This is a genomic window from Akkermansia sp. JRP_AM1 (assembly GCF_049262625.1).
GTDB lineage: Bacteria > Verrucomicrobiota > Verrucomicrobiia > Verrucomicrobiales > Akkermansiaceae > Akkermansia > Akkermansia massiliensis.
The window spans coordinates 2,748,725-2,864,067 of sequence record NZ_CP118234.1 but is presented as its reverse complement, the minus strand read 5'-3'; the positions used below and the strand labels follow the sequence as shown (position 1 = coordinate 2,864,067).

Genomic DNA, 115,343 nt, shown 5'->3' with positions numbered 1-115,343 from the left:
CTTTTCATTATTAGGACAAAATTACTCATATTACTCTAGACCGAACATGAAAAATCTGGTTTTATTGCGTTGGTGCACAACACGGCATGAGGCCGCTTCCTTCCCGACACCGACAACCCACATCAACCAATGAGCACAATCCGAGTTCTTACATTAGGATGGGAATTCCCACCCCTGGTTAACGGGGGGCTGGGCATTGCCTGCCTGGGCCTTTCCAAGGCGCTGGCAAAAAAAGTGGATTTAAGAGTGATTGTCCCCAAGGCCGATCCTTCCGTTCTTTTTGACGGGTTCCAGCTCACTGGTCTCAACAACGTCTCCTATCGGGAAGTGGAGCAAGTGGACCGGAAGTATTCCTATGACAGCTTCGCCCTGGTGGAGCACGCCCCCATTGAACTGGACCCCTACACCACCGTGGAGGGGGAATCCGGCGTGGTGCAGTTCACCAAGGAAGGCCGCATCACCTTCTCCAAGACGCATGAAGCGGACCTCCAGCTATTCAAAAACAAGGAGGACCTCTATGCCGGGGACCTGGCCCTGAAAGTCATCCAGTTCTCCAAAATCGCGGTAAAAGTCGCCATGCAGCAGGACTTTGACATCATCCACGCCCATGACTGGATGACTTACCTGGCCGGCGTGGAGGTGAAAAAAGCCACGGGCAAGCCCCTGGTGGTGCACCTGCACGCCTCCCAGTTTGACCGCGCCGGAGCGGACGCCCGCGGATGGATTTACGATATTGAAAAATTCGGCATGGAACAGGCGGACGCCGTCATTCCGGTCAGCAAATACACGGGCACCATCGCCAGCGGGCACTACGCCATAGACCCCCATAAAATCTTCCCCATCCACAACGGGGCGGACCCCGTCAAGGTTTTCAAGGGAAAGAAAAATTTCCGGAAAAGCTCGTGCTCTTCCTGGGACGCCTGACGGCCCAGAAAGGTCCGGGCTTCTTCCTGCAAATTGCCGCCAAGGTTCTGGAGCAGACGGACGACGTGCGCTTCGTCATGGCCGGTACCGGGGAAAAACTCCGCCAGTTGATTGAATCCGGAGCCTTCAAGGGCGTGGGCGACAAATTCCACTTCACCGGCTTCCTGAACAAGGACAAGGTGAATGACCTCCTCTCCATCACGGACATCTACTGCATGCCCTCCGTATCGGAGCCCTTCGGCCTGTCGGCTCTGGAAGCCGCCCAATTCAACATTCCCGCCGTGATCTCCAAGCAGTCCGGCGTGGCGGAAGTCATGAAGGGAGCCCTGAAAGCGGACTTCTGGGACGTCAACAAGATGGCGGAACACATCGTCCATCTCTGCACGGATGAGGAACTGTACCGGAAAGTGGTGGAACAAAGCACGGAGGACATCAAGGCCTCCACCTGGGACGCCGCCGCAGACAAGGTCATCCGGGTTTACGAACATGTGCTGAACCGCTAAGAACCGCCTTTTCACCCCACACGATAACTCCCAGCCCTTTCCCCGTACATGAGCAACATTTCCCTCACTTTCGTGGCACACCAGCCCAACCGGCTGATTCATTACGACTTCTTCAAAATTGGAGAACACGCCTTCTATGAAGATGACAATCTGAATGCCCGCGTGCTCAGCACGGTGGCGGAACGCTGCTACTTCCCGGCCACTCGGCTGATGAAGCAGCTCATCGAACTCACAGGGGGCAAATTCCGCTTCGGGCTGGCCCTCAGCGGCGTCATTCTGGAACAGGCCCTGTACCACAGGCCGGACCTGATTGCCGCCTTCAAGGAGCTGGCTGAAACCGGCTGCGTGGACTTTCTGGTGATGCCGTACTACAACTCCCTCGCCTCCGTCTACTCACCGCAGGAATTTGCGGAGCAGATTGAAGAGCACCGGGAACTCCTTAAAAACTCTTCCGCCAGGAATCAGACGTGCTGATGAACACCGGCATGCTGTACTCCAACGCCATTGCGGCGCAGGCGGAAACGCTCGGCTTCAAGGGCATCATGGCGGACGGCAATCCGGCGATGCTCAAGGGATTCACCAGCAATGAAGTATTCCTGGCCCCGTGGGTCTATAACACCACCACCATATTCCGCAACCGGGAACTCTCCAATGACCTGGCGATCATGAGAACCGATCCGGAATGGCCGGAATACCCGCTTTCCCCCACCACCTTCGCGGACTGGCTGACGCACCAGCAGGGCAGCGTCACCACCCTGTCCATGGACTATGAGACGCTTGGCGAACGCCAGTCTGACGCTACGGGCGTCTTTGAATTCTGGCGCACCATGATCCTTGCCTGCGTGGATGCCGGCAACCGGTTCATGACCCCGTCTGAAGTGGTGCGTGAAATCAAGCCCGTCTCCGTCTGCGAATGCACCCAGGAAATGACCTGCTCCACCTTCGGAACCATGTCCCATTGGAACGGCAACGTCATGCAGGACGAAGCCATCCGCAAAATCTACCGCCTGGAAAAACCGGTCAAGGCCGCCAATGACAAGGACCTCACCCACGTCTGGCGCAAGCTCCAGAGTGCGGACCACTTCCATTACATGCAGAAGGAAAACTCCTTCACCCCGTATGCCTCTGCCTTTGACGCGTACATCTACTACATGAACGCCCTGGCGGACCTGCAAATCCGCGTCAAAAGGGAATCACAGAACGCTCCGGTCCCTGCGGCAGCCTCCTGAAGCTCCCCTTGGAGCGCAGCGAACATTTGCAGCATTCGACCTGAAACTGGAAGCGTCAGCGAACGCTCCTCCCCACCGTACGTTCTCCATCCGCACAAATGATTCAGTTTGCTGCAAAGGCTTGCGGCGCGGGAAAGCTTTAGACTAAATCCTTGGAATCCATATCCGGATAGCGGACGGCGGTCCGGTTTAAAGAATGATCCCACCAGAGCGGCTATCACGACACGCAGGAACGTAATAAACAAGTGTTCCCGTTCGGTCCTTCTCTTCATTTTTGTTGACCTCGCCGGGAATCCATATTAGAAATATTTAACATTAAAGTTAAATATAAAATGAATAATCCCTCTTCCCTGCAACCTACGCTCAGAGCCCTGGCTGACCCCACACGCCGTGAAATTCTGGAAATACTGAAAAACGGCGCCATGCCGGCCGGAGAAATCGCGGAACATTTCAGTATTACCGGAGCCGCTATCTCCCGCCACCTGTCTGTTTTAAAAGAAGCCGATCTCGTCCGCGACCACAGGGAAGGCAAATTCATCTTTTACGATATCAACCTGAGCGTTCTTCAAGAAATACTGGTCTGGATAGGCAATTTCAAGGCGGCCCGCGAAACATCCTCCGGAAAATGGAGCAAAATCATCGGAACCCAGCCCAATCATTAAACGCCATGCAGCCAACCCCGCTCTCTGCTCAATCTTCCCCATCCTGGTGGATCGGGCCAATTTTCAACGAACTTGTCATAGCCCTGTTTCCCGTGCTGACTTACTATGCAGCCGTATCGTCACGGCTGCCCGCCCGCGTCGCCGTACATTTCAATGAATACGGCATGCCCACCCGTTTTGAGGACAAGAACGGCATGGACGCCCTTCTGGGATTCATTGGCCTGGGAATCCTCGGCTTCCTCATCGGGAAGATTCTCCGTCTGATCATCCTTTTGCCCATTCACTTCAGCAGGAATGAAAACAACCGGCGGATTGGCGCGAAGATGGCCACGTACGCGGAATTCTTCCTGGTCGTCCTGTTTTCCTATCTTTGCCTGACCATTCAAAAGACAAGCCTGGCAAATACGGTCAGCCTGGGAGACACGGCCAAAGTCATCTTCATAAGCCTGAACACATTTCTTCTGCTCCTGGCCAACGTTTGCCCCAAGATAACTCCCAACAAATGGTTCGGAATACGCACCCCTTACGCCTTCAGTAGTAATGAAGCATGGGTAAGTGTTCAGCGACTGGGCGGCAGGTTTCTATTCTGCGGAAGCCTGTTCAACATCCTTGTGACGCTTCTCCTTCCCGGCTCCTTTCCTGCAATCTTCATTTTTAACATGGTCTCCCTTCTGCTCCAGGCATTGGTCATACTTCTTTGGAAGCCCCACAGGAACAGGACTGAACTTTCATCTTCGTCTGACAGCGACGTTTGTTGATGACCGGCCCTAATCATTAGTAGAAGAAAGAGGACGACTGGTTCGCAATGCCTCTGCACCCCCCTCTCTGCCCATGTGTACCTCAACGGCCAAACGAAAGACCTGGCATGATTGGGAAGCTGGAAGGAGGAAGATACTCCTCCCTTCTCTGCACCGCAGAAAACCAAACAGCGGAACCATGAGGAATCATCACTCTATTTGAAGAAAAGGGGATCAAGATTTTCTGCGCGCCCCAATGGACTCCTTGAGCAGATGCGGAGTAAAATAAAGTTCATGGAGAGGGATTCAGGCACGTGCAGAAAGAAACCCAGTCCAGAAATTTCACAGCCCATTATGCCTCACGATGCAACAGACCGGCTAACCCCGCGCTTTATCGCGGCAGCTCAAGAGTGATTTCCCCTGCCGCCGAGACCTTTCGCCAAACAGGCGGCCCGATCCCGATCCGGGAAACCGTCAATACCCAGTAGCCAGGCGCTTCAATTTATTGCGCAGGGTGATCTTCTGGGCGGAAGAAACGCGCTCCACAAACAGGATGCCGTTCAAATGGTCGCATTCATGCTGCAGGCATCGCGCCAGCAATCCGTTGCAGTCAATCGTCACTTCTCTTCCATCTATCAGGAGCACCGTAGCTTTGACAAAATCCGGCCTCACGACGGAAGCGCGTATCTTGAGCACGCTCAAGCAGCCTTCATGGAAGGGATGCATGGGCCCGTAAGGCTCCAGGACGGGATTGGCAAACATCAGGGGCATAATGTCTGAAAGCTCCTTGTCCTCCCCGTTCACCTTTAGCCAGGTGACGGACTCTTCCTCCTCCGGAATATCAATCACCACCAGTTGAATGGGAATGCTCACCTGCGGAGCCGCCAGGCCGATGCCTTCTGCGGCGTACATGGTTTCCAGCATGTTTTCCGCCAGGGCTTTCAAGCCGTCGTCAAAATGTTCTACGGGGCGGCATTTTTCCTTCAATACCGGATTTCCATACTGCGCGATTTCCAATAACATCGGGAGGGAGGGGAGTATATATGTGTTAAGGCGCTTACTGTGCGCCGGATTTGTTGATTTCTATTCTGGCAGGAACATCCCCCGCGTCAATACCCACAGACGTCAGCGCGTCCCAAATGCCGACAATGACGCCAAACTCCGCCTTTTTATCTACGTCAAGCTGCAATTTGACGTCCGGCTTCTCCCTTTTCAGGGCTTCCAGGGCGGCGGCCAGCTCATTCATCTCCACCAGGTTCCCGTTCAGGGAAATGGAGGATTTCCCCGTCACGGCCAGGACGGCCCGTTGCTCCGTGGAAGGAGCCCCTTCCATGAACTCCGCGCCCGGCACGTCTATTTTCAGCAGGGACTGCGGCTTTTTCCACTGGGTGTGAACGATGAAAAAGATGAGCAGAATGGTCAATATGTCAATCATGGGGACGATGGGAACCCCCATGGTTCTTGCTTTCTTGCGGTAAAACTGCATGGCCTGTTCAGCGTTGGGAATGATGGCAGCGGAAGGAAATCAGCTCCGTCAGCAGGACTTCCATGGAAGCGGAAATGCGCTCCAGCTTGCGGGAATAATAAACGTGGGCGATTACGGCGGGAGTGGCGATGGCTAGCCCGGCAATCGTGGTGTTCAGCGCCTGGGCAATCCCCTGCGCGATCATGCCGTGGCTCTCATCCATCCCGAAAACGCTGAAAATCTGCACCAGGCCGCTGGCAGTCCCCAGAATACCGAACATGGGGGCGATCATCACAATCATGTCCAGCAGGGGAAGCCCCGCCTGGAGCGTCACGAACTCCTCGCGGGCCTTCACCTGGATCATCTCCTTCAGGGCGGCTTCATCCTCCAGAGGAGAATTCAGGGCGTCCAGCACCAGGCGCCCCTCCACGGAATCCGAATCCGCGGCCATCCTTTCCAGTTCGCTGCGCTCCAAGGCCCCGCGGGTGTACTGCTCCACGGCCCGGGTCAGCCTGGCGGGACAGATGGTGCTCCTCTTCATATTGAACATGCGGTAAATGATGGCCGCAATGAGAAGAACGGAACAGGCCGCCAGCGGATACATGAAAACGCCGCCTGCCTGGAAGAATGTGATGCAGTCCTTGATAAAGTTCATGGTGAAGTATCAGTGAATGATGTTGTTGTAGGATGGTAGGTTGTTAAAAATTGAAGTCGAAGTACATTTCCAGCGAATCCCCGACGAGCGCGTTCCTCACCTCCGGCGGCATCGCGGGCAGCCGGGCAAGTTTAATGGCGAGGAAGGTGAAGGACTTCTGGACCTCGCTGGCTCCCACGCGGGAAGTCTGCCTCATGGAGGAAACCTTGCCATTCTTGTTAATCAGGATGCGGATGCGCACGGTTCCGGTGACGATCAGGTCGCGGTTCAAGTCACACTGACGGTACCACTGCTCCCCGATGGCCCGGTAAACGATCGCCTGGTACGTCCCCATGGGGGTGGCTTCCACATCCAGTGTCGGGCGGCGGCCAAAGCTGAATTTGCCCGTCTGCTTGGTTTTCTGCTCATGCGTCTTGAAGCCGGGCTGGCTCTCCGCGTTAAACATGGGGTCGTATAAAGGCTGCTTCTGCGCCGGCCTCGTATTGGGAGGCAGGTTCAGGTTGGGAAGATTGAGGGGAGGATTGTCCGCCCCTTTCGCAATGCTCTTGGCCAGTTCCTGAAGGGCGTCAGGCTTCTCCGGTTCACCGGGCCGGGGCAATGTCACCGCATGCGGAAGCTGCATGGCCCTTTCCTGCGCGGGGCGGCGGTTCTGCCGGGCCAGTCCTTCCTCGCTTGCCTTGCCCGGAACGCCCTCCCTGTTGGGAGAATGGTCTACGGAATCCGGATGGCCCGCGGGAGGCATGGACGGCTCCAGGGGCTGGTAGGGAACGTTGGCGGCCGCTCCGGGAGCGGCATTCTTGTTGCCGTCCCGTTCATGGCTCAGGTCGCCATCCTGCCTATTCTGGTCAAAAAGGACAATCTCCCCATTCTCGCGCTCCACGCCGTCCTGGGCAGGCATGTCCCTGCTGCTGTCCGGGTCCTTTCGGCCGCCTTCCGCACGCGTGTTCCTGTTGCTCTGGAATTTGGGGGCCTCCGGCCTAGTGGCGCTTTCCTGCTCCTCATTAGTCTTCACGATGGCAGGCAGATGCTCCTTCGGCGCCTGCCTCCGGCCCTCCGGGTGAGGCTCCACCTTCTTCACCATGCGCGCGCTCACCACCACCTGCCGCCGCGCCGCTTCCGCCGGGCGCGGAGAAGCCAGCCATTCCTCCGGAACCAAGTAGCTTCCCGCCAGCAGGAACAGGTGCGCCAGCACGGACAGCAAAAGGCACATGCTCCAGGAAACCCGGAACAGTCCGTTTCGCCGCCGTTGCTTGAAACTCATGGAGGTGAAGTTTTCACGGTTCCATGACGAATGCAATGTAGAAAGGAGACATGATGAAGAACGATTCCGCAATTTAGTATTGCACAAAATCACGTGCAGGGCCATAGTTGCTAGCGACCAGCCACACGCCTCCCAAACGGCAAGGCACCTTTCTTATACGTTATCACACACCTCGTTAACACCCACCCCATATGGCCAATCTCAACAAAGTCTTCTTAATGGGCAACCTGACCGCCGATCCCGAGCTGCGCTACACCCCCAAAGGCACCGCCGTCACGGACATCCGCCTCGCCATCAACCGCTACTATGCGGGCGACAACAGCGAACGCCAGGAGGAAACCACCTTTGTGGACGTCACCCTCTGGAACCGCCAGGCGGAAGTAGCCGGCAACTACCTCAGCAAGGGCCGCGGAGTCTTTGTGGAAGGACGCCTGCAACTGGACTCCTGGGAAGACAAGGCCTCCGGGCAGAAGCGCACCAAGCTGCGCGTGATCGGTGAAAACATCCAGCTCTTCCCCCGCGGCGGTGAAGGCGACATGGGCGGCGCTCCGCGCCAGCAGCCCCAGGGAGCTCCCCGCTCCAACAACTACGGGCAGTCCCGTCCGGCCCAGAACTACAATCCGCCCCCCATGCCTCCCTCCAACCAGCCGTCCAGCGACTTTGGAGACATGGATGACGAAATCCCGTTCTAAAGCCAGGACAAACAACTTCTTTTCACAGGCCGCCTTTCCTCCGTGTCAGGCGGTCTTTTTCATGGCCGGGATTCCCGCGGAAGCAAAACACCGCCCAGGGGCACGCAGACGTTCCACAGCCGTCCCCTGAATCATGAAAGCCCCTTGGAGCAGCACGGAAAAAACCGTATGCCGGGAGAGCCTTCCCCATTCATTTCAGCTTGGCAAAATCAGTCCGTCCCGGCATACTTGCCGCGTATGAAAATAGCCGTTATTGGAAAAGGTGGGCGTGAACACGCACTGGTCAAGGCGCTCAAGGAATCTCCCTCCGCACCGGAAATGTACTGTTTCCCGGGGAGTGACGCCATCAACCGTCTGGCAGCCCCCATTCCCGCCAGGGATCTGCCTACACTGATCGACTGGATGGTTTCCAATAAAGTGGACCTCTGCGTAGCCGGGGAGGAAAGCTATCTGGTGAAGGATGAAGGCCTGGCGAACGCCTGTGCCCGCGTGGGCATTCCCTGCTGGGGGCCGGTGAAGGAAAGCGCCCAGCTGGAAGCCAGCAAGGAATTTGCCAAGGAATTCCTGCTCCGCCACCACATCCCCACCGGGCAGGCCCGTGTGGCCGCCACCCTGGAGGAAGCCCGGCAATTCATCGGCGGCGTTTACCCCACCGTGCTCAAATTTGACGGCCTGGCCGCCGGCAAGGGCGTGGCCGTCTGCATGAGCAAGGAAGAAGCGGACGCTTTCCTGAAAGAAGTATTTACGGACAGGCGCTTCGGTGAAGGGCGCCTGCTGGTGGAAGAATTCCTGACCGGGCCGGAAGTCTCCATCTTCGGAGCCCTGGTGGACGACCACTACCTCATCCTGTGCCCGGCGCGGGACTACAAACGCCTCAAAGAAGGCGACGCGGGCCCCAACACGGGCGGCATGGGCGCGGTGGCCTCCCGCCAGCTTGTGGAGCCGGACATGCTGGAACGCATTGAAAAGGAAATCGTGGCCCCGACGGTAGCCGGGCTGAAAAAGGACGGACTGCCCTACCGCGGCTTCCTGTACTTCGGCCTGATGCTGACCCCGAACGGCCCCAAGGTGATTGAATACAACTGCCGCTTCGGGGATCCGGAATGCCAGGCCGTCATGCCCCTGCTCTCCGGGGATCTGGCCTCCTTCTGCCTGCACGGGGCCAAGGGAGAATTCACTCCGGAAGAAATCTCCTTCCAAAACGGCTGGAGCGTCTGCTGCGTGCTGGCCTCCAAGGGATATCCGGAAACCTCCCGCTCCGGCGACGCCATCCAGGGGCTGGACGACGTTGCGAATGCCTCCGTTTACCACGCCGGCACCAAATGGAATGCGGACAAAAACTGTTATGAAACCAACGGCGGCCGCGTGCTGGCCGTCGTGGCGCAGGGGGAATCCCTTTCCGAAGCGCGCCAGCGTGCCCACAACGAAACCAAAAAGGTCAAATTTGACGGCATGCAGCGCCGTCCGGACATCGGCTTTGCCAGCTTCGTCTGATTTTTACCCTTTTCCCAGCCCAACTACCCCATGAAACCCGCCGTCCTTCTCACCTTCCTCTTCCTTTCCTGTTCCGCGTGCCTGATGGCGGACAACGCCGCACTGGCCGCCAAGGCGCGCGAACAGATAGGAGTAACGGTCTCCTACAACGGAGGCTATCAAACCATCCCCTACCCCAACGGGGATGTCCCCAAGGAAACGGGAGTATGTACGGACGTGGTCATCCGAGCCATGAGGGCTTTCGGACTGGACCTCCAGAAAGCCGTGCATGAAGACATGAAGGCCCACTTCTCCAAATATCCGAAACTATGGGGCCTGAAAACCACGGACCGCAGCATTGACCACCGCAGGGTTCCCAATCTCCGCGCCTTCTTTGCCCGGAAAGGATGGTCCGTTCCCATTACGGAAACCGCGGCGGACTACAAGCCCGGCGACCTGGTTACGTGGAACCTGTCCGACAGTGTTCCCCACATCGGCATCGTTTCCGACCGGAAGACGAAGGAAGGAACGCCGCTGATTATTCACAACGTCGGCTGCGGTGCGCAGGAGGAAGACTTCCTCTTCTCCCATACCATCACGGGCCATTACCGCCCTGTGCTGAAGCGGTAACCCTTCAAATCGGCTTCTTTCCTGAAATACCCTGGTTTCAAGGGAAATTTTTATAAGGTCCAGAGGCCCTCATTCCCGGAACGCTTTCATTAGAAAACATAGTGGAAGGACACGCTCCCACGGTTTGAAAAACAACGGTGCCCGCACCGCCCAATTTTCCCTCTCCCGCGCACCCTCTGCCTGTACCCTCCTTGAACCCAGGATTTCCCTGGGCCCACTCCCATGATGGTTGAAAACATCCCCGTTTCCGCCACATGAATGCCCATGAACCTTCTTGCAAAAAGAGGGGGCTTCCGTCATCATGCATTCATGGTCACACCTGCATTCTCCGATTGTGTCAACAAGCTGGGCGTCGATGAAAACGACGTGATCCCCTTCGGCCGCAACAAGGCCAAGATTTCCCTGGACGTACTGGACAAGCCGGCCGCACCCGGCAAACTCATTCTGGTTTCCGCCATCACGCCCACCCCTTCCGGAGAAGGGAAAACCACCGTCTCCATCGGTCTGGCGCAGGGGTTGCAGGCCATCGGTAAAAAAGCCTGCCTGGCGCTTCGGCAGCCCTCCATGGGCCCGGTATTCGGCCGCAAGGGCGGTGCCACCGGCGGCGGTAAAAGCTCCCTGACGCCGCCTGATGAAATCAACATGCACTTCACGGGAGACTTCCATGCCATCACGTCCGCCCACAACCTGATCAGCGCCATCATTGACAACGCCATGTTCTTCCACACGCTGAACATTGACGAACGCAAAGTCACGTGGAAGCGCGTCATGGACATGAATGACCGCTCCCTGCGCTCCATCATCGTGGGACTCAACAAGCAGGGCTTCCCGCGTGAAACGGGTTTCGACATCACTCCGGCTTCGGAAATCATGGCGTGCCTTTGCCTCGCTACCTCCTACAAGGACATGGAAGACCGCATCAACCGCATCGTGATCGGTTTCACGACGGACGACAAGCCCGTATTCGCCAGGGAACTCGGCATCACCGGCTCCGTCATGGCCCTGCTGAAAGACGCCCTGATGCCCAACCTGGTCCAGACCGTGGAAGGGGTGCCCTGCTTCCTGCACGGAGGCCCGTTCGCCAACATCGCCCACGGCTGCAACTCCGTGCTGGCCACCAAAATGGCCCTCCACTTTGGGGACTATGCCGTCACGGAAGCCGGGTTCGCCTTTGACCTGGGCGCGGAAAAATTCCTGGACATCAAGTGCCGCCAATCCGGACTGGACCCTGCCGCCATCGTCATCGTAGCCACGGCGCGCGCCCTGAAAATGCACGGAGGCACCGCCCTGGCGGACCTGAAAAACACGGACGTGGCCGCACTGAAAAAAGGTCTTGCCAACCTGGACGCCCATCTGGACGCCGCCGCCCACTACAAGCGCCCCGTGGTGGTAGCCGTCAACAAATTCTTTGACGACTCCCAGGAGGAACTGGACGCCATCGTGGCGCACTGTGCGGAACGCGGCATTCCCTGCGCCATTGCGGACATCTTCTCCCAGGGAGGGGAAGGCGGCAAAAACCTGGCCCAAATGGTGGTGCAAGCTGCGGACAAGCCCTCCGCTCCTTTCAAGCCCCTCTATGAATCCGCCCTTCCGGTGGAAGAAAAGCTCAACATCATCGCCCGCAGTATTTACGGAGCGGATGGAGTGGAACTGACGCCCGCGGCCAGAAAGAAGCTGGCCCAGTTTGAAGCCAGCCGCCTCACGGACCTGCCCATCTGCATGGCAAAAACCCAGAACTCGCTTTCCGACAACGGTCGTCTCCGTGGCCGCCCCACCGGTTTCACCGTCACTGTGCGTGACTTTGAAATTGCCAACGGAGCCGGCTTCCTGGTGGCCCTCTGCGGTGAAATCATGCGCATGCCGGCCCTGCCCGTCTCACCGAACGCCATGCACATCTATCTGGACAACAAGGGCAACGTTCAGGGCCTCTAGGCAATCTCAATACAAGATACACACCTTCACCGCACACCATGAAAATCGCCATTCTGGGAGCCGGAGCCCTCGGCTGCTACTACGGAGCCAGGCTTCAGGAATCCGGCCAGGACATCTCCTTCATCGTACGTTCGGAATACGGCTACCTGAAAGAACACGGCCTGCAAGTAAAAAGCCTGCATGGAGACATCTCCCTGCCCCGGCTCAAGGTGTACCGGGACGCGGCGGAAGTCGGCCCGGTGGACCTCGTCATAGTCGCTTGGAAAAGCACGGCAAATGCCGGTTTTTCCAAGGCCCTCCCTCCGTTGATGGGACCGGATACGGTTGTAGTCACGCTCCAGAACGGCATGGGAAATGCGGAGGAAATCGCCCGCATCATCCCGGCTGACCGCATCTATGTGGGTCTGTGCTTCATCTGCGCCATGCGCGCGGAACCGGGCCACGTCAACCATCTGGAAGGCGGCAACATTCAATTTGCACCCTTCGTCCCCTCACCGGAAGGCTCTGAAAAGGCCCGGGAACTCTCCGAATTGTTTGCCAACGCCGGCATCAAGACGCGCGCCTTTGACGTCGCGGAGCAAATCCAGTGGTACAAGCTCGTCTGGAACATCCCGTTCAACGGGCTGTGCCTGGCGCTGGGCGGCATCAGCATTGCGGAACTCTATCAAAACCCGGAAAACGTCGCCCGGGCGCGCCGCATCATGGAGGAAGTAGTCCGGGCGGCGAAGGCCCGCGGCTACACCCTGCCGGATGACCTGGTGGAATTCCACCTTTCCCGCACGGAAAGCATGGGCTCCTTCATTCCGTCCAGCGCCGTGGACTACAACGAAGGACGCCCTGTCGAATACACGGCCATCTGGGGAGACCCTCTCTCCAAGGCCCGGCAGGCCGGAACATCCGTGCCGGAATGGGAACTTCTGGATAAGGACATCCGCAAGCGCCTGAACATGGATTGACCATTCTGGTTCTGTCCTACTACCAAAGATGATGCAACGGTCTTATTATTCCAATGACCTACAGTCTTTTTGTACCCAATCTCTAAAAGAAATTTTAGGGCAGATTGCTTTTCATACACCATTTGACCTAGATCAAAATTCGCGCAACTCCTTTGTTCACGAAATCAAATCACTCCAACACGTTCTTAAAGATATTCCTGCTGGCTCAATAGCCTTTGAATACACCATTCCCCGCATCGGAGAACGAATAGATGTCGTCATCGCCTGTGCAGGTATTCTCTATGTCCTTGAATTTAAAGTAGGAGAATCATCTTATCCCAGACATGCTATTGACCAGGTTGTAGACTATGCACTAGCTTTAAAGTATTTCCATCAAGAAAGCCATCAAAAGAAAATTGTTCCTTTGGTAATTTGTACCCATGCTCCTTCTAAGGAACATCAACTTACAGTAGGTCAAGACGGAGTTTATCATCCTATCCTCTGTAATGATAACACCTTAGGACCTACTTTAACAAAGCTGACTAGCACTCTGTGTGATGAGGCATTCCATTTTGAACAATGGTTAACTTCACCATACATGCCTACTCCCACGATTATTGAAGCAGCTCAAGCACTTTACCGTGGACATGATGTTAAAGAAATTTCACGTAGTGATGCCGGAGCTTACAATCTTAGCCTCACCACAAAGGCACTGAATCGCATTATTGAGCAGAGTAAGCAGCATCATGAAAAATCCATTTGCTTTGTCACTGGCGTACCTGGTGCTGGAAAAACGTTAGTAGGCCTCAATATTGCAAATGAGCGGCATCAATATGATGAGCAAGAACATGCGGTCTTTCTTTCCGGTAATGGTCCTTTGGTTGCTGTCTTACGAGAAGCTCTAGCACGAGATGAAATCAAACGTTTTAAAGGTAAAATAACAAAGACAGCATCTAAAAGAAAAGTTGCTGCCTTTATCCAAAACATCCACCACTTTCGTGATGCTTATCTGCCTCCTTCAGAACAAGTCCCTGCGGAGAAAGTAGCCATTTTTGACGAAGCACAACGTGCTTGGACAAAAGAACAAACAGCCAAATTTATGTTAAAACGCCATGTTCCCGGCTGGAACATGTCTGAACCTGAATTTCTTATCAGTGTAATGGATCGCCACCAAGATTGGACGGTTATCATCTGCTTAATCGGAGGTGGTCAAGAGATACATACTGGAGAAGCAGGGCTGCTAGCTTGGTTTGATGCACTAAGAGACCATTTTCCAGATTGGAATGTTTATGTATCACCCCAAATCTCTGATGTGGAATATACACACGGAAAACCACTTGAACATCTCTTTACGGGATTACGCCTCTATCGGGAACCAAACCTCCATCTTTCAGTTTCACTCCGTTCTTTCCGGAATGAACGAGTTTCTGCGTTTGTAAAATCATTATTGGACGAAAATTTACCAGTAGCCCAACAGCTCTACTCTGAGCTATCGCCTAATTATCCCATCACGATTACCCGCAGCCTGGAAAAAGCCCAAGAATGGATACGAGCCCAAGCCCGAGGAACGGAACGTTATGGACTCATCGCTAGCTCTGGGGCCAAACGTTTACGCCAATTTGGAATCTGGGTACAGAGTAATATTCAAGCAGAAAACTGGTTTTTAAATGATAAGGAGGATATTCGTTCCTCCTATTTCCTCGAAGACACGGCCACCGAATTTGATATTCAAGGGCTAGAAATTGACTGGGCAATCGTTGCATGGGATGCAGACTACCGCATAGAAAAAGGACATTTTAAAGCTTATAATTTTACAGGTTCTAGTTGGAAAACGGTTTGTAAAAAAGACGCACAGCTCTATCTTAAAAATACCTACCGCGTCTTATTGACACGAGCACGCCAGGGATTCGTGATTTTTATCCCGGAGGGATGTGACGCGGATTTGACTCGGCAATCCTCCTTTTATGATGGTATCTATTATTATCTAAAGAAAATAGGAATGAAGGAGCTATGAGAATTCTAGAGAATCTTTCTCTGGGGTAAAGAGCCTCACCACTTTTTGTAACATCATGCTGAAAACCATCGTCATTTTCATCATTGCCCTGCTGGGCTTCGGCATGATCCGCCTGCCTTTGCAGAACCGTATTCTGGAGCAGGAGAAGGCGGCGGGGCTGCTGGATGACCCGGTGGAGCTCTCCTCCTCCGATTATCTGGAACAGCAGCTCGCCATGGTTTCCCTGGGGGGGCTGCGCTCCCTGGTAGCGGCCGTGCTGAGCATGGAGGCCTTCGACTGCTTCCTGATTTCCGACTGGGCCAATCTGGAACGCCGCTACAACCAAATCACCTCTCTTGCCCCCCATTCCGACTTTTACTGGGACAACGGTTCGTGGCATTTGGGCAATAACGCCTCCTCCAGCTATCTGGACAATAAGCGGCTTTCTCCCATGGAACGAAGGGAAGGCTTCCGGAAGTACATCCAGAAGGGACGCAGCTTCCTGGAAAAAGGCATCAGCGCCAACCCGAACAGCTGGTACCTGCAATCCCTGCTGGGCAACATGTACAGCGATACCTACCGCCAGCCGGATTTTGAAAAGGCTGCGGAAGCCTACCGCAAGGCCCGGGAACAGGGAGCGCCGCCCCTGACGGCGCGCAAGGAGTTTTATGCGCTTGTCCGCGTTCCCTCCAAATCCCGCGAGGCGCTGGAGCTGGGCCGGGAATTGTTCAAGGATCCCAGGAACCGGACGCCCAGCCTGGTGAGCAATATTTTCGTCCTGGAAAACAGGCTGAAAGTTCCGGAAAAAGACCGCGTTCCCTTCCGGGAATTGTTCCCGACGGACGAGATTGCCCGCGACCTGATGAGCAGCCACCTGGCCAATTCCCTGAAATACCCCGTGGACGGCTTGAGGGAGGCCTTGGAGGCCTTGCCTCCCGCAAAAACGGATGACTAAAAACAAAAGACTAAAGATAAATTAAAAGGAGCTCCTCCTTTAAAGGGGCGCTTTTTCAATGACGGCCGGAATGAACTTTAATTTCCGGCCTTTAATCTTTAACCACTCCGCTGAAGGCGCTTGGCAACGCCCCGGAAAGGTGCTATGCTTTTTCTCCACAACACCATGAGTAGAATAGCCCTGATCAGTGACATCCATGCCAATCTGCCCGCTCTGGAAGCGGTGATGAAGGATATAGAACAGCTTCAATGCGACGCCGTTTACTGCCTGGGTGATATTGTGGGCTACAACGCCAATCCGGCCGAATGCCTTGAGTTCGTCCGCGGACGCCAGATTCCCACCGTGCGCGGCAACCATGATGAGGAAGCCATTGGGGAAGACAATCCGGCAGGCATGAACCCCGTGGCGTACAAAGCCCTGATGTGGACGCGCCAGCAGCTTTCCGAAGAACAGAAGAAGTGGCTTCGCCGCGCCCCCTTCCAGCGTATCCTGCCCAATGAAATCGTTCTGGTGCACGCCACCCAGGACAAGCCCAATTCCTGGTCCTACGTCACGAATGTGGACACGGCCACGCACAGCATCAACATGTTGCGCGACAATCAGTTCCTGTGCTTCAACGGTCATACGCACGTCCCCCGCACCTTCATCCGCCATGAAGGGAGCATCCAGGAATATGAATCCGGGGACATCCAGCTTCTCAAAACCAACAAGTACCTTATTAACGTGGGTTCCGTCGGCCAGCCCAGGGACGGAGACCCCCGCGCCGCCTACGGCGTGCTTGATGTGGACAGCATGGTTTATTACCAGCGCCGCGTGGAATACGACGTGGAGGAAGCGCAAAGGCGCATTCTGGCCGCCGGACTCCCGGAGATGCTGGCGCGCCGCCTGGGAGAAGGCATTTAATGTTTTGCGAACCGTTGACGGTAATACGGGATGCTCCATTGAAATCCTGCGGAATCTTTAATTGTTTCCATTCCGCATTAAGAAAAAATGGGGAAACCGCATGTTAGCAAAGGCTCACAAATTTGCATTGCTACTTGCCTCGCCTGCCACAAACCAGTAGAGTTCTGCGCGACGAATGAAGACCTATATCATCAGACGACTCCTTCTCATGCCCCTGACGCTCCTGGGGGTCACGTTCCTCGTCTTTTGCATAACCCGCTTTGTCCCGGGAGGTCCCATTGAGCAGATGATGCAGCAGCAGAGCATGAGCGCCCTGTCCGGCCAGAAAGCGGGCTCCCAGCGCGGAGACAATAACCTGAGTGAAGCGGATATGGAGCGGCTGGAAGAACAGTACAGCCTCCAGGAGCCCATCATTACCGCCTATCTGCAATGGCTGGGAGTGCTTCCGAAAAAGATTTTCATCTCCCGTGAGGAGTTCGGAGACATCGGCGGCATGGAACCGTCCGACAAGGAGGATGAATATTCCGGCATTTCCGATACGCACACCCGGATCAACCTGAATGAAACCGGGGAACAGGTCGTCGTAGTCCGTCCGGACAAAAATTCCGGGAGCGTGAAGGATGCCTTTTTTTCCGGCACGCCGTCCCGGAAAGCCGCCACGGAAGGCTGGACCGTGGACATTGAATCCCCCCTGGACCGGGCGGAACGCTGGGCGCGCCGCATGAGGCAGACGGACAATACGGCAGCCGTCCAGGACAAGGCGAAGAGCTACGCGTGGCGCGCCGTGATGTACAAGACCAGCTTTGACGGCCTGCTTCAGGGCACCATGGGCAATTCCTTTAAATATAACGAGCCGGTGTGGGACATGATCAAGGAGCGCATTCCCGTTTCCCTGTACTTCGGCATCCTGAGCGCTATCATCACGTACTCCGTCTGCATTCCCCTGGGGGTGGTGAAGGCCATCCGGCACAAGAGCCTGGTGGACAACATCTCCTCCGTCCTGATCTTCCTGGGGTACTCCGTCCCCGGATTCGCCCTGGGCGCCGTGCTGGTGGTATATCTGGGCGCGCGGCTGGAATGGTTCCCGCTCTGCGGCCTGACCTCTCCGGACTTTGCGGACATGGGCTTCTGGGGACAGGCCGGGGACCTGCTGCACCATACGGTGCTCCCGCTCATCTGCTACGTGGTCAGCTCCTTCGCCATCACCACCATGATGATGAAGAACAACCTGATGGACAACCTCTCCTCCGACTACATCAGGACGGCCATGGCCAAGGGCGTGAGCTTCAAGGGCGCCGTCATCAAGCACGCCTTCCGCAACTCCTTCATCCCGATCGCCTCCACGCTGGGCAGCCTCATCAGCCTCATCGTGGCCGGCTCCATGCTGGTGGAGAAGGTCTTTGATATCCAGGGCTTCGGCATGTTGAGCTACCAGGCCCTGATGGACAAGGACTACGCCCTGATCATGGGCACGCTGCTGCTTACCTCCTTCCTGATGGTGCTGGGCAACCTGCTTTCAGACATCATCGTGGCCGCCGTGGACCCCCGCATTAAATTTGAATAACACACATGGTTAGAAAACTGGCATACCTTCTGGTCATTCTGGCGGTCCTCACCGCCGTGGGAGAGCTGTGCGGCCTGCTCCTGCCCACACTGAGCTGGCCCTTTACCGTCTCACGGGAAATGAGCATGCTCAACATCGTCTGCACGGACCAGAACAACGGCGGCATCCTGACGCCGCAGGGAAAATTCCTGTGGTTCGGCTGGGCCTGCGTGCTGGTCATGGCCGGGGTCGGCTTCTGGATCATGCTGAAAGGCCCGCGCCGGTTTAACCCCACGCCCATCACCAGGCGCCGCATCCAGCGCTTTAAAAGCATCTCCCGCGGCTACATCTCCCTGATCATCCTGCTGGTGCTGACGCTGCTGGCCTGCATGGACCAGTGCCTGGTGGGCAAGCGGGCGCTCCTTGTGGTCCAGGACGGTTCCTGGTACTTCCCCGCCATCATGCGCAAGGTGTACCAGGGTTCCACCTTTGGCCAGACCGGGGACTTTGCGGATGCGGAAGCTAATTACCGCGAACTGAAAAAGCAGGCCGGACAGCCCGGCAAGCCTTCCCTGGTCATCATGCCCCTGGTTCCGTACAATCCCACGGGGGATTCCACCAATCCCGGTTCCGAGGCCCTGACGGTGAATGAAGACGGCCTGGTGTGCGAATCCAGCGGCAAACCGTACTCCGGCCTGGCCTCCCGGCTGCACAAGGATGAAGAAGCGCTCCCCACGTCAGCTACAAATTCCGCAAGGGAAAAAAGGTGGACCGCGCCACCGGCTGGCTGGAAGACCGGACGGAGGTGTACAGCGCCACGTATGAAAACAACCGGATCGTGGCGGAGCACTACAGCGGCCCCGGCACCAAGGAGGACTTCCTGAAACAGACGGATGAAAACAAAATCAGCCGCATCTTCTACCACCCGGCCCCTCCCCTCAAGGGAGGCCACCTGCTGGGCACCAACACCCAGGGCGCGGACATCCTGGCGTACCTGTACGGCGGGCTCCAGGTGAACATGAAAGCCGCCATCTTCTATCTCCCCATCGTGTACTTCATCGGCATCACCTTCGGAATGATGATGGGGTACTTCGGCGGCATGTTTGACCTCGGCATGCAGCGCCTCATTGAAATCTTCTCCCAGGTTCCCTTCCTGTTCATCATCATGATCATTTCAGACATGGTGCCGCTTCAGATGAAGGGCATGTTCCTGATCATCAGCCTGCTCATCATGTTCGGGTGGATGTCCATGACCTACCAGCTCAGGACCTCCACCATGAAGGAAAAGGCGCGGGACTACGTGGCGGCCGCCCGTGTGCTGGGGGCCTCCACCAGCCGCATCCTCTTCATCCACATCCTCCCGAACCTGGTGGCCATTCTGGTCACGCTGGTTCCATTCAGTGTCTCCGCCCTGATCCTGGCCCTGGCTTCCCTGGACTACCTGGGCTTTGGCCTGCCGGATACGTACGCCAGCTGGGGGCGCCTGCTCAATGACGGCCTGGCGGACCTCTCCGCAAGCTGGGTGGTCACCTCCGCCTTCGCCGCCCTGGTGATCACGCTCCTGCTCGTCACCTTCATCGGGGAAGCCATCCGCGAGGCCTTCGACCCCAAGAAATTCACCACCTATAAATAACAAAAGACATCCGTTCCTCCACATACCCATGCTCAAGCTGTCCTCCATCCTCCGCACCCTCCTTTCTTCCGTGACGCTGTCCCTCCTGCTGGCAGCCGGCACCGGCTGCAAGGATTCCTCCCAATCCCAGGGGGTGGGCTGGCAGCCTAACGTGCCATTCGGCACGCTTCCTCCGGGGTTTGACTCCTTCCCGGAACGGTGGAACAAGCAGGTCAATGACCGCCTGGCAAGGGAAGAAGCCGCCAAGCAGAAGGAAATCAAGAACCTTCGTGATCAATTCTTCAAGGAGGAAGACCCCAAAATCAGGGAAAAGCTGCAAAGCAAGCTCATTGCGGATGAAGCGGCCCTCTCCGTCATCCACCGCAGGCAGACGGAAGGAGACTACATCAAGTTCAAGACTCCGGCAGACATCCCCCAGGACCTTAAATGGGAAGACGGGCTGGACAATCCGGAAATAGGCGATCCGAACGCCAAAAAAGGCGGCGTGCTGCGCCAGTGGGCTCCGGGGTCCTATCCGGACACATTCCGCCCCAACGGCCCGAACAGCAACAGCGGCTTCCGCGGCCCCCTGTATGATGAAATCATCATCGGCCTCGTCTCCATCCATCCGGTCACCGGGAAAATCATCCCCGGCATCGCCCATAAATGGGCGGAAACCGCGGACAGGCGCACCGTTTACTTTGAGCTGGACCCGGACGCCCGCTACACGGACGGGGCCAAGGTAAAGGCCATTGACCTGCTGGTGAACATGTACATCCGCACCTCGGAATACAGCCGGGACGTCTTCTACAACAACTTCTTTTACCAGAATGCGTCCAACATCACCATCTACGACGACAGCCGCTTCTCCATCACCCTCCCCTTCGCCAAGCCTCTGCTCCCGTACTACTGCACGCTGTTCATCCCGTCCCCGCCGCACTTCTACTGCGAATTCGGCCCCAGTTACGTGGAACGCTACCAGTGGCGCGTGCCGCCCACCACGGGCGCCTACGTGGTCAAGCCGGACGGCATCATCCGCGGCCGCCAGGTAACGCTCCAGCGCGTGCCGGACTGGTGGGCCAGGGACAAAAAGTTCACGAAGTACATGTATAACGTGGACCAGATCGTGTACAACTTCATCGCGGAACCGTCCAAGGCCATTGAGCTCTTCCGCATCGGCGAGCTGGACGTGATGAACATCACCAAGCCGGAGCTGTGGCACGAACGCATGGAAATTCCGGAAGTCCACAACGGCTACATCAACCGCAGCACGTTTTACACCATTTATCCCCGGCCTCCGTACGGCCTCTTCCTGAACACCTCCAAATCCCCCTTCAATAACCTGGACGTGCGCCTGGGCTTCCAGTACGCCCTGAACATCCAGAACATCATTGACATCACCTTCCGCGGAGACTACCAGCGGCTCAACTCCTACAACTCCGGCTTCGGCAAATTCACCAACCCCTACATCAAGGCGCGCCCCTACTCTCCGGAACAGGCCCGCGCCTGCTTCGCCAAAGCCGGATACACCATCCCGTGCCCGGACGGAATCCTCCGCAAGCCGGACGGCACCCGGCTCACCGCCGCCATCACCTTCCCCAACTCCTCCCCCTCCCTGGCCTCCACGCTGGGCAAGCTGAAGGAAGACGCCCGCAAATGCGGCCTGGAAATCCAGCTGGACCCGCTGGACTCCACCGTAGCCTTCCGCAAGATCATGGAAAAGCGCGTTCAGGCCTCCTTCATGGCGTGGGGCTTCACCCCGCCCCATCCGATGAACGAGCAAGGCTTCCATTCCCGTTACGCCTATGACGAACGCGGCAGCCTCATCACCTACACCAACAACATCTGCGCCTACGCAGACAAGGAGATGGACAAGCTGCTGGACGCTGAAACGAACGCCGCTACGGAAGACGAACTGCAAAAAGCCACGTGGAAGGTACAGCAGAAAATTCATGATGAAGCCCTGTGGGTTCCGGCCTGGACCACGGAATTCGTCAGGCTGGGCTACTGGCGCTGGGTCAGGTGGCCAAACAGCGCCACCACGCAATTCTGCCATCCCGTCGTATTTGACCCGATGGAAAGCTACCTGTACTGGGTGGACAACGACATCAAGAAGGAGACGATGGAAGCCAAGCGTGAAGGAAAAACCTTTGAGGAAGTGGACGCCGTGTACGACCAGTACCGCTACATGGACTCCATCGACAGCCTGGACAACAAGGAAGGAAGCGGAAAACTGCCGTCCGTGCCTGTCATCCCGGAAAACGGCGCCCCCCTGGAACCCTCTAAAACGGAGAAATAACAAGTGAGCGAACCCCTGTTGGAAATCAAGAACCTGGTCACCGGATTCGAGACGGAATCCGGCCTGCTGAAAGCGGTGGACGGCGTCAGCTTCACCGTACCCAAGGGAACCTGCGTGGGCATCGTGGGAGAATCCGGCTGCGGCAAGAGTGTCACGGCCATGTCCATCGTGCGCCTGCTGCCCCAGCCCATGGGAAAAATCCTGGACGGGCAAATACTCTTCAAGGGCCGTGACCTGGTTCAGGCAAAAGAAACGGACATGCACGGCATCCGCGGCCGCCACATCGGCGTCATCTTCCAGGAACCCATGACGGCGCTCAATCCCGTGCACAGCATCGGCAGGCAGATCGGGGAATCCCTGATGCTCCACCGGGGAATGAACGCCAGGGAAGCCCGGGACGCCGCCATCCAGCTCTTGCAGCGTGTCCGCATTCCTGCCCCGGAACAACGCGTGGACGAATTCCCGCACCAGCTCTCCGGAGGCATGCGCCAGCGCGTCGTCATCGCCATCGCCCTGGCCTGTCATCCGGAACTCATCATTGCGGATGAACCCACCACGGCGCTGGACGTCACCGTACAGGCGCAAATTCTCTCCCTGCTCAAGGACCTCCAGGCGGAAATGGGCTCCTCCTCCATCCTCATCACGCATGACCTGGGTGTCATTGCGCAAAGCTGTGACTCCGTCGTAGTCATGTACGCCGGCCGCGTGGTGGAAAAAGCACCGGTGGGGGAACTCTTTGCCAACCCGCGCCACGCCTACACCAAGGGACTGCTGGCCTCCATCCCGCAGCTGAGCTCCGTGCGCAAGACCAAGCTGCCCACTATCCCCGGCCAGGTGGCCTCCATTGCGGACTTCGTGCCCGGCTGCCGCTTCTGCCAGCGCCAGGGCGTGCCTGTGGAAGAACTCACGGAACGCCCGCCCCTCGTGGAAGTATCCCCGGACCACTTTGTGGAAGCCTGCCCCCGCTGCGCCAATCTTTAACCTTTTTCCCCTTCTCTGCCATGCCGGAACCAATCTTGCAAGTCAACAACCTGAAAATGTACTTCCCCGTCCGCTCCGGGATATTCCTGCGGCAGGCGGGCTGGGTCAAGGCGGTGGACGACGTCTCCTTCAGCATCTACCCCGGAGAAACCCTGGGGCTGGTGGGAGAATCCGGCTGCGGCAAATCCACCATCGGGAAAAGCATCGTACGCCTGCTGAAACCTACGGGTGGCTCCATCCAGTTCAACGGAAAAAACATCGCCACACTCTCCCAGCGGAAAATGCGCCCCCTGCGCCCGCACATCCAGATGGTCTTCCAGGACCCGGCGGAATCCCTCAACCAGCGCCAATCCATCGGCCAGATTGTGGCGGAACCCTTCGTCATCCACCGCATGGGCACACCCGCCGCGCGCCGGGAATGGGTGCGTGGCCTGCTGGACCGCGTAGGAATGCCGGACAGCGCCATTGACCGCTTCCCCTTTGAATTCTCCGGGGGCCAGCGCCAGCGCATCGGCATCGCGCGCGCCCTCACGCTGAACCCCAGCCTCATCATTCTGGACGAACCCGTCTCCGCGCTGGACGTATCCGTCCAGTCCCAGGTGCTCAACCTGCTGCTGGAACTCCAGGAGGAACGCAAGCTCTCCTACCTCTTCATTGCCCATGACCTGGCGGTGGTCAAGCACATCTCCGACCGCGTAGCGGTCATGTACCTCGGTAAAATCGTGGAAATGTCTGACGCGGAAACCATTTACCGGTCTCCCAAGCATGCCTATACCAAGGCGCTGCTGGACGCCATCCCGGAACCGGACCCCGCCAGGGCCAACAAGCACCAGCCCCTGCCCGGTGACGTACCCTCCCCCATCAATCCGCCGCTCGGCTCCGCCTTCGGCCACCGCATCCAGCACCCCTCCTATCCGGAAACAGTGGGTGCGGACCTCACCCCCGTGGAAATAGAGCCGGGCCACTGGGTAGCCCCGGACCCCTGCTCCCTGGAGCCGGAGGACTGGAACAAGGTGCGCCAGCGGTAAAAGCGCGGAAAAACGTCGCATCCGTTACCTATTGGAAAAGGCGCTCCCAGAAGTAAAACCTCCAATTTCAAGAAAATTCCGGCTGCTAAGAGGTATGGCGGAAATGCTGATTAACCATGAATTTACGGTTCCGGCAGCCTGGGGATGACGGCCTCCCCGCCCTTCATAACTAAAAATCCATCCAGAGCGCAGCCAAGGAAATTTTCTCCGGCCGGCGGACAGCATACCCCAACAAAAAGCCTCTGTTCCGCTTAGGAAAAACACCCATGAGGGGAACAACTCCCTCACTCCCGGAAGAGTCACCGCCTTTAAAGGCGATAGCGGAAACACCGGTTCACCGCAGCTTTGCGGCTTCGGTGCCTGCCATCCCGTCAAAAAAACAAACGAGCGCGAAACAGCCCGCGTCCCCTTACACGTAAATCCGCGGCACGCGGGCACTGATGCTGGTCAGCACGTTGCTGGGGATGGTACTGGCGCGGCGCGTCAGCTCCTCCCAGCTTACATTAGGGCCCATGATCTCTACCAGGTCCCCGGTCTCCACCTGGTCCATGTAGGTGACGTCCACCATAATCTGGTCCATCGTCACACGGCCCAGAACCGGGCAGTACTGTCCGTTGATATACACGCGCGCTCCCTGGTTGGAAAGATACTGGAGGTAGCCGTCCGCATAGCCGATGCCGATGGTAGCCACCTTCGTGCTCCCCTTCGTCATATAGCAGTGGTTGTAGGAAACCCCGTGGTTGCCCGGCAGCGTGCGTATCAGGGTAATGCGGCTGTACAGGGTCATCGTGGGCCGCAGCTCCTTGTTGTACGGGGACGGCATGGGGGAATACCCGTACAGGATTCTGCCCAGCCTCACCATGTTGGCGCAGGGAACCTTGTAATTGAACACGGCCGCGCTGCTGCACAGGTGCCGGAACTTGTACTGGTGCCCCAGGGAAAGTTCGTTCACGGCCTCCGCAAAGCCGCTGATCTGCCCGTGCGTGAAGGAAATATCGTCGGAAGCCGCGGACAGGTGGGAAAACACGCCCTCCAGATCCAGATGGCTGAACTGCTTGAGCTTTTCCGTCAGGCCGTGCAATTCACTGGGAAGAAAGCCGCTGCGGCCCATCCCGGTATCCACGCCCAGATGGACATGGACGGGCTTGTTGTAAAGGGCGCCCAGGGAATTGAAATGTTCCGCCTCCTCCACGCTGGAAAGGGCGGCTCGCCAGCCGTTCTGCACAATCTCCTCCCGTTCTCCGGCAAAACAGGGACCGAGAATGAACGGGCATGTCTTCACCCCAGCATCCCTCACCCGGCCAGCCTCCGCCACCGTGGCAACGCCGAAAAAAGCGCAGTCTTCACCATCCAGAGCCTTCACTACCCCTTCCAGTCCGTGCCCGTAGGCCTCCGCCTTCACAATGGCCATCAGGCCGTGGTCCGGCATCACGCGGCGGACGACGTTCAAATTGTGCCTCAACGCATTGGTATCAACCTGGGCCCATGCTCTGGGAGGGCTTGTGCAACTCATGCCCGGAGTGTAGGAAGACGGTTGATGCTGTACAAGCCGGAATTGAGCCACCTTCCCACTTTCCGGAACGGAATCCGGACAAAGCCGCACATCAGTCAGGAGGAATGAATCCGGGAATCTTGACGGAAGGAAAGTATTCCCTCTTTTTCACCTGCCTTCAAAAAACTCCTTGCCAATCCCCTGCATGAACGATATATTCCCACCCGCACTGCAAATGCGCGGTTAGCTCAGTGGTAGAGCACATGCTTCACACGCATGGGGTCACTGGTTCGAAACCAGTACCGCGTACCATCTTCATAAACGCCTCGGAATCAAGCATTTCGGGGCGTTTTTCTTCTCGAAATTGCTCAACTAGCACCATACTAGCACCTTGTTTTTTCTGATTCACACCTGTTTGAAGTTGTCCAAGATGATTCTGAAAATTGGCGGGAGTTTCCTTCATGATCAGCTCCATGGTCTGATCTTGACGTGCTCCGCCATCCTCCCTAAACTTCCTCTTCGTAAACCACAACTGCAATGGCTGAAAAGAATAACGCCAACATTGGCTTTGAAAAACAAATATGGAACGCCGCCTGCGAACTGTGGGGGCACATCCCCGCCGCAGACTATCGTAAAGTCATCGTCGGCCTGATTTTCCTGCGCTACATCTCCTGCGCCTTTGAACGGAAATTCCAGGCGCTCCTGGCGGAAGGGGAAGGCTTTGAAAACGACCGTGACGAATATCTAGCGGAAAACATCTTCTTTGTCCCGGAAAAAGCGCGCTGGTCCGCCGTGGCCGCGGCAGCGCACACGGAAGAAATCGGCAAGGTCATTGATGAAGCCATGCTTGCCATCGAAACCGAAAACAGGAGCCTGAAAAATGTCCTTCCCAAAAACTACGCCAGCCCGGATATGGACAAACGGGTGCTGGGCAACGTCGTGGACATCTTCACCAATATGGACATGGGGGATGCTGAGGTGGGGAAAGACCTGCTAGGCAGGACCTATGAATACTGCATCGCTCAGTTCGCCGCCTATGAAGGCGTGAAAGGCGGCGAATTCTATACCCCCGCTAGCATCGTCAAAACCATCGTCGCCATCTTGAAACCCTTTGACAACTGCCGGATTTACGACCCGTGCTGCGGCTCCGGAGGCATGTTCGTGCAGAGCGTCAAATTCCTTCAGGCGCACAGCGGGCGGAAAGACGGCATCGCTGTTTACGGGCAGGAAAGCAATGCGGATACCTGGAAAATGGCAAAAATCAACATGGCCATCCGGGGGATTGAAGCCGACTTCGGCCCCCACCAGGCGGACACCTTCTTCAAAGACCTGCATCCTTCCCTTAAGGCGGACTTCATCATGGCCAACCCTCCCTTCAACCTCTCCAACTGGGGACAATCCCAGCTGCGGAATGATGTCCGCTGGAAATACGGCATCCCCCCCGCGGGCAACGCCAACTACGCCTGGATCCAGCACATGATCCACCACCTTGCCCCGGATGGGAAAATCGGGCTGGTGCTGGCCAACGGTTCCCTGTCCACCCAGTCTTCCGGCGAGGGGGAAATCCGCAAAAACATCATTGAGGCGGATTTGGTGGAAGGCATCGTCGCCCTGCCCCCCAACCTCTTCTACAGCGTAACCATTCCCGTAACCCTCTGGTTCATCAGCAAGAACAAGCGGCAAAAAGGCAAAACGCTGTTCATTGACGCCCGGAAAATGGGAACCATGGTCACCCGCAAGCACCGCGACTTTTCAGAGGAAGATATCCGGAAACTGGCCGATGCCTTTGAATCCTTCCAGAAAGGAGCCCTGGCGGAGGTCAGGGGATTCTGCGCCATCGCAGATCTGGAAACCATCAAACGACAGGACTACGTTCTCACCCCCGGCCGCTACGTCGGAATTGAGGAACAGGAAGACGACGGAGAACCATTTGAAGAAAAAATGGCCCATTTGACTTCCGAACTGTCCGGACTGTTCAAGAAATCCCACAAACTGGAAACAGAAATTAAGGAACGATTGAAGGCTATCGGGTATGAAATATAAATGGACATTAAAAAAGCTCTCTGATATTGCCGAATTCAATCCCAAAGAGAGTATAAAAAAAGACAGGATGGCTAAGAAAATCAGTATGGAAAAGTTACAGCCATTTTGTCGTGATATTCCGGGATATGAGATAGCGGCCTTCACTGGTGGTACAAAATTTCGCAATGGAGATACTATCATGGCTCGAATTACACCTTGCCTTGAAAACGGGAAACGGGCTCAAGTCTCAATTTTGGATGATGACGAAGTGGGCTTTGGATCAACAGAATACATCGTTTTCAGAGCAAAAAAGAATATGACCAATGCAGACTTTCTTTATTATTTGGTTTGCAGTCCAATGGTAAGAGAACCTGCTGTTAAGTCAATGGTTGGTTCGTCTGGCCGACAAAGAGCACAAATCAATGTTATTGAAAGGATTGAAGTTGCAGTTCCTCCATTGGAAGAACAACAGAAAATAGGAAGCATCCTTCGGGCATTGGATGATAAAATCGAATTAAACAACCGCATAAATGATAATTTAGAGAAGCAAGCGCAGGCTATATTCAAATCCTGGTTTATCGACTATGAGCCATTCAATGGCATGGTTCCATCAACATGGAAGGAATATCGTTTGGTAGATTTCTTGCCTGTAATTACGGGTAAGAAAAATGCCAATGTATCATCGGATAAAGGCCAATACCCGTTCTTCAGTTGCTCTCAAAACATAGCGTGGACTGATAATTACTCCTTTGAAGGAAATGCCATATTGGTTGCCGGGAATGGTGACTTTAATGTCAAATGGTATAACGGTAAATTTGAAGCGTATCAAAGGACATATGTTCTTATTCCGTATAATCCAAGGTATACCAGTTGGCTCTACTATGCCGTCAAATACAATCTCGCTGAGATTACGAGTGCGGCAAGAGGTTCTGTAATTAGGTTTATTACGAAAGGGAATCTTGAGAATTTCTCATTTTTGGCTCCGAGAGAACTTGATAAATGTGAAATCATCGACACCTTTTCTACAATAAACCACGCAATAGAGCAACGCGTCCAAGAAAACTATCGCCTGCAAGCCCTTAGAGATTATCTCCTGCCCCGTTTGATGTCCGGCGAGATTAATGTTTCCTCCATCAAGATCTAAGCTACTAAATTATCATTTAGCCGGATCAATGATTGCCTATTTAGCCTATTCTCGTCTCAATTTGTTTAACAACATATCAACATCATAACAACCGATATTTCAATATCCCTTCCCATCACAAAATGATTGATTTTCAACAGAGGGTTGTATAATTACATTCATCATCAACCTTGAAGCACGCATTCAGATGGCAGGAGCATACACGGAAGACAGCTATGAAAAGTCTGTAGTGGAACTATTCCAGAACATGGGCTACACCCACGTTTACGGCCCCGACGTGGAGCGCGACTATCACCTTCCCTTTTATGAAGATGAATTGAAAAGCGCCATTTTCCACTTAAACCCCGCTTTGCCGAAAGAGGCTGTGACGGAAGCGCTCAACAAATTAAAAAACATTGATAATGGAGAGCTTGTACAGCGAAATGCCGTGTTTATGAACTATCTGCAAAATGGAATTTCCGTACAATACCGCGACAAGGGCGAACTCCGTTCCGACATTGTCTACCTGGCGGATTACAACAATCCGGCCAATAATTCCTTTGTCGTGGCCAATCAATGGACATTCATGGAAAACAGCTGCAAGAGGCCGGACATGATTCTGTTCCTGAACGGCTTGCCTGTCGTGCTTGTTGAGTTGAAATCTCCTTCCCGGGAAGAGACGGACGCTTCCGAAGCCTACCGGCAGCTCCGCAATTACATGAAGGAAATCCCTTCCATATTCGTTTACAATGTCATTTGCGTGATGAGCGACCAAATGACTTCCAAGGCCGGAACCATTACCTCCGGAGAAGACCGTTTCATGGAATGGAAAACGGTCGACGGCAGTTATGAAAATACTAGGTTCGCCCAATTTGACACCTTCTTCGAGGGACTGTTCCAAAAACAACGCCTGCTGGATATTCTTAAAAACTTTATCTGTTTTTCCAATAACGGAAAAGAGGCCATTAAAATACTGGCGGGCTACCATCAGTATTTTGCCGTTAAAAAAGCCATTGAATCTACCCGGAACGCCACTCTTACCGACGGCAAGGGCGGGGTGTTCTGGCATACGCAGGGGAGCGGCAAATCACTGTCCATGGTTTTTTACGCCCACCTCCTGCAAGAGGCTCTGGAAAGCCCGACCATCGTTGTGCTTACCGACAGGAACGACCTGGACGACCAGTTATACGGGCAATTCGCCAAATGCAAGGGCTTCCTGAGGCAGGAACCCATCCGGGCAGAAAGCAGGGAACACCTGAAAAAACTTTTACACGGGAGGAAAGCCAACGGGATTTTCTTCACCACCATGCAGAAGTTTGAGGAATCCCATGAGGCTCTTTCCGAACGCAGAAACATCATCGTCATGGCGGATGAGGCCCACCGGGGGCAATACGGACTGGCGGAAAAGATCAGAATCTCCACAAATGAAGAAGGAGAGAAAATTGCCAAAAGAGTTGTCGGCACGGCGCGCATGATCCGCAACAGCCTGCCGAACGCCACCTATATCGGCTTTACGGGAACTCCCGTCTCCACCAAAGACAGAAGCACCCGTGAAGTGTTCGGGGACTACATTGACGTCTACGACATGACTCAGGCGGTTGAGGACGGAGCCACCCGCCCGGTTTACTATGAAAGCCGGGTGATCAAACTGAATCTGGATCAGGAAACCCTGAAGCGGATTGATGACGAATACGAGCTCATGGCCGCCAACGCCGACCCGGACGTGATTGAACGCAGCAAGCGGCAGCTGGGGCAAATGGAAGCCATTCTGGGCAATGACAACACCATTAATTCCCTTGTCCACGACATTCTGGACCACTATGAGCATTACCGGGAAGGCCTGCTGACGGGCAAGGCCATGATTGTGGCTTATTCCCGCCCCATCGCCATGAAAATTTACCGGCGCATGCTGGAATTGCGCCCGGGATGGAAAGAAAAGGCAAAGGTGGTGATGACTTCCGGAAATAATGATCCGGAAGAATGGAGGGAAATCATCGGCAACAAGAGCTGCAGGAATGAATTGGCCAGGGAGTTCAAGGATAATGACAGCCCGATGAAAATTGCCATTGTGGTAGATATGTGGCTGACCGGGTTTGACGTACCCTCCCTGGCGACCATGTATGTCTACAAGCCGATGAGCGGCCATAACCTCATGCAAGCCATTGCCCGCGTCAACCGCGTGTTCGGCGACAAGGAAGGGGGGTTGGTGGTGGATTATGTGGGCATCGCTTCCGCCCTGAAACAGGCGATGAACGACTATACGGGCCGGGATAAAGCCAACTACGGAGATACCGACGTGGCCAAAGCGGCCCATCCCAAGTTTCTGGAAAAACTCAGCATCTGCCGGGATTTGTTCCATGGATTTGACTATTCCGGATTCACGACGGGTACTGATCTTGAACGGGCCAGATGTATCAGCGGAGCAGTTAATTTTATCATTGGCAGGGATAAGGAAAAGAAACAGGAATGTTTCCTCAAGGAAGCGCTGATGCTGCGCCAGGCCCTGTCCCTGTGCGCTTCCATTGCCCAGGAAGCCGACCGGTTCGAAGCAGCCTTCTTTGAGTCCGTCCGGGTCCTGGTGCAAAGGCTCAGAAACGCGGGCGCCGGGAAGAAAATCTCCCTGAAGGAGATGAACGACAGAATTAACGCGCTGTTAAAACAAAGCATCCGGAGCGAAGGCGTCATCAATCTATTCTCCGACGTTTCCAGGGAGTTTTCACTTTTTGACCAAACGTTTCTGGAGGAAATTGCGAGGATGAAAGAAAAGAACCTTGCTCTGGAATTGCTTAAAAAGCTGATTCTTGAGCAGGTCTCCATTTACAAGAGGACCAACATCGTCAAGTCGGAAAAATTTAGCGAGAAGATGCAGCGGTTGATTAATTCCTACATCAACGGCTTAATTACTAATGAAGAAGTCATCGCGGAGATGCTGAAACTCGCTAAACAGATAGCGGAAGCCCACAAGGAAGGTAAAAATAATGGCCTTTCCTCTGAAGAAGAGGCTTTTTACGATGCGCTGAACAGGCCGCAGGCCGTTAAGGATTTTTATAAAAATGACGAGCTGATCGCCATGAGCAGGGAATTGACAGAGGCTCTGCGCAGAAACAGCACCATCGACTGGCAAAAGCGCACCCAGGCGCGGGCAAAAATGCGCATCATGATCAAACGCCTTTTGAAGAAGTACAACTACCCGCCTGATGATGTGCCGAAGGCTCTTCAAACCGTCATGAGACAGTGTGAGCTGTGGGCAGACAACATTATGGATGTCGGAAAAAAGAGTTATTTGAATGATTCTTCCGAGGATGAGGGAGCCCTCAGAGTAGCGGAAGATCCGGAACAATACTGGGTCAACAGTTGATCATGGCAAGGCATTCAACCAGGGATGGAAAATGGAATCCGCATCTGCCTGTTCCGAACATCTTCGGAGCAGTATATCCCCGCCTTTCGGATTTTTTTCTCTTCCAGGCTGCGCCCGTATGATTTACTGCGATCCACATCGGCAGGAGTGCCTGAGCAGACAACCCCCATAGATTCCTTGTGCAAGACATTGTGCATCCAATCAGCTCAGAGGCAGAAGTGGTGATCCGGCTGTCATTGATGATAAATCATAAACAAAGTAATTCCAAGAGGGACTTAACAGGACAATCCTCTCATTGGCTCTACTTCCGGAATCCCTTTCAAATATTCATTCCCCTGATTCCAGCTTAAATGCTTTTACAGGAAGGAGTCGAAATAAACACCATGAAAGCATCAAATTCGGCAACATGATACTTCTGGACGCCGCCATGTGGGCGAATCATCCTGACATGACCTGAACTCACGGCCTCTGCCAGTAATCTGCAAATGGTCGATTTACTGGTATCATAACGCCTGGCAAGAGTCGCCTGGCTTGCCCAAACAACGGAACCCGATTTAGCTGTTTCCCGGGTAAGAAGAACATCCAGACATTCTCGAATGCGCCTTAACTCTGTAATGATGTCCTCGGCAGAGACAAAAGTACCTTCTATGATTTTCATATTCGAGTAGAAGATTAGAACTTCAGAGAAGATTAGCCTCTTCTTGCGCATCTGAAGATATCCAGGCATTTCTCAGGTATTGAATCTCGTCCTCTCTTAAAAATTCATGTAGCTTTGAGATGGCTGCTTCAAAATCCTTTGTTCGGCCAATTCCAAAACATGCCGTTCCAACGTTGTTGTAGGATGATATTCCAGGTAGGCCGCCAGCAGGGAAAGCAGTCTGATGCTAGATGCCTGTTCGACATTGTAATAGACCAATGGATCATCGAAAACTACTTCAACAATGACCTCGGCATCTTCTCCAGGCAAACATGGAGTCAGTCCGGAAAGGCCTCTAATTTCCCGATTGATGCGCAAGACTGTTACCAGCTCACCGCCTTATCCAACCATGCTTCTTAATGCACATTTGGGATGCACATACCATTGAATCTTCTCCAAATTATTCAGATAGGCGCTTACCTTGGCCATGGAAAATTCGTGGGTGATCCTGAATGCATAGTACTTCTCCACCTTAAGCGGAATAAAATTGTCCCGAAGCTTATTTAACAGGGTAAAACGGTTTCTCCTGAAAACAGCGCCGTAAATGCCGTCAGCAAGGAAGTCGTAGTTTATACGGAGCAAGACCGATTGAAGGCCATTCCGGAAGAGGTGCAGGACGTTTACCACAGCCTCAGAGAAAAAATTCTCGATTTGGGAAACGTTGGAATCAAGGCCAACAAGCTTTATGTCGCCTTCACTGTCAACGATTCGAATTTCACGGATATCGCTTTGCAGAAACAAGGCCTGAAACTCTGGATCAACCTTCCCAAAGGCGAATTGGAAGACCCCTATAAATTCGCCAGGGACGTTTCCAATATCGGCCATCATGGAAATGGCGTTTACGAGCTGGCTATCAAAAATGCGGACAAGCTGGATTACATCCTTACCCTGATCAAACAGTCTTATAAGCAAAAAGCTTAACCCCTCCTGGCTGGGAAGATTTAACCGTGCCATTGCTTTTTTGATGAACGCTGCATACTCCCGGCAGCATGGGCATTGACTTGGTTTTCCTTTCTCCGTATGCTTCCGCCCTCATGCCTGCGCTGCTGATCACGTCTTTCATCTGGGCGTTGTCATTCGGACTGCTGGGGAACTGCCTGTCCGACCTCCCCGCCAGTTTTGTCGCGCTGGCGCGCATGGCCGGCTCGCTGGCCGTTTTCCTCCCCTTCGTCCGGAAGGTTCCTTTCAGCCATGCAATGGGGATGATGGGGATAGGCGCCGTCCAATTCGGAGGAATGTACCTCTGCTATATCGCAGCCTTCCATTATCTGCCTTCCCACCAGGTCGCCCTTTTCACGGCCACTACGCCGATTTACGTGGTTCTGGTCAACGGCCTGATGAAGAAGAAGCTGCCGCCGCTCCATCTGGCGGCGGCCGTTCTTGCGGCCATAGGAGGCGCGGGCATCCTTTGGAAAGGGTATTCCGCCGGCAATGGCGAACTTACGGGAATTGTTCTGGTACAGCTTTCCAACCTTTGTTTCGCGGCAGGGCAAATCGCCTACATTTCCTTGAAGGATTCCTGGTTCGGCGGAAGTGAAGCTTCCTGCTTCGCCTATGCCTACGCAGGCGCCCTGCTGGTTACCTTGCCTGCCGGACTGCCGTCAGGGCTGGCCTGCTGGCAGGAGATTTCAGCCATGCAATGGTGGCTGCTGGCCTATTTGGGAGTCATCGCTTCAGGAGTCTGCTTTTTCCTCTGGAATTACGGCGCCCGCCGGGTGACGCCCGTCAAGCTGGCAATCATGAACAATCTCAAGATTCCCCTGGCGGCGCTGATTTCCCTGCTCCTGTTCCGGGAACAGCCCAATATGTTCCTCCTGGCTCTCGGGTGCCTGCTTATCCTGTCCTCTTTCCTGATCGCGCCCATTCCTCCCAAGAAGGCTGCGCGGAAACAGGCTTCCGGCGGCCGGATTCCGGAATAACGCACCCTTGTCATTTCCGCCCGCGCCAGTTTCCAGATTCTCCTTTCATGCTCCAGGAAAGGCATGACACATCACATCCGTTTCATTTTGAACCGGAGATGGAATGAACAGGTCTTTTCTGGCAGTACTTTCCTCCTGTTCATGTTTAAGGTCGCCTCCCATTTTTTCCCATTCCTGTGCTGCTGCCTGATGGCCCAGTTCTCTCCGTCATTCGCCAAAACGGTGGAATACGATTTATACGTCCGGAACGCTCCGGTCAATTTTACCGGGGTCACGCGCCCGGCCATGACCATCAACGGAAGCATTCCCGGCCCCGTTCTGTATTTTACGGAGGGGGACACCGCTGTAATACGGGTGCACAACCTGATGGATACGGAGACTTCCTTTCACTGGCACGGCCTGCTGGTGCCCAATGACCAGGACGGGGTGCCGTACCTGACTTCCGCGCCGGTAAAGCCCCACACCACGCATACCTATACTTTTCCCATCATCCAGAACGGCACGTACTGGTACCATTCCCACAGCGGCCTTCAGGAGCAGAGCGGCCTGTACGGCGCGTTCGTCGTCCGCAAGCGGCCCGGCGACCCGGCGCGCAGGCCGGAGGACGCCCTGCCGGAGTATACGCTGGTGCTGAGCGACTGGACGAACGAGAATCCCCAGGAGGTGAACAGGAAGCTTCACACCGGGTCGGACTGGTTTTCCATCCGCAAGGGGAGCGTGCAGAGCTACTGGGAGGCCCTGCGCGCCGGCTACCTGGGAACCAAGCTGACCAGCGAATGGAAGCGCATGAACGCCATGGACGTGAGCGACGTGTATTACGAACGCTTTCTGCTGAACGGCTCTTCGCAGGCTTCCCTGCCCCGGCTGAAGGGCGGCGACCGCCTCAGGCTGCGCATCGTCAACGGGGCTTCCTCCACCTATTTCTGGCTGAGGTACGCGGGCGGCAAAATCCGCGTGGTGGCCAGCGACGGGAAGGATGTCGTTCCCGTGGACGTGGACCGCATGATGATTGCGGTTTCCGAGACTTACGACGTCGTCCTGACGGTACCGGAATCAGGCAGGGCTTTCGAGTTCCAGGCGACGGCGGAGGATACCTCCGGGTCTTCCTCCCTGTGGCTGGGCCATGGGGAAAGGCAGCCGCTGCGCCCCTTCCCCAGGCTGAATTACTTCAAGAAGATGAAGCAGATGAACGGAATGATGACCATGGGCGGTAACATGAAGATGATGAAAATGAATTCCGGTCCCATGCGCCAGATGCATCACCACGGCATGTCCGGCGGAATGCCGGCCTCCCATTCCGGAGATATGGGGATGATGGACATGAAGTCCGGTTCCTCCCATGGTGGAGGCCACGGCAGCATGCAGGAGGAGGGGGAGGAAACCACCCTGACGTATGACATGCTGAAGTCCCCTTCCCGCACCAACCTTCCTTCCGGCGTGCCCGTGAAGGAATTGCATTTCATGCTGAGCGGGAATATGAACCGCTACGTGTGGAGCATGAACGGGAAGACTCTTTCAGAGACGGACCGTATCATGATCAAGGAAGGGCAGAATGTACGCATCATCCTGACCAACAATACCATGATGAGGCATCCCATGCACCTGCACGGGCATTTTTTCCGGCTGGTGAACAGGCACGGGAATTTTTCACCGCTCAAGTTCACGGCGGATATCCAGCCCATGGCCACCCAGGTGATTGAGTTTAACGCGGCGGAGAAGACGCGCGGCAACTGGTTTTTCCACTGCCATATCCTGTACCACATGATGAGCGGCATGGGGCGGATTTTCACGTATGAGGATTCTCCCCCAATCCACAGCTTCCACACCCCATGCGGGCACTCCAGCACGTTTACGACATGGACCGGAAGTGGTACCTGACCGTGAACAATGATTTCGCCTCCAACGGGAATATCGGAGACCTGGAGTTCGGAGGCACCCGCTGGAGCGTTCAGGGAGAGTGGCAGATAGGCTACAAGGATACGCGCGGCTATGAGGCGGAAGGACGGCTGGGCAGGTACATCGGGGAGAAGCAGTGGCTTTACCCCTACATCGGGGTGGACTGGACCTGCCGCAAGGGTGAGGCCAGAGAACGCAACATGTTCCGCCAGACCACCCAAAAGGACCGGGAAGTGGACGGCACCCTGGGCGTCCGGTATACGCTGCCCCTGCTCCTGATTGGGGATGCGCGCATTGATACGGACGGAAAGGTGCGCCTGCAATTGGAGAGGGATGATATCCCGCTCGCCTCCCGCCTGCGCCTTTCCTTTTCCCTGAATACGGACCGAGATTATTCCGTGGGCCTGCACTACATCCTGACCTCCCATCTCAGCGTTTCTACCAATTACGACAACAACCTGCACTGGGGAGTGGGGCTGATGCTGACCTATTGAACGCCTTCCCCCATTTTCTCCTGTTCCAGCCGGGCATTCCCCTGTAGCATTCCTTCACCATGTCAGGGATGATGAATTGGCAGCAGCTTTTGTCGGACGCCCGCTGGGGGTCCAGGCACCAGAGTACGGCGTCTCCGCAGAAAAACCGCAGCAATTACGACCGGGATTACGGGCGCATTCTGTTTTCCAGCGCTTTCCGCCGCCTTCAGGACAAGACGCAGGTTTTCCCCCTAGGCCGCAATGATTACGTTCGCACCCGCCTGACCCACAGCCTGGAGGTGGCCCACATCGGCTCCTCCCTCGGCATGCTGGCGGGAGAGTGGCTGGCGGAGAAAGGTTCCCTTCCCGCTCCTATAGTGCCTTCCGACGTGGCCACCATCGTTTCCACTGCCTGCCTGGCCCACGACATCGGCAATCCGCCCTTCGGCCATTCCGGGGAGGACGCCATTGAAACCGCCCTGAAACGGCACGGCCTGGAGATGCCGTTTGAAGGGAATGCCCAGGGGTTCCGCATCCTTACCCGCACCGGGGATCCGATGGAAGGCAACGGCCTGAAACTGACGGCTGCCGTTCTGGGCGCCTTCATGAAGTATCCCTGCACGCAATCCTATTCCGCGGCCGTCAGGAAAGGCGGCATGACGGCAGCCAACAAGCTTGAATGCAAGAAGTTCGGCATCGGGGAACAGGAGAGGGAGGCGGCTTCCTTCGTGGCCGGCCATCTGGGGCTGCTTCCCCGTTCCGCGCCTGATGAAAAATATCTTTGCTGGTGCCGCCATCCCCTGGCGTACCTGATGGAGGCCGCGGACGATATCTGCTACCGTATCGCGGATATTGAAGACGGGCATTTTTCCGGCATTCTGGATTTTGAGCCTACCAGGGATTTATTCAGCCCTTTCCTGACGGAATCCCAGCTTTGCTACGTCCGGGAACTGGAAAAGAAGGATGAAAAAGATTCCTGCATCCATTACATGCGCGCGCTCGCCATCGGCAGGAGCATCCAGTCCGCCGTGGACAGTTTCATGAAGCATGAAGAGGAGCTTCTGCAAGGGAGCATGGATCAATCCCTGATTGACCGTTCGGAACTGGCCGGGCCGCTGAACGGATTGTACCGGTACGCCATTGAGAACGTGTACCAGGCCCGGGAGGTGATTGAAGTGGAAGCCATGGGCTACAAGGTGCTGGGAGAGCTGATCGACTTTTTCATGGAGTGGGTGAACCATCCTTCCTCCGGGCAGTCCAAAAAAGTAGCCATCATGCTTCAGGGAACCGGTCTGCCCAAGGATGACGAAGGGAAGGACGCACGCCTGGCGCACATGCTTGATTATATTTCCGGCATGACGGATTCCTTCGCGCTGGAGACGTACCGGAAATTGACCGGCATTCTGTAGTTCCTGCCGCACTCCGCTTTTCAAAAGGAGTTCAAGACCTGCCCACAGGGAGGCCGCAGGGATATCCCCTTTCTTTTCCTTCCATCTTCTTCCGGAGGTTCCTCCGGATGTGGAATAGATGTCCTGCTGCTGTTCCGTGTTTTTTCTTCCCGGAACGCGCCGCTTTTTCAGAAGAGGAAAAAGCCCCTTTTCTGCATGAAAAAGGCTGCCCCACACAGGGCAGCCGTCCTTAACATAATGATCATGGATTTCTCCATTGTTTCATGAAGAGGTTAAAAGCAGAAGTTGGTTTCTATGTTTTTCAGGCGTTCCCTGACGGCTTCCGGCACGGCTTCCTTTTCCTCCGGCGTGTTGTAGGGGCCGGAGTACAGGACTTTTCCCGCGGAATCCGTCACATGGACGGTGGTGCCCGCCTGGGAGCTGGAAGAAACCACAATGGTTCCGTTGGCGTCCGACATCCGGACGGAAGACGTGCTCTGCCCTCCGCCGGACACCTTGCCCATGGGGGGCATGGGCATCTGGTGAAGGTTCTGGAGGCTCCGGAGCATCTGGGCCGCTCCCGGCGTCAGGTTCATCCGGCCGATGATGTCATCCATCCGCGAATCATCAATCGCGGAGTCCCTCAAAAAATCATCCATCATTTGCTGCATGTCCAGAATGCGCTGCGGAAGGCTGGGCCGTGCGGCCATTCCGGCGGGAGGAACCGCCTGGCGCCGGACGGAGGGAACCACGCGCGGCTGGGTGCGGGGATCTCCCTGGGCCGCCAGTATTTCTTCCGCGGAAAGCGTTCCGCCGTCCAGCGTGACATCCGCCGTTTCCCGCTTGCCCTTGCGGTAGAATACAGCCGTAATCTTGTCTCCCGGAACTTTTTCAGACAGGGCTTCCGTCACGGAGCGCGGGCCGGACAGGGAGATGTCCCCCAGCTTGATGATGACGTCGTTTTCCTGAAGTCCGGCCTTGGCGGCGGGGCTGTCCGGCATCACCTTGGTCACCAGCACGCCGGGAAATCCGCTGAGTTCCAATTGAGCCACGACTGCCTGCGGCACCGTGCCGGGCACAATGCCCAGCCTGGCCGGTCTGGAAGAGGGCAGCGGCTTGGTCTGCGGCGTGTAGGGAGTCAAGGGCGGCGGCTGAAGGTTGTCCGTACTTCCTGCGGGCCGGTCAATGGAATATCCGGAGCCCGAACCTATCAGCAATCCCAATGTCAGAAAGATACAGGTTTTCATATCCATGTGAGATAATATACAGCATCCGTCCGCGCAATGTTCAAAATTTGTGCATTTTTTTTGCAGGTCCTCGCCCCGCCCCTTCCGTCCCGCAGTGTCGGCAGACCGCCAAGGAACGCATCACGGGAGTAAAGCCAAGCCAACCCACACTTGGGTGAGACCTTTATCCGGACGCCTTTCCCTCCACCGGCAGGGAGATTTCCCTCCCGGTAGAACATTTATTTCCGGGCATGGGAAAAGAGCTCCGCCATGCATCCAGGGCGCTTTCTTTTTCTTCACAAAGCAGAGACGCGGAACAAGGAACAGGACCGGAGAGCGCGAACGCTTGCAGCAACAGAATGGAAAATTTCAACCGCGCTGCCCACAGGCGTTCACGCGGCGGTCGTTTAATATTCCTTTTCAGGAAGAATTCTACGGATGACGGCAGGGGCAATCACGGGCACGCGCTCGTCTCCGCCCTGCAATTCAAAAAGAGTGGGTTTCCGCAGCAGCTCCCGCTTTTCCCCGGGCAGTACAGGGGCTTCCGTCTTTTCAGCTCCGGCTTCCGCCTCATTCCCTCCGGCCACCGTGCCGCCGGGCGCTACCAGCGTATTTTGAACCAGCAGAACGGCGCCCACCGCAGCCGCCACGGAAATGCCTGAAATATAGGCGAGCCGCCGCCACAGGGGGATTTTCACCGCTTTTTCCTGCTTCGCCTCTCCGGCGCAGTCCATGGCCTGCGCCATTTTGCACACGGAGAATTCCAGCATGGAAGAGGCGGAAAGCCTTTTCAGCCGGGTTTCCATTTCATGTTCGGACTCGGCGCACATCAGGGAACAGCATTGTTCCCGGAACAGAACCCTCACCGGGGCAGGCCGCAAACGCTTCAAAAGGGATTCCATCTCATGAATTTCCTCATCGGATATTTCATCATGCCGGAGACGGTCGTTCAGGGGGAAGATTTCCTCACACCTTCCGGCCAGGCGGGAAATCAGTTCATCGGATACGGGAAGGGGCTGCATGGCGGCAGTACCGCCGCCTTCCTCCCCTGCGGCGGATGATGTTGTTTCATGTTTCATAAGAGTGGAGCGGCATTAGAGTTGGTCTTTTTTGTTTCTCAGCGCCTTGCGGAGCAGGTCGATGCCATAGCGGTACCGGCTCGCCACCGTGTTCTGTGAGATTTCCAGCGTTTCCGCAATTTGCTGAAAGGTTTGTTCCCCCATATTTTCAGGACAATGACCTCGGAGAATTTGGAAGGGAGCTTCCTGAGCTGCATTTCCATGAACTGCTTGAGCTCCTCGTCCGCCGCGGCGCTGGAAAACCAGGGGTCCGCATAAACATCCTCGTCCTGTTCGGCGGCGCAGGCTTCATCCTCCCTTTTCTGGCGCCGGTCGGATTTGCGGCCATAGTCCACCGCCAGACGCCGGATGGAGGCAAAGACATAGGAAAGCCATGCCTCCTGCCCTCCCACAAACTCTCCGGAGGCCTCCTTGCGCGCCAGCCGTATCAGGGCATCCTGAAGGATGTCCTCCGCATCTTCCGGAGAGCGGGACTGCTGGCGGGCAAACAGCAGCAGTTGAGCGACGTGCCTCCGCAGCCATTCATCCCAGCTCAGCAAATGGCTGTCTTCTTCATTAACTTCCTCTTCCCTGATGTAGGCGGACGTATTCATTTCTGCATGTTCGGTTCCTTCATCAATCATAGCGCAGCAAGTTCATTTTTTTGTTTAAAATAAAAGACGGAATATAGTTTTCCTTTTCACGGGAAGAGGGAATGCCTTCCTGAAAAGGGCTTATTTTTCCTTATTGATTATTTTCTGCATATTGTTGATCCATGGCTCCAGCTTTTTGGCCGCCGGAGATTCCGGATCGGCGTCACGGGCCATGTTCAGGTATTCCAGGGCCTTGGGATAATTGCGCTCCAGCGCATACCCGTCGCTGACGTATTTGGCTATTTCCAGGCGGATGGGCGGCAGGAGGTCCCGCTTCTCCAGCATTTGCAGAGCTTCCTCCTGTCCCGCGCGGACTTTTTCTGCGGAAAAGGGGCCCGCGTGCTTTTTGTAGAATTGCTCCATCATGAGCCGCTGCGCCGCCAGGGTCACGGCTTTTTCAGCCTTCCCGGCAAATCCGTATTTGTCCTCCGGGTCCAGGGCGGAGATTTCCGCAATCAATTCCTTCTGATAGGGCTGCAAATCCTCCGGAAGCAGCTTGATGGCCTGCACCAGTTTTTCCAGTTTTTCCTTTCCCTCCAGCGCGCGGGCCGCAGCCACGGCTTCTTTCAGCTTCAGCCTCGTCTCCCCGGCGGCTTCCAGTTTCTTCAAATATTCCTCCACCGTTCTGGAGGGCCCCACTATTTTGGCATAGGGAGCGCCATTCCCCTCCATCATCAGGACGGAGGGAAACACGGAGATTCCGTAACGGCGCATCAATTCCTCATGAAACTTGAGCTGTTCCGGAGGCATTTTCCCCTCCGTCCTGGGAAAATCCAGCTCCACCAGCACGAAGTTGTTGTCTTCCGCATACTTGGCGAAGGCGTCCGTATCAAAAATATTTTTCCGCAGATAAATACACCCCGGGCACCAGTCGGAGCCGGTGAAGTCAACCAGCACCGGCTGTCCGCTTTTGCCGGCTTTCTCCAGAGCCTTGCTCCAATCCGTCTCCCAGACGGGAGATGCGGAACAAACCACGGCAGAAGCCAGAGAAAGAACGCCAAGGACAGAAAAAAATGAATTCTTCATCTTAAAGGCATCATAGCACCATCCCTGCCCTTGTCATTCTTTTTCAGACGTTCCCGCTCCTGACAGCCCGGCGGCTGCCGTGACGCCGCGCCTTCGGTCCCCCTACTGCCGTGACCGGCGGCGGATGTCCTGGCTCAGGCGCATGGCACAGAAGTCCGGACCGCACATGGAGCAGAAGTGGGCCTTTTTGGCGTTGGCATGGGGAAGCGTCAGGTCGTGGTAGGAACGCGCCTTCTGCGGGTCCAGGGAAAGGTTGAACTGGTCCTCCCAGCGGAATTCAAACCTGGCCTGCGCCAGCGCGTTGTCCCGCCACTGGGCGGACGGGTGCCCCTTGGCCAGGTCCGCGGCGTGGGCCGCCAGCTTGTAGGTGACCACGCCTTCCCTCACGTCCTCCCGGTCCGGGAGGCCCAGGTGTTCCTTCCTGGTCACATAGCAGAGCATGGCGCAGCCGCGCTGGCCGATGATCGCTCCGCCGATGGCTCCGGTGATATGGTCGTAGCCGGGGGCGATGTCCGTCACCAGTGGACCAAGCGTGTAAAAGGGAGCTTCCATGCACCATTCCAGCTGCTTGCTCATGTTCTCGGCAATGAGGTGCATGGGCACGTGGCCCGGCCCCTCATTCATGACCTGTACGCCCGCTTTCCACGCGCGCATGGTCAGGTCCCCCTGCACTTCCAGCTCCGCCAGCTGGGCGAAGTCATTGGCGTCCGCCACGGAGCCGGGCCGCAGGCCGTCCCCGATGGAGACGGCAATGTCGTAAGCCGCCAGAATGGAACATATTTCATCCCAGTGGGAATAAAGGAAGTTTTCCTGTTCGTGGATCATGCTCCACTGCGCCATGATGGACCCGCCGCGGGAGACGATGCCCGTCATGCGCCGGGCGGTGTGGTTCACAAACCGGAACAGCAGGGCGGCGTGCACCGTCACATAATCCACGCCCTGCCCGGCCTGTTCAAGGAGGGTGTCGCGGAAGACTTCCCAGCTCAGGTCCGCCACTTTCCCGCCGACCTTTTCCAGCGCCTGGTAGATGGGCACGGTACCGATGGGAACGGGGGAGTTCCTCAGGATCCATTCCCGCGTGGCGTGGATATTCTTCCCGGTGGAAAGGTCCATGACGGTGTCCGCCCCCCAGTGGATGGCCCAGCGCAGTTTTTCCACCTCCTCCTCAATGCCGGACCCCAGGGCGGAGTTGCCGATGTTGGCGTTGATTTTCACCAGGAAGTTGCGGCCGATGGCCATGGGTTCGCACTCAGGATGGTTGATGTTGGCGGGAATCAGGGCGCGCCCGGCGGCGATTTCATCCCTGACGAATTCCGGCGTAAAATAAGCGGGCATGCGGCAGCCGTTCCGGCGTTCCGGCGCGTGCTGGTGGTCCAGCCGGTCGCGGGCCACCATGCTGGAGGGGCCGAAGCCTTCCTGCGCCTCCAGCTCGGACGGCCGCGGCATCATGGTGAGCGCCTCCAGGACTTCCCGGGCTTCGTCCGGGCGGCTCTTGGCGTTCGGATAACGGTCATACACCGCCTTGAACGCTTCTTCCCTGCCCAGGTTTTCCCGGATGGCTACAAATTCCATTTCCGGCGTAATGACGCCCTGGCGGGCGTAATGCCGCTGAGTCACAGGCGTGCCCCCGCAGCCCGGAGGCAGCGGCCCTGGTCCGTTTCCGCCTCCTCCACATCACCGCGGGCCCGGATCCACGCGGCGCGCAGGGCGGGAAGCCCCTGCTCCGCGGTTCCCTCATAAGCCGCATCCCCCCACGGTCCGGAACAATCGTACACGCGCACGGGGTCATTGGAGTGGGCGGTGCCATCTGGCAGCAGGGTATCGCTCAGGAGGATTTCCCTCAAGGGAACCTGCACGTCCGGATGCAGACGGCCCGGAATATAAATGCGTCGGGAGCCGGGATAGGTCAAATTGGCGGTGTCGTTCATGGAATGGATGCTGTTCTGTGCCGGCAGGGGAACAGCGGAAACGAGACCTTCCCGAGAAACGGGGCATGCCCGTTCAATCGAACTCCCTGCGGCGGAATTATCCGCATCAGGTTTGAAGGGTTCTGCGGGAACAGCATGCCGTTCCCGCAATCTCAGCCTTTGTTTGGGCACCCCTGCCGAACTTGGGAAAAAGATAGCACGGGCTCCCGTCCCATCCAAGCGTTTTCCGGTCCGGGTGCCAAACCCACGGCGCAGGAGCGTCGCATGCCAATGCGGCAACTTGCTATCATGCGTCCGCAGGGTGCGCGATACTCCCCTCTCCCCGTTATGGAGCTGTTCCCTCCGCGCCGTGGGGAGCCATGCTCTTCTTGCTCCCCCATTTCAGCAGAAAGACGGAATTGACGATCACGACGACGGAGCCTGCATTATGGACCAATGCGCCCGCCACGGGATTCAATATTCCGCCCACCGCCAGCATGATGGCGATGAAGTTCAGGGCCATGGAAAACGTCAGATTGCACTTGATCGTTCGCATCATGCGTCTTGCCAGGCGCAGCAGATGGGGGAGTTCCCGTATATCGTCGCTTACCAGGACAATGTCCGCGGCGTCCACGGCAATGTCACTGCCTATGCCTCCCATCGCAATTCCGGCATGGGAGGTTTTCAGGGCCGGGGCGTCATTGATTCCGTCCCCAATCATGCACACCCGGTTCCGTTCCTTCTGGAATGCGTCAATCCAGTTGAACTTGTCCTCCGGCAGGCAGTCCGCGTAAACCCGCTCAATGCCTAGCTGCCCGGCTACATGGGCCGCGGCATTCCCATGGTCTCCGGTCAGCAGCACGGGAACCACCCCGGTTTCCGCCACTTCCCGGATGGTGGAGACGGCGTCCTCCCGCAGGGTGTCCGACAGGGCGATGAAGCCTGCGGCCTTACGGTCCATGCCGAGGAAAATCACGGTGCATCCCTCCCTTTGGTACTGTTCCGCCGCCCTTCTGACTTCGCCGGGCACCTCCAGCCCGTTTTCCCGGAACAATTCCAGGTTCCCGGCCATCAGTTCCCTCCCGTCCAGGACGGCCTGGACGCCTCTCCCCGGAATCATGCGGAACTGTTCCGGCTGGGGAAGCTTCCGCGTTTCTCCCTTCCGGTAACAGCGGACGACCGCCTTGCCCAGAGGGTGCTCCGACTGCAGTTCCGCGCAGGCGGCATACCTGTAAAGCACCTGTTCGGGGAGGTCCGGCAGAAAACTGCGTACCGCCGCCACGCGGGGCGTCCCGTGGGTAAGCGTTCCCGTCTTGTCAAAGGTGAGGTGGGATACGGAGGCCAGGCGTTCCAGGGCATCCCCCTCCCGCACCAGGAATCCATGCCTGGTGGCGTTTCCGATGGCCGCCATGATTGCCGTGGGGGTAGCCAGCACAAGCGCGCAGGGGCAGAATACCACCAGGATGGTGACGGAGCGGATCAGTTCGCCCGTGACCAGCCAGGCCAGCCCTGCGGAAGCCAGGGCAATGACGACGATCCAGGTGGCCCAGCGGTCCGCCACGCTCACGATTCCGGCCTTTCCCGCATCCGCGGATTGGACGAGACGGACCATGCGCTGAATGGAACTGTCCTCCCCGGCCCTGGACGCCTTCATGTCAAAGGCTCCGAACTGGTTGACCGTTCCGCTGGAAACCTCGTCCCCGGCTTCCTTGTCCACCGGAAGGGGTTCACCCGTCATTACGGCCTGGTTGATGGAAGTGTGGCCGGAAAGAATCACTCCGTCCGCCGGAACCGTCTCTCCGGGCAGCACGCGGAGGACGTCCCCCGCACATACCTGTTCCGCCGGAATGACCTCCTCCCGGAAGCCGTCCACTTTCCGGGCGGTAGCCGGGGTCAGATGAACCAGCTTTTCAATTCCCGCCCGGGCTTTGGCCACGGTCAGGTTCTCAAGCAGCGCGCCGAGCTGCATGATGAACGCAATTTCCGCCGCGGCAAAGTCCTCCCCGATGATGACGGAAGCGACCAGCGCGATGGAAACGAGCACATCCGCCTTGATGTCCCAGGCCGCCGCCAGTCCAAGCACGGCTTCCAGCACGATGGGAACGCCGCACAGCACAATGGCTATCCACGCGACGCCAAAGGGAAGCGGTTCAATATCAAGCATGCTCAACAGCAGCGCGAATCCGGAAACGGACAGCAGCGCGACGTCGCGCCTTGTCCCTCCCCATTCCAGCAGTTTTTCCAATCGGTCCAGCATATGATTCTCCTTTCCATACCCATGCAGGTACGGGTTTTATATACCTATAGGGGTATAGGTTTGTCAAGATGAGACGAAAAAATCCCCGGAAATGGCGGTTGAAAAAAGGCTCTTGCCCCCTCCTGCTAAATCATGTTGGCAAACCGTTCGACCGCCTTGGTAAAGCGTGCGATGGTCTGCTCCGGGTCTCCGTGCTCCAGTCCGTCCCGGACGCAATGGCTGATATGCCCCTCCAGCACGACCTGGCCCACCTTGTGCAATGCGGACTTGGCGGCATTGAGCTGGGCAAGCACATCTTCACAGGGAACGTCCTCGTCAACCATCCTGTCGATCGCCTGCACCTGTCCGATGATTTTCTTGAGGCGGCGATGCAAATTTTCAGAATTCATGCATTGTTTCATTGCGGCGTTTCCTTATACTGTTAGGGGTATCTGTATCATCAAGTTATCAGGCAGACAGGAAATGCTGTCAAGAACAGAGTCCTCCCGCAGGCGCGTACCATCCGGAAGGGCCTACTGTGTCCGGCCTCCCTTCTTTCCTCCTTATTCCAGGCGCAACAATCCCTTCCCGCCCCCGCATGAAGACCGGAAGAACGAAGTTCCGGCCTTCCCCCGTCAAACGGGTCCGGTTTCCATGGCGGGAGCCGTATACAGGCGTTCCCGGGCATGATGACCGCCCGTCGCCATTGTCAGCAGTTCCCACCCGCATTTTTCATAAAACCCCGCCAGGTCCGTCACCAGATAGAGACGGGGATATCCGAGCGCGGCCAAATCCTTCCGCACAAAGTCCAGGATGGACGCGGCCACGCCCCTGCCGCGATGCCTTTTTTCCACAAATAGCGCGCATAAGTTGGGGGCTAAATCCTTCCGGTCATGGAAATCGTTTTCAATCACTCCGGCACCCGCAATGATTGCCCCCTGTCCGTTCATGACCACGTACCATTGCGGAATGCCCGTTTTCCGTTCCATGCATTCCTTCATGCTTTCCTCATAGGCCTCTACGGGAACGTCCCACTTGGAGCCGAACCAGACGGAAGCTGTGGAAAGGAATTCAGGATGATTCCTTAAACAGACCAATTTACCGGCGTTTCTCCCTTTCATTTTCCCTTACCCTAGCAGGCCCCTCCGGTCATTGTCAAACCGGAGCGGCATGGAGGGTGGCCTCCGTATTTCCATCACGCTCCGTCTTCCCACCGGGAAAAGAACGGAATGTTCCACCCCCTCAGCCGTCCCCGGCCATCGGCAGGAGCAAAACGTTTTGTCCGGCGCCTTGCGCGGAAAGAGAAGAAAGACCCGTTTTCATCTCGTCAGCCGCGGAAAAATGGGATAGACCTTTTTTCCGGGGCATGCGCCCTTCCGGATGCAACCTTTCACCGGACACGGGGTTTATAGAAGGGAATTTCATGGACGAAGCACAAGACATGCCGCCTGCGGAACCAGACGAGGACGCCCAGCTGATGCTGAGAGTCAGGAATGGCGACGCTTCCGCCATGGAAATGCTGGTCCGCAAACACCAGAACTCCGTGTACGCCACCGTAGCACGCATGCTGAACAACGGGCCGGAGGTGGAGGACATCGCCCAGCAGGTTTTCATCCGCATCTGGAAAGGAGCCGGGAATTATGAGCCCTCCGCACGCTTCACCACCTGGATGTTCACCATCCTGCGCAATCTGGTCTTCAATGAAGTGCGGCGCCAGAAGCGCAAGCCCACCACCTCCGCGGACGCCATGGAGGAGGAAGGCGGCATGACCGTGTTCCTGGAACCTTCCCAGGCCCCGGATGAAGCCATGGAGCACACGGAACTCCAGCGGGCCGTGGATGAAGCGATTGCCGCCCTGCCGGAAAAGGCGCGCCTGGCCGTCCAGCTGCGCCGCTTTGAAAACATGCCTTACGAGGAAATAGCCCGGACGCTTGACATGACGGTTCCCGCCACCAAAAGCCTGCTGTTCCGCGCCAGGAACATGCTGAAGGACGCGCTGGCTTCTTTTCTGGAGTGACGGCCAGGGAACAGGAAAAAGGGCTGATCCGGAGAAAGCTTTTTTACAAGGGCCCGGAGGCCCTTGCTCCAGCAGCGCAGCCACCAGGGACTCACACTCCCGCGGCCTGGAAGAAACACCGCCGCCGGGAAACGGAGGCTTGATTCGTGCCTCTTTCAGATTCACTCCCCCTGCGCGTTTCAAGCTTCTCTTTCCGTCCTCCCGGCCCTCATACCTGAACTCCCTCCCCTGCGCTTTGGAGAAATTCCTACCCAAAGACCGCTGCCAAAAAAGGGCCGCTCCCGGAAGGAAACGGCCCGTAAACGATTACCTGAAAGCGGCGTCAGCGCGCACTGCCCGCGTTGAGAACCTCCTTGTACGGGATTTTCAGGAAGTTCAGCGCTCCCTGGGATTCATACAGCACGCCCACGTGGTTTTTATCCACGGGCGCCAGGCAGGAATAACCCCAGCCGTTGCGGGCATCGTAAAGGAGCCACTTGTCCTCCGGCCAGGAGCCGGCGTCATCCGTGGAGGCCTTCAGGGTCATGTGGGAACGCCCGGAAGTGGTGTTGGGGTTGGAGAACAGGACCACCCTGCCCGCGCCCGGCACTCCGTCCACGGCAAGCAGGCTGCCCTGGCAGACGGGTTCCTTCAACTGGGGAGTGCGGTTGGTGGGGTGTTTTTCCCAGGTTTTGCCCAGGTCCTTCGTAACGCCCACCACGCGGGAGCCGCCCCAGTTGCAGCGGGCATTGATCATGATGGAGCCGTCTTTCAATTCAATCACCTGGGCTTCCGTCGTCTGCTGGTTGACGCCCGTGCCGCAGTGCCAGGTCTTGCCCTGGTCCTTGGAATAAACGATGGTGGACCACGGCACGCCCTTGCCGTCCCAGTACTGGGCGGCAAAGACCAGCGTGCCGTCCTTCATGCAGATGCCGTTGCCGGGGCCGTTGAACAGAATGCGCCAGTCCTTGTCCTTGGTCTGTTCCGTAATGTTGATGGGCTTGGACCAGGTAAGGCCGTCGTCATCGCTGTACGCCAGCACCAGCTGCCCGCAGGCTTCCGGGGAATTGTCCCCGGACTTGCTGCCCCAGATGGAATGCTTGTGGCTCCAGATGGCGGCCACCCAGATGCGGCCCGTCTTTTCATCCACCAGAATGGCGGGGTCCCCCACGCCCTTGGTAGCCCCCAGGGAGGGGTCAATCTTGGAATCGTCCATGGCAATCTTGACGTCGGACCAGGTGCGGCCCCCGTCCGTGGAGCGGCTCACGCCCACGTCAATGTTGGCCGGAAGGTCGCCGGAATGGTTGTAACGGATGTCGTAAACGGCCAGGAGAGTCCCTTTCCTGGACCTGTCCAGGCCGGGAATGCGGTAGAACTTGGAGTTGAAATCCCCGTGCTTCACTACGGCCACGCCGATGCGCTGCGCCACCGGGGCGGCATTGGCCACCTTCATCAGCTTGTTCCCCGCCACAACGCTGGCCGGGCGCACCACCACCCTGCCGTCCAGGGAGGCGCCCTTCTTCATCGTCACGCATGCCCACAGGTAATTGTCGCCGGGGTCCAGCTCCAGCTTCCCCTTCACGGAAACCTGGGGCCTGGAGGAGCCGGAAAGCTTCACCGTACCCAGTACCTGGGAGGCATCCTTCGGAAACGGGTCTTCCCCGTGCTGAATGGGCGGAGCCTCTTCTCCCCGCACCACCGTCACGGATTCAATGTCGGAAAGCTTCGTCGTGCCCGTAAAATCCAGATTGACGGCCGTCAGGAACTGAGGATTAAGACAGCCGTCCGTTTGAACCTTCAGGGAAAGAACGGGACTGCACGGGATGCGCACCATCACCGGATAGGCGGAAGAAGCCATCTCCACCTGCGGATTCACCTTCATGGGGATGCAGGGCACGATGAACAGGTCGTCCAGCTTCAACCCCTTGTTCTCCGGCGACGTCAGCTTGAACACCAGGGAGCGCGTTCCGGCGGGAACGCCGGCCTCTATCCTGGTATTGAAGCCGCCCGTCCTGATGTCCTTGCCGTCATAAATCTTCTTTTCCCCCTTGGGCCCTACGGCCACAATGGAAAATTCAAAGGGGGCCTGTCCGGTCCAGCGCTCCGCCCAGGCGGACAGCCGTACTTCCCTGGAAGGAGTATCCTTCAAGTCCAGCTTCAGTTCGGTATCCTGCCCGCCGAACATCCGCAGGGAAGATTTCCCGGATTTTCCCCCTCCCCGATTTCCGCCACGCCGTCCCGGCAGGACATGGGGCCGTACTTGGTGGAAAGCGTGGTAAACTTGCCGTGTTTGGCCTGCTCAAAGCTTTCCGTACCCAAGGCAGCGGGAACAGACATGCCCAGGGCACACAGCAGGGCAAGCCCCGTTAATGTATTCAAAGGTAAACGCATCGTATTTATGGTGTGTTTCGCAGGACAATACGCAGCGAACCGGAACAATCTTGCCCGGAGCTGCGTCATTGCCAGCCTGTTTCCTAACACACGCTTTTCCGCCGCGTCCAGCCTTGCCTGGGAGGCCTGTAGAAAGACCAGTCCTCAACCCTCCGTTTTTCCACTGGAAGGAGCCGCCGGCTCCATGGAAATCACGGGACGTTCTGGAAAGGAGCTGGAATCCCGGTGCATGTAGTAATGGGACCAGTGAAGGACAACCTTGTCCCCCGGCTTCAGGGCGGCTACCTTTTTCAGGATGTCCGCCCCCTGCAGGATGGGCTTGTGCGCCGGATTAACGTCGATCATCAGCTGCTCCTGCTTTTCATCCCCGTACTTGCCGGGTTTCCGGTAATCCAGATACTTGATAATCCGGAAGGCGGCGAAATCCTTGGCGTGGTCGCACTTGTCCGGACAGAGGGAGGTAAGGAACCTGCACTTGCGGTGAATAATACCCGTAAACTCCGCCTCCGCCACATGGTCTGACAGCAGTTCTCCGGACGGCAGCGTCACGCCGCTTTTTTCATCCGTCTTTTCCGGATTGGCGACGGGGGAATCTTCCGCCTGAACGCCCCAAAAACCGGCCAGCCCAAGACAAACGGCAAGAATGCACTTCTTCATCAGCCCATCCTTAGCCGCCTCGGAAACAGGAGTCAAGAAGAAGCCGGGTCTCCCGTGAACGCTGACAGGATATCCCAACCCAAACATACCGCTTTGTTTTATTTGTCAACATGTTGGATGATTTCTGGACTCTTTTCCGTTTCCAGATTGACGCACCGCCGTCCTTGTGAGAGATTGACAAAAGCAATATGGACAAAAACCGTACCTCTACCGTGCCGATCGTTCCCAAACAGTACCGGCTGCCGTTCTTCATGCTGGTCTCCTGTTTTGCGCTGTGGGGGCTGCTGAACAACATGACGGACAACCTGGTCCCGGCATTCAGCAAGATCTTCATGATTAACGCTTCGGAATCCGCAGGGGTGCAAATCTCCTTTTACGGGGCGTATGCGGTGCTTGCCATCTTCGCCTCCATCCTGCTGGAGGAATTCTCCTACAAGGCTGGGGTGCTCATCGGGCTGGGGTTCTACATGATCGGCGCGCTGTGCTACATACCCGCCGCCATCGGGCAAAGTTTTGACATTTACCTGGTAGCCATCTTCGTGCTGGCGGGCGGCCTCTCCATCCTGGAAACCACCTGCAACCCGTTCGTCCTCTCCATGGGGTCCCAGGAGACGAGCGTACGCCGCCTGAACTTCGCCCAGGCCTTCAACCCAATCGGCTCCCTGACGGGCATCTTCCTGGCCAAATACTTCATCCTGGCGCATTTGAATGATGCGGACATGGACACCCGCAAGGCCATGGACCCGGAACAACTGAACGCCATCGTCAGCGACGAGCTCTTCTGGGTGTGCGTTCCCTATGTGGGCCTGGTCGCCATCGCCGCCGTCATCTGGTTCTTCTTCTGCCGCTACAAGTCCGACGATGAAAGCGTGCCCACCCGGGAAAACACGCAGCCCCTTTCCTCCAAGCTCGGCCGCCTGGGCCTGTGCGTCGCCTTCATCCTCATTCCCTTCCTGTTCCAGTACTACTCCACCTTTGAATTCAGCATGGTGCAGCAAATCCTGATCATGATGATCGGGCCCATCGCCTTCCTGCTCATCATGCCGGACTACCGCTGCCAGCTCATGAAGCTGGTGAAGCTGCCGCGCTACTTCTGCGGCGTGGTGGCCCAGTTCTTCTACGTGGGCGTGCAGATCGCCGTCTGGACGTGGACCATCAAGTACATCATGTCCGTCTTCCCCGGCATGCAGGAAGCGGCGGCCTCCAACTACTACATCTTCTCCATCGTTCTGTTCATCGCCTGCCGCGCCATCACCACGGCGCTGATGAAAAAATTCAACCCGGCCAACATGATGTCCCTCTTTGCCATCGCGGGCATCCTCTGCTGCCTGGGCACCATGTACCTGCCCAAGGAAATCTCCGTCTGGACGCTGGTGGGCATCTCCGGCTGCATGTCCCTGATGTTCCCCACCATTTACGGCATCGCCCTGCGCGGCCTGGGTTCCGAAGTGAAACTGGGCGCCGCGGGCCTCATCATGGCCATTCTGGGGGGCGCGGTCATCACCCCGTACATGGGCTCCTTCATTGACAACACCACGGTGAAAAACCAGGTGGCCTACTTTGAATCCATTGACCGCCCCCTGATCGCGCAGGCGGAAGCAGCGGACTCCCGCAAATCCGTCTCCGGCGCCATGCTGGCCCTCTACAAGATGTCGGAAGCCAATCCCGCCGGGGGGAAGAACAGGCCAAAGCCGCCGCCAAGTTCCAGAAAAACCTGGATACCTTCCTTTCCCTCCATACCCTGGACGGGGAAGCCTTTGACCAGGCGGCCAAATCCCTGCCCGGCTGTTCCGGCCTCAAGCCGGAAGAACTGGTGGTCTTCAAGGCCAACCTGGACCGCCTGCCCGCCCCCGCCGGGAGAGAACAGCAAATTCAGCAATTCTCCCTGATTCCGGCGCTCACCACGCTCTCCGGGAACCAGGCCGAGGTACTTGGCAACCTGATTTCCGACCCCCTGGACATGAAGCAATTCCAGACAGCCCAGGAAAACTTTGTGGAAAAAGCGGTGCGGTCATCCTTCTTTATTCCCATCATCTGCTTTGCCGTGGTACTAATCTACGGCTTCTTCTTCCGCAACACCCATTTGAAAAAGGAAGAGGACGCGCCTGCCCAGGCCTGAACCAGCTTCACATCACCTACGCAAGATATGAAAACAGCATTACCAACCATCGGTATCCGCCCCACGATTGACGGGCGCCGCCTCGGCGTCCGGGAATCCCTGGAAGATCAAACCATGAACATGGCCAAGGCGGCCGCGGCTCTCATTGAGGCCAACATCCGCCACGCCTCCGGCGAACCCGTCAAGTGCGTGATCGCAGACACCTGCATTGGCGGTCCGGCGGAAGCCGCCGCCTGCGCGGACAAATTCAAGGCCAACAACGTCGGCGTCTCCCTGGCCGTCACGCCCTGCTGGTGCTACGGCAGCGAGACCTTTGACATGGACCCGTTCACGCCCAAGGCCATCTGGGGCTTCAACGGCACGGAACGCCCCGGCGCCGTGTACCTGGCCGCCGCCCTGGCCGGACTGAACCAGAAGGGCTTCCCCGCCTTCTCCATTTACGGAAAAGACGTCCAGGACGCCGGGGATACCTCCATTCCGGAAGACGTGGCTGAAAAAATCCTGCGCTTCTGCCGCGCCGGCCTGGCCGTAGCCACCCTCCGCGGCAAGGGCTACCTCTCCATCGGCGGCTGCTCCATGGGCATCGCCGGCTCCATCGTGGACCAGTCCTTCTGGGAAAACTACCTGGGCATCCGCGTACAGGCCGTGGACATGACGGAAGTGCGCCGCCGCATGGACCAGAAGATTTACGACGAAGCGGAATTCGACCTCGCCATGCAATGGGCGGACGCCGTCTTCAAATTCGCCGAAGACAAGAACCGCCCGGACCTGAAGCTGGACGAAGCCGGACGCCGCAGGACCTTCAAGGAAAGCGTGCTGATGGCCATGATCTTCCGGGACATGATGCAGGGCAACCCCAAGCTCAAGAAAATTGACCGCGAAGAGGAATCCCTGGGCTACCAGGCCATTGCCGGCGGCTTCCAGGGCCAGCGCCACTGGACGGACTTCTACCCGAACGGAGACATTGCGGAAACCCTGCTCAACTCCACCTTTGACTGGAACGGCCCGCGCGCGCCGATGCCCTTCGCCACGGAAAACGACTCCCTGAACGGAGCCTGCCTCCTCTTCGGCTACCTGCTCACCGGACAGGCCAACGTCTTTGCGGACGTGCGCACCTACTGGAGCCCGGAAGCCGTGAAGCGCGTCACGGGCTACAAGCTGGAAGGCCATGCCAAGGACGGCATCATCCACCTCATCAACTCCGGCTCCGCGGCCCTGGACGGCTGCATGGCCTGCACGGACAAGGACGGCAAGCCCGTCATGAAAAAGCACTGGGACGTTACCCCGGACGACGCGAAAACCATGATGGAACAAGCCGTCTGGTGCCCGGCCAACCGGGAATACTTCCGCGGCGGCGGCTACTCCGTCCACTACGTCACCAAGGGCGGCGCGCCCGTCACCATGATGCGCCTGAACATCGTCAAGGGCCTCGGCCCCGTCCTCATCGTGGCGGAAGGCTGGTCCGTGGACCTGCCCGCCAAGGTGCACAAGACCCTGGACGAACGCACCGATCCGGGCTGGCCGACCACCTGGTTCGCCCCGCGCCTGACCGGCAAGGGAGCCTTCACGGACGTCTACAGCGTCATGGCCAACATGGGCGCCAACCACGGAGCCTTCACCTACGGCCACATCGGCGCAGACATCCTGACGCTCGCTTCCATGCTGCGCATCCCCGTATACGCCCACAACATCCCGGACGACCAAATCTACCGTCCCTCCGCCTGGGGCCTCCATGGCACCGCGGACCCGGAAGGCGCCGACTTCCGCGCCTGCGCCAACTACGGCCCGCTGTACGGCAAATATTAACGACTGACCTTTTCATCAGGGGAAGACATTCTTCCCCTGATGACGTTCAGCGTTAATATCAAAGACTAAATACGAATGATTAAAGACTAAAAGATGAACGAAAGTGCCGCTCATGAAAAAAGTTTTGCCTTTTCCATTCGTATCGTTTCCTTATGCCGCCATCTTCGCAAGCAACGGTGCGAGCAGGCACTGATCCAGCAAATTCTGCGCTCCGGAACAAGCATAGGAGCCAACCTCGCAGAAGCTTCCTATGCCGTAAGCAAAAAAGACTTCTTCTCCAAAGTACACATTTCACTAAAAGAATGTTCGGAGACTTGGTATTGGCTCCGCCTTCTGCATGCAACTTCCTGCCTGACGGACCAGCAATTTGAAAGCTTGAAACAGGATTGCCTGGAATTAATGCGGCTATTGACCGCTACGACAAAAACGCTTGCCGGGCAAAATCTCTGAACAGTTTCCCTTTAGTATCTAATCTTCAATATTTAGTATTTCTCTATGTACTCCCTCTGCTTGGACTGCGGCGCGACGAACGTGCGCGCGATGGTTGTGGATGAACAAGGCGTCATCGCGGGGAAGGCCTCGCAGCCGAACGCCACGCTGCCCGGTAAGGAAAACCCGGAATTCCACGTCTGGGACGCGGACCGGATTTTCAAGCAGCTCTCCGAATGCGCCGTGAAGGCCCTTGAGGGCCTGGATGTGGAACAGGTGCGGGCGGTAACCGTCACCACCTTCGGCGTGGACGGCGCGCTGGTGGACGCCTCCGGCAGCCAGCTTTACCCCGTCATATCCTGGAAGTGTCCCCGCACGGCGGAGGTCATGAAAAACATCGGCAAGTACATCTCCCAGGAAGAGCTTGACCGCATCTCCGGCGTGGGCGCCTTTGCCTTCAACACCATTTACAAGCTCGTCTGGATTAAGGAAAACCGCCCGGAGCTGCTGGAAAAGGCCCATGCGTGGCTCTTCATCTCCAACCTCCTGGCGTACAAGCTCACCGGCGTCATGGCGACGGACCGGACCATGGCCGGGACCTCCCAGCTCACGGACCTGGAAACGGGAGACTTTTCCGAGCTTATCCTGAACCGCCTAGGCCTGCGCCGCGGCCTCTTCCCCCCACGGTGGACGCGGGGGAGACCATCGGCGTTCTTACTCCGGAAGCGGCGGCGGCCATGGGCATTCCCGCCCTGGAGGGCGTTCCTGTTATCTCCGCGGGGCACGACACCCAGTTCGCCATCTTCGGTTCCGGCGCGGACAGGGACCAGCCGGTCCTGTCCTCCGGCACCTGGGAAATCCTGATGGCGCGCTCCGCACAGGCCCGGCTGACCCGGGAGGATTATGAGGACGGAGCCACGGCGGAGTTCGACGCGGAACCGGGCCTTCTGAACCCCGGCCTGCAATGGCTCGGTTCCGGCATCATTGAATGGGTGAAAGCCGCCTGCTTCCGCGGTGAATCCTACGATACCATGGATGCGGAAGCGGCCGCCATCCCCCCGGCTGCGACGGCGTAACGATGGTTCCGGACTTCCTGGCTTCAGGGGACCGGAAAGGCTCCATCGGCGGCCTGGTGCTGGGCCGGACGCGCGGCCACATTTACCGCGCCGCCATGGAGGCGCTTACCTGGCGGCTGAAATCCCGCCTGCGCCGCCTGGAATCCGTGGGCGGGTTCAAAAGCGAATTCCTCATCCTGGTGGGCGGAGGAGCCAGAAACAGCGTCTGGACCCAGATGCGGGCGGACATCCTCCGGATCCCCGTGAAGGTCTCTGAAGTATCTGAAAGTACCGTGCTGGGCGCATCCATGTTTGCCTTTGCGGGCGCCGGGGTGTACTCTACGCCAGAGCAGGCCAGGGACGCCTTCGGCATCACTTACCGGACGTATATGCCGGGTCCCCAGGAAGCCGCCTACGAAAAGCTCAACCACTAACACGCAACTAAATATGTCAGAAGACTGGTCAATCTCCCCTCCCCTCCCGGACAAGGTGTTCCCGTGGGAAAAATACAACCCCGTCACGCGGGAGGAAGTGAACGAATTCTTCCATTCCCCTGAAATCCTGGTTATCAAGGAACGCATGTGCGACATAGGCCGCCGCCTGTGGAACCGCGAATATGTGGACGGCAACGGGGGCAACATCTCCGTGCGCGTGACGCAGAACCTGCTGCTCTGCTCCCCCACCCTGTGCTCCAAGGGCTTCATGACCGTGGAAGACATCTGCCTGGTGGACATGGACGCGCGCCAGAAGGCGGGCATACGCCCCTCCACCAGTGAGGTGAAAACGCACATCGCCATGATGAAATCCGTGGGCGTCAACTCCTGCATCCACGCCCATCCCCCGCACTGCAACGCCTTCCTGTTCGCCGGGCAGGTTCCCCCCTCCGGCATCAATCCGGAAGCGGATATCTTCCTGGGCCACATCCCGCTGGCCCCCTACGGCACGCCCGGCTCTCTGGAGACGGCACAAGCTGTGGCGGAAGCGGCCAAACAATCCACCGTGGTCTTCATGGAAAACCACGGCGTGATCACCGGAGCCCGCGACGTGGAAGAAGCGGAATGGTTCATGGAAAACGCGGACGCCTACTGCCGCATGGTGCTGATGGCCGGGCTGCACAAGGCCCCCCTGAACCAGGTAGGACCGGAAGGCGTGGCGGACTTCCTCGCCATCCGCAAATCCATCGGCTACGCCGTGCCGGACAACCAGCCCCTGTACAACACGGAAACCTACGCCGGGTACAAGCTGGGCAAATCCGGCAGATAACCCCTCTCTCCAAGGGGGCGGCGGCTGATGCAGGCCAGCCGCCCCCTTTTTCTCAACGCCCCCCTCCCTTGTGAAAAAATGATCAGCCTCCTTCCCCTATCCCTCGCCGCCCTTGTTTGCAGCCCGGCAGCCATCCCGCAATCTTCCGGGACCATTCCCGTCAGTGTGGAATATACCGGGGCCGGAAAAAGCACCCCTGATAAAAAAATGTCCTTGAGCATTACATGGACGTGCGGAACCGGCAAAGAACATCAAACCGCCTGGGAAACCACCTATGTCCACCCGGACGTGAGGGCCTGGCGCCTGCCTGGCCTCCGCATTCACAAGATCTTCCTGGAATCGGGGAAAGCCGGATTGAGGAACTGTCCCTCATCTGGAAGAATCCTTCATCCAGCGGCGTTAGAACAGTCTATTCTTCCGTGGGAGGCGGAAACAGGGAACTATCCTTTGACTGGGTGGAAAAACCTTTTTCCAGGTAGTACGCACCCGGACTGTCCGTCTTTGTCCGTTTTTCTTCTATTGAACGCTCATGTTCATCGCCCATCTGCCTGCAGGCTATCTCCTGGCAAAAACCATCCGTTTACGCACACCGGGAAGGAAGGCCGTCATGACCGCCGCCCTGCTGGGGGCGATTGCCCCGGACCTGGACCTGTTTTATTTTTATACCCTGGACGGCCGCCAGCACCACCATCATTCCTACTGGACGCACTATCCTTCCGTCTGGTTCGCGCTGATGCTCCTCGCATGGGGAGCCAGCCGGATCAAACCATGGAGCACGGGCGGAACATGGCTGCTGATCTTTTCCATGAGCGGCTTCCTGCACCTCCTTCTGGACTTCATCGTGGGAGACATCCCTCTCCTGGCTCCGTGGTCCATGCGCTTTCACGCGCTGGCCACTGTCCAGGCGCAATACCCCCCTGGTGGCTGAACTTCCTGCTGCACTGGTCTTTTTTTCTGGAATTGCTCATCATTGCCGTTTCCGTCTGTATCATGGTTTCTGGCAGAAGGAAGACGGAATCTCCCTCAGGAAATCCATTTTCTACAGGAATCCATGATGAATGACGCTGGGACGCCTCTTCCTTTTCCGGAGGATGGGACAACGCCAAGCTCAACCGCACGGTCAACTACGGGGAAGGCAGCTACAGGACGCAGGGCAACACCAGCGGGTGGGGCTTTGGAGCGATGTATGAACTGACCTACGACGTGTACCTCAATGAAGACAGGAGCAGCATCCTGCAGCCCCTGGCCAACGCCTCGGTAGTGACGACGCGCATGGACGGCTACACGGAAACGGGAGCGGGGAACGCGGGCCTGAACGTAGGCAAGCAGGAATGGACAACGGGAACGGTTGCGCTGGGCGGCCGGTGGATGGGGCTCATTGGCAGCAACATCTTCGGGCGAGAAGCGCTGGCTGAGTTCCGGGTGAACGCGGCCCAGGACATGGGCGACCGCCGCGGAGAAACCAATGTGGCGCTGCTGGGCAACCCCGGCTTCATGCAGAGCGTGCGTGGGACCAAGGTTGGAACGATGGCTCTGCAAATAGGAGCGGGGCTGAGCGTGCCGGTAGGAACGCAGGGAACGGTCTTCATCAACGGGAACGCGGACTTCCGTGACGGAGCCAACTCGGTGAACGGGAGCGTGGGCTACCGTTATGACTTCTAAGGAGAGTTGAAAGTTGAGAGAGGAGAGTTGAGCGGAGACGCTCTGCTCTCCGGACTTCCAGGGCCGTTCCGGCATTGTCCGGAACGGCCCTGCTGCGTCACGGAACATTGCATGCTGTGTGTCAACCGGATTATTAATGAGCGTTGGCGGACCGGTTCATTAAAGACGGGAAACATCAATCCAATACGGGACTACAAAAGGGCGCGGCTTGCAGCCGCGTTTCCGTTCAGTTGCCGCGTGGGCATGCGGCGCTCCATGACGCTTTTCTCCGGGAAACCCGGCATTCCCCTTCTCTACCTCCTCCGGGCGGGAGCCGCCGCGGGGAACAGGGGCTTTTCCGCCGGAGAACGGCGCAAAGCTCCAGGAAACATTGCTCAAAGGCCCCGTGCCGCGCACCTGGAACAATCCCCCCGCCAGCAGGAAGACGGGAGAGGTAATCAGCCCCGGCAGGCCGCGAAGCCCCAGCTTGAAATCAGAATTAACCTGCAAGTCGGCAAGGCGTATCCAGCCGCCGCCTTCCAGGGACATATTGCTGCCCTTGGCCGAGAAATTGCTGGTGCGGATATAGCCCTTCTCAATGGAAAAATCGCAGTCGGCCCTGGTGATCTTGTAATTGATCAGGTGGCCCAGGCCCGGAATATAATTGGAGAGGGCTTCCCCCAAAAAGCCGAAGAGGGGGATTTCCACCAGGTCCCCATGCACCAGGGCGGCCTCGCCCTTCGCCTGGATGGAGTTCATATTGCCTCCCTTGGATGAAAATTCAATGGCCCCGTGCACGGTGGCCTTCTCCATCTTCTTGCCGTAGGATCTCCCGATGGAGGTCAGGTTCATGTCCTGGAGGACAAAGGAGCCGTTCAGGGCGTCCCCGTCGTCAATCTGCGCCAGCACGCGGCCCGTAAAGGAGCCGTCCCAGATGGTGCCCTTCATCTTGTCCACCACCACCCACTGCGGGGAAATAAGAATTTCCCCTTTCGCCTTTCCAAGGTCCAGCGTAGTTCCCAGCAAGGGATAGCGCACGCGCCCCGCGGAGGCGTCAAAGCGGATGCGCCCCTTCATCAGCTTCATGTCGTCCCCCATCGGGAACATGCCTCCGCCGGAAAGCGTCACGGGCCGGGTAAAGACAAACTCCTTCAAAACCTTGGCGGCGTTGTCGGAAAACATGCGCATGGTATAACCGGGGTAGGCCTGCCCCTCCATGCCCAGAACCTCCACCGTATCCTGGACAAAGCGGAAATCTATGCTCTTGGCCTTGAGCGTGCACTCCGCGGGACCGCCGGACAACCCGGCGGAAGACAGGTAATTCCCGTTGGAAACCACCGTCGTCACGTTGGTCAGCACCAATTGGTCCGTCACCAGATGGGCATCCGCCCGCGCGGACTTCAGGTCCACGCCCTTGTACCGCGTATTCGTCGCGGAAACAGTGGCCTGCAAATCGTAAGCCTTTTCCAGATTGTACAGGCCCAGCGTCCCCTGGAAGGAAAGCTCCAGGCCGGAATCCTTGCGGAAGACGAAGCGGCTCATAAAAAAGTCGTCATCCTTCATGCCCAGCAGCCGGTCTATCGTTTCCAGCGGAACCGTGGACTGCCCCATCACGAACATCTGGCCGTCTAGGAAACCGTTGGCGAACAGCTCAAAAACGCCCTTCTCCATCCCGATCCGGCAATTCTGTACAAAAAGCTGGTTGGGGCGGTACTCCACCTCCACATTCGCCGTCTTCACGGGCACCTTGTTCCAGGCCAGGTTTTCCGCATTGATGCGCGCCCGGACCAGCGTGGGCTCCACAGGCTTGCCTTCCGGAATATCCAGCCTGCCGTGCACCCACAGGGAGGCTTTTTCCGGCAACTTCAAATTCTCGGGAATGGGCGCCAAATTCCCGGCCAGGGCTACCAGCAATTCAGGCTTCAAATCAGATTCCAGCGTGAAGACAAAATCGGTTCCCAGATAGCTGCCTTCCAGCTTCACATGGCCGTCCTCCCGCGCCAGGTCCAACTGGGTGACATTGATGGAGCGGCCAATCAATTCCCCCCTGGCGGCGGCGGAGGCGAACTCCACCCCCTGGTAGGAGACGTCCGTCACAGCCGCCTCAATCTGGAGGCGGTCCACCCGGAACGGCCCTTTCCAGCCCTTCCCCATTCCCACGGTGCCGTACACTTTCAATTCAGGGTCTCCCTTGATTTCCAGCGTAAGCGGCAGCTTCACGTCTTCCGGAGCAATGGACCGGGCCATGTCCAGCATCGCATGCATGGGCAGCGTGCTGTGCACGTCTATCTTAATCTCTCCGTCCACGCCCATCACCTTGCCGGAAAAAACGCCGCCGGGGTGCCGTATGTCCAAATCCGTCACATAAAAATTGCCGTCCTCATAGCTGAAATCGCAGGAGGCCCTCTGGAACTTTTCCCCCAGCACGGAGAAAGCTCCCATGGAGCCGGAGCCCATGACGTTCAGATGCTCCACGCCCTCCCAGTTCTCCGTGAAAACCGCACGGCCTGACACCTGCACGTGCGGCTCGCTCAGGAACTTCATCTCCCGCGGCACCAGGGCTTCATCAACAATGGCTACGGCCCAGGACACCAGGGGGGCCGTGCTGCGGACATCCCAGATCAGGGAACGTTTCTTCAAATCGGCCTGGAGGGAAAGATTGACGAAGCCGGCCGTTTCCGCATCCCTCATGGTAAAGCGCTTGGCCATGATGACGGAATCCGCGTAATCCCCGCTGAACAGGAAATCCCTGACCCGGATTTTCCCGTACCTCAGGGAAGGAGCCTGCAAATCCATGCCCACGCGCACTCCCCCTTTCGGGTCGTCGCTCAAATTGACGGCCAGGCTGGGCGGAGACGCCTCCGGCCACTTCACCCGGTCCAGGTATTTCAGCACCTGGTTCAACTGCTCCCTGGCGGCGGCCATGTCTTCAGCCGTCAGCGTAAAATCTCCGGAATCCCCCTGCCCGATGGAAAACGCCCCCTGGGCAGTCACGCGGATACCCTGCACCACGGCATCAGCCTTCACGATGTCCACCATGCCGGGACGCCCCAGGTCCAGCTCCGCATTCAGCCCTGCGGTGGAAAAAACTCTTTCAGGCTTTTCCGCGTCCACGGGAAGATTGACGTCCAGCCCTTTCACGTTCAGCCGTTCCGGCACTACCTGCCCGTCTATCAGCTCCTTCCAGTTCAGGGCCACGTCCGCCTCATGCAGCAGGGCCACGGGGCGGCGCGCCTCCGGAGGAACACCAGGATCCAGCAGCTCCACATTCTTCAAGGTCACCACGGCGCGGGGCCACAGGGAAATCTTCAGCGTCTCTATGTGGACGGGAATGCCTTTTTCCATCAGAGCCTGTTCCACACGCTGCACGACAAAGGAGGGAGCGCCCCAGATGGAGACATAACAGATGCACCCAAGCACCAAGGCGCCCAGCAAAATAATCACCGTAGGAACCAATCCCTTGATCCATCTCATGAATGTCCGATGAGCCATACGCCTTGTCTTGTTTGCACAGGTACCGCGACACGCTACCTTAAAATAAGAGACATTGCACCATCAATTTGTGTTGCCGATTTATTTTACGGCAACGGACATGCTGTCATGCGCCTTGAACAGCCCCGGGGTCCATCCGGTCAAACCATCTACAGGCGGGAATCCGCTTTCCATACCAACCCTATCAATCATGAACATCATCATTGACCGTGCATCTTCCCGTGGGCATGCCAACCACGGATGGCTGAATACATACCATACGTTCAGTTTTGCCAATTACTTCAATCCGGACCGCATGCAGTTCGGAGCCCTGCGCGTACTCAACGACGACACGGTTCTCCCGGAAGAAGGCTTCGGCACCCACCCCCACAAGAACATGGAGGTAATTTCCATTCCCCTGAAGGGACAGCTCCGCCACGGAGACAGCCTGAACAACAGCCATACCATCACCCGCGGAGAAATCCAGGTGATGAGCGCCGGAACGGGCATCCAGCACAGCGAATTCAACGGCAGTTCCACGGAACCCCTGGAATTCCTTCAAATATGGGTCATTCCGGACAGGGTCAACACGCCCCCCAAATACCGGGACTACGACATCAAGCCCCTGCTGAAGCACAATGAGATTTCCACCTTCCTGGCTCCGGAAACGGATATCTCCATCATGCAGCAGGCCTGGTTCTCCTGGGCGGAACTCGACCGGGGCGTGGAACGGGAATATCAATTCAAGTGCCAGAACACCGGGGTGTACGTCTTCGTGATAGACGGAGAAATCAAGATCGGAGACACGGTGCTGCACCGCCGGGACGGAGCCGGAATAACGGATACGGACTCCATCACCATTGAAGCCATCCAGAACTCAACCGTTCTTCTGATGGAAGTGGCCGTCTGACCTTCCCGCCACCGTGCCATGGCCGCAAACGGCTTCCGGACCCGCCTGCCCTGAATGGCCGGCGGGTTCTTGTTATTTCCCGGCAGCCTTTCTTCTGCTGCGCAGAAAATGGCCTATCCCCCACCCCAGCTGCACCAGACCGTAGCACAGGCAGCCCAGCACCACGCTGGAAACAATCCAGCCCGTCAGGAACTCCAGGCTTACCATGCCGATGCTCAACCCGTCAAACGGGGCCCAGGACCATTGCTGCACTCCCGTTTTCAGCATCTGCCAGTTCGCTCCGGACGTGGGGAGCCCCACAAGGGAAAAAGGAACCACCCCAGCCACCACTGGGCCGGAATGGCGAAAAAGGTGAAGCCGGGAGGGGAAAGCCACGCCATCAGGATGGCTACGGGAATATTGCCCTTGCGCCACAGGCTGGCGAAAACGCCCCACAGGCTCTGCATGGGCAGCGGGGCAATCGCCGCGGCGGCCCCCCAGGCGGCGCCTGTCGCTACGGACTGCCTGTTCCAGGACCAGTAGACGGGGTCAAAAACCCTGGCGGAAAGGAATTTGCTGGCCCACGATTTTTTACGCACCTCCGTCAGCAGGTAAAGCCTGACCTTGCGCATCAATTGCCTGTAGCGGTGTTCCATTCGCCGCAAAGTCTCCTATAAATCCGGGCTGAATCAATCGTAAAATGTTCCAGCGCGCGCCATGCCGCCTTTTTGCCCCCAAATGCCTTTCTTCGCGCGGTTTTTCTTGATTCCCCATGCAGTTTCATGAAATACCTGCGTACGCACCTTCCTTCCGAATCATGAGCAAGCAACGACTCGACGTCCTTCTGGTTTCCCGCAATCTCGTAGAATCCCGGGAACTGGCCCAGAGGCTTATCATTGCCGGAGAGGTGAGCGTGGGTGGCCACCCTTCCACCAAACCGGGCCTCAAGGTCAGTGAAGACGCGGAAATAGCCATCCGGAACCGCCCCCGCTACGTCAGCCGCGGCGGCCTGAAAATGGAGGGAGCCCTGAACGCCTTCCCCGTCTCCGCGGAAGGCAAGGTCTGCCTGGACATCGGCGCGTCCACCGGAGGCTTTACGGACTGCCTGCTCCAGCACGGCGCCGTCAAAGTGCACGCGATTGACGTCGGCACCAACCAACTCGTCTGGAAACTGCGGCAGGATCCCCGCGTCGTCGTGAAGGAGAAATTCAACGCCCGCTACATGACTCCGGAAGACATCGGGGAACAGGTGGACCTGATCGTCTCCGACGTCTCCTTCATTTCTCTGAAAAAAATCCTGCCCGCGGCCTTCCCCCTGCTTAAGGACGGAGGGGACGCCCTGGTGCTCATCAAACCCCAGTTTGAACTCCAGCCGGAAGACATCGGCCCCGGCGGCATCGTCCGGGACCCGGTCCTGCACCAGCGGGCGGTGGACTCCATACGCGCCTTCGTCACGGAAGAACTAAACCGCTCCTGGATGGGCTGCGAGCCCTCCCCCATCACCGGAACCGACGGGAACCATGAATTCCTGGCGTGGCTCAAGTAGCCGGAACCCTTTTCCTGTGAGGCATGCCGCGCCCCAGGAACGCAGCGCAGGCGGTCCTCTCCCGCTCCCCGCTGACGCCGCACGCTGCCGGCGGAGCGGAACTTTCCTTCCCCGGCGGGTCAGAGCCTATGGTACACCTCATCGAACGGGACTCTGTACCGCTCGCCCCAGATACCTTTCTCTCTGTCCCGTATGCCGCAGGGGACTACCATATTGATCCCGGCGCCATGAGGCAATTTCAGCAGTTTTTTCATCCGCTTGCTGTCAAATCCCTCCAGCGGGCAGGTATCGTATCCTTCAGCGGCCATGGCAATCATGAACGTCTGGGCGGCGAGGGCGCAGGATTTGTTGACCGTGACGCGCATATCGCACTCCGAGACTTCGCGCATCATGGGGCGGAAAAGGCCGATGCCCCTGGCCAGCAAAGCCCGGAAAGCCCCCAAAATACCGCAGCAGCGCGCATAGAGGAACGGCATCAGCTTTCCATAGTATAATTCCCGGTCCCTGATGCGTTTGGCCTGGCGTTCCTCCGGGCTGTTCCGCCGGATGTTTCCACGCTCGAATTCGAGGACGAATTGCGCCCGCTGCCGGTACAGGTCCTGCCGCGTCACGAAAACGACTATTTCCGAAGCCGTGGCGGCAGCCGGCTGGCCTAGGCAGGCCCCGGCAACGCGGGCTATCAATTCAGGCCGGGTGATTTGGAAGAATTCCCACAACTGCATGTTGGAACTGCTGGGAGCCAGGGAGGCCAATTCCAGGCAGTGTTTCACCTTTTCAGGGTCCAGCGGTTTATTTTTATCAAATACCCGCACGGCCCGGCGGTAATTCAAGGCTTCTTCCAAATTCATGCCATTCACCGCCAACTGCTATTGATTAAACCGTCCCATGACCGTTTCAGCCATCTTTTCCGAACTGAACGGGTCCTGGCCCGTGATCAGATTTCCGTCGGCCACTACTTCCGGCATCATCGGAATCAATGACTTCTTGTAATCCGCCCGCCGTTCCTTCAGCGCGGATTCCAGATCGAAAGGCACCTCCTTTTTCTTTCCGGCCAGACCTTCCTCAAACCAGCTGAATCCCGTGACCTTCTTATCTTTTACCAGATATTGTCCGTCCGAGAGCTTCACGTTTAACAATCCGCATACGCCATGGCAAATAGCACCAACTATTTTATTACTTTCATAGTGGTTTTTGATGAGTTCCTGCAGAACGGCGTTATCCGTAAAATCGAACATCGCGCCGTGGCCTCCGGCCAAATAAATGCAGTCGAACATCTCACCGGAAACTTCATCCAGGCTTTTCGTGTGCCGCAGCACATCCCGGAATTCCGAATCGTCCCAGCAGCTTTTGGACAGTTTGTCCATGTACATCGTTTTCAGACTCATGGGATCGACGGGGGTGTCGCCTCCCTTCGGACTTGCGATGACGATGTCATATCCCCGCTTTTTCGCTCTGTCGTAAATGTGGGTGAGCTCGCTGAGCCACAATCCCGTTTCCTGTTTTCCGTCGGGAAACATCCCGGTTCCGGTTACGACCATCAGTATCTTCATTTGTTTCATATTTCTGTTTTTCCTGTTCTATCTATAAAAACCGGCCATCATCTGTAATTCCTGAATGAAATATTAATTACACACTGCCGGATATATTTATTTTTCATCTATTGGCACCTTCAACCATGCACGGAAAATGAAACTCTTGTCAATGCGCCACTCCATCCTAATAAAAAGGTGCAGCCGGTTAAACGGCCAATCCGCCATCCCCCTTTTAAAGGAAATCCCTGACAGGAACTCCGGGTTTGCCTCCGGGCTCCGGAACCGCATCAGGAAACAGGAAAACACGTCCCACACAGCATTAAAACTCATTCATTTTTAATAAACAATAAAAATATCACTCCCATTTCATCCCGCCGGACCAGCCATGGAAGGGAAAAACGGACCTTCTTTATTACCTGCCGGCCTGCGTCCACCGGAGCAGCCACGGCTGTTCCACACTCCCCTCAATGACACAAAATCTTCCTTCACGGGGCCAACGGTCCGGACATACGGAGCTCCCTCCACGCCATCCCCGCTGGAAAAAGAAGATTCCGCCTTCCTTCATTCCATCAAAAACGCCGCCTTTCCACGGAACCGGGAAAAGCGGCGTGTTCGTTGTTGAACGGATAATTAAAGCTGGGAAGCGGCGCCCTTGTCCAGAAGGAACTTGGCGTTCGGGTGCTTCTGCAGGTAGGAGGCAGCCACATCCACCGTCACAGGCCCCTGAACGGCCTTCTTCACGATGGAAGCCTTCTTTTCGCCCCAGGCCATCAGAGCCACTTCCCGGGCGCCCATGATGGTGGCCACGCCCATGGTGATGGCGGTGGTGGGAACGTTTTCAATGCCGCCGAAAGCGGGGGCGGCGTCGGAACGGGTCAGTTCGTCCAGATGCACCTGGCGGGTGATGGTGGTATCGTCGGAGCCGGGTTCGTTGAAGCCGATGTGGCCGGTGCGGCCAATGCCGAGAATCTGGAGGTCGATGCCGCCGCAGTCCTTGATTTTCTGTTCGTAGGCGGCGCAGTGGGCGGCAATCTCGTCACCCTTCACCGTGCCGGAGGGCAGGTTGATGTTCTCCGGCTTCATGTCGATGTGGTTGAAGAGATTGGTATGCATGAAATACCAGTAGGATTCCGGATGGTCGTGGTCCAGGCCGCTGTATTCGTCCAGATTGAAGGAGATGACGTTGGCAAAGGAAAGGCCTTCTTCCTTGTGCAGGCGGACCAGCTCCGCATAAAAGGGCAGCGGAGTGGCGCCCGTGGCGAGGCCAAGAACCACGTTCCTGCCTTCGGCGGCGCGCGTGCGGATCAGTTCCGCAACTTCTCCTGCCAAAGCCTTGGCAGCATCCTGGGGAGTTTCAAAAGTTTCTACTTTCATAACGCGCCACATTTTACTTCGTTTCCGGGCATTTTCAACCGAAATAGTCCCGGAATGATGCGCATTGGTTCACTTGTGCGGAAAATTCCAGGGAACGGAAGCCTTCACCCTTCCCGCTGCGGAAAATGACCGCAGGCTTCTGCCACAGCCGGATGGATATTCGGCTGAAAGACGCGCCCTTTAATCAGAAAAGGCTATTTTTAATATTACTTCGCTACCATCCAGTTCCCCTTCAGTTGCCGCAAAGGTTTGCGGCGCTCCTGACTGCCAAGGAAGGAAAACCCGGTTTGTTTTGATTTACGAGGGCCGGGAGGCCCTTGTTCCCGGGGCGCGGACATCAAGAGAGACAGCGGAGGTTCACGGCTTAAATGGAAAACGGCCAACTGGAAGCGTAGGGTTGAGCCGTTCATCTTTCAAATTCATCCGTTCCGTGCGTTGCATGCTTCGCTTTCCGTCCAGCCACCAGGCGGGTTCTCCCGGCCTTCCCTCCCGAACCATCATCCGGAGCATGGCAGGGAGCTTATTTCTTACTTCCCACAAGGGCATAAACAGCACGGGAAGAGAAAAAGCTTTTCTCCTTTAACAGACATCCCCTTCCCTCCGGCAGCCGCGGCCCTTGCGCCACCCCTCCGCATTACCCTTGAACTTTCCACCCTGATCATGTATTGCCTTTCCTGACATGGCAGGTTTGATTATTTCTCCAAGAGCACGCATTTTTCAGGGGCACGACTGGGTTTACGGCACGGAAGTGCGCAAGGTCTTCGGCAATCCCCAGCCGGGGGACGTCGTGGCGCTGAAGGATTTCAAGGACCGCTTCCTGGGATCCGCCATGTTCAACCCCCATTCCCAGATCGTCGCCAGGCGTTTTTCCCGCCGCAAGCAGGAACTGGACGGGGACTTTTTTTCCAGGCGCATCAGCCAGGCGGTGGAACTGCGCCGCCAGTGGCTGCCGGAGGAAACGCTCACGCGCCTCGTCTGGAGCGAGTCTGACGGCCTCCCCGGCCTGATCGTGGACCGTTACGCGGATTACCTGGTCGTCCAGACGCTGACCATCGCCATGGAGCACCGCCTCCCCATTATCCTGAACGTTCTGGAAGACCTGCTTTCCCCCAGGGGAATCATCGTCAGGAACGATTCCCCCATGCTGGCGGCGGAGGGCATTGAGCCTTCCGTCCGGGTGGCGCGCGGGCAGGAGCCGGAACCCTTCGCCGCAAGCAGCGGCAGCGTGCAATTCATGATTGACCTCCAGACGGGGCAGAAAACAGGGCTGTACCTGGACCAGCTGGACAATTACGCCGCCGTGGCCCGTTTTGCCCGCGGACGCCGCGTGCTGGACTGCTTCTGCAACCAGGGCGGCTTTGCGCTGGCCTGCGCCCTTGCCGGAGCCGCGGAGGTAACAGCTGTGGACGTATCCCAGGACGCCATGGACGCCGTGGCGCGCAACGCAAAGCTGAACGGCGTCTCCATCCAGTGCGTTACGGACAACGCGTTTGACTTCCTGAAGAAGGAGGCGGCCCTCGTCCGGGACGGAGGGGAGCACAAGTGGGACCTGATTATCCTGGACCCGCCCTCCTTCACCAGAAACAAGAAGTCCGTGCATGACGCCATGCGCGGGTATAAGGAAATCCACCTCCGCGCCATGAAGCTTCTGGCCCCGGGAGGCATTCTTTCCACCTTCTGCTGTTCCCACCACGCCGGGGCGGACCTGTTCCGGGAAAGCGTTCTCGACGCCGCCATCGATGCGCCCGCCACCCTGCGCCTGATACAGCAACACGGCCAAAGACCGGATCATCCAATTTTACTGAACATTCCGGAAACGGAATACCTTAAGGGCTTCACTTATGAACTGCTTCCCGGCAGATGATTTTGTTATTATAACAATATCCTTCTTTCCGGCCTGATATTGTAAAGAATACGATGTTGTTTTCCCTGAATAAAAACAATCGTTTCAATGAAAAAATACTTGCTTATCCCTTTTTCCTGTCCTATATTGCGTTTCGAGCAGGTGAGCGCTCGTTAAAAAGCTCTCTGGATCTTAACGGATCCAGTTTCATAGGGTAGTTGGGGCGCCCCGGTCGTTTTACGACCGGGGCGACTTTCTTTTTCAGGGAATGTCTGGAATTGCATCTTTTCAATCAGGCGGTTTTATAGTAGGGTAATGGAAATAACCCACATTTCCCTTCATGCATCCTGCCGTAGAACAAATCCGCCAGTACCTGCAATTGATCGCTCTGCAATTCGTGCAACATCCGGAACAGGCGGAATTGCGCGTTGCGGAATCTCCGCAGGGAGACGCCGTCCGCTTCCGCCTGATTCTGGAAAAGACGGACGTGGCCCGCATCATCGGCCGCAACGGAATGACGGCCTCCGCCATCCGCTCCCTGGCGAAGGCGGCCGGGGAAAAGCACGGCATCAAGGTCATCGTGCACATGCTTTCCCATGAGGAGGCGGCCGAACAGCCGTAAGCGCTCCCGCGCCCTATAATTCCACATCCAGCACCAGGGCCAGCAGATTGAACTGGTCCGGCGTCTCCACACGGAGGGCGAAGCAGGACTGTTCATCCATGCCGTAGTTGTGGATCATCCGCACGTAGCCGGAATAAGGCTCCGCCACGCCGTACCTGCCGGGCTGGAAATCCCTCCACGCATCCGGATGGCCCGTTCCGTAACGGAATTTCAGGGTGCTTTCATGAAGGAGCGCCCGCGCGCCAAGCTGCTTTTTAAACCTGCCCAGCGTCTCAAGCGTCTCCAGGGGCATCGTCCTCACCTCCGCCGGAGCGGCCAGCCCTACGGTCACGGTTTCTCCGTCCAGCCTGCCGGGACAGGCGGCATTCCCCTCCCCGTCCACGCTGACGGGCAGGCAGGCTCCTCCCCGTCCAGCAGGAGGGCGCCGCACCCCGCCAGATGGCCCAGGCCGGCCATCTTCTCTCCCTGCACCACGGCCTCCGTGCAGGCATCCAGGCAGACGTTGCCGTCCGCCAGGCGTTCCACCGTGATGCAGGCCCGCTCCCCTTCCCCGCGCGCCACGGCAAACCACACCTCTTCATCCGGCGTGCCATGGGAGCCGCGCAGGGACGCCACGGACAGGATGCGTCCATGCTCCAGGCGGTGGGCGTGCCACGCCGCCACGTTCTGCTCCCTGTTCAGCGTCATGCACACGGCGCTGCCGTCCCCCAGCACGCACCAGACGTGGAACGCCGTGCTCCTCTGCACCGTCCAGTCCACAATCCCCGCCGCCAGCAGGTGGTCGGACAGCAGGCTGACGTCCCGCGTCTGGTAGCCGTCCGCCTCCAGGGAATAGAACAATTCCCGGACCTTCATCCCTCCCTGCTGCACGAACAGAAGGCTGTTTTCCACCGTCAGGGCGTCCAGAGAGGCGGACCCCACCCCGGAATGGCGCTCAAACCCGGCATTGGACGCATTCAGCCCTTCCGAGTTGGAGGCGGACAAGCGCCACTCTCCCTCACTGGTGCCGATCATCAGCCCCCGGAGTGAGGCAATCCAGGAGATGCGGTTCTGCTGGGAGGCCGCCATCGTCAGAATCATGGGAGAATCCGACGGAATGCCGGGAGTGAACGCGGAAAAATCATCCACCCTGCTGGCCCACAGCGTCTGCGGCTGCCCCGGCGTACCCCCGAACCACAGCCGCCCCTGGTGGAACTCCACCGTGCACGGATAGCCGTTCCGGACGCCGAACGCGCCGAATGACCAGTCATTGGTCTCGCAGTCGCCCAGCACGTAATAGGACAGGTGAAGGGCGTTCGCGAGGTAGACGCTGCGGGGGAAACATATTCCTCCACTACCATTTCATGGTTGAAGGAGCCGGTGGCGGCCCGGAACACGGGCGTTCCCGTGGAAACGCCGTTCCTGTACGCCATCAGGCGGATTTTGTAGTAGGACATTTCCTCTTCATTGCCGCTCAGGGTAAAGTTGTTCCGGAACCCGTCCCGCTGCTGGAAGCTCTTCACGGAATGCCACACCAGCTCCGGCTGGTTGGGAAGGTAGTTGGAGCCGTCCGGATACCCCCGGCAGATTTCCCACTCCGCATCCCAGGTGCCCGTCGTTTCCAGCGTCCACGCGCCGCTGACATGGACGCGGGCGCTGGCATCGGAACCTTTTTCAAAAAAGGCCGTGTACCGCTCCGGGCGGTTCACTCCGGGCTGGTAGTCGTTTTTCCGGCTGAAATCACGGATGCAGGTATAGGCCTGCCGCCAGCCGTCCTCCCGGTCCATGGAAAAAGTCTCCCCCTTGTAGAGGTCCCGGTCCAGGGTCGTCAGATGGTAAAAGGGCATCTGCGTTCCCTCCACAACAGCCTCTCCGTACTTCCTGGTGACGCGCAGAAATTCCCTTCCCTCCATTTCCGGCGTGAACACATCCTCGTCCGCCGTGGCCAGCAACCTGTTGGCGCTGCCGTCCCGCACCATGCGGCATTCCAGCCTCACGGCATTGAACAGGGAGCTTTCATAGGGCATGCCGGAAAACTCCAGCGCCTCCAGCCTCCAGTCATCGTCCGCATGGCGGGCCAGCGTCATGGGCGGCGTGGACGGCTCCACGCAGTAAATCACATCATTCAGCTGCTGCATCCGGAGGTTCCCCACCTGCTCGTCCGTCTTCCACGGGGTAGGCGTTTCCAGCACGCCGCCCTCCGCATCCGGCAGGGGCGCGCCGTCCTTGAAATACCGGATGTAGCCGCGCCCCACTTCCAGCATGAACTGCACCCCCGTGGAGTACTTGAAGGAAACCAGCCTCACGCCCCCCTCCGTGCACCCAGCGCGGGCAACCAGGCGCGTTCCCGGCCTGCGCCGGAGTCCGCCGAATGGGCTGACCAGGAAATTCCTCAGCCGGGAGGCGCCGCGGGACACAGGGTCCAGGTCGGCGCGCCCGGCCAGCCACGGGGTCAGTTCCCCGGCGGTGAAACTGAGCCGCTGTAATACTTGTTTTGCCATATTCCTCCCCACCAAAGCAGGGAGGAGGAAAAGCCGTCAACACGCCTGAAAGGTGATGTGAAGAATCGCCTCTTCCGGCGCCTGCCTGTTTCAATCTCCTTTGCGCACCATATACGGAACAGACTAACCATTTATTGGTATAAAATTTTCATAACCCTATATTTCAAAAACCCATATTGACGGATAATATGTTTTTATATAAAATTCAATTATTCTTTTATAAAATGCCGCTAACTCCCCCTTCATTTCTTTCCCGTTTGTCGATCCTCATTCTGATGATTCTATTCAGTTCCGTTTTTCTGTGGGCTGATGAAGAAGAGAAAGACACTCTGGAAGAAACGGAAGAAGAAGCCACCGGCCCCCTGCAAATTAAACAGCAAACAGCACTTTGTTCTGCAGATTATTACATCAAAGGCGGAACAGGAGATAAGGAAGAGGATCGGAAAAGGAAAAACATCGGGATCGGTGAAAAAATCACTTTCTTGCTTGTCGGCAAACCGAAAGGCGCCATCAAAGAACTTAAATGGAATATAGAAGGGAATGGGTTCAAACAAGTTAATACCGAACAACTTCAGGGAGAATTAAAAATTGCTCTGACTGCGAAGGATGACCTGGAGAAGGACGCGACCGCAAAAATCAAAGCAGAAACAAGTGAAGGTCAAAAAGCTGAAATTACTATCAATATCAGAATCCCTAAAAAGCTAAAGAAAGAAAAATTTGAGGGTATAATAGACATGGGAGACGGAAACCCCATATCTACTGATATGTTTCAATTCTCCAAAGGGGAACATGGCCTTTTAGGCTTTATTCAATTAACGCTTTCTCCTACTAACGTCAGTTTCAAAAAGATCAAAATCATTGAACGGGATGGGGGCCTCATGTGGGAAGGAAAAATTCCAAGCCTCCAAAAACTAAACCAGAACTGGCGAATGAACATAAAACTTGTAATCTTTCCGGTTCCGTTGGAAACAAAAATCATTTTTATGACATGGTAGGCGATAATCGTCTTATCGAAGAAATTATAGAAACAATTAAGAATTCGAAATATAATCCTCAAAAATTTTGGTTTGTATGCAAATTATATGTACATAGAGGACATGGAGGAGAGGGAAGCGAAGCAGAAGATACCATTCTGTTGAGCACAACTAATCAAAAATATCATATAGAAGCCATTGATGAATCTACGACAAATACGATTGTCGAAAAATTCAATATTAAATTTGAAAGAAACAGCAATGATGGCTAAAACCTTGATGAAAATACTGCCACGCTTATTCCTTTGTTTTGTCTTGCCAATAATCGGCTGGAATTCCGCCTTGGCTGCTCCTGAGTTGGAAAGCCCGGACTGCATTGAGCAGTACAAACACCCTTCCCCCGGCATCGGAGAGCTTGCCGCCATGCTGAAAGACAAACGGTTCAAATCCTTTTACAAGAAGATGGAACAAGATGCCCTCACTTTTAAAGTGACAACGCAGGATAACATCCATGCTGAGTTAAAGGAAAAAGTCTGGCATTGCTACCTCGCCGCCCTGGCTCCAGTTTTTACCTTTAAGACCTACCGGGAAACGGAACCGGATGTCGATATGGACGATGCGGAGGACCTGAACCGTAAATCCATGGTATGCGGCCATCTGGAAAAATATATAACCCTGGTCCGAAATTCCGGGAAAATGAAACCACCCCTGAAAAAAACGGTCATTCGGAAACTTCTGCTCCCCTATTACGCCTGTATTCTGAAACAGTTTAAAAATGCCGGAGAGAAGAATCCCTACAGGATTGCAGCCTATAAAGATCTTAAAGATATGCCTGCCCAAACAGAGGAAAACCGGAAACGCTCTGAAGAACAGGTGAGAAAACTCAAACAACTCAGCATGAGAGAGCTTAAGATTCTTATCAATGATGTAGCGTGGGGAGAGTCTTTCATTGAAGCAAGAAACGTCATGGTGGAAGACGAAGTCAAGCATCTGGAAAAAGTGTTCATGGAATTGCTCGTCTCCGAATTTCCCGGTCAATATTCCAAGGTAGAAGAATTCCTGCTTCAATCCGGATACACCAGGGAAGACATTCCCAACCTGATTGACCACACCGTTGGCCGTGAACCTGAAACCGACTTTCTCTACCAGGGCAGGCACCGGGTTGAACATGACCGACTTCTTAAAAAGAAGGGAAAGAAATAAAAACACCTGTTCCCCTTTGAAGAATAACCTTTCAAAAGCACCTGCCATAAAAACGGCAGGTGCTTTTTCAAGTCATTACTTTCGTAAAGTGCGGGGAAACATTGAATATCCAGTCCTTCCCTACAAGGCAATGGCCCAGAGCACCTTCAGGTAGCGGCCTTCCGGGTACGTGCTCAGGAAGGGGTGGTCCCAGCCGGGGCCGGTCATCGCCATGATTTGGAGCTTGCGCCCCTGCCGCTGGGCGGCCTTGATGACGGTGTGCTCAAACTCCGCAGGGGAAAGCAGCCCGGAACAGGAACAGGTGACGAACAGGCCGCCGGGCCGCACGCATTGCAGCCCCAGCATGTTGAGGTCATGGTACTTCTTGATGCCTTCCTCATACCCCTCCCTGCCGATGATGAATTTGGGCGGGTCCAGCAGCACGGCGTCAAACAGCCGCCCGTTGCGCACCATCTGGCGCGCGTAGACAAAGGCGTCCGCATGCACGAAGTCGATGCGCTGCTGGTTGATATTGCCGTTCCTCTTCGCCATGGCGATGGCCTTTTCATCCAGGTCCACGCCCGTGACTTCCGCCGCTCCTCCCAGCATTTTGGCGGCAATGGAAAAGCCGCCGCTGTAGCAGCACAGGTCCAGCACCGCGGCCCCCTTCACCAGGGAGGCGAATTTAAGGCGGTTGTCCCGCTGGTCGCAGAAGAAGCCCGTCTTGTGCCCCTGGGCGAAGTCCACTTCATAAGTGATGCCGTTTTCCACAATCTTCACCAGCCGGACCGGAGCGGGGGATTCCGGGGCGTCCTCCGCGCGGATGCCCTCCATGCGGGCAATGCCTTCGTCCACCTGCACCACGTGGCGCTTCGTGCCGCACAGGCGGTGCAGCAGGGGCAGCCAGCGGTCCAGCCTCTGCCAGACGGCCAGCGTGCTCACCTCCAGGCTCAGCACGTCCGCGTAACGGTCCACCACCAGGCCGCCCAGGCCGTCGGAGTCACCGTGCAGCACGCGGTAAGCGTTGGTGGTTTCATCCAGGCACAGAATCTCCCGGCGCAGCTTCACGGCGCGTTCCAGGGCGGCGTCCAGGTCCCGCTCGGTAAAGGCGTCCTTCCCGTGGTACACCACGCGCAGGGGCGTGCGGCTGGCCTCGTTCCAGAAGCCCGCGCCGAACAGTTCCCCGTTCTTGTCATAGACGTGCACCAGGCTTCCCGGGGCTATTTCCCCGCTCACGGAGCCGAGCATGCGGGGGAAAACGGCGGGATTGTACGTGAAGTATTTCAGCTCCACCCACGGCGTGAGCCATTGTTCACTGCCCTCCGGGGACTTGTTGACAAAAAGGTTCTTTTTGGGAGCCGTGCGCGGGCGCCCCGGCTGGGAGCGGCGGTCCCGGTAGGCGGGCCTGGGGCGGGAATCGCTAGAATCACGGGAATTGCGGAAATCGTTCATGAAATGCGGGAGAGGAAGGTTGAATCTGAGGCATAGCGGGCCACGGCCAGGTCGATGGCCTCTTCATACGTCCTCACGGGCCGCTTCATCAGAGAAGCGAGCCGTTCGCAGGACATGGCGGTATGCCGGGGCCGAGCATCCCTGAAACCGGCCTGTTCGTCGAGCTTTTGTTCCGCCACGGGCGGCAAAGAAGGCAGCAGCCCGTGCTTCACGGCGCATTTCAGAGCGGTCACGGCATAACCGTGCCAGGAGACGGGTTCCCCGGACTGGCACAGGTGCAGCACGCCGGACGCGTCGCTTTCATAGGCCAGGAAACGGAGCCACCCGCACAAATCCTCCACCCACGCGGGCATGGACCATTTGTCCGCCACGGCGGAGAGGGGTTCTCCGTTCAGCGCCTTCCGCAGCACCATCTCCGGGAAGGAGGGCCGTTCCGGATTGCCGAACACCCAGGAAACGCGGGCAACCAGCGCCTCCGGCATTTCCTCCCGCACGCGGAGTTCCGCCTCCAGCTTGGATTCTCCGTACACGTTCACGGGGCGGCACTTGTCCGACTCCGTTTTCAGGCCGGCCCTCCTGCCGTCCAGCACGTAGTCCGTGCTCAGGTGGATGAAGCGCATGCCCTCCAGGCGGCAGATGCGAGCCATCATCTCCGGGGCCATGGCGTTCACGCGGTGCGCCGTCTCCGGATCATCCAGGCAGGCCTCCAGGCCGCTCACGGCGGCGCAGTTCACCACGTGGGTGGCGCCGGAGGAAAGCAGCACGTTTTTCAGGGCTTTTAAATCCTTTAAATCACAGGCGTCCCGTCCGCATCCCACCACTTCCATGCCTTCCTCTTCCAGATGCGCCGCCAGGCGGCTCCCCACACGGCCGCCCGCTCCGAACACCAATGTTCTGTACATGACACGGAGCTTAGCCATTCCCCCTCCAAAATCCAATGAAAACCTTTTTTCATCGTGACAAAAGATTGAAAGGCTGTTTGAATTAAAGTTGTGTTTTACCATGAATATTCTTTAACGGCCTGCGGTCCGCTGAACGCCAGAGCCGCGGAAGTATGCAGGAAAGGAGCCCTCATTAAAACGGATGAAGGCGGGTACGGCTGCATCCAGCCGTGGCCGGAGCTGGGGGACGCCACGTTGCAGGAGGAACTGGACGCGCTCAGGAAGGGAAACCCGCTGCCGCTGGGCATCCGCGCCTTGGAATGCGCCCGGACGGACGGGGAGGCGCGCGCGAAGGGCGCCAGCCTGTTTGACGGCCTGCACATTCCCGCCAGCCACGCCACGCTGCCCTCCTGCGTCAGCCCCGCCACCATCCGCATCATGGAATCCAAGGGGTTCAAGGCCGGAAAAATCAAGGCAAGCCCCAACCTGGCCGCCGCCCTGGAACGGCTGACCATGCTCGCCTCCATGGTCCCCGCCTGGCGCTGGCGGCTGGACTTCAACGGGTGCCTGAATGAAAACGACGCCCTGAAATTCTGGAAATCCCTGCCCCACCACCTGAAAACCCGGATAGACTTCATTGAAGACCCGTGCCCCTTCTCCGTCCAGAGCTGGGAACGGCTGGTGGACGCCGGCATGCCGCTGGCCCTGGACATGGGCTCGGACTCGGAGCACCAGCCGGCCATCTCCTCGGACCTGCCCATCATCCGCATCGTCAAGCCCGCGAGGGAAGCCACGCCGGAGTATCTTTACGAGCCCCCCGTGTTCACCACCGTCATGGACCATCCCGTGGGGCAGCTCTGGGCCGTCTACCAGGCGGCGGACTACTACCGCAACGCCCTGCCCACGGAAATCCCCCTCTGTGGCCTCTGCACGCACCTCCTGTTTGAACCGGACCCCTTCCTTGACCAGATGGGCGGCATGAACCCGCAGGTAGCCGTTCCCGCCGGAACGGGCCTGGGCTTTGACGGGATGCTGGAAGCCCTGCCCTGGAAAAAACTCTGACAGGACGCCGCGCTCTCTCGGAACCCCGTCCGGCCATAAAAAAGGCATGAAGCGGAACGCGCCTCATGCCTTCGTCATTTGCCTGGGAACAACCGGAAAAGCCCTTTACTTCGGTTCCGCGGCGAACTTGAGGCCGGGATACTCCTTCACGTTGCAGCCGGGCGTCTTGGGGTTCACCTGCACCGGAACGAACGTGAACATCCACCGGCGCGCGGAATTGTTGCTGGGGCTCTTCACCAGCACGCGGTTCCAGCCCTTCTTCAGGGGAACCATGGAAGGCTCCCGGAAATGGTAGTTTTCATCCACCAGCACGCCGCCGTTGCGCGGCTTCTTCCATTGCGGGGGGTCAATCTCCTGCCCGTTCACGAAGAACCTGGGATTCGCGTGGAACCACTTGCCGGGGACGCTCGCCGGGCCGTTGCGCCAGTCGGACGTGGCCCAGGTATGACCGCTGATCCAGAAGGGCACCGTCTGCGCCTTCGGGGAATAAATCCAGGTCTGCGCGTAATAGGTGTGGTTCTTGTGGGGATAGGCCCCCATCTTCGCCCCGTTGAACAGCGTCGGGAAATCGCAGTAATGCTTGAAGATGATGGTGGCTCCGGTGTAGGCGTCCTTGGACCACTCGTAGGTAACGCCGTCAATCTCGTAGGAATCCTTCATCTTCCCGGTCTTGTTGTCCGCCTCCGGGGCGAACTCCGTTTCCGTCTTCCCTCCGTTGGGAATGGGGCCCAGCAGCTTCCACGGAATATTGGCCTGCCGCACGTAATTGAACTCCTTGTTCACGAAGAAGCGGTCCCGGATGGCGAGCACGCGGTTTTCATACTCCGCAAATCCTTTCAGCAACGGGTCCCCCTGCACGGGCAGGTTGGAGAAATACTTCATGTACTCGTCCTGGTTGGGGTCTCCCTGCACCTTTTCATGGGGATTGTTCCACAAGGGCTCGGAAACGAACGCCATCCCTGCGTAAACGGGCGTCTGGAGAACCTGGTTGCGCGGGTCCGTAATTTCCAGGTCCGGGAAAGAGCACAGCATCATGCCCAGGCCGTCCGCATTCTGGAACGGGCAGGCCCGGCGGAAGTACATGGTCATGGCCGTTTCAAACGGATCGAGGTGGTTCAGGTAGGTCTCCAGGGAATCCACGTACTTGGACCCGTTGACAGGCCATGCGCCGCGGTTCTGGCGGCCGGACCACAATTGCAGGATGGAGCCGTTATAGCCCTTAGGCGTCAGACCGGGGTGCCACCTCATGGGCGTGCGGCCGCAGGATTCCACCGCATTGATGTATTCCTTCAGAATGTCATTGTTCACCTGCTCGTCCTTGCCGTGGGCCTCGTCCGTGCCGATGTGGATGATGGGCATCTTCTCCTTGGGAACCAGGGCGCACATCTCCTTGATCAGGGCCACCAGGGCCTTCGTGGCCTTTTCATCGCTCATCTTCACGTTGAGCGCCTTCCGGAACGCCTGGCTGTGCCCCGGCATGTCCATCTCCGGAATCAGCAGGATGTTGCGCAGGCGGCAGTACTCCACCAATTGCTTGAACTCCTTCTGCGTATAGAATTTGCCCGGCATGCGGGTGAAATTCTTGGGATCATTCAGTTCCGGATAAATCTTGGACTCCAGCCGCCAGCCGGGATGCTCCGTGAAATGGAAGTGGTACACGTTCAGCTTAAGCTGCGCCATGGAATCCAGCTCCTGCGCGATCAGGGGAGCGGCATGTAATTGCGGCCCACGTCGTTCATGAACCCGCGGATTTCAAAATCCGGCCAGTCCACGATATCGCAGGCGGCGATGGTCGTCGTCCCGCCGCGGCGCAGAAGAAGCTGCTCCAGCGTCTTCATGCCGTAATAAAACCCCCTGGTGTCCGCCGCCGTAATCAGCGCGCCGCCGGGAGTCACGCGGAGTGAATAGGCCTCCTCCTTCAGCTTGGGATTCTCCGTGCCGGCCTTCACCTCCCCCTTCACGAACTTGACGGCGAACGCCCCGTCCGGAGCCACCTTCACCCGGTGGTCCGCCAGGAAGGACTTCAATTCGGAAACGATGAACTTCATCTGTTCCGGATAGGAAGTCCTGGACGGAGACGGGGCCAGGATGCGAACGGACTGCACGCGAATGGCCTTGCCGGTCCAGTGCAGCTGCTGGGGCTTGGGAACCAGGGGCGGCTGGTCCGCCGGGAACAGCCTGTAATTGGCTCCGTTCGCCGGGAAGGAGGGAGCCGTATCCTGCCCCCACGCCCCGGCGCACGCCATGCACATCCACGCAAACGATAATAAAAGGAACTTCATGCGGGTAATAATACGCCCGCAAAGGCCCCTGCCTGTCAAATCTATCGTGTTCCACAGCCCGGAAAACGGGTTCCCGGCAGCGGTTTTTGCAAAAAGACCAGAACCCGCGCCTACATGACGGAGGGAGGCTTGACGGCCTGCGCGGCGGGGTGGTCTTCAATCTCCCCGGTGGTTCCGTTCACGGCCACGCCGCGGCGCACGGCGTAAAGCCCCGCTTCCTCCTCCTTCTTCCCGGCCACAAAGGCCCAGTAGTAACTGTTCCGGTCATGGTAGCAGGCCCACTCTCCGGCAATGCCGGGGCGCGCCTCCATCAGCAGGGAATAGGAATCCGCGGGGGAAACCTTGAAGCCCCTGGGCGTATCCAGCCCGGAGGAGGGAAAGGACCGGATGTCCCCCCTCCACACCAGGTCCAGGGGGGAGGTGGACAGCAGGCCGTCCGCAAGATGGCTGCCCGCCAGCATCTGCCCGGTGCCGAGCATGGGCAGGCAGGAAGAGCACAGAAGGGCGCCTCCGCAGACGGCGGCAAGGCGCAGGAAAGGGCAAACGGAAAAAGTCATGGCGTGTTCCTGGAAAAAGGCGGAAAGGAATCAACCCCCAAAAGCTTCCCCAGTCAATCAAAAACAGGCCTTTCCGGCCGCTCCGGCGGAAAAATGCCCGCTCCCCGGACGGGTGGACAGCTTGACAACCCCTCCGCGCATTCCTATAGTTTGCCTCCCGTCTGAAAAGGAGGTCCGTCCATGGCAGCCCAGTCACGCAACATCGCAGAATTGGAAAACGCATCCGTATGGCGTCTGCTGGTCCAGTACTCCCTGCCCTCCATCGCCGGCATGGTGGTGTACTCCCTGTACAACATCATTGACAGCGTCTTCATCGGCCACGGCGTGGGCCCCCTGGCCCTGTCCGGCCTGGCCGTCACCTTCCCCATCATGAACCTGACCTTTGCGCTGGGCACGCTGGTGGGCATCGGCGGGGCGGCCATCAGCTCCATCCGTCTGGGCAAGAAGGACCAGGAGGGGACGGAGCGCACGCTGGGGAACGTCCTCATCATGAGCCTGATCGCCGCCGTGGTGCTGGTGGTTCCCACACTGCTCTTCCTGACGGAAATCCTGACCGCCTTCGGCGCCAGCGGGCAAACCCTCGCCTACGCGTACGACTTCATGCTCGTCACCCTGCTGGGGCTGCCCGTCACGTACGTCTTTTTCAACCTCAACCACGTGATGAGGGCCACCGGCTACCCGAAAAAGGCCATGGGCTCCACCCTGCTCTCCGTGGGGATCAACATCATCCTGGCTCCCATCTTCATCTTCTGGTTCAAATGGGGCATCACCGGGGCAGCCCTGGCCACCCTGCTGGCCCAGGTCACCGGCATGGCGCGCGTGCTGCTCCACTTCTCGGACGCGGCCAGCACGGTCCACTTCCGCCGCGGCATCTGGGAACTGCGCAAGGCCATCGTCACCGGCATCCTGTCCATCGGCATGGCTCCGTGCCTGGTAAACGTATGCGGCAGCGCGGTCACCATCGCCATCAACAGGCAGCTTGCGGACCACGGGGGGACCTGGCTATCGGCGCTTACGGCATCATCAACCGCATTCTCATCCTGTTCGCCATGCTCGTCATCGGCCTCACGCAGGGCATGCAGCCCATCATCGGCTACAACCACGGGGCCATGAAGCCGGGGCGCGTCCTGCTCACCCTCAAGTACGGCGTGCTGGCGGGCACTTCCTTCACCACGCTGGGCTTCCTGGCCTGCGTTTTCTTCCCCCGCGGCATTGCCGGGCTCTTCACGGATGACGCCGCGCTCATCAGCCTGGCGGCCAACGGCCTCACCATCTGCGTGCTGGCCTTCCCGCTCATCGGCAGCCAGATCATCATCGGCAACTTCTTCCAGGCCATCGGGAAGGCCCGTCTGGCCATCTTCCTTTCCCTGACGCGCCAGATGCTCTTCCTGCTGCCGTTCCTGCTGGTGCTGCCCAGGTTCTGGGGACAGGACGGCGTCTGGGCCTCCCTCCCGCTGGCGGACGTGCTCTCCTTCATCGTCACCCTGCTCTTCATCCGGAGGTTCCTCAAATACTACCGGCTGAAAAACAGGCACTACCTGGACCACAGCACGGCCGAAGCGTGAAGCCCTTCCAGGGAGCGCCGCAGGCCTCTGCGGCTTCGGAATGAACAGGCGGACAAAGGCCGCGCCCTCTCTTTCCACACTCGTTCGCTGACGCTCGTTTTTCCAGCAGCAGCAAGGGCCAGTTTCACTCCTGACGGCTCGCGGGCAAGTTCAGTCCGGCCCTGGCGAAAAGCCCTCTTTTCCAGCTTTCCACACGTTCTCCCTGACATTTTGCGGGACATAACACCGGCAGTATGCCGAACGCGCCGCGCTTTAAGGACTCTATCTTGTTGACGGCTTCGTGTGAAATCATCATGCGGAGCCCCGCCCGGCAGACGCCAGGGAACCGTCTTCCCCATCAGCCGGCCTCCTGAAGGCGGAACAACCCGAACGACATTTACAAGGAATCTGACAAAATGAAAAACGGAATCATGATGCAATATTTTGAGTGGAACCTGCCCAACGACGGGCAGTTCTGGAACAAGCTGAAGGAAGACGCCCCCCATCTGGAAGAGATAGGCGTCACAGCTGTCTGGATTCCCCCGGCCTACAAGGGCAAGGAACAGAACGACGTGGGCTACGGCACCTACGACCTGTTTGACCTAGGGGAATTCGACCAGAAGAACACGGTCCGCACCAAATACGGCACCAAGCAGGAACTCCAGGACGCCATCAAGGCCCTTCATGAACACCATGTGGGCGTCTACCTGGACGCCGTCATGAACCACAAGGCCGGAGCGGACTATACGGAAAAATTCATGGCCAAGGAAGTGGACCAGCAGAACCGGGACAAGGAAATCACGGACGCCTACGAAATCGAAGGCTGGACCGGCTTCAACTTCCCCGGCCGCGGAGACAAGTACTCCGACTTCAAATGGCACTGGTACCACTTCACCGGCACGGACTACGACGCCGCTACGGAAAAAACTTCCATCTTCAAGATCATGGGGGACGGGAAAAGCTGGAGCGAAGGCGTGGACGAAGAAAACGGCAACTATGACTACCTCATGTTCGCCAACCTGGACTTCGACCACCCGGAAGTGGTGAAAGAAATGGAAAAATGGGGCGTCTGGGTATCCCGGGAACTGGACCTGGACGGCATGAGGCTGGACGCCATCAAGCACATCAATGACGAGTTCATCAAGAAATTCCTGGCCGCCGTCCGCAAGGACAGGGGAGAGGATTTCTACGCCGTGGGCGAATACTGGAAGCAGGACCTGGACTCCCTGAACGAATACCTCAAGGAGGAACGCTACAAGGTGGACCTGTTTGACGTGCCCCTGCACTACAACATGTACCAGGCTTCCAAGCAGGGCCGCGATTACGACCTTTCCAAGATTCTGGACGGCACCCTGGTCCAGAACCACCCCACGCTGGCCGTCACCTTTGTGGACAACCATGACTCCCAGTGGGGCAGCTCCCTGGAATCAGCCGTGGAAGACTGGTTCAAGCCCTCCGCCTATGCGCTCATCCTGCTCATGAAGGAAGGCTATCCCTGCATCTTCTACGGAGACTACTACGGAGTAAGCGGCAACCCGCCCATGCACCGCGGCATCATCGACAACCTGCTGGAAATCCGCAAAAACCATGCCTTCGGGGAGCAGAACTACTACTTTGACCACCCGAACACCATCGGCTTCACCCGCGTGGGGAATGACGACCACCCGCATTCCGGCGTGGCCGTGCTCATCTCCAACGGAGAGGACGGGGACAAGGTGATGAACGTGGGCAAGCAGCACGCCGGGGAAACCTGGAAGGAAGCCACCGGAAACGTGGAGGAAACCGTCGCCATTGACGAGGAAGGCAACGGCCAGTTCCTCGTCCACGGCGGCAACGTGGCCGTCTGGATTCCGGAAAACGCTCCGCAGGACCCCAAGCAGGACGCGAGGGTGGAAGACGAGGAATAAATTGAATGATTGCCCCACCGGCAGGCAAGCCGGAGCGGGCGTGGAGGAACGGCCTGTTCCGGCGCCGGACCATCTTTCCGGAAGGCGGGTCAGGCCGTTCTGACTTTAATCACCAGTTTACGGAGAGCCCCTTCCCCGATGCAGCCGGCATGGGCGTCCTCCGGGAAAAAGACGGCGAACTGCCCCGGCTTCACGGTAAAAGAGGTGTCCGGCGCATCGTCGTAATGCTGCGCGTCCTTTTCCATGTTGAACGGTTCGGAAGGCTTTTCCAGGGCAGAGCGGTCCTTCCACGCAAACCCTTCCTCCCGTGAAAGGGGAACGTGGATGTCAATGAACCTGTCGTGCACTTCCATGCGGGCCTTCTCCGGCTTCTTCATCGCCGGCTCATTCACCATCACAATCAGGGCGTCTTCCTCCAGGACGTGGGGGCCCGGTTCCAGGGAAGCCGGACCGGCCTCCCTGACAAAATCGAAAGCCCGCTGGAAAAGGGGATTCAAAGACTCGTAACGGGCGGAATCGGAAAGGGAGGCAATAATCATGGCGCAGGCTCCATCCCGGAGCGGTCTCATTGTAACGGGCCGGAAAAGCCCGTCAAACCCTTTGACTCTTTTCCATGGGAATTCCCGGACTTGCCGGGACACGGCGCACGCCGGCCCCCACTTCCCGCTCCGGACAATTCCTGACCGGGCCCCCGTCCGGCGGAAGGAAAGCCGTGAAACCGGAGTTTCAGGAAACGGACGGGGAGGCACTGGCTCCATCCGCCTCCCTTTATTGAGGTATTCCTCCCCGCGGCTGCCAACTACAAGCATCACCAGCGCAGGAAAACACCTTCTTAACGTCTCCATAATATATTCTGTTTCAATTACCTAAAACATAGAGAAGACCATGCATCGGATTAACAATCCGGAGTCAAGCATGAACATCTGAAAGAAAAACGTTTTCGGGAAATTTCCCTTGTCCATACTCCGTAAATCGTCAGCTTCTGTTCCTGATGCAATAGATTTTCTCTTCGTTCCGCAACGAAGCAGGGAAGCCCGAACTTCCGGGAAAGACGCGTCTGTGAAAGGAAACAGCCATGAGATGAGGAGCAGGCTCCCGTCCTTTCCAGGCGAAAGGCAACCTGCAAAAGAAACGGTGGAAATGTTTATTCACGGTGGATTTGCGCCTCCCGCGCCTGGGAACGGAAGGCTCCGCCTTTCGTGGGTAAAAAATCTTTCCGCAGCGCAGCGGAGGTTCTCCTTCAATAGCCGCCATCCTGCTCCGGCGAGAGTATCCATTAGGGCCGGGAGTTCCCAATTCCCAGGCAGTATGCGGGCTTGGAAGAAAACGGGAAAGTGTTTGTTAACCATGCATTTGAGCTTTCCTTCGTTCCCGTTTGAAACGTCTCCGGAGCTCCGCGGATTGTTAATCCGGTAGTTTGCGAATAATTCAATCATTCCACACGAATATGAAGAAAGCATTATACCTCATCATCCACCTGGCCGTGGCCTCTCTGGCAGGCGTCGCTGCGGCGGCAACCGTCGAGCTGATGCCCGACATCGGCGCCATGACGGGCCAGGGCTACAACTCAGCGGGACGCCTTGCCGGGGACGGCATCACGGGAGACGACGTTAAAAACTGGCTCGGTTCTCGGGCTGACGGATGGTACACCACTACCGGCAACGGCGACATGCGCTGGGGGAATGCCACCTCCAACACGGAAGACCAGACCATCAACCTGCCCAGCATGTCCGGCACGGCGGGCGTCTGCTTCGGTCTGAAAATGACCATTGAAAACATTCAGGATTACTCCGGCCTGAGCTTCAGCATGAACCTCACCCCGTCCGGAACCACCGGAACGTACACGTATTCCGTCTGGTATGAAACCAGGGACGGGGAAATGGTGGAACTCTGCAAGGGAACGAGGAACAATGACGGCTCCCCCTGGAACGTTCACTATGACCTCACGGAAGACCAGTTGAGAGCCATGAAGGAAAACGGCAACGGCAAGGTCTATGCCGTGGTGGGAAGCTCCGGAGGCCGGGGAGGAGATAACGCCACCGTGGAAGACCTTTCCCTGGAAGGGACGCTGGCCGTCCCCGAACCGGCCGCGGCCTCCCTGAGCCTGCTGGGGCTTGCCGCCATGATGCTGCGCCGCCGCAGGGTGCGCGCCTGAAATGTGCTTTCTTCCAATGAATCAAGGCTGTTCCTTCACCGGAACAGCCTTTTTCATGTTCCGGCGTCTTCTCCAGGAGCAACCATGGAGACGGCTTTCCGGCCTTTCCCCTTTTCCTTCATCCGGCAATTAGTCAGTCAGAAAACCCTTCCGTCCGCCGGAAAGCGGTCCCAGCCGTTTTCCCTGCCTTATGAACACGTTATTGCCCGCGAGGCAACGCAAAACGCTTGCCATCCCGCAACCGGTAGTATATTAGAGTAACTGTAAGCCATCAACTGCACAATGATCACACAAAAGACCCCATCCAGCTCCTACCGGCCTTCCTATGACCGCACTCCCAAATATACCGTGAAACAGGTTGCGGAAATGATGGAGATGTCCGCCTACACCATCCGCTACTATGAAAACGCCGGATTGATTCCGGACGTGGACCGCAGCGGAGGCAATGCCCGCATGTTTTCAGACTACACCCTGGGCTGGCTGCGCCTGGTTCACTGCCTCCGGATGACGGGCCTCCCGATTGAAGGCGTCAAGCACTACATCGACCTGTGCCAGGAAGGGGACACCACCATTCCGGAACGCGCCGAACTGATTTTCAAGCAGGAGAAAAGCCTCCGTGAACAACTCCGCATCCTGAAAAAGCAAATGGAAGTCTTGAAGTACAAGAAGAAATTTACCAGGATCTTTGAACAACCACAGGCCGGACAGCTGCAATCCGCTGAACCACGTCAGCGCCAGCGAACCGAACATCGCTCCGGAAGAATAATCTTTCCCTTAAATCCGCAACAGGAGGCATCCGGGAATTCCATTGGAATTCCCGGATGCCCTGTTTTTTCCTTCATTTCCCGTCAGGGAGAAAAACCTTCCCGGCTGCCCCCTCTCCGAAGGAAAAGGAGGAAACGCCGGAAAATCCCTGCGCTTTTATTTGCTTCCCGTCGCCTCCGCATACTCCGCATCGGTCACGGGGCCTCCCCACGCCGTCCTGTTGGAAGCCGCCCTGGGCGTGATGCCGAGGTGCACGAACTCACTGTCCGGAGCCGCGCCGTGCCAGTGCTCCGTATTGGCCGGGATTTCCACCACGGAACCGGGCGTCAGGCGCCGGGCGGCCTTGCCGCGCTCCTGGTAGTATCCCGTGCCTTCCGTGCAGAACAGCACCTGGCCCACGGAATGGCTGTGCCAGTTGTTCCGCGTGCCGGGGGCAAAGGTGACGTTATAGGCGGACATGTCGTAATCCCTGTTGTCCACCAGCATGGCTACCCAGGCTTTTCCGGTGAAATTGGCCGGAGCCGGCTCCCCTTTGGGGAAGGCGTCCTTCTTCCCGGCAGCGGCGGATACGGCCAGAATGGCCTCCACCTGCCCGTCAGTCAGGCCGTTGTGCTTCCCGATGCGGATGTGGGAGTTCAACTGGCTTTCCGTGCCCGTCATGGCGGCCAGGGCCGCGATGGTGGCGAGCTCCCGGGTCTTCCAGTCCATATTGTCGCGGCCGAAAATGTCCCCGAACAAATGCGCCTTCAGGAACTCGTCAATGGCCGGGGCGAACAGGAAAAGATCCCCCTTCACCGGAGCGCCGCAAAGCTTCGTCTGGTTGGCCGTGCCGAAGTCGATGCTCTTTCCGGCAGGCGGCGCTCCCGCCTCCTCTCCCACCGTATCATTGATGCCGCGCGAGGCGCGGTCCTTCGCCAGAACCATCAACTCATTGAGGGCGTTCAGGCTGCGGGGGAAGCCGCAATAGGCATACATCTGGACCAGCACCTCCTTGAGCTCGTTCAGGGTCAGTCCGGCGTCCAGCCCCGCCGTCAGGGCGTTCCGCAGGCCGGGCATGTCGCCCCTGGCCGTATGGGCGCTGATGGCGGCAATCTGTTGTTCTTTTGGCGACAAGGCGCTTGTATCGTTATTCATGGTTTGGGCTTCTGAAAGGTTCATCAGACAGGCAAGGGAAAAAGCCATTCCCGCAAGGGTTCGTTTCATAAGGAGCATTATTTGTTGATGGTGATCGTGTCATTGACCCACTTGACCAGCGCGGGCCTGGCCGTCCGGATGCCTTCCCCGGCAAAAGCTCCGCCCTTGAGAACGGTGGACTTGGGGCACAGCTTCCGCACCTCGTCCCCGCAGCGCGCCATGCCGCCGCCTCCGTGCGTCACAAACGGAATCACCGTCTTGCCGGAAAGGTCGTGGCTTGCCAGGAAAGAGGCGACCGGAGGCGCAATCGTGCTCCACCAGTTGGGACTGCCGATGAAAATCACGTCGTACTTGCCCATGTCCTCCACCCTGGCGGCCAGCTCCGGCCTGACGCCTTCCTGAATCTCCTTTTTGGCCTGTACCGTACATTCCCGGTACCCGGACGGGTAAGGCTTGACCGGCTTGATTTCAAACAGGGTTCCGCCCGTCGCCTTCTGAATCTGCGCGGCGGCGTACTTCGTATTGCCGCCCCATGAATAGTAGGCGACGAGCACCTTGGCAGGTTCCACGGAAACCTTGGGCTGTTCCTGTCCCGAGCATCCGGCCCCCGTCATCAGGGCGGCCGCCAGCGTGCATATCATTGATATTGTTTTCATGAATTTAATGTCTGGGTTGGAAGGCCGCGCAGAAAACAGCCCGGGAAGAAAAACGGCTTCATCCGGCAGTCTCCGTGCACGACCCTTGTTCCTTCTTCCTGTCTAAACGTTAGAGCAGCTATAAGTCAACATGTTTTCCCTCATCTGTTCCAAAGATTGCACCCACTCCACTCTAAACACTCTTATTCCTCTTTCCGGAGCCGGATCAGCACGATTTCCGAAGGAACGCCGATGCGGATGGGAAAGCCGTTCCAAATCCCCGCCCCGTTGGAGACATACAGCTTCATCTCCCCCACCGTGTACAATCCGGACACAAAGCCCTCGTTGAACCGAGCCACCAGCCGGTCAATGCCGGCAATCATGCCGCCGTGCGTATGGCCGGAAACCTGGAGGTCCACGCCGTGCGCGGCCGCTTCCGGGGCCAAGCGCGGCTGGTGGGAGGCGAGGATGCGCACCCCCTTTTCCGGGGCTCCCGCCAGCGCCTTGCGTATATCCGGCACCTCCTTCCCCATGATGCCGGCTACAGGATCCGTCACCCCCGCCAGCACCACCGCATCTCCCCCCGTCAACACGTGCTCATTGTGAAGCATCCGTATGCCCAGGGTGGGCAGGAACTTCATCCACTCCTCATAACCGGAATAATACTCATGATTGCCCGGCACGCCGAACACCCCGTACCTGGCCTTCAAATCCGCAAGCGGCCTCAAATCATCCCCGTGCACGGGAACCGTCCCGTCCACGAAGTCCCCGGCAATAATGACGATGTCCGGATTCAGGGCATTCGTGCGTTCCACAATTTTCCTGATGCAGTCCGCCCGCGTGATGCCGTCCACATGAAGGTCCGCCAGCACGGCGACTGCCAGGCCGTCCGCCCCATCCGGCAGATGGTTCACGGAAATCGTTTCCTCCTTTACCCGCGGCACCCCGGTGCCTCCGACCATCCCCACGGTAGCCAGTACGGCGGCGAAAGCCAGCAGGACAAGGTTCACCCGGTTGCCAATGATGCGGAACCGTTCCGTCCTCTTCTTCCGCAGGCAGAACAGAACCAGCAGGTACAGGAGGCGCGCCGCGTCCGCCGCCAGCAGCAGGAAAAAGAACAGGAAAAGCACGGAGAACAGCCATGCGGCCGCCAGCAGGACGCCTTCCGGCAGAACCGGGGAGAAAAACATGGGGCCGCCAAACAAATGCAGCAGATGGAATTTGAACGCCGCCACCGCCAGAAGGACGGCAAGCAGGGCCTTCCAGCCCCATTTCAGCCTAAGCGGCAGAATGGCGCGGCAGAAAACGTAAACCGCCAGCAGTGCTCCGAAAATCAGTATCATGTGTCTCTTGCTTAAAATGGCTTGAACCCCGCCGGAACGGGAAGAACACTGTCCTTCCCCTGCGAACAACCGGCAGACGGCTTATCATGTTGAGTCCCTCACCGTAATCAGCTCCCTTCAAAGTCAGCCGCAGAACCTCCTTATTTCAGATGCTCCTGAAAGAACTGCTCGATTTTGCCGAAAGGAATAACCCCGGCTTGATTGTCATAGAGGTCCACATGGCTCGCGCCGGGAATGATCATCAGCTCCTTGTTATCCCCCTTCAATTTCTTGAAGGCATCCTCGCTGAAATAGCGTGAATGGGCTTTTTCTCCGTGAATCATGAGCACGGCGCTGCGGATTTCACCGCTGTACGCCAGCAGGGGCATATTGATGAACGAGAGCGCGGAGGTGGTATTCCATCCGCCGTTCGAGTTGAGCGAACGCTTGTGGTAGCCGCGGGGCGTCTTATAGTAATTGTAGTAATCCTTCACGAATCCTGGGGCATCGTCGGGCAGAGGATCGGGCACGCCCCCCGCGAGCGCATAAGAACCGTTCTTCGCATCGGCGGTGCGCTGGGCATTCAGTTGTTTGCGAAGCTCATAACGGGCGTCGGCGTCCATCGCGTCGAAATAGCCGTTCGCGTTCACGCGGCTCATATCGTACATCGTGGACGCTACCGTCGCCTTGATGCGGGTGTCGATAGCCGCCGCGTTCACCGCCATGCCGCCCCACCCGCAAATGCCGATGATTCCGATGCGTTCGGGGTCCACGTCGTCGCGTGTGGAGAGGTAGTCGACGGCTGCGGAGAAATCCTCCGTATTGATATCCGGGGAAGCGACATAACGGGGTTCCCCGCCGCTTTCTCCCGTATACGAGGGATCAAACGCGATCGTTAGAAAACCGCGCTCGGCCATCGTCTGGGCATAGAGCCCGGAAGATTGTTCCTTCACGGCTCCGAAGGGGCCGGAAACGGCGATAGCCGGCAACTTTCCGCCAGCCTTCCGGGGGATATACAAATCCGCGGCCAGCGTAATGCCGTAGCGGTTGCGGAAGCTTACCTTGCGGTGGTCTACCTTGTCGCTCTTCGGAAACACCTTGTCCCATTCCTGCGTTAAATTCAGTTGTTCGTTCATGATCCTGTCCGTGTTGGCGTTATTATTTTCAGCGGATAAGCTCCCTGCACAGCAAATGCAGGCGGAGAAAGCCGCGCAAAACCTTTTAAATGAATACCCTGTCATCTTTCTAATACTTAAGGTGAATTATTACTTTCCGTAATTGATCAGGTACAGGACTGACTCCGGGTCCTGATGGCACAGGAAAAGGCTCTCTCCGCGGTCCAGCCTGGCGATGGCCCCCATGTCCTCCCGGGAAAGTTCAAAGTCAAAGACGTTGAAATTCTCCTCCATCCTTTCCCGGTGGGTCGTCTTCGGAATGACGATGACGCCGCGCTGGATCAGGAAGCGCAGGGCCGTCTGCGCCGGAGCCTTGCCGTACTTCTCTCCGATGTCCTTCAGCACCGGATTCGTGAAAAATCCATTGCGGCCTTCCGCGAAGGGCCCCCAGGATTCCATCCTGGTACCGTACTTCGCCATCAGCTCCCGGGCCTTCACCTGCTGGTTGAACACGTGCGTTTCCACCTGGTTGACGGCGGGCTTGATCTCGCAGAACTCCGCCAGGTCCACAAAACGGTCCGGATAAAAATTGCTCACGCCGATGGCGCGGACCTTTCCGGCCCGGTTAGCCTCTTCCATGGCCCGGTAAGTGCCGTAATAATCGTTGAAGGGCTGGTGGATGAGCAGCAGGTCCACGTAATCCGTGCGCAGCTTGCGCAGGGACTCGTCAATGGAAGCCTTCGCCTTTTCATACCCGCCGTTGGTAATCCACACCTTCGTGGTGAGGAACAATTCCTCGCGCGGCACCCCGCTCTTCTCCGCCGCGCGGCCTACGGCCTCCTCATTGCCGTAAATCTGGGCCGTATCAATGGAACGGTAGCCGGCGCCGATCGCGTCCAGCACGCAGCGCTCGCACTCTGCGGCGTCGGGAATCTGAAAAACTCCAAAGCCCAAGATGGGCATGACAACTCCGTTGTTTAATGTAACTTCTTCCATAACTGTTTTTGTTTTTTATTGTTATTTGCTTCAGGATAAAAACTTTTTTTGCATCTGTCTGAATGACTGTGTTTAATATTTTCCGTAACGGCTTGCGAAGCGGCATCTGTGAATTGATCCGCTGTAAGATGATGTGCCGTGATTATTCAACTTTTAAATTGTACATATCTTGTTATGAAATTTATTTCAAACGGCCCAATAGCCACGCTATATTCTGACCGAGATTTTTCATATTCGCGACGGCTTCTTCATCTTTCATCGCCTCACCGGGCAGACGGCCATAAGCGATGTTCCAATAAGTAGAGCCTGCAACAAACATTTCCTTGTTCAGGAAGAAATGGTTGATCGTGTCGATCGCGTTCATGGCCCCGGCACGGCGGGCAACCGCAACCGCTCCACCTACTTTGTGGCGGAACATCCCCGGATTTGTGTCGCTCACCACGCTGGCCCTTTCGATAACCGCTTTCAGTGTGGACGAGACATCTGCCGAATAGGTGGAAGACCCCAGGATAATGGCATCCGCTTTCACCATCTTATCATACAATTCCTGGAAAATATCATTGCCGAATACGCAGTTCCCTCTCCCTGCACAGCCGAAACACGCCTTGCAGGCGTTGACCGTGGAACCAGCCAATTGGACATGTTCCGTCTCATATCCTTCTTTTCCCAATTCTGCCAAGACTACATTCAGCATATCTGCCGTATTTCCGTCTTTCCGTGAACTGCCGTTGATTGCCAGTGCTTTCATTTTCCGCTCTTTGTGTGCACTATTGGATAATCCCGGCACATCGGCGGCATTTGCGGCGGCGATGACGAGCCCCATCCCTCCTGCGGTTGCCCCACCCATCTTTCTGAGCGCTTCGCGCCGTGTCATATGCTTTTCCCTGCTCATTTCCAACTATGTCTAGGATTCCAAATTTACATCATATCCTCATCCGGCATCCGTACCCGGTCTCCTGTGAACATCATCACCAATGAACGCCCTGCTGCGGTTCCAGCTCCTTCAGCGCATACTTCCTGGTACCCAGGCCTATCTGTTCGGCATAATCCACCGTGTGCCGCCCATGACGGCTTTCAATGCGCTCGATCAGGGGTTTGCTGTTGTCTCCGGCGGAAGGCTTGACGGCGTAAACGAGGTCCAGGCAGGCCTGGTCCAGCGCCACCGGGTCAAGGGAAGCCAGAATGCCGATGTCCTTCATCTCCGGGTCATGGGGGTGGGCATCGCAATCGCAGTCAATGGACAGCTTGTTCATCACGTTGATATACAGAATCCTGTCCCCGAAGTAATCGGCCACCGCCTGAGCGGAGGCGGCCATGGACTCCAGAAAGTCGTCCTGCGCGGCCAGATTGTTCCACACGGCGGCAACGTCCCGCGTTTTTCCGGCGGAATGGATGTACGCCTTGCCGCTTGCGGAAGCCACGCCGATGGACTGGTTCTTGATCACGCCGCCGAAGCCGCCCATGGCGTGCCCCTTGAAGTGGGCCAGGTTGATCATGAAATCGTAGTTCTTCAGATGGCTCCCCACGATGTCGTATTCCAGGTGCTTCCTGTCCTTTACCGGGATGGTGAACTCTCCCTCCGCGTCCATGATGTCCACCCTGGCAATGTCGGAAAAACCGTGCTCCTTCGCGGCACGGAGGTGGTCCTCCGTCCGGGACCGCTTGCCGCCGTAAGCCGTATTGCACTCTACGATGGTGCCGTTCACGCGGTGCACCAGGCCCTTGATCAGGGCCGGACTCAGGAAATTGCGGCCGCCCGGCTCCCCGGTGCTGATCTTGACGGCCGCCTTTCCCGTGGCCGGACGCCCCAGGGCCTCGTAAATCCTTACGAGAGCCTCCGGAGAAATCTCCTTCGTCATCCATACCCTGGAAGCTCCGTTCTTCTCCGCGGCCGCGCCCAGCGCATATTCCGGCAAGGCCAGGCACGCCAGGGCCGCGGTGGAAGACTGGAGCCACGCTCTTCTCGTCATATTGTTTCTCATGGCAACTTGATTGTTTGTTCTTGATGATCGTTCTTCGCGCTCTCTCCATTGAGACCTTTCAGGCCGCCGGACGCGTTCATGTTCCGGAAACGCGGCCGCCCAGCGTACGGCAGATTCTTTCCACCCCCTCAAGCAGCAGTTTCCGGGGACAGGCGATGTTCAGGCGGATGAAACAGCCCTCCGATTCCCCGTACATTTCCCCGCCGTTGACGAGCACCCGTCCCTCTTCCTCCAGCAAACGGACAATTTCCGCGGAGGAAAGCCCCAGCGCGGAGCAATCTATCCAGACCAGGTACGTTCCCTCCAGCGGCAGCACGCGGAGCTGCGGCAGGCGTTCGCCCAGCATGTCCCGGACCGTCTCGTAATTCCCGTAAAGGTAAAGCTTCAGCTCCTCCAGCCAGTCCTCTCCGCCGTTGTAGGCCGCTTCCAGAGCATCCACGGCGAAGGAATTGACATCGCACACCTCGTTGATGTTGATGGCCTTGTCAATCTTCCTCCGGACCTCCTCATCCGCCGCGACGATATTGGCGATCTGAATGCCCGCCAGATTAAAGGCCTTGCTGGGGGAAATGCAGGTGACGGAATGGCGCAGGGCCTCCTCCGAAAGGGAGGCGAACGGCGTGTAGGGATGGCCGGGATACGTCAGTTCGCAATGAATCTCGTCAGCCACCACCAGCACGCCGTTTCTGCAGCAGATATCCGCGATCTTCTCCAGCTCCGGCCTCGTCCAGACGCGCCCGGCGGGATTGTGGGGATTGCACAGGAGCAGGAGCTTGACGGCGGGATCGGACGCCTTCCGCTCCAGGTCCTCCGCGTCAAGCGCGTACTTCCCGTTCTCGTACTTCAGCGGGCTGGTTTCCGCCACGCACCCGTTATTGCGGATGGAGGAAAAAAAGCAATTGTACACGGGCGTCTGCACCAGCACCTTGTCCCCCGGAGCCGTCAGGGCCCGGATGATGGCGGACAGCGCGGGCACCACCCCCGTGGTGTAAATAATCCACTCCGGACTGATCTTCCAGCCGTGGCGGCGTTCAAACCAGTTCGTGACCGCCTCATAATAGGAATCCGGAACCCGCGTGTAGCCGAAAATGCCGTGTTCCGCCCTCTTCCGGATGGCCTCCGTCACCGCCGGAGCCGTGCGGAAATCCATGTCCGCCACCCACATGGGCAGAATGTCCGCCCGGGGCATGGAATCCCACTTGTAGGAATTCGTTCCCCGGCGCGGCACAACGGTGTCAAAATCGTACTTCATGCTGCTTCTCCCGACTGCGTTTTTCCTGTTTCAATGGAGCAGTTGGCCGGAGCCTTGCAGTGCTCGTCCAGAATAACCTCCCCGTACTCTTCCGCCACGATGCGTCCGCTGCGCGGGTTCTTGACGCTGTGCACTCGCCCCTTGATTTCCGCCTGCACGGAGGAATATTCAAAACAAAGGTCCGCATCCTCCCCGAACGTGCAGTTTTCCAGCACCAGGTTCTCCGCGTAGCACAACGCCTGCGTGCCGGAAATACGGCAATTCACCAGGCGGAGGTTTCTGGAATGCCAGCCCAGGTATTCCCCGTCCACCACGGAATCGTACACCGTCACGTCCTCCGTATTCCAGAAGGCGTCCTTGGAATGAATCTCCGCATTCCGGATCACCACATTCCTGCAATACTGGAAGGAGTAGTTCCCGTTCAGCCGGAAACCGTCAATGTCCATATTCTCCCCGTGCATGAACAGGTAATCGCCCTTGTCCGCCTGCACGTTGCGCAGCTCCGCGTTCCGGCAGTGCCAGCAGCATTCCAGGGCGTCCGTCAGGACCACGTTCTCCAGAACCATCCCGTCCATGTCCCGGAACATCTTGGGGGCTTCCACCCGCGTATCCTTCATGCGCAGGTTCCGGGAATACCAGATGGCGGCTCGGGCGCCTTCCCTGAACAGGCAATTCTCAATCAGCAAGCCGTCGTTGTGCCAGAAAGGGTACTTTCCCCGGAACTCGCACCGTACGGCTTCAATGTCGGAGCATTCCTTCAGGGCGGACTCTCCCGGATAAATCGTGACGTCTTCCAGCCTCAGATGATGGGAGGCAAACAAGGGGCGCTCCCCCTCGTAGGAAGTATTCTTAATCATTTTTTTGGTCATGGTGATGGGTTGGTAAAATGTTCTTTTGGAATTCATCATATGCGTTTAAGCGGCGGCAATCGGCATCCGGAAAAGGAAGACCGGGAAAAAGACGGGGAGCGGCATTCTCCGCATTCCTGGCCTTCTTCTTTCTTCCTTCAGGCTATTCCTTATAGTAACTGTAATGCAAAGGATTTTTAGCATTTTCTCGTTCATCATTTGTAATGTATTCATAATTAATAAATATTAACTGTCATAAAAATCATTTCATGAACCGTGAAATCATGAAAACAACTTCATTTTTCAGATTCCCGGCACGATATTCCCTTTCTGTACGCCATGGCGGCCGCAGGGGAAAGCGCGCGCCCTTTCCCGGCGGAATCTTCCGGAGGCGTTCTCCTCACCAGCGCGATGCTCCCCAGGATGACGAACAGCCCGGCCATCCGCGCCCACGTCATCCCTTCCCCTCCCGCCGCGCACCCCAGGACGACGGCCACCAGGGGGTTCACATAGGCGTGCGTCCCTACTTCCGCCGCCGGACGAACCTTCAGCAGCCAGATATAGCTGGTGTACGCCAGGACGGAGCCGAACAGCACCAGATAAAGGAGTGACAGCCACGCGGAAGCAGGAACTTCCTCCCAATCCATGTTCTCCGGCTCCTTCCGGACGAGGGCCCAGCACCAGAACATCACCCCCGCCGCGAGCATCTGCCACGCCGCCCCGCCCACATTGTTGACCGCCTCCTCCGCGCAGGAACGGTACTTGGCGTACAGCGTCCCCAAAGCCCAGGAAACGCAGCCGAAAACCAGCAGCAGGATACCGTGCGCGCCCTGGCCGCCCCCTTCCTCCCGTCCAAGCTGCTCCGCGAACAAAAGGCCCACTCCCAGGAATCCGGCCGCTATCCCCGCCAAAACGGAAATGCTCCGGAAATTCCTGCGCCACATGGGAACATCCAGCGCGATAATCCAGATGGCCGTGGACGATGCGATGATCGCCACCAGGCTGCTGCTCAAATACTGCTGGGCCAGCATGACGACGGCCATATCCACGAAAAGGAGGATAATGCCGCTGACGGCGGACTTCCGGACCAGGGGACCCCGGAAAATATCCTCCCCCCTTGCCCGCCCGGCCAGCAGCAGAAGGAGCCCCGCCGTGCAGAAGCGCATTCCGCCCAGCAGAAACGGAGGGAACCCCTGCAGCGCCGTCCCGATAAAATAATAGGTGGATCCCCACACCACGTAAATCATCAGATACGCGGTGATGACTCCCAGCCGGCCCGGCGGCTCCGTGATTGGATAAACAGCCATTGGAAAACCTCCATGAACTCTTTACTTGTTAAAAGGAGCCGCCTTCCTTCCGGGGAAAACCGGAGTCTTCCGGAACAACCGGAGCCTTTTCCCGTACGTCAGCATGCGCCAGCCCCATTCCAGGGGGCCGAACAGGCAGAACTTCAGCCAGACGCGGCTGAACAGCGCCTGGAACAGGAAGACGGAGGCAGCTACCAGTTCCACCTGCGCCAGCCCCAGCCGGGCCCCCAGGCGGAAGCCTATTCCGTAAAACAGGACGATGCCCAGCACGGACTGCCCGATGTAATTGGTCAGCGCCATCCGCCCGGGAGCCGCCAGCGCCCGGAACAAGGGAGCGTCCTTCCGGCGAAGGAACCACAGGCAGAAAACGGACACATACGCCAGGCTGAGGGGAATAACGCTGACGGCATACAGGAAGGCCCCGGCCACGGGCCCGCCGCCCAGCAGGTGAAGCGCATGGGCGGCGTACAGGAAGGAAAGGGGCAGCCCCGCCAGAAAACCGCAGCGGCATACCCTCTTCAACAGCGTCCGCCGCCTCTCCAGATTCGCATAAATTCCGTTCCTTCCCACATACAGCCCCAGCAGGAACAAGCCCAGCACCTTGAAGACGCGGTTGCTCTCCAGCAGCTCCTGGACGCGGATGAACGCCCCGGACAGGGTGAACTTCAGAACGTCGGAATAATGTTCCCCGTCCACCAGCCATCTGCCGAAATTCGCGTCCGTAATCCCGCTGAGACCGTTGAAATACCGTACTGCGCCCCCCACCGGGGCGGCGAGGTCAAACCGGTAGCCTGAAAAAACCTTCAGGGCATCCATGAGAACGGGGCAGAAAACAAGCGCGGCGGCAATCGCCAGCAGCTTTCTGTCCGGCACATTCCGGAACAGCGGCAGCAGCAGGCCGGCCAGCGCATACAGAAGCAGGATGTCCCCGCTCCACAGGAGCATCAGGTGCAGCAGCCCGATCAGGGCCAGAAGGCCCATCCTGCGGTAAAAAACGGCGATGCCGTCGCGCCCCTTCTCCATGGAATGGGACATCATGATGGAAAAGCCGATGCCGAACAACAGGGAAAACAGGCTGTAAAACTTGCCGTCAATAAACACGTACTGGAGGAAGCGGACCACCCGGTCGATTCCGGCGGTGGGCATGGCGGAAACAACCTCCGGACTCTGGAACGTGTACAGGGAAAACTCCGGAAAATTCGCCAGGCAGATGCCGAAAAGCGCCAGTCCCCTCAAGGCGTCTAGAATCACGGAACGCTCCCGCGTGCTGACGGGCCCCATCCTGTCAACGGGAGGCATCCGCCCCTCCTTTCCCATCACCGGGCACCGCAGCGCACGCATTCAATAAATGTTTTATTTTCATATCATTAAAAAAATCTCATGTATCTTTAATATCTTTTCTCCCAAAAAAATGAGGCAACAGGCCCCCGCCCGGGAAAAACAGCCTTCTCCCGATTCCTTAAAAAAGGAACGCTGCCCCATCCCGGAGAACCGGGATAAAAACCTGCCGGACAAACCGGAAGGTCAGCGTTTCACGTCAATGGTCACGCGGATCTTTCCGGAAACATCCAGCGCCTTCATCCCTTCCCCGTCCACGCTCCCCAGAATCACCAGGCCGCGGGACGGCTCGAAGGCCTTCCTGAAAATGCACAAATTGCCCCACGGGGCGTAATAGGCGATGGCCCCCCGGAAGGGTTTCCCCATGGCCGGAGACCCGGCGGTGGACAACTTGCCGGGCAGAGGGCTGATCTTCTCGGTATCGCCGTAATCCTCCAGCGTCAGCGTCAGGGGAAGCCGGGCCACGAAATCCCTGGCGGCGGCATTGTCCTGAAGAGTGGCGGCAATTTCCTTTTCTCCTGCTTTAATCGTAATATTCATGGTGTTCGGGGATGGCTGGGGAGTCTCCGGCTCCGCGGCGCAACAGGGGGCAAGGAAAGCCCCTGCCGCGTACAAATATGGTAATAATTTTTTCATCGTCTATATTTTAATAGGAATGGCTGCCCGGCAGGATTGAACGGGACCGGGAATCCCCGCGAAGAAGGAAAAAACGGCTGCCGGCCTTCTCCGGCAACGGAAGGCGCACCACAGGCAGGAGAGAAGCCGGAAACATTGCCGGAGCTTTCTTCCCGCGGCGCCCCCATCCCCACCCGGGAAATCGGACGCCGCGGGAAGCTGTCTCACCTATCCTCGCTGGGCGCAAAAAACATTCTATATGAAATCCGGTTGATATTATTCCATGGGCGGTTTTACGGCTGATCTTCTTTAGTGGGGAAAAAGGCTCAAACCCCTATCCCCATGATTCTGGCCTGCTTCATGGCCGGATTGCCCTTGATGCCGCCCATCTTCCAGGCCCCGGTGCCGTAAACCACGCCTTTCTCCACCGCCCCTTCCAGGCAGTCCAGAAAACCGCGGAAGCACTCCACGGTGCGCTCCATATTGGCCCGGTTATCCTCCGCCGCGGCCAGAATGAAGTAAAACTCCTTGTCACGGATGTCCAGATAACGGGGGACCGTGCGGTCGATAAACGTCTTCATCTGGCCGCACAGCGTATAAAAATACACGGGAGTGGCCAGCACGATGACATCCGCTTCCAGCAGCTTGTCCAGCAACTCTTCCATATCGTCCTTCTGGAGGCAGGCGTGGGTGTCATGGCACACGCCGCAGCCGCGGCAATAGCCGATGCGCTTCTCCGCCAGGCGCACCTTCTCCACGTCATGCCCTGCGTCCCGCGCCCCCTTCATGAACTCATCGCACAGGAGGTCGGAATTGCCGCCCTTGCGCGGACTGGAGGAAATGATTAAAATCTTCTTGCTCATGGTACAGGCTCCCCGGCTTACAGATAAGACTTCCGGTAAATGGAAACGCAATCCTCCACGGACAGCTCCGCGCGGTCGCACTGGAACAGGAACCCCATGGTTTCCCGCGCATTGTGAGCCATTTTCCCGAACTCCTCCGGCGCAATGCCGTAATCGCTCATGCGCAGGCCGCTTACGCCGCAATCCCGTTGCAGCCTGTCCAGCATGGTGATGAAATCCATGGGGTCCGCCGCCTCCGGCATTCCCATGGCCTGCGCCATGCGGACAAAGCGTTCATCCGCCACATGCCGTTCAATCAGGTGCGTAAAATACGCCTTGCTGATCATGATGAGGCCGGCCCCGTGGGGCAGCTCCTGATGGTAGGCGGACAAGGCATGCTCCAGGGAATGCTCGCTGGTGCAGCGGCCCACGCACATCACGTAGCCGGACAGGGTATTGCCGAAGGCCACATGGGTACGGGCCTTCAGGTCGGAGCCGTCGGCCACCGCCCTGGGCAGGTAGCGGCTGATATGCTTAATGGCCTCCAGGGCGTACATGTCGCTCATCAGGTTCGTGCCGTTGGAAACGTAACCCTCCACGCTGTGGAACAGGGCGTCAAAGCCCTGGAAGGCCGTAAACAGCGGAGGAACGGTAAGCATCAGCTCCGGGTCCACGATGGAAAGCGCCGGAAACAGGTCCGGATGGACAAAGCCCGTCTTTTCATGCGTTTTCTCGTTCGTGATGACAGTGCCCGCGTCCGCCTCCGATCCGGTGCCGGCGGTGGTGGTAATGGCAACGATCGGCAGGGGCCTGTTGGAAACCGACTTCCCCTTCCCCGTGCCGGAGGGAATGTAATCCCAGTAATCGCCGTCATTCACTGCGATCAGCGCGATGGACTTGGCGGCGTCCATGCAGCTCCCTCCGCCCAGGGCGATGATAAAATCGCAGCCGTGTTCCCGGGCGAACCGGCCTCCGGCATTGACGGTTGAATTCAGGGGATTGGGCTCCACCCGGTCAAAGATGGCGCAGGCGATTCCGGCCTTGTCCAGTTGCCCCGTGAGGCGGTCCAGATAACCGTTGGCCCGGGTGGATTTCCCGTTGGAAATGACAATCATGGCCTTGCGGCCCGGCAATGCTTCCGCATGCAGGTTCTCCAGTTGCCCGGCCCCGAAAAGAAGCCGGGTGGGCACATGCATGAGAAAGGCGGAATGGGTATGGTTTGACATGATGACAGGTTGGTTTAAAGGCCGCTTCCCGGACTCCCGGAACACCCGTCCGGAAACGGGAAGCAACACACTACCTATCATCTAAAAGGTTACACCTGCTCTAATGAAAGAAAAATCTTAAAAATAATTTTATCTTTATTTTAAATAACTTATTACCAAATATTTCCGACACAAAAAAATAATTATCCCCTGCCATTTCCTCCTCAAAAAAGAGACGATTTCTATTCATTCCCCCCACCGCCACGGAGAAGCTCCGCAACAATGGAAGCTCATCCGGACTCCGGTTCCCCACTGGAACCTTTCATTCCTTCGCAAGCCGTTTCAACCGAGGGAAAACGGACCCGGCTTCATCAAACGCAGTCCCTGTTTATTTCCGGGAGCGGCGCCACAAAAAAACGCTCAGGAACTCCGGCCAGGGTCCGGCTTACGGCCTTATGGAACAGGATGGCTTGGAAGCCTGCAAATCGGAATTATCCATTTCCACGGCCAGCCAGAATACGCCGACGGCCAACAGGCCGAAAGCACAAGCCCCCGCAACGGAAAGAACGGTCATCACCATTTTCTGCCGTTCCGCCTTTGCCCTGCATTGACGGACCAGCGTTTGCACTGCGCCGCAGACTGCCCCCAGGCGGCCGCGCCATCCTTCTTCCCCGGAGGGCTGTCTTTTGGGATGCAGGTCGGGCCTCATCATCACGGAATACGGGAACGGCTCCGGCTTCATCATGGAAATGTCCAAAGGCATGTACTTCATGACTTCTTTTTTAACGATATTCGTTAATCAGTCAACATATTTTTCACGGATTTAATTTACTTCTTTCTATCGACAATTCACGAAAATCGTGTATCATCAAACCATGACACCGACAAAAGGGGACGTGAAAAACTGGCTGAAAGCCATCGGAAAGGACCGTGACTGGCTCGCCAGGGAATGCGGCACGGAGAAAGGAACGGTCAACAACTGGCTTTCCCCCTCCGGCCCCTTCCCCTCCAACGCCATTTTGAAAATCCACTCCCTGATGTCCCAATACGGGCCGGCTCAGCCGGAAAATGAGGCTATCCAGACCAACCGCCTTGTGCTGGAAATCACGGAGGAACGCATGAGGAAATACGAAAGGGCCGCCTCTGAAAAGGGAGTTCCCCTGCGCCAGTGGCTGACGGAACTGGCGGACCAGGCGGCGGACGCGCGCCAGCTCCGGACGGGGCAAAGCTCCTTCATTCCCTTGGCGGAACAACTCCCGTCCCTTGCCGGACATGCCGGGCGCGAATACAGCACGCAGATTGTCGGCAACATCGCCGCGGGCTCCCTTGCGGAAAGCGATACCGTCCCGTCCACCATTTACATGGAAAGGCCCTTGGGCAAAAATGAATACGTGGTCCGCGTAGAAGGAAAATCCATGGAACCCCTCATCCCGGACGGCGCGCTGGTAGTCATGCGGCGCCATACGGCTCCGCCCGTCCCCAAGCCGGGAACCATCGTGGAATACAACGACGGACGCGGCGTCACGCTGAAAAAACTGATCCGGAAGAAAAATGCGGAAACGGGAAAAATGGAACATGTCCTGCAACCCATCAATCCCGCGTTCAAGGATATTGCCCCCATGGAGGGAGGCAGCATCTCCGGAATATACGTGGAAACGCTAGCGAACTACCGCAAGGGGTAGCCTTCTGCCCCATCATACAGGAAAAGGCGCTCCCTGTTCCCCATCCACTCCCGCCTCTAAAGCCGTCTTCTCTCCCTGCCCGGCGGTGATTCCCCCTATTCCCCCATTCCCCCTATTCCCCCTATTCCCCCTATTCCCCCTATTCCCCCTATTCCCCCCTATAAAGCCCTATGATAAAGGACAATGGATGAAAGAACTTGCAGGGTGGAATGGTATTTGATTAGGTAACGCGAAAACTGCGCCTCCGGATGATTTCTCCCCTGTACGGGGCTATCCGTAGCGGGGAATGGGCTGATACGGCGGACACTCTCTCAAAGCAAAACAAAAACAACATTAAAAAACAGCTTCTCCTATGTCGAACTCACAGAACTCTCCCATCCCACCCGGAAGTGAAAAACATCACTACCACATTCTTGACGGATTGCGCGGGGTGGCCGCCATTGTCGTCGTGTGGTTCCATATCTTTGAAGCATACGCCACCAGCCATGTGGACCAAATCATCAACCACGGCTACCTGGCCGTTGACTTCTTCTTCATGCTGTCCGGGTTCGTCATCGGTTACGCCTACGACAACCGCTGGAAAACGATGACGACCGGGGAATTCATCAAGCGCCGCCTCATACGCCTGCAGCCCATGGTGGCGATCGGGGCGGTCATCGGCGCACTCATCTTTTATTTCCAGGGCTGTTCCGTATGGGATGTGTCCCAGGTCACGGTCATCTCCCTGCTGGTCGCCACCTTCGTCAATGTCCTGCTGATTCCGTCGCCTCCCGGTCTGGAAATCCGGGGACTGGGAGAGATGTACCCGCTCAACGGGCCAAGCTGGTCGCTATTCTTTGAATACATCGGCAACCTTCTCTATGCGCTGTTCATCCGGAAACTCTCCACGCGCTCCCTGGCGGCGCTGGTGATCCTGGCCGGATGCGGCCTGGCTTCCTTCAGCTTCTGGGGGCCCAATGGAGACATATGCTCCGGCTTCGCCATGACCGGCACGGAATGGACAGGCGGCTCCCTGCGCCTGCTGTACTCCTTCTCCGCCGGGCTGCTTCTGTTCCGCCTGTTCAAGCCCGTCAACATCAAGGGTTCCTTCTGGCTGTGCGGCATCTCCCTCGCCATCCTGCTGGCCATGCCCCGCCTGGGAGGAGAAGACGCTTTCTGGATGAACAGCCTCTATGAAACCGTGTGCTTCGCGGTCTTCTTCCCCCTTATCCTCCTCTTTGGCGCTTCCGGAAAAATCACTGATCCCTATACGGATAAAATATGCCGGTTCCTGGGCAGAATCTCCTACCCCCTGTACATGGTGCATTACCCGTTCATCTATCTGTATTATGCGTGGGTGAAAAACGGAGACCTCTCCTTCTCTGAATCCCTCCCCGGTGCCCTGGCCGTCGTCATCGGGAGCATCCTGCTGGCCTGGCTGTGCCTGAAATTCTACGATGAACCGGTCCGGAGCTTCCTGGCGAAGCATTTCCTGAAACGGAAAAATAACCGCAGCCTTGAGCCTTCATCTTCCGTACTCCAAAAAAGACGGACGGCTAAAAGCCGCCCGTCTGAATGCGAACCAATGTTCCTGCTGTCGTTTGATTCGGACAGCCGCTTCAAGCGTTACTGTCCATCAGTCCAGAGCAGGCCATGACCGTTATTTACGCCTGCCTCACGCTTGGACAGTTTGCGTGATGACGACTTTTTCATAGGCTTTAACTCCGGCCGCCTCATGGTTGCCATCCGTCGCAAGGATGAGCGAGCCATTCCGCGTTTCTTCCGCAGCTCCGGCTGATACGGTCACGACAGCGCCGTTCTCCCAATGCTCCGCACCTGCGTCCAGCCAGTCGGGCTTTGAAACCAGCGTCCATGCAGAACCGGCGCCGGAATTCAGCGTCAACGAAGAGCTTCCCCGGCAGAAGGCAGATCAATACCGGATAAAGGAGCATTCGAATTGCGCTCAACCCATTTGGAACGGGAATAGGGAAGCGGCTGCTTGCCGAGCCAGTCCCTCAGCTTGTTATCTTCCACGTGCGCTATGGCGGAATAAATTTCACTGTTACCATGAAACAGCAATTGAGCTTCAGTGATAGCGTAACCCTGTGAGGCCGGCGTAGCGGCGATAAGCTTCAGTTCTCCTGAGGGCGTCACGTAATACACGTCCAGATACTGGTGGCGGTAGGCATAAATGAGGCGTGCCATTTTAACATTGTAAAATTCCTCCGGCATATCCCATTCATAAACGCTCAGCACCCCCGGAGCCACGGCGGAATTCGAGAGCCTGGAATGATATTTCACCCGGAATTTGCGCAGAGCACTGTCGATTTGAAGACTGATATAAATGCCGGCGGCATTGCCTGTTTGCCGTATGGTATGGGCATAGGCATAATGATCTTCCGGAGGAGCGGTAAAATCCGCAAACGTGCATGAGCCCACCTCAAAAACGGCCCGTTCATCCGGAACAAAATTGATTTGTACGACAACCTTGTCCTTGCTCCACCATCCCCACGGGTTTCCGGTGCCTCCCACTTTTACCGGCCTTCCGTCGGCAGGCCTGGAGATATTGAACCCCATAGGCCCCTTCTGCTTAACCGTCGCGTTGAAGGCGCTTATCAGAGGTATGCAGGAACAAGCCGTCACCTTCGCGAGCATGCGCCCGGTTTCCAGTGCGTCCGATGTTACGGGGCCGTTCAGAACGACAGCCCCGTTGAATGTTTCCACGCCTGCGTGCGTGTTGTTGCCGGTGTAAGTGCCGGATGAGTCAGGAATAGCGGCGGCGGAATTCCAGGCCGTACGCTCTTCTTCCGTAAGATGCATCGTTGTATTCCCGGTATGTCCGGTTACTTCCTCCTGGGATGCCAGGGTGACTCCATTGAGAATATTAATAGTATTCATGGTTTTGTTTATTATTGTTACTTGTAATGAAGTGGCATGACGACTCTGCTGCCTTCATATCCATGATGGTAACTCCGAAAACATTCTCACTCGCGAAAAGCCTGCGGTCTTCCCGGATTTTGACAGCTTCAACGGTTAGGCGGCTTCTATGGTGTTTCCACAGGAGCCCTTTTTCCAGCCGGGACAACAGGAATCTGATCCAGCCATCCCCTAGTTTAACGTGTCCTCCATTTTCCGAATACACAGCAATCATTGCTGCCACTTCAAAAAAATCCTGTATCTGTTGCAGAAAAATAGCATCCTGCATGAAGCGTCAACTTCCTCCAGGATATTTCTCCACCCTATCTTAAAACATTCATCGTCAATGATTTTCTAAATATACAACAGACAGCCTTGATTTTATTGACTGTAACATTCAGGTTTCAGCAGGCAGTAACGGTTTTGACGATAATTCCGGTTACTCGGGATAATAGGATACTATTAGAACGGCCCGCAATTGTTATTCTCTGAAAACAAAAAACTTCCTGAAATTAGGAAGTTAAAAATGGAGCGGATGATGGGTTTGTGATAAATTACAATCAGATATTTACGTCAATCTGTAACACTTCTGTAATGCCTGTATGACAAAAAAGATGCCTGCCGGGATGCTTCGATTTCAATAACCCTTACGCGAATTGTCAAATCTACAACTGAATTGACACTCGGCAACTTGCAAAAGTCCTGTCCATGCCTCCTGATGGAGACATGCCAAATAATTACACCCTTCCCATCTCCGATCTTTATCAGGAGACCTACGACAACCAGTGGCAGGAGCAAATCCAGCAGGCCACTTCCCGCCTGGAACGCTTCTGCGTTATCAAGTCCGGTCTAACGGGCAAGCTTCAGGAGTTCAGCTTCGTGGGCACCACGGAATTGGACGAGAAGCAGGGGCGCATGCAGGACATTGTTCTGGATGAACTTGACTACTTCAAGCGTCGGATGCTTCCGGTGAGCTTCTCCAAGCACCTGGGCTACGATGAAGACGACGATATTTTCCTGCATGGTCTGGATGCCCCCGTCACCCAAACCATCAATGCCCTCAAGTATGCCGCGGCCCGCAAGATGGACGACGTACTGTTCGGCCTGAAAAAGCAGGGCGGCCTTTACGTTCCCTCCAAGGGCGGCATTTTCGGAACGGCGTTTGCCGGCAACGACGGCATGGACAAGCTGGAACTGCTGGCTGAAAATGTCGTGCCTGTCAACCACACCGGAAGCACGGCCAAGGAATGCCCGATGACGATTGAAAAGCTCAACCGGGGCATTACGCTCTTGCAGGAGAACGGTATCCTCGACGACGCTTCCAACGCCTACGGCGACCAGGTGTGCTGCGCCATCACTCCCCGCATGCGTGAAGCCCTGATCAATGACGAGCGCCTGCAGAAGACCGATTTCGGCTTTGCATCCCTTCGCAAGACCAACGGCGCCCTGGACCCCATCATGGGCATTCAGTTCGTCATTGCTCCCAATCTGCCGATTGACGAGGAAGGAAACATCATCTGCCCCATGTGGATGAAGAATTCCCTGTATTTCGGCTCCTGGAAGCAGAACAAGGTGACGGTGGAGAAGCGAACCGACAAGGAAGATACCATTCAGATCGGCCTCAAGACCATCATGGGGTCCACTCGCATGCGCGAAGAAGCCTTCCTGCAGATCAAGTGCAAGCCCCTTGTTTAAAACATTCAATCCTACATTAAATCATCATGGCAACGTATCAAACAACCATTGCTGAAAAACAGCTCGCCCTGGCGGACCGCATCGGTCTGCCAACAGTTCCGCAGCTTGCGGCCATCCATACCAGAGCCGGGGTCCATGTGGCTACGGCGGAATTCACGATGCCCGCATCCGTGGCGGCCGATGACCTGATCGCCATCTGCAATGTTCCCTGCGGCGCCCGCGTGCTCCCCAGCTTTCCCACATTATTTCCGAAGGTGTGGGGACGCTGCAGCTGACCGTAGGCACGCAGGACATGGCGGATGCTTATTCCGCCTCCCTGACCGTAACCGCGGCCGGAACCTACCAGCTGACGAAGGGTTCCCTGGCGGTTTCCGGCAAGCCGATGGATTCCACGACGATGCTTTATGCGAAGGTGGGCGGCACGCCGGCAGTAACCGCCGGCAAGAAGCTTGTCTTTGCCATTGCCTACGGCATTCAGTAATTCTTCCTCGTTGGTTTGTCCATAGGGCCGTCCCTGCAAGGGGGCGGCCCTTTTCGCTCTCCCGGCAAAAAGTAGTGACACTCGGCAACTTGCGCCAGCTTTCACCCTCCATTTATATTGGAAGGCAAATGAAGAGGATTTCCTTCAACGGGGGCGAGGTTTCGCCTGGGATTGCCGCGCGTCCGGATTTGGATGTATATCATCGGGGGGCGTCGGTATTGGAGAATGTGGATGTCTCCCAAACGGGTGGAGTTTCCCGCCGGCACGGCATGAAGAGGGTGATGGCCGCGCTGGAAGGGTCCATGATGGTGTCCTACGTGTATTCCGCCAGTGATCGTTATCTTGTCGAGGTAAGTCCAGCCCTGCTCCGCGTCTTGTCCGTCGATGGCGACGTGGTGGCTTCCCTTCCTTCCGTCTGGACGGCGGCTGATATTTCCCAGCTCCGGCACAAGCAGGTCAACAGCATGCTGTTTCTGGCCTGCCCCACGCATGAACTCATGGTGCTCAAACGGGATGATGACGGCGTGTTTGCCCTGGACTCCTACGAATTTAAGAATAGGCCCTGGCGCTACGAGGAGTACCGGGATTTCCCGGTTCGGTTGACGCTGGATGATGGCTGCTACAGGATTTCTTTCGGTGATCATTCCGAGGATCCCGATGCCGCCACCAACGAAGGGGACGTGATGCGCGTCCAGGTGACGGTCCCCCAGCAGACCGGCTACAGTACGGGCGCCGTCATCCGCCAGGGCTGGGTGATTGCCAAGGCGTTCACCGCGGCCTCTTCCTACGCTGCTGGCAGGAAGCTTTGCATCAACGAGGGCAGTTACTGGTCCTGGTGGACATGCGACAAGGATTTCAACGGGGCACTGCACTATGTGGACGGCCTCACGTCCCCGGCGGATTACCCGGACCATTTCCACAAGGGCGTTATCTGCCACAGCAATACGATTACCTGTAAAGGTACATGGAAGTTCTGGTGTAACAAAGAATGGTACGGAACCTACGCTGTAGAGCGCCGCTATCCGGAAGAGGACTGGCAGCTGCTCGGTTCCTCCACTTCCAGGATTGGAGCGGCATCCAATTTACAGATTACCGGGGACGAAAGCGAAGAGGAATGCTACCTGCGCCTGATGCTCTACGAGTCCCAGCTTTCCAACGCTTCAGACCCCAGCCAGGGGTTCCCTCCGGATAGCTGCGGCAACAAGCTGGTCGTGGACGCCTACCGCAAGGACGTGGTGCTGCAGCTGCGATCCGGCGCCCGTCCGGCTACCGTGCAGCGGTTCGTAATTCCCGCCACGCCGACTCTGCGTCATTACCTGACCAGTACCGCGTCATCCATCAAGGCAAGCCGCGTGTGGGTGGACGATGTGGAGATGATGGGGGCATCCGCCGTGCTGACGCTGGGTAAGACCGGCATTGACGTGACGCCCAGGGGGATTCCCGCAGATGCGTTGGCTGACGGGCAGACAGTCCGGTTTGGCTGGACCGAGCCGCGGAAGACCGGGCACATTGCCCTGGATGCCCGCGGGATGCGGACGGTTTACCTTCCTGCAGGAGCACGGTTCGATGTAAATCTTGGCGCAGACCTCTACAACCGGGGGCGCGGCGCGGTGGTCAAGCTGACGGCTTATTCCGCTGCGGATGTGCAGTACACAACGCTATGGGAGAGCAAGACAGATGTTTATACCACGCCTTCCAGCGGGTTTTATACATTTCGGATCACCCTCAATAATGGGAGCACCCTGGAGGCTGCCGAGTGCCAGGCCGAGCTTTCCGGCGTGGCTTCCGGCGTCGTCAAGCCGGAGGTCCAGGAGGATGCGCCCGCTCCGGCTTCCGTGTCCACCTGCGACGTGCTGCGCTTTTCTCTGCCCCTGGAGCCTACCGCCAAGGCTCATTTTTCCAAGTCCGGGGTGCCCTCCATCAAGGCGCTGGTGATGGATCAGGGCCGCTGGACGTTCCAAGGTTCTGTCCTCGTGGATGGAGATAACCTGGTCATCAAGCCCAAAGGGCTGACAACGGACGATCTGGTCAAAGGGCAGACTGTCCGTGTCGAGTGGGATGTGGCCGCCGAGAATTTTTCCATCGGAGCCAACCAGCAGACCGGCTCCCGATGGGTGACCCGGTTCTTGCCGGCAGGGACGGTCGTCAAATTGAAAGGGTACATCTGGATGTACGCCGGCCAGCGCAACGAGCAGGCCGCCATGGTCGGTAAGTATTTAAGTTGGACCCCCAACAGCGGTTCTCACAGCATTTCCACGCACACGACTCTTGCCGGTTCCTGGACGGTTCCGGAGGATGGCTTTTACCTGATTTACCTTCCCTTCGTCAATGCGTTTTCCAGCGTCATCCAGTGGCCGGCGGCTTCCGCAGCGATTCCTGCTTGTGTAGGACACTTGGAGGGAGAGGTAACGGACTTGACGGCCTCCGCGGAGTATTCCTTGTGGGACAATGTGTCCACGATTCCGGAGGGCGTCCCCCCGTCCGGGGAGTCCCTGATGTGGAGTTTTGCCGCGTTCCGGGACGTCTACGGGTTCCCTTCTCTGGTGGATGTATTCCAACAGCGCCTTGTCCTGGCTGCCACACAGGCCCAGCCGCAGACGGTGTGGTTGAGCAAGACCGATGACCTCAATAATTTCGAGGTGGGCAAACAGGATGATTCCGCGCTGGCTTTGACGCTTTCCACAACGACGCAGAACCGGATTTGCTGGCTGATGGCACAGTCCAGCCGGCTATTGCTGGGGACGGCAGATGCCGAGTGGGCTGTTTCCGGCGGCCAGGGCGTGATGACTCCCACCAACGCGCGGGCGGATAACCACGGGTTTGTGGGATCCTCCGACGTTCCGGCCATGATGGCGACTGACAAGGTGCTGTATATTGAGCGCGGTGGTGGCCGTGTGTACCAGTACGGGTACGATTACGAGAGTGACGGGTACGTTTCCCGTGACCTGACCGTGTTTGCCGATCATGTACTGGCCCAGGGCGGCGGCGTTACTTCCGGAGATTTCATGAGAAAGCCCCATCCGCGTGCCGTGATGACTCTGGCGGACGGCACGATGGCCTTGATGACCTACAATTCCATGCATCAGGTTCATGCCTGGCACCGGCACAGGACCGAAGGCAGGATGTCCAACGCCGTGGTGCTGCCCAACGGGACCGGGGAGGATTTGCTGTTCGTCATTGCGGAACGCGAGGACGGCCGGTTTATTGAGGTGTTTGACCCGGACGGCCCGTTCGTGGATGCAGGGAGCTGGGATTACACTTCTACCGTGGTGACGAACGCGCTGGATGTAGTGGAGTCCATGGGCAAGGACAGGCAGGCTGCAGCCGTGCGCGTATTTTTTGCTTCCGACACGGCGCCGGCGGGAATTGAGGTTTCCAATGACGGCTCCTCCTGGGACCGGCTGGGCAAGACCAGGACGATGGAACGCGGATGGCATGAATTGCTCCCCGCTTCCCTGTGGCGGCGCGGCGTGCAGTTTGGCATCCGGGTTTCCGGGGACCGCCCCCTTGAGTTTTTAGCTATTGATACGCAATGACAGAGCCTGTTGAGACAAGATCTGACTGGAAGGAGCTGCTGGCCGACCGGTGGTGGAGGCTGAATCATCTTTACTGGATTGAGGACAAGGACGGGCAGATGGTGCGCTTCCGCCCGAACTGGGCCCAGGAGGAGCTTTTCAATAACCTCTGGTATCGCAATACTATCCTGAAGGTGCGCCAGCTGGGGATTTCCACGTTTTGCGCCATTTACATGCTGGACCTTTGCCTGTTCGGAAAGAACCAGCATTGCGGGATTATCGACAAGACGCTTCCGGATGGACAGGCAAAGCTGCGCAAGATCGCTTTCGCGTATGAGCATCTGGATTATTTGCCGGATAATCCGACGATGGAAGACCGGGCATTGGCTGCCTTGGGAAAGAAGATCAAGGAGAGCTGCCCGCTGGTGGAGAGCCGGACCCAGCGCATGGCCTGGTCTACGAACGGCTCCGTGGATGTGGGTACGAACCTGCGCGGTTCCACCCTCCAGTTCCTTCACATTTCCGAGTTTTCCTATACGGCCCTGCACAATCCGGCCCGGGCGAAGAAGATTCGGACAGGGGCTTTGAATGCCGTCGGGAAGAATAGCGTGGTGGTGATGGAGTCCACCCACGAGGGTGGCAAGGCCGGATTGGCCTACCAGTTGATGGAACAGGCCATGGAGATGGTGGGCAAGCCTCTTTCCAGCCTGGATTTCAGGTTTTTCTTTTTCTCCTGGCTCCAGCATCGGGAGTATTCCCTGGACGGGGTGGAGCCGAGGCTGGACGATTTTTTGAGGGAGTATTTTGCCGATTTAAAGAAGCGCTACGGCATTGAGTTGACCGAGGGGCAGAAGGCTTGGTATGCCACCCAGTACAGGGCCAACGGGCCGGAGGTGAAGCAGGAGTTTCCGACGGTTCCGGAAGAAGCCCTTCAGACTTCCGTGGAGGGCGCCATTTACGGCAGGTGGATTTCCACCCTCCGGGCCGAGGGGAGGGTAGCCGCCGAGTTTGAAGCGGATGATGTGGCCCCGATTTATGCTTCCTGGGATTTGGGATTGAGCGATTTCATGGCTATTTGGCTCTGGCAGGTGATTGGCGGGAAGTATTACGTGCTGGATTACATTGCCGGGAATAACCAGGCGATTGATTATTACGTGGGGCAGATACGGATGAGGGAGAAGGAGTACGGCCCCATTACCCTGCACCTGCTTCCCCATGATGCGTCCAGGCGGGATTATTCCAAGACTTCCTTTGATGCCGTGCTGCAGAAGGCGGGGTTCCGCACGGCAATCGTGCCGCGTACGTCCGATATATGGACCGGGATTAACGCCCTGCGCAATATGCTGCGCTACTGCACGTTCCACGAGCGGTGCAGCCGGCGCCCGGAGATCGACGGGCAGAAGTATCCTTCCGGGATCGGTTCCCTGGAGTATTACCGCAGCCTGCCGCCGGGTTCCAACGGGTGCGTGAGGGAGATGCCGTTGCATGACGCCTGCTCCCACGGCGCGGATGCAGCCAGGACGTTTGCCGAGGCGGTGAGCCACGGGATGGTTTTCGGCCATGCCGGGACGCCGGAGAAGGTGAGGAGGCCGCATAAACGCCCTGATGCTTTGAAAGGGATGCTTTATTGACAAGCCCCGGCAAAAAGTAGTGACACTCGGCAACTTGAACGAAGTGCGCCCTCATGCGATTTTTGAGGGATGGACAAGCTGACGTTTTTTTC

102 protein-coding genes, 1 tRNA gene, 6 pseudogenes and 1 riboswitch (1 of these 110 cut by a window edge) are annotated in these 115,343 nt (G+C 57.3%); of the genes and pseudogenes, 56 read left to right on the top strand and 53 right to left on the bottom strand.

The genetic code is table 11. The features are described 5' to 3' along the window. Window positions 1-129: 129 nt before the first annotated feature. From PVA48_RS13805 to PVA48_RS13785, 5 genes and pseudogenes are all read left to right on the top strand, one after another. Entirely contained in the window at window positions 130-924 is a 795-nt protein-coding gene (locus PVA48_RS13805) for a glycogen/starch synthase (protein WP_423231914.1), read from the top strand. Further along, the gene (locus tag PVA48_RS13800; RefSeq protein WP_423231913.1) at window positions 903-1,427 is read left to right on the top strand and encodes a glycosyltransferase family 4 protein; all 525 of its coding nucleotides are present in this window, start codon (window positions 903-905) and stop codon (window positions 1,425-1,427) included. Before PVA48_RS13805 ends, PVA48_RS13800 begins: the two co-directional genes overlap by 22 nt. Before the next feature lie 48 nt (window positions 1,428-1,475). Beyond that, window positions 1,476-2,656, top strand: a pseudogene (locus PVA48_RS13795) (glycoside hydrolase family 57 protein). Between the two features lie 332 nt (window positions 2,657-2,988). Beyond that, on the top strand, window positions 2,989-3,318 hold the full coding sequence (locus PVA48_RS13790; RefSeq protein WP_102728183.1) for an autorepressor SdpR family transcription factor: 330 nt from the start codon (window positions 2,989-2,991) through the stop codon (window positions 3,316-3,318). Window positions 3,319-3,410: 92 nt separating this feature from the next. After that, window positions 3,411-4,076 (top strand): SdpI family protein, encoded by a 666-nt coding sequence (locus tag PVA48_RS13785; protein ID WP_180975156.1) that lies wholly within the window; start codon window positions 3,411-3,413, stop codon window positions 4,074-4,076. Window positions 4,077-4,529: 453 nt separating this feature from the next. Here PVA48_RS13785 and def read toward each other — a convergent pair whose 3' ends face one another. From def to PVA48_RS13765, 4 genes are read right to left on the bottom strand one after another with little or no spacing between them, the layout of a single operon-like run. Beyond that, complete coding sequence (gene def / locus PVA48_RS13780) at window positions 4,530-5,078, bottom strand: peptide deformylase (RefSeq protein WP_102722023.1); 549 nt, start codon at window positions 5,076-5,078, stop codon at window positions 4,530-4,532. Between the two features lie 34 nt (window positions 5,079-5,112). Further along, the gene (locus tag PVA48_RS13775; RefSeq protein ID WP_257228597.1) at window positions 5,113-5,511 is read right to left on the bottom strand and encodes an ExbD/TolR family protein; all 399 of its coding nucleotides are present in this window, start codon (window positions 5,509-5,511) and stop codon (window positions 5,113-5,115) included. A gap of 37 nt (window positions 5,512-5,548) precedes the next feature. Next, a complete protein-coding gene (locus PVA48_RS13770) occupies window positions 5,549-6,175 on the bottom strand; it encodes a MotA/TolQ/ExbB proton channel family protein (protein WP_102726340.1) in 627 nt (208 codons plus the stop codon). A gap of 43 nt (window positions 6,176-6,218) precedes the next feature. Next, complete coding sequence (locus PVA48_RS13765; protein ID WP_102722021.1) at window positions 6,219-7,436, bottom strand: hypothetical protein; 1,218 nt, start codon at window positions 7,434-7,436, stop codon at window positions 6,219-6,221. Window positions 7,437-7,627: 191 nt separating this feature from the next. Between PVA48_RS13765 and PVA48_RS13760 the strand changes: the two genes are divergently transcribed. The 14 genes from PVA48_RS13760 to PVA48_RS13695 all read left to right on the top strand — a co-directional run bounded on the left by PVA48_RS13760 (window position 7,628) and on the right by PVA48_RS13695 (window position 24,412). Further along, window positions 7,628-8,128: a single-stranded DNA-binding protein gene (locus PVA48_RS13760; protein ID WP_102722020.1), complete on the top strand. Its 501-nt coding sequence runs from the start codon at window positions 7,628-7,630 to the stop codon at window positions 8,126-8,128. Window positions 8,129-8,365: 237 nt separating this feature from the next. Then, entirely contained in the window at window positions 8,366-9,622 is a 1,257-nt protein-coding gene (gene purD / locus PVA48_RS13755; protein ID WP_022398354.1) for a phosphoribosylamine--glycine ligase, read from the top strand. A 30-nt stretch (window positions 9,623-9,652) separates the two neighbouring features. Beyond that, a complete protein-coding gene (locus PVA48_RS13750; RefSeq protein WP_102722019.1) occupies window positions 9,653-10,231 on the top strand; it encodes a DUF1287 domain-containing protein in 579 nt (192 codons plus the stop codon). 309 nt (window positions 10,232-10,540) lie between these two features. Further along, on the top strand, window positions 10,541-12,163 hold the full coding sequence (locus PVA48_RS13745) for a formate--tetrahydrofolate ligase (protein ID WP_102722091.1): 1,623 nt from the start codon (window positions 10,541-10,543) through the stop codon (window positions 12,161-12,163). A 38-nt stretch (window positions 12,164-12,201) separates the two neighbouring features. Further along, the gene (locus PVA48_RS13740; RefSeq protein ID WP_102728180.1) at window positions 12,202-13,119 is read left to right on the top strand and encodes a 2-dehydropantoate 2-reductase; all 918 of its coding nucleotides are present in this window, start codon (window positions 12,202-12,204) and stop codon (window positions 13,117-13,119) included. A gap of 31 nt (window positions 13,120-13,150) precedes the next feature. Next, on the top strand, window positions 13,151-15,112 hold the full coding sequence (locus PVA48_RS13735; RefSeq protein ID WP_180972851.1) for a DNA/RNA helicase domain-containing protein: 1,962 nt from the start codon (window positions 13,151-13,153) through the stop codon (window positions 15,110-15,112). A 55-nt stretch (window positions 15,113-15,167) separates the two neighbouring features. Next, complete coding sequence (locus PVA48_RS13730; RefSeq protein WP_102728179.1) at window positions 15,168-16,046, top strand: hypothetical protein; 879 nt, start codon at window positions 15,168-15,170, stop codon at window positions 16,044-16,046. 165 nt (window positions 16,047-16,211) lie between these two features. Beyond that, a complete protein-coding gene (locus tag PVA48_RS13725; RefSeq protein WP_102722090.1) occupies window positions 16,212-16,949 on the top strand; it encodes a metallophosphoesterase family protein in 738 nt (245 codons plus the stop codon). Between the two features lie 286 nt (window positions 16,950-17,235). Beyond that, window positions 17,236-18,513, top strand: a complete 1,278-nt coding sequence (locus PVA48_RS13720) for an ABC transporter permease (RefSeq protein WP_423231912.1) — start codon at window positions 17,236-17,238, stop codon at window positions 18,511-18,513. A 5-nt stretch (window positions 18,514-18,518) separates the two neighbouring features. Then, complete coding sequence (locus PVA48_RS13715; RefSeq protein ID WP_423231911.1) at window positions 18,519-19,376, top strand: hypothetical protein; 858 nt, start codon at window positions 18,519-18,521, stop codon at window positions 19,374-19,376. Continuing rightward, window positions 19,259-20,125 (top strand): ABC transporter permease subunit, encoded by an 867-nt coding sequence (locus tag PVA48_RS13710; protein WP_423231910.1) that lies wholly within the window; start codon window positions 19,259-19,261, stop codon window positions 20,123-20,125. Before PVA48_RS13715 ends, PVA48_RS13710 begins: the two co-directional genes overlap by 118 nt. A gap of 28 nt (window positions 20,126-20,153) precedes the next feature. Beyond that, a complete protein-coding gene (locus PVA48_RS13705) occupies window positions 20,154-22,403 on the top strand; it encodes an extracellular solute-binding protein (protein WP_215451152.1) in 2,250 nt (749 codons plus the stop codon). A 3-nt stretch (window positions 22,404-22,406) separates the two neighbouring features. Further along, complete coding sequence (locus tag PVA48_RS13700; protein WP_102728175.1) at window positions 22,407-23,384, top strand: ABC transporter ATP-binding protein; 978 nt, start codon at window positions 22,407-22,409, stop codon at window positions 23,382-23,384. Window positions 23,385-23,404: 20 nt separating this feature from the next. Next, window positions 23,405-24,412, top strand: coding sequence for an ABC transporter ATP-binding protein (locus PVA48_RS13695; RefSeq protein WP_102728174.1), 1,008 nt, complete (start codon window positions 23,405-23,407; stop codon window positions 24,410-24,412). Window positions 24,413-24,821: 409 nt separating this feature from the next. On the opposite strand, the gene alr is transcribed toward PVA48_RS13695, so the two are convergent. Beyond that, the gene (gene alr / locus PVA48_RS13690) at window positions 24,822-25,925 is read right to left on the bottom strand and encodes an alanine racemase (protein ID WP_102728173.1); all 1,104 of its coding nucleotides are present in this window, start codon (window positions 25,923-25,925) and stop codon (window positions 24,822-24,824) included. Window positions 25,926-26,141: 216 nt separating this feature from the next. Between alr and PVA48_RS13685 the strand changes: the two genes are divergently transcribed. The 4 genes from PVA48_RS13685 to PVA48_RS13670 all read left to right on the top strand — a co-directional run bounded on the left by PVA48_RS13685 (window position 26,142) and on the right by PVA48_RS13670 (window position 32,407). Continuing rightward, a tRNA-Val gene (locus tag PVA48_RS13685) sits at window positions 26,142-26,216 on the top strand. A gap of 225 nt (window positions 26,217-26,441) precedes the next feature. Beyond that, window positions 26,442-27,947 carry a type I restriction-modification system subunit M gene (locus tag PVA48_RS13680; protein WP_102728171.1) on the top strand — a complete coding sequence of 502 codons (1,506 nt, stop codon included), beginning with the start codon at window positions 26,442-26,444 and terminating at the stop codon, window positions 27,945-27,947. Further along, window positions 27,937-29,070 carry a restriction endonuclease subunit S gene (locus PVA48_RS13675; protein ID WP_102728170.1) on the top strand — a complete coding sequence of 378 codons (1,134 nt, stop codon included), beginning with the start codon at window positions 27,937-27,939 and terminating at the stop codon, window positions 29,068-29,070. Before PVA48_RS13680 ends, PVA48_RS13675 begins: the two co-directional genes overlap by 11 nt. A 187-nt stretch (window positions 29,071-29,257) precedes the next feature. Then, window positions 29,258-32,407: a type I restriction endonuclease subunit R gene (locus PVA48_RS13670; protein WP_102728169.1), complete on the top strand. Its 3,150-nt coding sequence runs from the start codon at window positions 29,258-29,260 to the stop codon at window positions 32,405-32,407. 346 nt (window positions 32,408-32,753) lie between these two features. Here PVA48_RS13670 and PVA48_RS13665 read toward each other — a convergent pair whose 3' ends face one another. From PVA48_RS13665 to PVA48_RS13655, 3 genes are all read right to left on the bottom strand, one after another. Beyond that, a complete protein-coding gene (locus PVA48_RS13665) occupies window positions 32,754-33,065 on the bottom strand; it encodes a hypothetical protein (RefSeq protein WP_146021093.1) in 312 nt (103 codons plus the stop codon). A gap of 96 nt (window positions 33,066-33,161) precedes the next feature. After that, a complete protein-coding gene (locus PVA48_RS13660; RefSeq protein ID WP_423231909.1) occupies window positions 33,162-33,422 on the bottom strand; it encodes a hypothetical protein in 261 nt (86 codons plus the stop codon). Between the two features lie 21 nt (window positions 33,423-33,443). After that, a complete protein-coding gene (locus PVA48_RS13655; RefSeq protein ID WP_146021091.1) occupies window positions 33,444-34,058 on the bottom strand; it encodes a hypothetical protein in 615 nt (204 codons plus the stop codon). 35 nt (window positions 34,059-34,093) lie between these two features. On the opposite strand from PVA48_RS13655, the gene PVA48_RS13650 reads away from it, so the two are divergent. The 4 genes from PVA48_RS13650 (at window position 34,094) to dgt (ending at window position 38,801) form a co-directional block, all read left to right on the top strand. Further along, window positions 34,094-35,023: an EamA family transporter gene (locus tag PVA48_RS13650; RefSeq protein ID WP_102726349.1), complete on the top strand. Its 930-nt coding sequence runs from the start codon at window positions 34,094-34,096 to the stop codon at window positions 35,021-35,023. A gap of 141 nt (window positions 35,024-35,164) precedes the next feature. Then, entirely contained in the window at window positions 35,165-36,901 is a 1,737-nt protein-coding gene (locus tag PVA48_RS13645) for a multicopper oxidase domain-containing protein (RefSeq protein WP_423231908.1), read from the top strand. Then, on the top strand, window positions 36,853-37,413 hold the full coding sequence (locus PVA48_RS13640) for a hypothetical protein (protein WP_423231907.1): 561 nt from the start codon (window positions 36,853-36,855) through the stop codon (window positions 37,411-37,413). Before PVA48_RS13645 ends, PVA48_RS13640 begins: the two co-directional genes overlap by 49 nt. Window positions 37,414-37,472: 59 nt before the next feature. Then, window positions 37,473-38,801, top strand: coding sequence for a dGTP triphosphohydrolase (gene dgt / locus PVA48_RS13635; protein ID WP_102728164.1), 1,329 nt, complete (start codon window positions 37,473-37,475; stop codon window positions 38,799-38,801). 272 nt (window positions 38,802-39,073) lie between these two features. Here dgt and PVA48_RS13630 read toward each other — a convergent pair whose 3' ends face one another. From PVA48_RS13630 to PVA48_RS13595, 8 genes and pseudogenes are all read right to left on the bottom strand, one after another. Further along, window positions 39,074-40,003: a S1C family serine protease gene (locus PVA48_RS13630; RefSeq protein ID WP_423231906.1), complete on the bottom strand. Its 930-nt coding sequence runs from the start codon at window positions 40,001-40,003 to the stop codon at window positions 39,074-39,076. Between the two features lie 410 nt (window positions 40,004-40,413). Further along, on the bottom strand, window positions 40,414-41,085 hold the full coding sequence (locus PVA48_RS13625) for a hypothetical protein (RefSeq protein ID WP_146021090.1): 672 nt from the start codon (window positions 41,083-41,085) through the stop codon (window positions 40,414-40,416). Window positions 41,086-41,123: 38 nt separating this feature from the next. Continuing rightward, window positions 41,124-41,678 (bottom strand): RNA polymerase sigma factor, encoded by a 555-nt coding sequence (locus tag PVA48_RS13620; RefSeq protein ID WP_423231905.1) that lies wholly within the window; start codon window positions 41,676-41,678, stop codon window positions 41,124-41,126. Between the two features lie 120 nt (window positions 41,679-41,798). Further along, window positions 41,799-42,743 carry a thioredoxin fold domain-containing protein gene (locus PVA48_RS13615; RefSeq protein ID WP_102728161.1) on the bottom strand — a complete coding sequence of 315 codons (945 nt, stop codon included), beginning with the start codon at window positions 42,741-42,743 and terminating at the stop codon, window positions 41,799-41,801. 102 nt (window positions 42,744-42,845) lie between these two features. Then, window positions 42,846-44,671 (bottom strand): annotated as a pseudogene (gene thiC, locus PVA48_RS13610) (phosphomethylpyrimidine synthase ThiC). 65 nt (window positions 44,672-44,736) lie between these two features. Continuing rightward, window positions 44,737-44,856, bottom strand: a riboswitch (TPP riboswitch). 140 nt (window positions 44,857-44,996) lie between these two features. Then, the gene (locus PVA48_RS13605) at window positions 44,997-46,907 is read right to left on the bottom strand and encodes a heavy metal translocating P-type ATPase (RefSeq protein ID WP_423231904.1); all 1,911 of its coding nucleotides are present in this window, start codon (window positions 46,905-46,907) and stop codon (window positions 44,997-44,999) included. A 125-nt stretch (window positions 46,908-47,032) separates the two neighbouring features. Further along, window positions 47,033-47,308: a metal-sensing transcriptional repressor gene (locus PVA48_RS13600; protein WP_022398378.1), complete on the bottom strand. Its 276-nt coding sequence runs from the start codon at window positions 47,306-47,308 to the stop codon at window positions 47,033-47,035. A 213-nt stretch (window positions 47,309-47,521) separates the two neighbouring features. Then, window positions 47,522-48,007, bottom strand: a complete 486-nt coding sequence (locus PVA48_RS13595) for a GNAT family N-acetyltransferase (RefSeq protein ID WP_102728158.1) — start codon at window positions 48,005-48,007, stop codon at window positions 47,522-47,524. Between the two features lie 302 nt (window positions 48,008-48,309). On the opposite strand from PVA48_RS13595, the gene PVA48_RS13590 reads away from it, so the two are divergent. Next, window positions 48,310-48,903, top strand: a complete 594-nt coding sequence (locus PVA48_RS13590; protein ID WP_022398380.1) for an RNA polymerase sigma factor — start codon at window positions 48,310-48,312, stop codon at window positions 48,901-48,903. Between the two features lie 322 nt (window positions 48,904-49,225). Here PVA48_RS13590 and PVA48_RS13585 read toward each other — a convergent pair whose 3' ends face one another. The 3 genes from PVA48_RS13585 to PVA48_RS13575 form a co-directional block, all read right to left on the bottom strand. Then, a complete protein-coding gene (locus PVA48_RS13585) occupies window positions 49,226-51,067 on the bottom strand; it encodes a BNR-repeat neuraminidase N-terminal domain-containing protein (protein WP_423231903.1) in 1,842 nt (613 codons plus the stop codon). After that, window positions 51,040-51,273, bottom strand: a complete 234-nt coding sequence (locus PVA48_RS13580; protein ID WP_423231902.1) for a hypothetical protein — start codon at window positions 51,271-51,273, stop codon at window positions 51,040-51,042. The genes PVA48_RS13585 and PVA48_RS13580 overlap by 28 nt, the downstream gene beginning before the upstream one ends. A 144-nt stretch (window positions 51,274-51,417) precedes the next feature. After that, window positions 51,418-51,930: a hypothetical protein gene (locus PVA48_RS13575; RefSeq protein ID WP_102728156.1), complete on the bottom strand. Its 513-nt coding sequence runs from the start codon at window positions 51,928-51,930 to the stop codon at window positions 51,418-51,420. Between the two features lie 188 nt (window positions 51,931-52,118). On the opposite strand from PVA48_RS13575, the gene PVA48_RS13570 reads away from it, so the two are divergent. From PVA48_RS13570 to PVA48_RS13535, 8 genes and pseudogenes are all read left to right on the top strand, one after another. After that, on the top strand, window positions 52,119-53,819 hold the full coding sequence (locus PVA48_RS13570) for a sugar MFS transporter (protein WP_423231901.1): 1,701 nt from the start codon (window positions 52,119-52,121) through the stop codon (window positions 53,817-53,819). Next, window positions 53,744-54,049 (top strand): hypothetical protein, encoded by a 306-nt coding sequence (locus tag PVA48_RS13565; RefSeq protein WP_423231900.1) that lies wholly within the window; start codon window positions 53,744-53,746, stop codon window positions 54,047-54,049. The genes PVA48_RS13570 and PVA48_RS13565 overlap by 76 nt, the downstream gene beginning before the upstream one ends. A gap of 27 nt (window positions 54,050-54,076) precedes the next feature. After that, on the top strand, window positions 54,077-55,855 hold the full coding sequence (locus PVA48_RS13560) for an L-fucose isomerase (protein ID WP_102721996.1): 1,779 nt from the start codon (window positions 54,077-54,079) through the stop codon (window positions 55,853-55,855). A 93-nt stretch (window positions 55,856-55,948) separates the two neighbouring features. Beyond that, complete coding sequence (locus PVA48_RS13555; RefSeq protein WP_022398386.1) at window positions 55,949-56,305, top strand: four helix bundle protein; 357 nt, start codon at window positions 55,949-55,951, stop codon at window positions 56,303-56,305. A gap of 45 nt (window positions 56,306-56,350) precedes the next feature. Next, a pseudogene (fucK, locus tag PVA48_RS13550) lies at window positions 56,351-57,773 on the top strand (L-fuculokinase). 13 nt (window positions 57,774-57,786) lie between these two features. Beyond that, complete coding sequence (locus PVA48_RS13545) at window positions 57,787-58,602, top strand: class II aldolase/adducin family protein (RefSeq protein WP_102728154.1); 816 nt, start codon at window positions 57,787-57,789, stop codon at window positions 58,600-58,602. Between the two features lie 529 nt (window positions 58,603-59,131). Further along, window positions 59,132-59,530, top strand: a complete 399-nt coding sequence (locus PVA48_RS13540) for a metal-dependent hydrolase (RefSeq protein WP_423231899.1) — start codon at window positions 59,132-59,134, stop codon at window positions 59,528-59,530. A 164-nt stretch (window positions 59,531-59,694) separates the two neighbouring features. Further along, window positions 59,695-60,264: pseudogene (locus tag PVA48_RS13535) on the top strand (autotransporter domain-containing protein); the annotation flags it as partial. 159 nt (window positions 60,265-60,423) lie between these two features. On the opposite strand, the gene PVA48_RS13530 reads toward PVA48_RS13535, so the two are convergent. Beyond that, window positions 60,424-63,717 carry an AsmA-like C-terminal region-containing protein gene (locus PVA48_RS13530; protein WP_423231898.1) on the bottom strand — a complete coding sequence of 1,098 codons (3,294 nt, stop codon included), beginning with the start codon at window positions 63,715-63,717 and terminating at the stop codon, window positions 60,424-60,426. A gap of 208 nt (window positions 63,718-63,925) precedes the next feature. Here PVA48_RS13530 and PVA48_RS13525 point away from each other — a divergent pair, with 208 nt between their 5' ends. Beyond that, window positions 63,926-64,624, top strand: coding sequence for a pirin family protein (locus tag PVA48_RS13525; protein ID WP_022397108.1), 699 nt, complete (start codon window positions 63,926-63,928; stop codon window positions 64,622-64,624). A 72-nt stretch (window positions 64,625-64,696) separates the two neighbouring features. Here PVA48_RS13525 and PVA48_RS13520 read toward each other — a convergent pair whose 3' ends face one another. Beyond that, window positions 64,697-64,891, bottom strand: a complete 195-nt coding sequence (locus PVA48_RS13520) for a hypothetical protein (protein WP_423231897.1) — start codon at window positions 64,889-64,891, stop codon at window positions 64,697-64,699. Continuing rightward, window positions 64,885-65,235 carry a DUF2062 domain-containing protein gene (locus PVA48_RS13515; protein ID WP_423231896.1) on the bottom strand — a complete coding sequence of 117 codons (351 nt, stop codon included), beginning with the start codon at window positions 65,233-65,235 and terminating at the stop codon, window positions 64,885-64,887. The genes PVA48_RS13520 and PVA48_RS13515 overlap by 7 nt, the downstream gene beginning before the upstream one ends. A gap of 185 nt (window positions 65,236-65,420) precedes the next feature. On the opposite strand from PVA48_RS13515, the gene PVA48_RS13510 reads away from it, so the two are divergent. Further along, the gene (locus tag PVA48_RS13510) at window positions 65,421-66,149 is read left to right on the top strand and encodes a TlyA family RNA methyltransferase (protein ID WP_102721986.1); all 729 of its coding nucleotides are present in this window, start codon (window positions 65,421-65,423) and stop codon (window positions 66,147-66,149) included. A gap of 119 nt (window positions 66,150-66,268) precedes the next feature. On the opposite strand, the gene PVA48_RS13505 is transcribed toward PVA48_RS13510, so the two are convergent. From PVA48_RS13505 to nagB, 3 genes are all read right to left on the bottom strand, one after another. Next, a complete protein-coding gene (locus tag PVA48_RS13505) occupies window positions 66,269-66,997 on the bottom strand; it encodes a nitroreductase family protein (RefSeq protein WP_102728247.1) in 729 nt (242 codons plus the stop codon). 18 nt (window positions 66,998-67,015) lie between these two features. Next, entirely contained in the window at window positions 67,016-67,708 is a 693-nt protein-coding gene (locus PVA48_RS13500) for a type 1 glutamine amidotransferase domain-containing protein (RefSeq protein ID WP_102728150.1), read from the bottom strand. Window positions 67,709-68,311: 603 nt separating this feature from the next. Next, window positions 68,312-69,055, bottom strand: a complete 744-nt coding sequence (gene nagB / locus PVA48_RS13495; RefSeq protein ID WP_022397114.1) for a glucosamine-6-phosphate deaminase — start codon at window positions 69,053-69,055, stop codon at window positions 68,312-68,314. 679 nt (window positions 69,056-69,734) lie between these two features. Here nagB and PVA48_RS13490 point away from each other — a divergent pair. Together PVA48_RS13490 and PVA48_RS13485 are read left to right on the top strand one after the other, a co-directional pair. Continuing rightward, window positions 69,735-70,919, top strand: a complete 1,185-nt coding sequence (locus PVA48_RS13490; RefSeq protein WP_102728147.1) for a class I SAM-dependent rRNA methyltransferase — start codon at window positions 69,735-69,737, stop codon at window positions 70,917-70,919. A 319-nt stretch (window positions 70,920-71,238) separates the two neighbouring features. After that, window positions 71,239-71,520, top strand: coding sequence for a KH domain-containing protein (locus PVA48_RS13485; protein ID WP_012420852.1), 282 nt, complete (start codon window positions 71,239-71,241; stop codon window positions 71,518-71,520). Window positions 71,521-71,533: 13 nt separating this feature from the next. On the opposite strand, the gene PVA48_RS13480 is transcribed toward PVA48_RS13485, so the two are convergent. The 3 genes from PVA48_RS13480 to PVA48_RS13470 are packed head-to-tail and all read right to left on the bottom strand — an operon-like array spanning window position 71,534 to window position 74,000. Next, the gene (locus tag PVA48_RS13480) at window positions 71,534-71,902 is read right to left on the bottom strand and encodes a hypothetical protein (RefSeq protein WP_309557120.1); all 369 of its coding nucleotides are present in this window, start codon (window positions 71,900-71,902) and stop codon (window positions 71,534-71,536) included. Beyond that, window positions 71,848-72,648: a hypothetical protein gene (locus tag PVA48_RS13475; protein WP_423231895.1), complete on the bottom strand. Its 801-nt coding sequence runs from the start codon at window positions 72,646-72,648 to the stop codon at window positions 71,848-71,850. The genes PVA48_RS13480 and PVA48_RS13475 overlap by 55 nt, the downstream gene beginning before the upstream one ends. Continuing rightward, complete coding sequence (locus tag PVA48_RS13470) at window positions 72,597-74,000, bottom strand: hypothetical protein (protein WP_423231894.1); 1,404 nt, start codon at window positions 73,998-74,000, stop codon at window positions 72,597-72,599. Before PVA48_RS13470 ends, PVA48_RS13475 begins: the two co-directional genes overlap by 52 nt. Window positions 74,001-74,275: 275 nt before the next feature. Here PVA48_RS13470 and PVA48_RS13465 point away from each other — a divergent pair, with 275 nt between their 5' ends. The 3 genes from PVA48_RS13465 to PVA48_RS13455 are packed head-to-tail and all read left to right on the top strand — an operon-like array spanning window position 74,276 to window position 76,177. Next, complete coding sequence (locus tag PVA48_RS13465; protein ID WP_423231893.1) at window positions 74,276-74,995, top strand: hypothetical protein; 720 nt, start codon at window positions 74,276-74,278, stop codon at window positions 74,993-74,995. Further along, the gene (locus PVA48_RS13460; RefSeq protein ID WP_423231892.1) at window positions 74,989-75,246 is read left to right on the top strand and encodes a hypothetical protein; all 258 of its coding nucleotides are present in this window, start codon (window positions 74,989-74,991) and stop codon (window positions 75,244-75,246) included. Before PVA48_RS13465 ends, PVA48_RS13460 begins: the two co-directional genes overlap by 7 nt. Then, window positions 75,221-76,177, top strand: a complete 957-nt coding sequence (locus PVA48_RS13455; RefSeq protein WP_249853037.1) for a hypothetical protein — start codon at window positions 75,221-75,223, stop codon at window positions 76,175-76,177. Before PVA48_RS13460 ends, PVA48_RS13455 begins: the two co-directional genes overlap by 26 nt. 120 nt (window positions 76,178-76,297) lie before the next feature. Here the strand turns inward: PVA48_RS13455 and PVA48_RS13450 are convergent, their stop codons facing one another. Both PVA48_RS13450 and PVA48_RS13445 read right to left on the bottom strand, forming a co-directional pair. Further along, window positions 76,298-77,608: a class I SAM-dependent rRNA methyltransferase gene (locus PVA48_RS13450; protein ID WP_022397119.1), complete on the bottom strand. Its 1,311-nt coding sequence runs from the start codon at window positions 77,606-77,608 to the stop codon at window positions 76,298-76,300. Then, window positions 77,605-78,528: an SDR family oxidoreductase gene (locus tag PVA48_RS13445; protein ID WP_180971814.1), complete on the bottom strand. Its 924-nt coding sequence runs from the start codon at window positions 78,526-78,528 to the stop codon at window positions 77,605-77,607. The genes PVA48_RS13450 and PVA48_RS13445 overlap by 4 nt, the downstream gene beginning before the upstream one ends. A 72-nt stretch (window positions 78,529-78,600) precedes the next feature. Here PVA48_RS13445 and PVA48_RS13440 point away from each other — a divergent pair, with 72 nt between their 5' ends. Continuing rightward, complete coding sequence (locus tag PVA48_RS13440; RefSeq protein ID WP_146020165.1) at window positions 78,601-79,551, top strand: enolase C-terminal domain-like protein; 951 nt, start codon at window positions 78,601-78,603, stop codon at window positions 79,549-79,551. A 105-nt stretch (window positions 79,552-79,656) separates the two neighbouring features. Here PVA48_RS13440 and PVA48_RS13435 read toward each other — a convergent pair whose 3' ends face one another. The 3 genes from PVA48_RS13435 to PVA48_RS13425 form a co-directional block, all read right to left on the bottom strand. Further along, on the bottom strand, window positions 79,657-81,240 hold the full coding sequence (locus PVA48_RS13435) for a family 20 glycosylhydrolase (protein WP_423232535.1): 1,584 nt from the start codon (window positions 81,238-81,240) through the stop codon (window positions 79,657-79,659). Between the two features lie 11 nt (window positions 81,241-81,251). Beyond that, window positions 81,252-81,833 carry a glycoside hydrolase family 20 zincin-like fold domain-containing protein gene (locus tag PVA48_RS13430; RefSeq protein WP_423231891.1) on the bottom strand — a complete coding sequence of 194 codons (582 nt, stop codon included), beginning with the start codon at window positions 81,831-81,833 and terminating at the stop codon, window positions 81,252-81,254. A gap of 110 nt (window positions 81,834-81,943) precedes the next feature. Continuing rightward, complete coding sequence (locus tag PVA48_RS13425; RefSeq protein WP_102728141.1) at window positions 81,944-82,390, bottom strand: hypothetical protein; 447 nt, start codon at window positions 82,388-82,390, stop codon at window positions 81,944-81,946. 180 nt (window positions 82,391-82,570) lie between these two features. On the opposite strand from PVA48_RS13425, the pseudogene PVA48_RS13420 reads away from it, so the two are divergent. Together PVA48_RS13420 and PVA48_RS13415 are read left to right on the top strand one after the other, a co-directional pair. Further along, a pseudogene (locus tag PVA48_RS13420) lies at window positions 82,571-83,955 on the top strand (MATE family efflux transporter). 395 nt (window positions 83,956-84,350) lie between these two features. After that, window positions 84,351-85,841, top strand: coding sequence for an alpha-amylase (locus tag PVA48_RS13415; RefSeq protein ID WP_102728140.1), 1,491 nt, complete (start codon window positions 84,351-84,353; stop codon window positions 85,839-85,841). An 89-nt stretch (window positions 85,842-85,930) separates the two neighbouring features. Here the strand turns inward: PVA48_RS13415 and PVA48_RS13410 are convergent, their stop codons facing one another. Then, window positions 85,931-86,410, bottom strand: a complete 480-nt coding sequence (locus PVA48_RS13410) for a YhcH/YjgK/YiaL family protein (protein ID WP_180971813.1) — start codon at window positions 86,408-86,410, stop codon at window positions 85,931-85,933. Window positions 86,411-87,288: 878 nt separating this feature from the next. On the opposite strand from PVA48_RS13410, the gene PVA48_RS13405 reads away from it, so the two are divergent. Together PVA48_RS13405 and PVA48_RS13400 are read left to right on the top strand one after the other, a co-directional pair. Then, window positions 87,289-87,996: a PEP-CTERM sorting domain-containing protein gene (locus PVA48_RS13405; protein ID WP_102728139.1), complete on the top strand. Its 708-nt coding sequence runs from the start codon at window positions 87,289-87,291 to the stop codon at window positions 87,994-87,996. Between the two features lie 282 nt (window positions 87,997-88,278). Beyond that, window positions 88,279-88,482 (top strand): annotated as a pseudogene (locus PVA48_RS13400) (MerR family DNA-binding transcriptional regulator); the annotation flags it as partial. Here PVA48_RS13400 and PVA48_RS13395 read toward each other — a convergent pair. The 16 genes from PVA48_RS13395 to PVA48_RS13320 all read right to left on the bottom strand — a co-directional run bounded on the left by PVA48_RS13395 (window position 88,456) and on the right by PVA48_RS13320 (window position 104,115). Then, window positions 88,456-88,746: a hypothetical protein gene (locus PVA48_RS13395; protein WP_423231890.1), complete on the bottom strand. Its 291-nt coding sequence runs from the start codon at window positions 88,744-88,746 to the stop codon at window positions 88,456-88,458. The pseudogene PVA48_RS13400 and the gene PVA48_RS13395 sit on opposite strands and share 27 nt — an antisense overlap. A gap of 171 nt (window positions 88,747-88,917) precedes the next feature. After that, complete coding sequence (locus PVA48_RS13390) at window positions 88,918-89,895, bottom strand: carboxymuconolactone decarboxylase family protein (RefSeq protein ID WP_215451153.1); 978 nt, start codon at window positions 89,893-89,895, stop codon at window positions 88,918-88,920. A gap of 77 nt (window positions 89,896-89,972) precedes the next feature. Continuing rightward, window positions 89,973-90,551, bottom strand: a complete 579-nt coding sequence (locus PVA48_RS13385; protein WP_249853039.1) for a flavodoxin — start codon at window positions 90,549-90,551, stop codon at window positions 89,973-89,975. Between the two features lie 182 nt (window positions 90,552-90,733). After that, entirely contained in the window at window positions 90,734-91,873 is a 1,140-nt protein-coding gene (locus PVA48_RS13380; RefSeq protein WP_102728138.1) for a metallophosphoesterase, read from the bottom strand. A 140-nt stretch (window positions 91,874-92,013) separates the two neighbouring features. After that, the gene (locus PVA48_RS13375) at window positions 92,014-93,093 is read right to left on the bottom strand and encodes an alpha/beta hydrolase (RefSeq protein ID WP_102728137.1); all 1,080 of its coding nucleotides are present in this window, start codon (window positions 93,091-93,093) and stop codon (window positions 92,014-92,016) included. A 24-nt stretch (window positions 93,094-93,117) separates the two neighbouring features. Continuing rightward, window positions 93,118-93,963: an aldo/keto reductase gene (locus tag PVA48_RS13370; protein WP_102728136.1), complete on the bottom strand. Its 846-nt coding sequence runs from the start codon at window positions 93,961-93,963 to the stop codon at window positions 93,118-93,120. 181 nt (window positions 93,964-94,144) lie between these two features. Next, window positions 94,145-94,855 carry a flavodoxin family protein gene (locus PVA48_RS13365; protein ID WP_215451154.1) on the bottom strand — a complete coding sequence of 237 codons (711 nt, stop codon included), beginning with the start codon at window positions 94,853-94,855 and terminating at the stop codon, window positions 94,145-94,147. A 76-nt stretch (window positions 94,856-94,931) separates the two neighbouring features. Further along, window positions 94,932-95,945 carry a DUF362 domain-containing protein gene (locus PVA48_RS13360; RefSeq protein ID WP_102728135.1) on the bottom strand — a complete coding sequence of 338 codons (1,014 nt, stop codon included), beginning with the start codon at window positions 95,943-95,945 and terminating at the stop codon, window positions 94,932-94,934. A gap of 76 nt (window positions 95,946-96,021) precedes the next feature. Further along, window positions 96,022-97,197: a MalY/PatB family protein gene (locus PVA48_RS13355; RefSeq protein ID WP_102727808.1), complete on the bottom strand. Its 1,176-nt coding sequence runs from the start codon at window positions 97,195-97,197 to the stop codon at window positions 96,022-96,024. Beyond that, window positions 97,194-98,066 carry a DUF3737 family protein gene (locus PVA48_RS13350; RefSeq protein WP_102727817.1) on the bottom strand — a complete coding sequence of 291 codons (873 nt, stop codon included), beginning with the start codon at window positions 98,064-98,066 and terminating at the stop codon, window positions 97,194-97,196. Before PVA48_RS13350 ends, PVA48_RS13355 begins: the two co-directional genes overlap by 4 nt. Window positions 98,067-98,341: 275 nt before the next feature. After that, a complete protein-coding gene (locus PVA48_RS13345; protein ID WP_102728134.1) occupies window positions 98,342-99,352 on the bottom strand; it encodes an EamA family transporter in 1,011 nt (336 codons plus the stop codon). Window positions 99,353-99,373: 21 nt separating this feature from the next. Further along, a complete protein-coding gene (locus PVA48_RS13340) occupies window positions 99,374-100,693 on the bottom strand; it encodes a DUF418 domain-containing protein (protein WP_215709528.1) in 1,320 nt (439 codons plus the stop codon). A 183-nt stretch (window positions 100,694-100,876) separates the two neighbouring features. Next, window positions 100,877-101,230, bottom strand: a complete 354-nt coding sequence (locus tag PVA48_RS13335; RefSeq protein ID WP_022397142.1) for a cyclophilin-like fold protein — start codon at window positions 101,228-101,230, stop codon at window positions 100,877-100,879. 401 nt (window positions 101,231-101,631) lie between these two features. Beyond that, window positions 101,632-102,168, bottom strand: a complete 537-nt coding sequence (locus tag PVA48_RS13330) for a flavodoxin family protein (RefSeq protein ID WP_102728133.1) — start codon at window positions 102,166-102,168, stop codon at window positions 101,632-101,634. Window positions 102,169-102,185: 17 nt separating this feature from the next. Then, window positions 102,186-103,373 (bottom strand): iron-containing alcohol dehydrogenase, encoded by a 1,188-nt coding sequence (locus PVA48_RS13325; RefSeq protein WP_249853042.1) that lies wholly within the window; start codon window positions 103,371-103,373, stop codon window positions 102,186-102,188. A gap of 424 nt (window positions 103,374-103,797) precedes the next feature. Next, window positions 103,798-104,115, bottom strand: coding sequence for a hypothetical protein (locus PVA48_RS13320; RefSeq protein WP_146019686.1), 318 nt, complete (start codon window positions 104,113-104,115; stop codon window positions 103,798-103,800). Between the two features lie 112 nt (window positions 104,116-104,227). Between PVA48_RS13320 and PVA48_RS13315 the strand changes: the two genes are divergently transcribed. Next, complete coding sequence (locus PVA48_RS13315) at window positions 104,228-105,034, top strand: LexA family protein (RefSeq protein ID WP_102728131.1); 807 nt, start codon at window positions 104,228-104,230, stop codon at window positions 105,032-105,034. 352 nt (window positions 105,035-105,386) lie between these two features. Continuing rightward, a complete protein-coding gene (locus PVA48_RS13310) occupies window positions 105,387-106,670 on the top strand; it encodes an acyltransferase family protein (protein ID WP_423231889.1) in 1,284 nt (427 codons plus the stop codon). Window positions 106,671-106,688: 18 nt separating this feature from the next. Here the strand turns inward: PVA48_RS13310 and PVA48_RS13305 are convergent, their stop codons facing one another. From PVA48_RS13305 to PVA48_RS13295, 3 genes are read right to left on the bottom strand one after another with little or no spacing between them, the layout of a single operon-like run. Further along, on the bottom strand, window positions 106,689-106,916 hold the full coding sequence (locus tag PVA48_RS13305; RefSeq protein WP_423231888.1) for a hypothetical protein: 228 nt from the start codon (window positions 106,914-106,916) through the stop codon (window positions 106,689-106,691). Then, window positions 106,913-107,911: a hypothetical protein gene (locus PVA48_RS13300; RefSeq protein WP_423231887.1), complete on the bottom strand. Its 999-nt coding sequence runs from the start codon at window positions 107,909-107,911 to the stop codon at window positions 106,913-106,915. The genes PVA48_RS13305 and PVA48_RS13300 overlap by 4 nt, the downstream gene beginning before the upstream one ends. Further along, a complete protein-coding gene (locus PVA48_RS13295; RefSeq protein WP_423231886.1) occupies window positions 107,898-108,218 on the bottom strand; it encodes a hypothetical protein in 321 nt (106 codons plus the stop codon). The genes PVA48_RS13300 and PVA48_RS13295 overlap by 14 nt, the downstream gene beginning before the upstream one ends. Window positions 108,219-108,655: 437 nt before the next feature. Between PVA48_RS13295 and PVA48_RS13290 the strand changes: the two genes are divergently transcribed. From PVA48_RS13290 to PVA48_RS13265, 6 genes are all read left to right on the top strand, one after another. After that, on the top strand, window positions 108,656-109,624 hold the full coding sequence (locus PVA48_RS13290) for a phage capsid protein (RefSeq protein WP_102731745.1): 969 nt from the start codon (window positions 108,656-108,658) through the stop codon (window positions 109,622-109,624). A gap of 26 nt (window positions 109,625-109,650) precedes the next feature. Continuing rightward, window positions 109,651-109,899 (top strand): hypothetical protein, encoded by a 249-nt coding sequence (locus tag PVA48_RS13285; protein WP_423231756.1) that lies wholly within the window; start codon window positions 109,651-109,653, stop codon window positions 109,897-109,899. Next, entirely contained in the window at window positions 109,881-110,105 is a 225-nt protein-coding gene (locus PVA48_RS13280; RefSeq protein WP_423231757.1) for a hypothetical protein, read from the top strand. The genes PVA48_RS13285 and PVA48_RS13280 overlap by 19 nt, the downstream gene beginning before the upstream one ends. 269 nt (window positions 110,106-110,374) lie before the next feature. Then, on the top strand, window positions 110,375-113,641 hold the full coding sequence (locus PVA48_RS13275; protein ID WP_423231885.1) for a hypothetical protein: 3,267 nt from the start codon (window positions 110,375-110,377) through the stop codon (window positions 113,639-113,641). After that, window positions 113,638-115,251 carry a hypothetical protein gene (locus PVA48_RS13270; protein ID WP_423231884.1) on the top strand — a complete coding sequence of 538 codons (1,614 nt, stop codon included), beginning with the start codon at window positions 113,638-113,640 and terminating at the stop codon, window positions 115,249-115,251. Before PVA48_RS13275 ends, PVA48_RS13270 begins: the two co-directional genes overlap by 4 nt. 69 nt (window positions 115,252-115,320) lie before the next feature. Beyond that, window positions 115,321-115,343, top strand: partial view of a hypothetical protein gene (locus PVA48_RS13265; protein WP_423231883.1) — the beginning only. 523 nt of this gene lie beyond the right edge of the window; the window shows 23 of its 546 coding nt (coding positions 1-23); it begins with the start codon at window positions 115,321-115,323; its stop codon lies off the right edge, out of view.

Bases quoted from the DNA above. Each gene is read 5' to 3' on its own strand.
- PVA48_RS13270 (WP_423231884.1), top strand. From the start codon at position 113,638: ATGACAGAGCCTGTTGAGACAAGATCTGACTGGAAGGAGCTGCTGGCC.
- PVA48_RS13275 (WP_423231885.1), top strand. From the start codon at position 110,375: ATGAAGAGGGTGATGGCCGCGCTGGAAGGGTCCATGATGGTGTCCTAC.
- PVA48_RS13385 (WP_249853039.1), bottom strand. From the start codon at position 90,551: ATGAAAACAATATCAATGATATGCACGCTGGCGGCCGCCCTGATGACG.
- nagB (WP_022397114.1), bottom strand. From the start codon at position 69,055: ATGAAAGTAGAAACTTTTGAAACTCCCCAGGATGCTGCCAAGGCTTTG.
- PVA48_RS13515 (WP_423231896.1), bottom strand. From the start codon at position 65,235: ATGCGCAAGGTCAGGCTTTACCTGCTGACGGAGGTGCGTAAAAAATCG.
- PVA48_RS13805 (WP_423231914.1), top strand. From the start codon at position 130: ATGAGCACAATCCGAGTTCTTACATTAGGATGGGAATTCCCACCCCTG.
- PVA48_RS13465 (WP_423231893.1), top strand. From the start codon at position 74,276: ATGATTCTATTCAGTTCCGTTTTTCTGTGGGCTGATGAAGAAGAGAAA.
- PVA48_RS13485 (WP_012420852.1), top strand. From the start codon at position 71,239: ATGCATCCTGCCGTAGAACAAATCCGCCAGTACCTGCAATTGATCGCT.
- PVA48_RS13425 (WP_102728141.1), bottom strand. From the start codon at position 82,390: ATGACTTTTTCCGTTTGCCCTTTCCTGCGCCTTGCCGCCGTCTGCGGA.
- purD (WP_022398354.1), top strand. From the start codon at position 8,366: ATGAAAATAGCCGTTATTGGAAAAGGTGGGCGTGAACACGCACTGGTC.
- PVA48_RS13580 (WP_423231902.1), bottom strand. From the start codon at position 51,273: ATGCGTTTACCTTTGAATACATTAACGGGGCTTGCCCTGCTGTGTGCC.
- PVA48_RS13590 (WP_022398380.1), top strand. From the start codon at position 48,310: ATGGACGAAGCACAAGACATGCCGCCTGCGGAACCAGACGAGGACGCC.
- PVA48_RS13415 (WP_102728140.1), top strand. From the start codon at position 84,351: ATGAAAAACGGAATCATGATGCAATATTTTGAGTGGAACCTGCCCAAC.
- PVA48_RS13740 (WP_102728180.1), top strand. From the start codon at position 12,202: ATGAAAATCGCCATTCTGGGAGCCGGAGCCCTCGGCTGCTACTACGGA.
- PVA48_RS13430 (WP_423231891.1), bottom strand. From the start codon at position 81,833: ATGAAGTTCCTTTTATTATCGTTTGCGTGGATGTGCATGGCGTGCGCC.
- def (WP_102722023.1), bottom strand. From the start codon at position 5,078: ATGTTATTGGAAATCGCGCAGTATGGAAATCCGGTATTGAAGGAAAAA.
- PVA48_RS13530 (WP_423231898.1), bottom strand. From the start codon at position 63,717: ATGAGATGGATCAAGGGATTGGTTCCTACGGTGATTATTTTGCTGGGC.
- PVA48_RS13605 (WP_423231904.1), bottom strand. From the start codon at position 46,907: ATGCTGGACCGATTGGAAAAACTGCTGGAATGGGGAGGGACAAGGCGC.
- PVA48_RS13355 (WP_102727808.1), bottom strand. From the start codon at position 97,197: ATGAAGTACGATTTTGACACCGTTGTGCCGCGCCGGGGAACGAATTCC.
- PVA48_RS13715 (WP_423231911.1), top strand. From the start codon at position 18,519: ATGGTTAGAAAACTGGCATACCTTCTGGTCATTCTGGCGGTCCTCACC.
- PVA48_RS13645 (WP_423231908.1), top strand. From the start codon at position 35,165: ATGTTTAAGGTCGCCTCCCATTTTTTCCCATTCCTGTGCTGCTGCCTG.
- PVA48_RS13760 (WP_102722020.1), top strand. From the start codon at position 7,628: ATGGCCAATCTCAACAAAGTCTTCTTAATGGGCAACCTGACCGCCGAT.
- PVA48_RS13620 (WP_423231905.1), bottom strand. From the start codon at position 41,678: ATGAATACGTCCGCCTACATCAGGGAAGAGGAAGTTAATGAAGAAGAC.
- PVA48_RS13375 (WP_102728137.1), bottom strand. From the start codon at position 93,093: ATGACAGGGTATTCATTTAAAAGGTTTTGCGCGGCTTTCTCCGCCTGC.
- PVA48_RS13340 (WP_215709528.1), bottom strand. From the start codon at position 100,693: ATGCGTGCGCTGCGGTGCCCGGTGATGGGAAAGGAGGGGCGGATGCCT.
- PVA48_RS13775 (WP_257228597.1), bottom strand. From the start codon at position 5,511: ATGGGGGTTCCCATCGTCCCCATGATTGACATATTGACCATTCTGCTC.
- PVA48_RS13395 (WP_423231890.1), bottom strand. From the start codon at position 88,746: ATGTTCGGTTCGCTGGCGCTGACGTGGTTCAGCGGATTGCAGCTGTCC.
- PVA48_RS13595 (WP_102728158.1), bottom strand. From the start codon at position 48,007: ATGAAAGGGAGAAACGCCGGTAAATTGGTCTGTTTAAGGAATCATCCT.
- PVA48_RS13290 (WP_102731745.1), top strand. From the start codon at position 108,656: ATGCCAAATAATTACACCCTTCCCATCTCCGATCTTTATCAGGAGACC.
- PVA48_RS13600 (WP_022398378.1), bottom strand. From the start codon at position 47,308: ATGAAACAATGCATGAATTCTGAAAATTTGCATCGCCGCCTCAAGAAA.
- PVA48_RS13370 (WP_102728136.1), bottom strand. From the start codon at position 93,963: ATGGAAGAAGTTACATTAAACAACGGAGTTGTCATGCCCATCTTGGGC.
- PVA48_RS13505 (WP_102728247.1), bottom strand. From the start codon at position 66,997: ATGAATTTGGAAGAAGCCTTGAATTACCGCCGGGCCGTGCGGGTATTT.
- PVA48_RS13500 (WP_102728150.1), bottom strand. From the start codon at position 67,708: ATGAAACAAATGAAGATACTGATGGTCGTAACCGGAACCGGGATGTTT.
- PVA48_RS13365 (WP_215451154.1), bottom strand. From the start codon at position 94,855: ATGAGCAGGGAAAAGCATATGACACGGCGCGAAGCGCTCAGAAAGATG.
- PVA48_RS13705 (WP_215451152.1), top strand. From the start codon at position 20,154: ATGCTCAAGCTGTCCTCCATCCTCCGCACCCTCCTTTCTTCCGTGACG.
- PVA48_RS13300 (WP_423231887.1), bottom strand. From the start codon at position 107,911: ATGAATACTATTAATATTCTCAATGGAGTCACCCTGGCATCCCAGGAG.
- PVA48_RS13330 (WP_102728133.1), bottom strand. From the start codon at position 102,168: ATGAGCAAGAAGATTTTAATCATTTCCTCCAGTCCGCGCAAGGGCGGC.
- PVA48_RS13770 (WP_102726340.1), bottom strand. From the start codon at position 6,175: ATGAACTTTATCAAGGACTGCATCACATTCTTCCAGGCAGGCGGCGTT.
- PVA48_RS13410 (WP_180971813.1), bottom strand. From the start codon at position 86,410: ATGAGACCGCTCCGGGATGGAGCCTGCGCCATGATTATTGCCTCCCTT.
- PVA48_RS13525 (WP_022397108.1), top strand. From the start codon at position 63,926: ATGAACATCATCATTGACCGTGCATCTTCCCGTGGGCATGCCAACCAC.
- PVA48_RS13325 (WP_249853042.1), bottom strand. From the start codon at position 103,373: ATGTCAAACCATACCCATTCCGCCTTTCTCATGCATGTGCCCACCCGG.
- PVA48_RS13655 (WP_146021091.1), bottom strand. From the start codon at position 34,058: ATGGCACGGTTAAATCTTCCCAGCCAGGAGGGGTTAAGCTTTTTGCTT.
- PVA48_RS13345 (WP_102728134.1), bottom strand. From the start codon at position 99,352: ATGGCTGTTTATCCAATCACGGAGCCGCCGGGCCGGCTGGGAGTCATC.
- PVA48_RS13335 (WP_022397142.1), bottom strand. From the start codon at position 101,230: ATGAATATTACGATTAAAGCAGGAGAAAAGGAAATTGCCGCCACTCTT.
- PVA48_RS13510 (WP_102721986.1), top strand. From the start codon at position 65,421: ATGAGCAAGCAACGACTCGACGTCCTTCTGGTTTCCCGCAATCTCGTA.
- PVA48_RS13315 (WP_102728131.1), top strand. From the start codon at position 104,228: ATGACACCGACAAAAGGGGACGTGAAAAACTGGCTGAAAGCCATCGGA.
- PVA48_RS13735 (WP_180972851.1), top strand. From the start codon at position 13,151: ATGCAACGGTCTTATTATTCCAATGACCTACAGTCTTTTTGTACCCAA.
- PVA48_RS13540 (WP_423231899.1), top strand. From the start codon at position 59,132: ATGTTCATCGCCCATCTGCCTGCAGGCTATCTCCTGGCAAAAACCATC.
- dgt (WP_102728164.1), top strand. From the start codon at position 37,473: ATGTCAGGGATGATGAATTGGCAGCAGCTTTTGTCGGACGCCCGCTGG.
- PVA48_RS13585 (WP_423231903.1), bottom strand. From the start codon at position 51,067: ATGTTCGGCGGGCAGGATACCGAACTGAAGCTGGACTTGAAGGATACT.
- PVA48_RS13730 (WP_102728179.1), top strand. From the start codon at position 15,168: ATGCTGAAAACCATCGTCATTTTCATCATTGCCCTGCTGGGCTTCGGC.
- PVA48_RS13320 (WP_146019686.1), bottom strand. From the start codon at position 104,115: ATGCCTTTGGACATTTCCATGATGAAGCCGGAGCCGTTCCCGTATTCC.
- PVA48_RS13675 (WP_102728170.1), top strand. From the start codon at position 27,937: ATGAAATATAAATGGACATTAAAAAAGCTCTCTGATATTGCCGAATTC.
- PVA48_RS13310 (WP_423231889.1), top strand. From the start codon at position 105,387: ATGTCGAACTCACAGAACTCTCCCATCCCACCCGGAAGTGAAAAACAT.
- PVA48_RS13680 (WP_102728171.1), top strand. From the start codon at position 26,442: ATGGCTGAAAAGAATAACGCCAACATTGGCTTTGAAAAACAAATATGG.
- PVA48_RS13790 (WP_102728183.1), top strand. From the start codon at position 2,989: ATGAATAATCCCTCTTCCCTGCAACCTACGCTCAGAGCCCTGGCTGAC.
- PVA48_RS13390 (WP_215451153.1), bottom strand. From the start codon at position 89,895: ATGAATAACGATACAAGCGCCTTGTCGCCAAAAGAACAACAGATTGCC.
- PVA48_RS13490 (WP_102728147.1), top strand. From the start codon at position 69,735: ATGGCAGGTTTGATTATTTCTCCAAGAGCACGCATTTTTCAGGGGCAC.
- PVA48_RS13350 (WP_102727817.1), bottom strand. From the start codon at position 98,066: ATGACCAAAAAAATGATTAAGAATACTTCCTACGAGGGGGAGCGCCCC.
- PVA48_RS13765 (WP_102722021.1), bottom strand. From the start codon at position 7,436: ATGAGTTTCAAGCAACGGCGGCGAAACGGACTGTTCCGGGTTTCCTGG.
- PVA48_RS13460 (WP_423231892.1), top strand. From the start codon at position 74,989: ATGGTAGGCGATAATCGTCTTATCGAAGAAATTATAGAAACAATTAAG.
- PVA48_RS13750 (WP_102722019.1), top strand. From the start codon at position 9,653: ATGAAACCCGCCGTCCTTCTCACCTTCCTCTTCCTTTCCTGTTCCGCG.
- PVA48_RS13625 (WP_146021090.1), bottom strand. From the start codon at position 41,085: ATGAAACATGAAACAACATCATCCGCCGCAGGGGAGGAAGGCGGCGGT.
- PVA48_RS13570 (WP_423231901.1), top strand. From the start codon at position 52,119: ATGGACAAAAACCGTACCTCTACCGTGCCGATCGTTCCCAAACAGTAC.
- alr (WP_102728173.1), bottom strand. From the start codon at position 25,925: ATGAGTTGCACAAGCCCTCCCAGAGCATGGGCCCAGGTTGATACCAAT.
- PVA48_RS13640 (WP_423231907.1), top strand. From the start codon at position 36,853: ATGCGGGCACTCCAGCACGTTTACGACATGGACCGGAAGTGGTACCTG.
- PVA48_RS13380 (WP_102728138.1), bottom strand. From the start codon at position 91,873: ATGATACTGATTTTCGGAGCACTGCTGGCGGTTTACGTTTTCTGCCGC.
- PVA48_RS13575 (WP_102728156.1), bottom strand. From the start codon at position 51,930: ATGAAGAAGTGCATTCTTGCCGTTTGTCTTGGGCTGGCCGGTTTTTGG.
- PVA48_RS13560 (WP_102721996.1), top strand. From the start codon at position 54,077: ATGAAAACAGCATTACCAACCATCGGTATCCGCCCCACGATTGACGGG.
- PVA48_RS13445 (WP_180971814.1), bottom strand. From the start codon at position 78,528: ATGGCTAAGCTCCGTGTCATGTACAGAACATTGGTGTTCGGAGCGGGC.
- PVA48_RS13670 (WP_102728169.1), top strand. From the start codon at position 29,258: ATGGCAGGAGCATACACGGAAGACAGCTATGAAAAGTCTGTAGTGGAA.
- PVA48_RS13360 (WP_102728135.1), bottom strand. From the start codon at position 95,945: ATGAGAAACAATATGACGAGAAGAGCGTGGCTCCAGTCTTCCACCGCG.
- PVA48_RS13545 (WP_102728154.1), top strand. From the start codon at position 57,787: ATGTCAGAAGACTGGTCAATCTCCCCTCCCCTCCCGGACAAGGTGTTC.
- PVA48_RS13285 (WP_423231756.1), top strand. From the start codon at position 109,651: ATGGCAACGTATCAAACAACCATTGCTGAAAAACAGCTCGCCCTGGCG.
- PVA48_RS13725 (WP_102722090.1), top strand. From the start codon at position 16,212: ATGAGTAGAATAGCCCTGATCAGTGACATCCATGCCAATCTGCCCGCT.
- PVA48_RS13615 (WP_102728161.1), bottom strand. From the start codon at position 42,743: ATGAAGAATTCATTTTTTTCTGTCCTTGGCGTTCTTTCTCTGGCTTCT.
- PVA48_RS13555 (WP_022398386.1), top strand. From the start codon at position 55,949: ATGAACGAAAGTGCCGCTCATGAAAAAAGTTTTGCCTTTTCCATTCGT.
- PVA48_RS13470 (WP_423231894.1), bottom strand. From the start codon at position 74,000: ATGGCAAAACAAGTATTACAGCGGCTCAGTTTCACCGCCGGGGAACTG.
- PVA48_RS13450 (WP_022397119.1), bottom strand. From the start codon at position 77,608: ATGAACGATTTCCGCAATTCCCGTGATTCTAGCGATTCCCGCCCCAGG.
- PVA48_RS13520 (WP_423231897.1), bottom strand. From the start codon at position 64,891: ATGCTGAAAACGGGAGTGCAGCAATGGTCCTGGGCCCCGTTTGACGGG.
- PVA48_RS13745 (WP_102722091.1), top strand. From the start codon at position 10,541: ATGGTCACACCTGCATTCTCCGATTGTGTCAACAAGCTGGGCGTCGAT.
- PVA48_RS13405 (WP_102728139.1), top strand. From the start codon at position 87,289: ATGAAGAAAGCATTATACCTCATCATCCACCTGGCCGTGGCCTCTCTG.
- PVA48_RS13720 (WP_423231912.1), top strand. From the start codon at position 17,236: ATGATGCAGCAGCAGAGCATGAGCGCCCTGTCCGGCCAGAAAGCGGGC.
- PVA48_RS13295 (WP_423231886.1), bottom strand. From the start codon at position 108,218: ATGCAGGATGCTATTTTTCTGCAACAGATACAGGATTTTTTTGAAGTG.
- PVA48_RS13665 (WP_146021093.1), bottom strand. From the start codon at position 33,065: ATGAAAATCATAGAAGGTACTTTTGTCTCTGCCGAGGACATCATTACA.
- PVA48_RS13650 (WP_102726349.1), top strand. From the start codon at position 34,094: ATGGGCATTGACTTGGTTTTCCTTTCTCCGTATGCTTCCGCCCTCATG.
- PVA48_RS13695 (WP_102728174.1), top strand. From the start codon at position 23,405: ATGCCGGAACCAATCTTGCAAGTCAACAACCTGAAAATGTACTTCCCC.